This window comes from Burkholderia sp. BCC1999, assembly GCF_905339975.1.
Taxonomy (GTDB): Bacteria; Pseudomonadota; Gammaproteobacteria; order Burkholderiales; family Burkholderiaceae; genus Burkholderia.
This window is the reverse complement of the sequence record NZ_CAJPHP010000002.1, coordinates 56816-172158: the sequence shown is the minus strand read 5'-3', so window position 1 is coordinate 172158 and position 115343 is coordinate 56816. Positions and strand designations below refer to the sequence as shown.

General features: G+C 67.7%; 93 protein-coding genes (2 of these 93 running past the window's edge). 48 read left to right on the top strand and 45 right to left on the bottom strand.

The window, feature by feature from the left end:
- The 4 genes in view from U5809_RS03645 to U5809_RS03630 are tightly spaced (at most 39 nt apart) and all read right to left on the bottom strand, a layout consistent with a single transcriptional unit that may run on beyond the window.
- Nucleotides 1-1105, bottom strand: the 5' end (the start) of a protein-coding gene (locus tag U5809_RS03645; RefSeq protein WP_322085562.1) for a bifunctional nitrate reductase/sulfite reductase flavoprotein subunit alpha. 3083 nt of this gene lie to the left of the window's left edge; only the first 1105 of its 4188 coding nucleotides appear in the window; it begins with the start codon at nucleotides 1103-1105; its stop codon lies off the left edge, out of view.
- A 16-nt stretch (nucleotides 1106-1121) separates the two neighbouring features.
- Nucleotides 1122-1469 carry a nitrite reductase small subunit NirD gene (nirD, locus tag U5809_RS03640; protein ID WP_011354949.1) on the bottom strand — a complete coding sequence of 116 codons (348 nt, stop codon included), beginning with the start codon at nucleotides 1467-1469 and terminating at the stop codon, nucleotides 1122-1124.
- 39 nt (nucleotides 1470-1508) lie between these two features.
- Entirely contained in the window at nucleotides 1509-4106 is a 2598-nt protein-coding gene (nirB, locus tag U5809_RS03635; protein ID WP_322085561.1) for a nitrite reductase large subunit NirB, read from the bottom strand.
- 21 nt (nucleotides 4107-4127) lie between these two features.
- A complete protein-coding gene (locus U5809_RS03630; protein WP_322085560.1) occupies nucleotides 4128-5453 on the bottom strand; it encodes an MFS transporter in 1326 nt (441 codons plus the stop codon).
- A 669-nt stretch (nucleotides 5454-6122) separates the two neighbouring features.
- Here U5809_RS03630 and cobA point away from each other — a divergent pair.
- The 7 genes from cobA (at nucleotide 6123) to U5809_RS03595 (ending at nucleotide 12165) form a co-directional block, all read left to right on the top strand.
- Entirely contained in the window at nucleotides 6123-6902 is a 780-nt protein-coding gene (gene cobA, locus U5809_RS03625; protein WP_322085559.1) for a uroporphyrinogen-III C-methyltransferase, read from the top strand.
- Between the two features lie 165 nt (nucleotides 6903-7067).
- Entirely contained in the window at nucleotides 7068-7664 is a 597-nt protein-coding gene (locus U5809_RS03620; RefSeq protein WP_282509408.1) for an ANTAR domain-containing response regulator, read from the top strand.
- Between the two features lie 5 nt (nucleotides 7665-7669).
- Entirely contained in the window at nucleotides 7670-8722 is a 1053-nt protein-coding gene (locus tag U5809_RS03615; RefSeq protein WP_322085558.1) for a CmpA/NrtA family ABC transporter substrate-binding protein, read from the top strand.
- A gap of 127 nt (nucleotides 8723-8849) precedes the next feature.
- The gene (locus tag U5809_RS03610) at nucleotides 8850-9449 is read left to right on the top strand and encodes a uracil-DNA glycosylase family protein (RefSeq protein ID WP_322085557.1); all 600 of its coding nucleotides are present in this window, start codon (nucleotides 8850-8852) and stop codon (nucleotides 9447-9449) included.
- 61 nt (nucleotides 9450-9510) lie between these two features.
- Nucleotides 9511-10299: a YkgJ family cysteine cluster protein gene (locus U5809_RS03605; protein ID WP_322085556.1), complete on the top strand. Its 789-nt coding sequence runs from the start codon at nucleotides 9511-9513 to the stop codon at nucleotides 10297-10299.
- A 99-nt stretch (nucleotides 10300-10398) separates the two neighbouring features.
- Entirely contained in the window at nucleotides 10399-11340 is a 942-nt protein-coding gene (locus U5809_RS03600; protein WP_322085555.1) for a helix-turn-helix transcriptional regulator, read from the top strand.
- A 126-nt stretch (nucleotides 11341-11466) separates the two neighbouring features.
- Nucleotides 11467-12165, top strand: coding sequence for a fumarylacetoacetate hydrolase family protein (locus U5809_RS03595; protein WP_282509398.1), 699 nt, complete (start codon nucleotides 11467-11469; stop codon nucleotides 12163-12165).
- Between the two features lie 55 nt (nucleotides 12166-12220).
- Here the strand turns inward: U5809_RS03595 and U5809_RS03590 are convergent, their stop codons facing one another.
- The 6 genes from U5809_RS03590 to U5809_RS03565 all read right to left on the bottom strand — a co-directional run bounded on the left by U5809_RS03590 (nucleotide 12221) and on the right by U5809_RS03565 (nucleotide 20077).
- The gene (locus U5809_RS03590; protein ID WP_322085554.1) at nucleotides 12221-12766 is read right to left on the bottom strand and encodes a DUF4303 domain-containing protein; all 546 of its coding nucleotides are present in this window, start codon (nucleotides 12764-12766) and stop codon (nucleotides 12221-12223) included.
- A 126-nt stretch (nucleotides 12767-12892) separates the two neighbouring features.
- Complete coding sequence (locus tag U5809_RS03585; RefSeq protein WP_322085553.1) at nucleotides 12893-14104, bottom strand: MFS transporter; 1212 nt, start codon at nucleotides 14102-14104, stop codon at nucleotides 12893-12895.
- Between the two features lie 226 nt (nucleotides 14105-14330).
- Complete coding sequence (locus U5809_RS03580; protein WP_322085724.1) at nucleotides 14331-15935, bottom strand: trypsin-like peptidase domain-containing protein; 1605 nt, start codon at nucleotides 15933-15935, stop codon at nucleotides 14331-14333.
- 376 nt (nucleotides 15936-16311) lie between these two features.
- On the bottom strand, nucleotides 16312-17217 hold the full coding sequence (locus U5809_RS03575; protein ID WP_322085552.1) for a hypothetical protein: 906 nt from the start codon (nucleotides 17215-17217) through the stop codon (nucleotides 16312-16314).
- 41 nt (nucleotides 17218-17258) lie between these two features.
- Nucleotides 17259-18104: a type II CAAX endopeptidase family protein gene (locus U5809_RS03570; RefSeq protein WP_322085551.1), complete on the bottom strand. Its 846-nt coding sequence runs from the start codon at nucleotides 18102-18104 to the stop codon at nucleotides 17259-17261.
- 500 nt (nucleotides 18105-18604) lie between these two features.
- The gene (locus U5809_RS03565; RefSeq protein ID WP_322085550.1) at nucleotides 18605-20077 is read right to left on the bottom strand and encodes a PLP-dependent aminotransferase family protein; all 1473 of its coding nucleotides are present in this window, start codon (nucleotides 20075-20077) and stop codon (nucleotides 18605-18607) included.
- Between the two features lie 178 nt (nucleotides 20078-20255).
- Here U5809_RS03565 and U5809_RS03560 point away from each other — a divergent pair, with 178 nt between their 5' ends.
- Nucleotides 20256-21458 carry a GNAT family N-acetyltransferase gene (locus tag U5809_RS03560; RefSeq protein ID WP_322085549.1) on the top strand — a complete coding sequence of 401 codons (1203 nt, stop codon included), beginning with the start codon at nucleotides 20256-20258 and terminating at the stop codon, nucleotides 21456-21458.
- Between the two features lie 28 nt (nucleotides 21459-21486).
- Here U5809_RS03560 and U5809_RS03555 read toward each other — a convergent pair whose 3' ends face one another.
- Both U5809_RS03555 and U5809_RS03550 read right to left on the bottom strand, forming a co-directional pair.
- Nucleotides 21487-21969, bottom strand: coding sequence for a DUF3331 domain-containing protein (locus U5809_RS03555; protein ID WP_322085548.1), 483 nt, complete (start codon nucleotides 21967-21969; stop codon nucleotides 21487-21489).
- Nucleotides 21970-22010: 41 nt separating this feature from the next.
- A complete protein-coding gene (locus U5809_RS03550) occupies nucleotides 22011-23222 on the bottom strand; it encodes an MFS transporter (RefSeq protein ID WP_322085547.1) in 1212 nt (403 codons plus the stop codon).
- 212 nt (nucleotides 23223-23434) lie between these two features.
- Between U5809_RS03550 and U5809_RS03545 the strand changes: the two genes are divergently transcribed.
- The 5 genes from U5809_RS03545 (at nucleotide 23435) to U5809_RS03525 (ending at nucleotide 29689) form a co-directional block, all read left to right on the top strand.
- Complete coding sequence (locus U5809_RS03545) at nucleotides 23435-24175, top strand: GNAT family N-acetyltransferase (protein WP_322085723.1); 741 nt, start codon at nucleotides 23435-23437, stop codon at nucleotides 24173-24175.
- A gap of 359 nt (nucleotides 24176-24534) precedes the next feature.
- A complete protein-coding gene (locus tag U5809_RS03540) occupies nucleotides 24535-25602 on the top strand; it encodes a 2,3-butanediol dehydrogenase (protein WP_282511500.1) in 1068 nt (355 codons plus the stop codon).
- A gap of 385 nt (nucleotides 25603-25987) precedes the next feature.
- On the top strand, nucleotides 25988-27919 hold the full coding sequence (locus tag U5809_RS03535; RefSeq protein WP_322085546.1) for a sensor histidine kinase: 1932 nt from the start codon (nucleotides 25988-25990) through the stop codon (nucleotides 27917-27919).
- 142 nt (nucleotides 27920-28061) lie between these two features.
- A complete protein-coding gene (locus U5809_RS03530; protein ID WP_176045626.1) occupies nucleotides 28062-28718 on the top strand; it encodes a VC0807 family protein in 657 nt (218 codons plus the stop codon).
- A gap of 104 nt (nucleotides 28719-28822) precedes the next feature.
- Nucleotides 28823-29689 (top strand): CPBP family intramembrane glutamic endopeptidase, encoded by an 867-nt coding sequence (locus U5809_RS03525; RefSeq protein ID WP_322085545.1) that lies wholly within the window; start codon nucleotides 28823-28825, stop codon nucleotides 29687-29689.
- 31 nt (nucleotides 29690-29720) lie between these two features.
- On the opposite strand, the gene U5809_RS03520 is transcribed toward U5809_RS03525, so the two are convergent.
- The 5 genes from U5809_RS03520 to U5809_RS03500 all read right to left on the bottom strand — a co-directional run bounded on the left by U5809_RS03520 (nucleotide 29721) and on the right by U5809_RS03500 (nucleotide 35425).
- Nucleotides 29721-30701, bottom strand: a complete 981-nt coding sequence (locus U5809_RS03520) for an aldo/keto reductase (protein ID WP_282509371.1) — start codon at nucleotides 30699-30701, stop codon at nucleotides 29721-29723.
- Between the two features lie 145 nt (nucleotides 30702-30846).
- Nucleotides 30847-31518 carry a MarC family protein gene (locus U5809_RS03515; RefSeq protein WP_282509369.1) on the bottom strand — a complete coding sequence of 224 codons (672 nt, stop codon included), beginning with the start codon at nucleotides 31516-31518 and terminating at the stop codon, nucleotides 30847-30849.
- A gap of 127 nt (nucleotides 31519-31645) precedes the next feature.
- Nucleotides 31646-32446, bottom strand: coding sequence for an enoyl-CoA hydratase-related protein (locus U5809_RS03510; RefSeq protein WP_322085544.1), 801 nt, complete (start codon nucleotides 32444-32446; stop codon nucleotides 31646-31648).
- 38 nt (nucleotides 32447-32484) lie between these two features.
- On the bottom strand, nucleotides 32485-33807 hold the full coding sequence (gene paaK / locus U5809_RS03505) for a phenylacetate--CoA ligase PaaK (RefSeq protein ID WP_322085543.1): 1323 nt from the start codon (nucleotides 33805-33807) through the stop codon (nucleotides 32485-32487).
- A gap of 61 nt (nucleotides 33808-33868) precedes the next feature.
- Nucleotides 33869-35425, bottom strand: coding sequence for a 3-hydroxyacyl-CoA dehydrogenase (locus U5809_RS03500; protein ID WP_322085542.1), 1557 nt, complete (start codon nucleotides 35423-35425; stop codon nucleotides 33869-33871).
- Nucleotides 35426-35975: 550 nt separating this feature from the next.
- Between U5809_RS03500 and U5809_RS03495 the strand changes: the two genes are divergently transcribed.
- Complete coding sequence (locus tag U5809_RS03495; protein ID WP_282509361.1) at nucleotides 35976-37064, top strand: calcium:proton antiporter; 1089 nt, start codon at nucleotides 35976-35978, stop codon at nucleotides 37062-37064.
- A 94-nt stretch (nucleotides 37065-37158) separates the two neighbouring features.
- Here the strand turns inward: U5809_RS03495 and U5809_RS03490 are convergent, their stop codons facing one another.
- The 7 genes from U5809_RS03490 to U5809_RS03460 all read right to left on the bottom strand — a co-directional run bounded on the left by U5809_RS03490 (nucleotide 37159) and on the right by U5809_RS03460 (nucleotide 45585).
- The gene (locus tag U5809_RS03490) at nucleotides 37159-38292 is read right to left on the bottom strand and encodes a transporter substrate-binding domain-containing protein (RefSeq protein WP_322085541.1); all 1134 of its coding nucleotides are present in this window, start codon (nucleotides 38290-38292) and stop codon (nucleotides 37159-37161) included.
- Between the two features lie 20 nt (nucleotides 38293-38312).
- Nucleotides 38313-39086, bottom strand: a complete 774-nt coding sequence (locus tag U5809_RS03485; protein WP_322085540.1) for a hypothetical protein — start codon at nucleotides 39084-39086, stop codon at nucleotides 38313-38315.
- A 638-nt stretch (nucleotides 39087-39724) separates the two neighbouring features.
- Nucleotides 39725-40564, bottom strand: a complete 840-nt coding sequence (locus U5809_RS03480; protein WP_322085539.1) for an amidohydrolase family protein — start codon at nucleotides 40562-40564, stop codon at nucleotides 39725-39727.
- Nucleotides 40561-41583 carry a hydroxyacid dehydrogenase gene (locus U5809_RS03475; RefSeq protein ID WP_322085538.1) on the bottom strand — a complete coding sequence of 341 codons (1023 nt, stop codon included), beginning with the start codon at nucleotides 41581-41583 and terminating at the stop codon, nucleotides 40561-40563. The genes U5809_RS03480 and U5809_RS03475 overlap by 4 nt, the downstream gene beginning before the upstream one ends.
- Complete coding sequence (locus U5809_RS03470) at nucleotides 41580-42650, bottom strand: LacI family DNA-binding transcriptional regulator (protein WP_322085537.1); 1071 nt, start codon at nucleotides 42648-42650, stop codon at nucleotides 41580-41582. The genes U5809_RS03475 and U5809_RS03470 overlap by 4 nt, the downstream gene beginning before the upstream one ends.
- 22 nt (nucleotides 42651-42672) lie before the next feature.
- A complete protein-coding gene (locus tag U5809_RS03465) occupies nucleotides 42673-44553 on the bottom strand; it encodes a TRAP transporter large permease subunit (protein WP_322085536.1) in 1881 nt (626 codons plus the stop codon).
- Nucleotides 44554-44556: 3 nt separating this feature from the next.
- Nucleotides 44557-45585: a TRAP transporter substrate-binding protein gene (locus U5809_RS03460; RefSeq protein ID WP_322085535.1), complete on the bottom strand. Its 1029-nt coding sequence runs from the start codon at nucleotides 45583-45585 to the stop codon at nucleotides 44557-44559.
- A gap of 447 nt (nucleotides 45586-46032) precedes the next feature.
- On the opposite strand from U5809_RS03460, the gene U5809_RS03455 reads away from it, so the two are divergent.
- From U5809_RS03455 to U5809_RS03445, 3 genes are read left to right on the top strand one after another with little or no spacing between them, the layout of a single operon-like run.
- Nucleotides 46033-47331 carry a cytochrome c gene (locus U5809_RS03455; protein WP_322085534.1) on the top strand — a complete coding sequence of 433 codons (1299 nt, stop codon included), beginning with the start codon at nucleotides 46033-46035 and terminating at the stop codon, nucleotides 47329-47331.
- A gap of 13 nt (nucleotides 47332-47344) precedes the next feature.
- Nucleotides 47345-47902, top strand: coding sequence for a sugar dehydrogenase complex small subunit (locus tag U5809_RS03450; RefSeq protein ID WP_322085533.1), 558 nt, complete (start codon nucleotides 47345-47347; stop codon nucleotides 47900-47902).
- Nucleotides 47899-49500: a GMC family oxidoreductase gene (locus tag U5809_RS03445; RefSeq protein WP_322085532.1), complete on the top strand. Its 1602-nt coding sequence runs from the start codon at nucleotides 47899-47901 to the stop codon at nucleotides 49498-49500. Before U5809_RS03450 ends, U5809_RS03445 begins: the two co-directional genes overlap by 4 nt.
- A gap of 27 nt (nucleotides 49501-49527) precedes the next feature.
- Here U5809_RS03445 and U5809_RS03440 read toward each other — a convergent pair whose 3' ends face one another.
- On the bottom strand, nucleotides 49528-50436 hold the full coding sequence (locus U5809_RS03440; RefSeq protein WP_322085531.1) for a LysR substrate-binding domain-containing protein: 909 nt from the start codon (nucleotides 50434-50436) through the stop codon (nucleotides 49528-49530).
- Between the two features lie 113 nt (nucleotides 50437-50549).
- Here U5809_RS03440 and U5809_RS03435 point away from each other — a divergent pair, with 113 nt between their 5' ends.
- The gene (locus U5809_RS03435) at nucleotides 50550-51488 is read left to right on the top strand and encodes a 2-hydroxyacid dehydrogenase (protein WP_322085530.1); all 939 of its coding nucleotides are present in this window, start codon (nucleotides 50550-50552) and stop codon (nucleotides 51486-51488) included.
- A gap of 72 nt (nucleotides 51489-51560) precedes the next feature.
- Nucleotides 51561-52925 carry an MFS transporter gene (locus tag U5809_RS03430; RefSeq protein ID WP_322085529.1) on the top strand — a complete coding sequence of 455 codons (1365 nt, stop codon included), beginning with the start codon at nucleotides 51561-51563 and terminating at the stop codon, nucleotides 52923-52925.
- Nucleotides 52926-52952: 27 nt separating this feature from the next.
- Here U5809_RS03430 and U5809_RS03425 read toward each other — a convergent pair whose 3' ends face one another.
- Nucleotides 52953-53921 (bottom strand): LysR family transcriptional regulator, encoded by a 969-nt coding sequence (locus tag U5809_RS03425; protein WP_176045650.1) that lies wholly within the window; start codon nucleotides 53919-53921, stop codon nucleotides 52953-52955.
- A 365-nt stretch (nucleotides 53922-54286) separates the two neighbouring features.
- On the opposite strand from U5809_RS03425, the gene U5809_RS03420 reads away from it, so the two are divergent.
- The 4 genes from U5809_RS03420 to U5809_RS03405 all read left to right on the top strand — a co-directional run bounded on the left by U5809_RS03420 (nucleotide 54287) and on the right by U5809_RS03405 (nucleotide 58641).
- On the top strand, nucleotides 54287-55462 hold the full coding sequence (locus tag U5809_RS03420) for an HPP family protein (RefSeq protein ID WP_322085528.1): 1176 nt from the start codon (nucleotides 54287-54289) through the stop codon (nucleotides 55460-55462).
- A 134-nt stretch (nucleotides 55463-55596) separates the two neighbouring features.
- Nucleotides 55597-56010 carry a MarR family winged helix-turn-helix transcriptional regulator gene (locus tag U5809_RS03415; RefSeq protein ID WP_085037382.1) on the top strand — a complete coding sequence of 138 codons (414 nt, stop codon included), beginning with the start codon at nucleotides 55597-55599 and terminating at the stop codon, nucleotides 56008-56010.
- A gap of 20 nt (nucleotides 56011-56030) precedes the next feature.
- Nucleotides 56031-57818 (top strand): chloride channel protein, encoded by a 1788-nt coding sequence (locus U5809_RS03410; protein WP_322085527.1) that lies wholly within the window; start codon nucleotides 56031-56033, stop codon nucleotides 57816-57818.
- A 487-nt stretch (nucleotides 57819-58305) separates the two neighbouring features.
- Nucleotides 58306-58641 carry a hypothetical protein gene (locus U5809_RS03405; RefSeq protein WP_021162025.1) on the top strand — a complete coding sequence of 112 codons (336 nt, stop codon included), beginning with the start codon at nucleotides 58306-58308 and terminating at the stop codon, nucleotides 58639-58641.
- 88 nt (nucleotides 58642-58729) lie between these two features.
- Here U5809_RS03405 and U5809_RS03400 read toward each other — a convergent pair whose 3' ends face one another.
- Nucleotides 58730-59050 carry a pyrimidine/purine nucleoside phosphorylase gene (locus U5809_RS03400; protein WP_006478890.1) on the bottom strand — a complete coding sequence of 107 codons (321 nt, stop codon included), beginning with the start codon at nucleotides 59048-59050 and terminating at the stop codon, nucleotides 58730-58732.
- A gap of 174 nt (nucleotides 59051-59224) precedes the next feature.
- Nucleotides 59225-60127 carry a LysR substrate-binding domain-containing protein gene (locus U5809_RS03395; RefSeq protein ID WP_176045655.1) on the bottom strand — a complete coding sequence of 301 codons (903 nt, stop codon included), beginning with the start codon at nucleotides 60125-60127 and terminating at the stop codon, nucleotides 59225-59227.
- Nucleotides 60128-60309: 182 nt separating this feature from the next.
- Here U5809_RS03395 and U5809_RS03390 point away from each other — a divergent pair, with 182 nt between their 5' ends.
- The gene (locus U5809_RS03390; protein WP_282509326.1) at nucleotides 60310-61494 is read left to right on the top strand and encodes a M20 aminoacylase family protein; all 1185 of its coding nucleotides are present in this window, start codon (nucleotides 60310-60312) and stop codon (nucleotides 61492-61494) included.
- Nucleotides 61495-61536: 42 nt separating this feature from the next.
- Nucleotides 61537-62856: an MFS transporter gene (locus U5809_RS03385; RefSeq protein ID WP_322085526.1), complete on the top strand. Its 1320-nt coding sequence runs from the start codon at nucleotides 61537-61539 to the stop codon at nucleotides 62854-62856.
- Nucleotides 62857-62942: 86 nt separating this feature from the next.
- Here the strand turns inward: U5809_RS03385 and U5809_RS03380 are convergent, their stop codons facing one another.
- The 5 genes from U5809_RS03380 to U5809_RS03360 all read right to left on the bottom strand — a co-directional run bounded on the left by U5809_RS03380 (nucleotide 62943) and on the right by U5809_RS03360 (nucleotide 68107).
- Nucleotides 62943-64046, bottom strand: a complete 1104-nt coding sequence (locus tag U5809_RS03380; protein ID WP_059240317.1) for a porin — start codon at nucleotides 64044-64046, stop codon at nucleotides 62943-62945.
- Between the two features lie 63 nt (nucleotides 64047-64109).
- Nucleotides 64110-64529 (bottom strand): DoxX family protein, encoded by a 420-nt coding sequence (locus tag U5809_RS03375; protein WP_322085525.1) that lies wholly within the window; start codon nucleotides 64527-64529, stop codon nucleotides 64110-64112.
- Between the two features lie 172 nt (nucleotides 64530-64701).
- Nucleotides 64702-65979 (bottom strand): cytochrome c, encoded by a 1278-nt coding sequence (locus U5809_RS03370; RefSeq protein WP_322085524.1) that lies wholly within the window; start codon nucleotides 65977-65979, stop codon nucleotides 64702-64704.
- A 2-nt stretch (nucleotides 65980-65981) separates the two neighbouring features.
- On the bottom strand, nucleotides 65982-67601 hold the full coding sequence (locus U5809_RS03365) for a GMC family oxidoreductase (protein ID WP_322085523.1): 1620 nt from the start codon (nucleotides 67599-67601) through the stop codon (nucleotides 65982-65984).
- Nucleotides 67601-68107, bottom strand: coding sequence for a sugar dehydrogenase complex small subunit (locus tag U5809_RS03360; RefSeq protein WP_049028374.1), 507 nt, complete (start codon nucleotides 68105-68107; stop codon nucleotides 67601-67603). Before U5809_RS03360 ends, U5809_RS03365 begins: the two co-directional genes overlap by 1 nt.
- Nucleotides 68108-68411: 304 nt before the next feature.
- Between U5809_RS03360 and U5809_RS03355 the strand changes: the two genes are divergently transcribed.
- The 3 genes from U5809_RS03355 (at nucleotide 68412) to U5809_RS03345 (ending at nucleotide 77555) form a co-directional block, all read left to right on the top strand.
- A complete protein-coding gene (locus U5809_RS03355) occupies nucleotides 68412-74453 on the top strand; it encodes an alpha-2-macroglobulin family protein (RefSeq protein WP_322085522.1) in 6042 nt (2013 codons plus the stop codon).
- Nucleotides 74454-74463: 10 nt separating this feature from the next.
- The gene (pbpC, locus tag U5809_RS03350; RefSeq protein WP_322085521.1) at nucleotides 74464-76707 is read left to right on the top strand and encodes a penicillin-binding protein 1C; all 2244 of its coding nucleotides are present in this window, start codon (nucleotides 74464-74466) and stop codon (nucleotides 76705-76707) included.
- A 158-nt stretch (nucleotides 76708-76865) separates the two neighbouring features.
- Nucleotides 76866-77555: a hypothetical protein gene (locus U5809_RS03345; protein WP_322085520.1), complete on the top strand. Its 690-nt coding sequence runs from the start codon at nucleotides 76866-76868 to the stop codon at nucleotides 77553-77555.
- Nucleotides 77556-77583: 28 nt separating this feature from the next.
- Here U5809_RS03345 and U5809_RS03340 read toward each other — a convergent pair whose 3' ends face one another.
- The 3 genes from U5809_RS03340 to U5809_RS03330 all read right to left on the bottom strand — a co-directional run bounded on the left by U5809_RS03340 (nucleotide 77584) and on the right by U5809_RS03330 (nucleotide 80570).
- Nucleotides 77584-78105 carry a GNAT family protein gene (locus U5809_RS03340; RefSeq protein ID WP_322085519.1) on the bottom strand — a complete coding sequence of 174 codons (522 nt, stop codon included), beginning with the start codon at nucleotides 78103-78105 and terminating at the stop codon, nucleotides 77584-77586.
- Nucleotides 78106-78124: 19 nt separating this feature from the next.
- The gene (locus U5809_RS03335) at nucleotides 78125-79372 is read right to left on the bottom strand and encodes a multidrug effflux MFS transporter (protein ID WP_322085518.1); all 1248 of its coding nucleotides are present in this window, start codon (nucleotides 79370-79372) and stop codon (nucleotides 78125-78127) included.
- A 301-nt stretch (nucleotides 79373-79673) separates the two neighbouring features.
- Nucleotides 79674-80570 carry a glutamate/aspartate ABC transporter substrate-binding protein gene (locus tag U5809_RS03330; protein WP_322085517.1) on the bottom strand — a complete coding sequence of 299 codons (897 nt, stop codon included), beginning with the start codon at nucleotides 80568-80570 and terminating at the stop codon, nucleotides 79674-79676.
- 423 nt (nucleotides 80571-80993) lie between these two features.
- Between U5809_RS03330 and U5809_RS03325 the strand changes: the two genes are divergently transcribed.
- The 3 genes from U5809_RS03325 to mgtA all read left to right on the top strand — a co-directional run bounded on the left by U5809_RS03325 (nucleotide 80994) and on the right by mgtA (nucleotide 86122).
- Nucleotides 80994-82640 (top strand): S8 family peptidase, encoded by a 1647-nt coding sequence (locus U5809_RS03325; RefSeq protein WP_322085516.1) that lies wholly within the window; start codon nucleotides 80994-80996, stop codon nucleotides 82638-82640.
- Nucleotides 82641-83150: 510 nt separating this feature from the next.
- Nucleotides 83151-83309 carry a hypothetical protein gene (locus U5809_RS03320; RefSeq protein WP_174991229.1) on the top strand — a complete coding sequence of 53 codons (159 nt, stop codon included), beginning with the start codon at nucleotides 83151-83153 and terminating at the stop codon, nucleotides 83307-83309.
- A gap of 47 nt (nucleotides 83310-83356) precedes the next feature.
- On the top strand, nucleotides 83357-86122 hold the full coding sequence (mgtA, locus tag U5809_RS03315; protein WP_322085515.1) for a magnesium-translocating P-type ATPase: 2766 nt from the start codon (nucleotides 83357-83359) through the stop codon (nucleotides 86120-86122).
- Nucleotides 86123-86370: 248 nt separating this feature from the next.
- Here mgtA and U5809_RS03305 read toward each other — a convergent pair whose 3' ends face one another.
- On the bottom strand, nucleotides 86371-86652 hold the full coding sequence (locus tag U5809_RS03305; protein WP_176045678.1) for a transcriptional regulator: 282 nt from the start codon (nucleotides 86650-86652) through the stop codon (nucleotides 86371-86373).
- 72 nt (nucleotides 86653-86724) lie between these two features.
- Nucleotides 86725-87600 carry a LysR family transcriptional regulator gene (locus tag U5809_RS03300; protein ID WP_322085514.1) on the bottom strand — a complete coding sequence of 292 codons (876 nt, stop codon included), beginning with the start codon at nucleotides 87598-87600 and terminating at the stop codon, nucleotides 86725-86727.
- Between the two features lie 51 nt (nucleotides 87601-87651).
- Between U5809_RS03300 and U5809_RS03295 the strand changes: the two genes are divergently transcribed.
- The 6 genes from U5809_RS03295 to U5809_RS03270 all read left to right on the top strand — a co-directional run bounded on the left by U5809_RS03295 (nucleotide 87652) and on the right by U5809_RS03270 (nucleotide 92097).
- Nucleotides 87652-87930, top strand: a complete 279-nt coding sequence (locus U5809_RS03295; RefSeq protein WP_322085513.1) for a hypothetical protein — start codon at nucleotides 87652-87654, stop codon at nucleotides 87928-87930.
- A 197-nt stretch (nucleotides 87931-88127) separates the two neighbouring features.
- Nucleotides 88128-89210: a serine hydrolase gene (locus U5809_RS03290; protein WP_322085512.1), complete on the top strand. Its 1083-nt coding sequence runs from the start codon at nucleotides 88128-88130 to the stop codon at nucleotides 89208-89210.
- Between the two features lie 42 nt (nucleotides 89211-89252).
- Nucleotides 89253-89486 (top strand): hypothetical protein, encoded by a 234-nt coding sequence (locus U5809_RS03285; RefSeq protein ID WP_322085511.1) that lies wholly within the window; start codon nucleotides 89253-89255, stop codon nucleotides 89484-89486.
- A 73-nt stretch (nucleotides 89487-89559) separates the two neighbouring features.
- On the top strand, nucleotides 89560-90015 hold the full coding sequence (locus U5809_RS03280) for a MarR family transcriptional regulator (protein ID WP_322085510.1): 456 nt from the start codon (nucleotides 89560-89562) through the stop codon (nucleotides 90013-90015).
- A gap of 67 nt (nucleotides 90016-90082) precedes the next feature.
- Nucleotides 90083-90646 carry an isochorismatase family protein gene (locus U5809_RS03275; RefSeq protein ID WP_322085509.1) on the top strand — a complete coding sequence of 188 codons (564 nt, stop codon included), beginning with the start codon at nucleotides 90083-90085 and terminating at the stop codon, nucleotides 90644-90646.
- Nucleotides 90643-92097 (top strand): DHA2 family efflux MFS transporter permease subunit, encoded by a 1455-nt coding sequence (locus tag U5809_RS03270; RefSeq protein ID WP_322085508.1) that lies wholly within the window; start codon nucleotides 90643-90645, stop codon nucleotides 92095-92097. Before U5809_RS03275 ends, U5809_RS03270 begins: the two co-directional genes overlap by 4 nt.
- Before the next feature lie 37 nt (nucleotides 92098-92134).
- On the opposite strand, the gene U5809_RS03265 is transcribed toward U5809_RS03270, so the two are convergent.
- Nucleotides 92135-92734: a LysE family translocator gene (locus tag U5809_RS03265; protein WP_322085507.1), complete on the bottom strand. Its 600-nt coding sequence runs from the start codon at nucleotides 92732-92734 to the stop codon at nucleotides 92135-92137.
- Nucleotides 92735-92838: 104 nt separating this feature from the next.
- Here U5809_RS03265 and U5809_RS03260 point away from each other — a divergent pair, with 104 nt between their 5' ends.
- Entirely contained in the window at nucleotides 92839-93705 is an 867-nt protein-coding gene (locus tag U5809_RS03260) for a LysR substrate-binding domain-containing protein (protein ID WP_322085506.1), read from the top strand.
- A gap of 3 nt (nucleotides 93706-93708) precedes the next feature.
- Here U5809_RS03260 and U5809_RS03255 read toward each other — a convergent pair whose 3' ends face one another.
- Nucleotides 93709-95427: a SulP family inorganic anion transporter gene (locus U5809_RS03255; protein ID WP_322085505.1), complete on the bottom strand. Its 1719-nt coding sequence runs from the start codon at nucleotides 95425-95427 to the stop codon at nucleotides 93709-93711.
- A gap of 494 nt (nucleotides 95428-95921) precedes the next feature.
- Here U5809_RS03255 and U5809_RS03250 point away from each other — a divergent pair, with 494 nt between their 5' ends.
- Entirely contained in the window at nucleotides 95922-97172 is a 1251-nt protein-coding gene (locus U5809_RS03250) for a mechanosensitive ion channel family protein (protein ID WP_282509270.1), read from the top strand.
- Between the two features lie 57 nt (nucleotides 97173-97229).
- On the opposite strand, the gene U5809_RS03245 is transcribed toward U5809_RS03250, so the two are convergent.
- Nucleotides 97230-98651, bottom strand: coding sequence for a PLP-dependent aminotransferase family protein (locus U5809_RS03245; protein WP_322085504.1), 1422 nt, complete (start codon nucleotides 98649-98651; stop codon nucleotides 97230-97232).
- Between the two features lie 155 nt (nucleotides 98652-98806).
- On the opposite strand from U5809_RS03245, the gene U5809_RS03240 reads away from it, so the two are divergent.
- Nucleotides 98807-101131, top strand: coding sequence for an FdhF/YdeP family oxidoreductase (locus tag U5809_RS03240; RefSeq protein WP_322085503.1), 2325 nt, complete (start codon nucleotides 98807-98809; stop codon nucleotides 101129-101131).
- Between the two features lie 12 nt (nucleotides 101132-101143).
- Complete coding sequence (locus tag U5809_RS03235) at nucleotides 101144-102064, top strand: bestrophin family protein (protein WP_322085502.1); 921 nt, start codon at nucleotides 101144-101146, stop codon at nucleotides 102062-102064.
- 5 nt (nucleotides 102065-102069) lie between these two features.
- Here the strand turns inward: U5809_RS03235 and U5809_RS03230 are convergent, their stop codons facing one another.
- A complete protein-coding gene (locus U5809_RS03230; protein ID WP_322085501.1) occupies nucleotides 102070-104100 on the bottom strand; it encodes an FUSC family protein in 2031 nt (676 codons plus the stop codon).
- Between the two features lie 146 nt (nucleotides 104101-104246).
- Here U5809_RS03230 and U5809_RS03225 point away from each other — a divergent pair, with 146 nt between their 5' ends.
- The 7 genes from U5809_RS03225 (at nucleotide 104247) to U5809_RS03195 (ending at nucleotide 111893) form a co-directional block, all read left to right on the top strand.
- Complete coding sequence (locus U5809_RS03225; RefSeq protein ID WP_322085500.1) at nucleotides 104247-105149, top strand: LysR family transcriptional regulator; 903 nt, start codon at nucleotides 104247-104249, stop codon at nucleotides 105147-105149.
- 404 nt (nucleotides 105150-105553) lie between these two features.
- Complete coding sequence (locus tag U5809_RS03220) at nucleotides 105554-107113, top strand: DHA2 family efflux MFS transporter permease subunit (protein WP_322085499.1); 1560 nt, start codon at nucleotides 105554-105556, stop codon at nucleotides 107111-107113.
- A 151-nt stretch (nucleotides 107114-107264) separates the two neighbouring features.
- On the top strand, nucleotides 107265-107594 hold the full coding sequence (locus tag U5809_RS03215) for a hypothetical protein (RefSeq protein ID WP_282509256.1): 330 nt from the start codon (nucleotides 107265-107267) through the stop codon (nucleotides 107592-107594).
- A gap of 255 nt (nucleotides 107595-107849) precedes the next feature.
- Nucleotides 107850-108182 carry a sugar ABC transporter ATPase gene (locus U5809_RS03210; RefSeq protein WP_322085498.1) on the top strand — a complete coding sequence of 111 codons (333 nt, stop codon included), beginning with the start codon at nucleotides 107850-107852 and terminating at the stop codon, nucleotides 108180-108182.
- Between the two features lie 127 nt (nucleotides 108183-108309).
- Nucleotides 108310-109899 (top strand): ABC transporter substrate-binding protein, encoded by a 1590-nt coding sequence (locus tag U5809_RS03205; RefSeq protein ID WP_322085497.1) that lies wholly within the window; start codon nucleotides 108310-108312, stop codon nucleotides 109897-109899.
- Between the two features lie 170 nt (nucleotides 109900-110069).
- The gene (locus U5809_RS03200) at nucleotides 110070-110612 is read left to right on the top strand and encodes a class I SAM-dependent methyltransferase (protein ID WP_322085496.1); all 543 of its coding nucleotides are present in this window, start codon (nucleotides 110070-110072) and stop codon (nucleotides 110610-110612) included.
- Between the two features lie 27 nt (nucleotides 110613-110639).
- The gene (locus U5809_RS03195) at nucleotides 110640-111893 is read left to right on the top strand and encodes a hypothetical protein (RefSeq protein WP_322085495.1); all 1254 of its coding nucleotides are present in this window, start codon (nucleotides 110640-110642) and stop codon (nucleotides 111891-111893) included.
- Nucleotides 111894-111911: 18 nt separating this feature from the next.
- Here U5809_RS03195 and U5809_RS03190 read toward each other — a convergent pair whose 3' ends face one another.
- The 3 genes from U5809_RS03190 to U5809_RS03180 all read right to left on the bottom strand — a co-directional run.
- Nucleotides 111912-113219 (bottom strand): Nramp family divalent metal transporter, encoded by a 1308-nt coding sequence (locus U5809_RS03190; protein ID WP_282509248.1) that lies wholly within the window; start codon nucleotides 113217-113219, stop codon nucleotides 111912-111914.
- Between the two features lie 93 nt (nucleotides 113220-113312).
- Nucleotides 113313-114569, bottom strand: a complete 1257-nt coding sequence (locus U5809_RS03185; protein ID WP_322085494.1) for an oxalate decarboxylase family bicupin — start codon at nucleotides 114567-114569, stop codon at nucleotides 113313-113315.
- Between the two features lie 376 nt (nucleotides 114570-114945).
- Nucleotides 114946-115343, bottom strand: partial view of a type II toxin-antitoxin system HipA family toxin gene (locus U5809_RS03180; protein ID WP_322085493.1) — the 3' portion only. It continues 937 nt past the right edge of the window; only the last 398 of its 1335 coding nucleotides appear in the window; the start codon falls outside the window, past its right edge; its stop codon occupies nucleotides 114946-114948.

Below are 115343 nucleotides of genomic sequence, written 5' to 3'. Positions count from 1 at the left end.
GCCACAGGTTCTCGACGAAACGGCGATCGTCGTCGGAAGCCACCGAGCGCTGGCCCGGCAAACCCGGGCCCATGTAGCCCATCTCGCGCCCGCCCATCGCGTTCGGCTGGCCGGTCAGCGAAAACGGCCCGCTGCCAGCGCGGCAAATCTTGCCCGTCGCAAGATGCAGGTTGCAGATCGCATTGGTGTTCCACACACCGTGCGTGCTCTGGTTGAGCCCCATCGTCCAGCAGCTCATCCACTCCTGCGCGTCGCCGATCCATTGCGCGGCCGTGCGGAGATCGGCTTCCGCGAGCCCCGTGATCGCCGCGACGCGCTCGGGCGTGTAGTCGGCGAGGAATGCCGGCATCGCGTCCCAGCCTTCCGTGTATGCGTCGATGAACGCGGCATCGGTGCGGCCATTCGCACGCAGCAGGTGCAGCAGCCCGTTGGTCAGCGCGAGATCGGTGCCCGGCCGGATCTGCAGGAACAGGTCGGCCTTGTCGGCGGTGCCGGTGCGGCGCGGATCGACGACGATCAGCTTCGCGCCGGCCTTCACGCGATCCATCATCCGCAGGAACAGGATCGGATGGCAGTCGGCCATGTTCGCGCCGATCACGAAGAACAGGTTCGCGCGATCGAAGTCCTGGTACGACCCGGGCGGGCCGTCCGCGCCGAGCGACTGCTTGTAGCCGGTGCTCGCGCTCGCCATGCAGAGACGCGAGTTCGACTCGATGTTGTTGGTGCCGACGAAGCCCTTCGCGAGCTTGTTGACGAGGTATTGCGCCTCGATCGACATCTGCCCCGACACGTAGAACGACAGCGCGTCCGGACCGTGCGTATCGAGCACCGCGCGCAGGCGACGCGCGGTTTCGGCGATCGCGTCGCGCGCTGGCAGCGGCACGAGGTCTTCCTCGCGTGCACGGCGCACGAACGCACGGTCGAGCCGCCCCGAGCGTCGCAGCGCGACGTGCGCCGACGAACCCTTCGTGCACAGCCGCCCGAAGTTGGTCGGATGGTCGGAGTCGCCGGACACCTTGACGACTTCGCCATCCTCGACGTGCAGCACCATGCCGCAGCCGACGCCGCAGTACGGGCACACGCTCTTGACGGGGGTGGCGGTCATGCGCGCTCCGGGACGGTCAGGCCGCGATCCACACGAAGCCGTCCTCGACCCGCGACGGATACGCGCTCACCGACTGCTCGGGCGCTTCCAGGCATTCGCCGGTGCGCAGGTCGAAGTGCTGCTTGTACAGCGGCGACGCGACGACGACGCGCTCGCCGAGGCTGCCGATCAGCCCGCGCGACATCACGGCCGCCTGCGATACCGGATCGACGTTGTCGATCGCGAACACGCCGCCTTCCTCGGCATGCGCGACGTGAAACACCGCGACCTGCTCGCCGTTGACGAGCGCGCACACGCCGGTGTTCGGCACGATGTCGTCGAGCGGGCACACACGGGTCCAGGACAGCGGAAGACGATCGTTCATGATGGGCTCCTTCGCAAAAAATGCGGGTGTCGGTCAGGGTCAGACGGTTGCGGGTTCGGTCACGGCTTGCGCCGCGCTTTCGGCGACGACGGGAATCGGCACGGGCTTGCCGCCCGCGCGTTCGCCGGGCGTCGCGGGGCGGATCTGGCCGCGCGTCTCGACGAATTCGATGGTCGTATCCGGCGCGTCGCTGTTCACGAAGTGGCGGAAGCGCTTGCGCGTGTCGGGATCGGTCACGGCCTTCTTCCATTCGCATTCGTAGGTGTCGACCACGTGCTGCATGTCGGCTTCGAGCTCGGCGCCGATCCCGAGCCGGTCGTGCACGACGACGTCGATCAGGTAGTCGAGGCCGCCTTCGAGGTTGTCGCGCCACACGCTCGTGCGCTGCAGCCGGTCGGCCGTACGCACGTAGAACATCAGGAAACGATCGATGTAGCGCATCAGCGTCGCGCGGTCGAGATCGGACGCGAGCAGTTCGGCGTGGCGCGGCTTCATCCCGCCGTTGCCGCACACGTACAGGTTCCAGCCTTTTTCGGTCGCGATGATCCCGACGTCCTTGCCCTGCGCTTCCGCACACTCGCGCGTGCAGCCGGACACGCCGAACTTGATCTTGTGCGGCGCGCGCAGCCCCTTGTAGCGATTCTCGAAGTCGATCGCGAGGCCGACCGAATCGTCGACGCCGTAACGGCACCAGGTCGAACCGACGCACGACTTCACGGTACGCAGCGCCTTGCCGTACGCGTGACCCGATTCGAAGCCGGCCGCGATCAGTTCCTCCCAGATCGACGGCAGCTGCTCGACGCGCGCGCCGAACAGGTCGACACGCTGGCCGCCGGTGATCTTCGTGTAGAGCCCGTACTTCTGCGCGACCTGGCCGACCGCGATCAGCCCTTCCGGCGTGACTTCGCCGCCCGGCATGCGCGGCACGACCGAGTACGTGCCGTCGCGCTGGATGTTCGCGAGGTAGTAGTCGTTCGAATCCTGCAGGCTCGCGTGTTCCTTCTTCAGCACGAACTCGTTGAAGCACGACGCGAGGATGCCCGCCACCGCCGGCTTGCACACGTCGCAGCCGAGGCCGTGGCCGTGCTTCGCGAGCAGTTCGTCGAACGTCGTGATGCGCTCGACGCGAATCAGGTGGAACAGCTCCTGGCGCGAATGCGGGAAGTGTTCGCACAGGTGGTTGTTGACCGCGAGACCCTGCTTCTTCATCTCGGCCTTCATGATCTGCGTGACGAGCGGCACGCAGCCGCCGCACGACGTGCCGGCGCCCGTGCACGTCTTCAGCGCGCCGAGGCTCGTCGCGCCGTCGGCGACGGCCGTGCAGATTTGCGACTTCGACACGTTGTTGCACGAGCAGATCTGGGCGCCGTCAGGCAGCGCGTCGACGCCGAGCGCCGGTTTCGCCACGCCGTCCGACGACGGCAGGATCAGGAATTCGGGCGACTCGGGCAGCTCGATGCGGTTCAGCATCATCTGCAGCAGCGTGCCGTATTCGGCCGCGTCGCCGACCATCACCGCGCCGTGCAGGAACTTGCCGCAGTCGGACACCACGAGCTTCTTGTAGACCTGGCGGCGCTCGTCCGCGTACTGGTAGGTGCGGCTGCCGGCCGTCGTGCCGTGCGCGTCGCCGATGCTCGCGACGTCGACGCCCATCAGCTTCAGCTTCGTGCTCATGTCGGCGCCCGCGAATGCAGCCGCGCCCGTGTCATCAGCGCAGCCTGCAAGCTGCTTCGCCACCACGCGCGCCATGTCGTAGCCGGGCGCGACCAGGCCGTACACCATGCCGTTCCACGCCGCGCATTCGCCGATCGCGTAGATGTCGGCATCGCTCGTGCGGCATGCGTCGTCGATCGCGACGCCACCGCGCGCGCCGGTGTCGAGCCCGCAAGCACGCGCCAGTTCGTCGCGGGCGCGGATGCCGGCCGAGAACACGATCATGTCGGCGTCCAGGTGCGTACCGTCGGCAAACGCCATCCGGTGCGCGCCTTCCTCGCCATCGACGATTTCCAGCGTGTTCTTGCCCGTATGCACGGTCACGCCGAGCGCCTCGATCTTCGCGCGCAGCATCCGGCCGCCGCCGTCGTCGACCTGCACGGCCATCAGCCGCGGAGCAAATTCGACGACGTGCGTGTCGAGCCCCATGTCGCGCAGCGCCTTCGCGCATTCAAGGCCCAGCAGCCCGCCGCCGATCACGACGCCGCGCTTCGCGTGCGCGCCGCACGCCTGCATCGCTTCGAGGTCCTCGATCGTCCGGTACACGAAGCAGCCTGCACGATCGCGCCCCGGCACCGGCGGCACGAACGGGCGCGAGCCCGTGGCGAGCACCAGCTTGTCGTACGCGAGCGTTTCGCCCGATGCGAGTGTGACCGTATGCGCGGCGCGGTCGATCGACGCGACCCGCGCGTTCAGGCGCAGGTCGAACTGCGGATGACGCTCGAAGAAGCCAGGTTCGACGAGCGACAGGTCGTCCGCCGACTTGCCCGCAAAGAACTCGGACAGGTGCACGCGATCGTAGGCCGGGCGCGGCTCCTCGCCGAGCACGGTGACCTGCAACACGCCCGCCGTGCCGGCTTCCGCCGCGACGCATTCGAGGAGCTTGTGGCCGACCATGCCGTGGCCGATGACGATGAGTTTCATGGTGACGGTTCCTTCGGTCGATCAGTTCGCGGCCGTGGCGGCGGCCAGCGCGCGGTCGCGCAGTTCGGCTTCGCGTGCCTTGTGCTCTTCGCTGAAGCGCACGGCCATCGCGCACAACGCGGTCGCCGTGACGGCGAGGCCGAGCAGGCTCAGCGTCTGCTGCACGTCGCCCACGCCCTTCAACAGGAAGGCCGCGGCGACCGCACCGACGTTGCCGCCCGCACCGACGATCCCCGCGACGCCGCCGAGCGCCTTGCGGTCGATGAACGGCACCAGCGCGTAGGTCGCGCCGCAGGCCATGTGCGTGAACAAGCCGAAGGTCAGCATCGCGACGAGCGCGACGCCGATGCTTTGCGCATGCGAAAACCAGATCAGCCCAAGCCCTTCGCCGACGATCAGCGCGCACAGCAGCGCCGCACGCACGTCGAGGCTGCGGCGCGCGGCGATCTTGTCGGACAGCCAGCCGCCGAGCGCTCGGGCGAACAGCGCGAGCAGCCCGAACAGGCCGACCGCGAAACCGGCGTCCTTCAGCGACAGGCTGAAGTGATCGACGTAGTACAGCGCGGCGATGTTGTGGATGAACACTTCGACACCGAAGCACGCGCCGTACGTGACGAACAGCATCCACACGCGATAGTTGGCGCATGCGGCAAAGAAGCTCGCCCAGCCGCCCTTCTTGCCGCTGTCGACCGTCACGCCTTCCTTGCGCAGCGCGAGGATGTCGCCTTGCGGGCAGTCCTGCGTGAAACGCCAGTACGCCCAGGCCATCACGAGCATCGCGACGCCCGGCACGACCAGCGCGATGCGCCACGATGAGTCCTCGCCGAAGCCGAGCATCAGGCCGGCGGCGACGAGCAGCGGCATCAGCGCCTGCGTCGCGCCGGCCCCTGCGTTGCCCCAGCCGGCCGTCGTCGCGTTCGCGGTGCCGACGACGTTCGGTGCGAACATCACCGACGTGTGGTACTGCGTGATCACGAAGCCCGCGCCGATCGCGCCGATGCCGAGCCGGCAGATCAGGAACGACAGGTAGTCGTGCGTGAACGACACGGCGAACACGGGAATCGCGCCGAGCAGCAGCAGGCCGACATACACGCGGCGCGGGCCGAAGCGGTCGCACAGCGGGCCGACGAGCAGCCGCACGGCAATCGTCGCGGCCACCGCGGCGATGTTGATGTTGGCGACCTGGGCCGCCGTCAGGTGGAATTCGCGTGCGATGAGCGGCATCAGCGGCGCGCACGCAAACCACGCGAAGAAGCACACGAAGAACGCCATCCACGTCATGTGGAACGCGCGCATCGGCGCGGTGCGGAAACTGAAGAGATCGATACGGGTAGCTTTGTCGGTCATGTCATCCGCCAAACGAAAAACGGCGTCCTGCGCACCCGGTCTCGTCGAGACCCGATGCGTAGGACGCCGTTGCCCATGAAGCCCGTTGCCGGGCGCGTCTAGTAATCGGTACTGCGGACGAATCGCCATTGATCCGCCCGAACCAGCTTACGCAAACGCCGTGCCATGTCGCCGCCGATCGGGCCCTCGGCCCCACCGCGCAAAGCTCGCCGGCCGATGTGCGGTGCACGACGACACCTGCCGCACGATGCGCGATGAGGCAGCAAGGCACAGATGTGGTGCGCTGCAGCACTGTCACCGTGCGACATCGCGGTGCGCACTGGCGGGGCACGATGCACGCCGATGCGGCGTTGCGGCTGCCCGCGCGCGGCGGCCGCCTGCACGTGGGCGCCCGTCGGTGCGCCCGTCACACGGTGCATCGCGCGCTGCGCGTGCCGGACCGTGCGCCGGTTGGCCCAGATATTGCTCGATCTCGTGCATCACACCGGCAACGGCGCCGGTGGGCAGTCCCCGCAAACCTTGCCCGCCCTTCACGGCGGGCCCGTCAGGACAACGGCGTCCCTCCGTGCGCGGCACGGCCGAATGCCGGTGCGTTTCGACCGCCCGCCGCCGCCGCGCAGACCACCCGTTATCGGCGCCGCACACACGCATGCGGCAATGGAACACGACATGACGACTGGCAAAGTCACACTGCTGGGCGCCGGCCCCGGCGACCCCGATCTCCTCACGCTGAAGGCCGTGAAGGCACTGGCCGCCGCCGACGTGCTGCTGCTCGACGATCTCGTCGCGCCCGGCATCGTCGAACTCGCGCCGCAGGCGCGTGTGATCCGTGTCGGCAAGCGCGGCGGCTGCCGCTCCGCGCCGCAGGCATTCATCGAAAAGCTGATGCGCCGCTACGCGCTGCGCGGCGCGCACGTGGTGCGCGTGAAAGGCGGCGACGCGCTGCTGTTCGGCCGCGCGGGCGAGGAACTCGCGACGCTGCGCGCCGCCGCGATTCCGGTCGAGATCGTCAACGGCATCTCGTCGGGATTCGCGGCAGCCGCGAGCCTCGGCATCTCGCTCACGCACCGCGAGCACTGCCAGGGCGTCACGTTCATCACCGCCCACCGCCAGGATCATGGCGAACCCGACTGGGCGCGGCTCGCGGCGACCGGCACCACGCTCGCGATCTACATGGGCATGAGCCGCGTCGACAGCATCGCGGCCGGCCTGCTCGCCGCGCTGCCTTCATCGACGCCGGCCGCCGCCGTGCAATGGGCCGGCACGCCCGACGAACGCCGCTGGACCGGCACGCTCGGCACGCTCGCGCACGGTATCGAGGCCGCGCAACTCGGCAGCCCGGCCGTGATTCTCGTCGGCGGGGCGATCGGCGAAGCCGCCGTGCAGGATGTGCCGGGAGCGGGCGCAGCGCGGGCCACGACCGAAACGGCTTTGTCCCGGGCCGCGTAGCATGCGCGACACCGCGCGGCACCGGCCGCCCACCTATCATGAAGACAGCGGCACCGTGCGCATCGGCCGCCGGGTCGCCGCGGACAGCACCCGCACCATGCACGCACGGGGCCGCCGCTCCCGATCCGCACATCGCGCCACGGTTTCGCCGCCGCCGTTCGCATCATGAGTACACCTGCTTCTCCCACCCGCCTGCGCGTGCTGCTCGTCACCGACACCGACAAGCCGATCGGCGAGCTCGGCGACGCACTCGCGCGCCTCGGCTACGAGATGCTGAACGACGTCGCGACACCCGCGCGCCTGCCGGCAGCCGTCGAGGAGCAGCGTCCCGACGTCGTGATCATCGATACCGATTCGCCGTCGCGCGACACGCTCGAACAGCTTGCGGTGATGCACGTGACCGCGCCGCGCCCCGTGCTGATGTTCAGCCACGACGCCGACCAGGAACTGATCCGTGCGGCGGTCGGCGCGGGCGTCAGCGCGTATCTCGTCGAAGGGCTGTCGGCCGAGCGTCTCGCCCCGATTCTCGAAGTCGCGCTCGCGCGCTTCTCGCACGACGATGCGCTGCGCCGCCGGCTGGCCGACGTCGAACGGGAACTCGCGGAGCGCAAACTGATCGACCGCGCGAAACGCGCGCTGATGGACCAGCGCAAGCTGTCCGAGCACGATGCCTATGCGGCGCTGCGCAAGCGCGCGATGGATCAGGGCCTGCGCATCGTCGACGTCGCGCGGCAACTGCTCGACGCCTCACCCCAGTCATGACTGCCATGGATACTTCCCCTCCCGCCGCGCCGGAACGCGCGCATCTTCGCCTCGGCTTCGTCGCGCTGAGCGATGCGGCCCCGCTGATCGTCGCGCAGCGCCTGAACCTCGGCGCGCGGCACGGCCTCACGCTCGAACCGAGCCGCCAGCCGTCCTGGGCTGCCGTGCGCGACAAGCTGCTGAGCGGCGAGCTCGACGCCGCGCATGCGCTGTACGGCCTCGTCAGCGGGCTGCAGCTCGGCATCGGCGGCCCGCAGGCCGACATGGCCGCGCTGATGGTGCTGAACCGCAACGGCCAGGCGATCACGTTGTCGCGCGGCCTGGCCGACGCCTATCGCGAAAGCGGCAGCGTGCGTGACGCGTTCGCGACGCTCGGCCGCAAGCCGCTGCTCGCACAGACGTTCCCGACCGGCACGCACGCGATGTGGCTGAACCATTGGCTCGCGTCGCACGGCGTCGATCCGCTGCGCGACGTGCGCAGCGTCGTGATCCCGCCGCCCGAGATGGTCGCCGCGCTCGCCAGCGGCGAACTCGACGGCTTCTGTTCCGGCGAGCCGTGGCACGCGGTGGCCGACGCGTGCGGCGCGGGCCGGACCGTCGCGGTCACGAGCGAGATCTGGCCCGATCATCCGGAGAAGGTGCTGGCCGCCCGGCGCGACTTCGTCGCGCTGTATCCGGCCACCGCGCGCGCGCTGATCCGTACGCTCGTCGATGCGTGTGCGTGGCTCGACAGCGCCGCGCACCGCCGCGAGGCGGCCGACTGGCTTGCATCGCCCGACGCGCTCGGCGTGCCGGCCCGGCTGATCGCGCCGCGCCTGCTCGGCGACTACGGCGCGGGGCCGTTCGCCGCACCGCCGCTGCCGATCCGCTTCCACGACGGCGGCGCCGTGAACCGGCCCGATCCACACGAAGGGCGCTGGTTCCTGTCCCAATACCGGCGCTGGGGGATGCTCGACGGCCCGCACGACGATGTGGCCATCGCCGCGGCAATCGCGCAGACCGCGTTGTATGATGCTGCGGTCGCCGAAGGCGGCGCATCGGGCCCGTCGCACGCGTAATGCGTGCCGCATGAAGCCGCGGGCGCGCGCTCGAGGGCCGCGCCACGCCGATCCGGGCCCACCCGGCGGCATCCGCACGCACCGCCCGGGCGACACTGCATGACCACTCCGTCCCCGATCCGAATCGATGCCGAAACGAACGCGCGCGCCGCTCGACGTGCTGCTCACCGAAATCCGTGCGTGCCGCGCCTGCGAAGCCGTCCTGCCGCTCGGCCCGCGCCCCGTCGTGCGCGCCCATCGTGATGCACGCATCCTGATCGTCGGGCAAGCGCCCGGCGCACGCGTCCATGCGAGCGGCATCCCGTGGGACGACGCGAGCGGCAAGCGGCTGCGCGGCTGGCTCGATGTCGACGCCGACACCTTCTACGACGAAACGCGCTTCGCGATCGTGCCGATGGGGTTCTGCTACCCGGGCCGCGGCGCGAGCGGCGACAACCCGCCGCGCCCCGAATGCGCGCCACTGTGGATCGACCGGCTGCTGGCCGAACTGCCGTCGATCCGCCTGACGCTGCTGATCGGCCAGTACGCGCAGCGGCATTTCCTGCGCGACACGCGCAAGGCGACGCTTACCGACACCGTGCACGCGTGGCACGACTACGGCCCGGGCGTGCTGCCGCTGCCGCACCCGTCGCCGCGCAATCAGGCGTGGTTCAAGCACCATCCGTGGTTCGACGCCGACGTCGTGCCCGAACTCCGCCGCCGGGTGGCCCCGCTGCTCGACCGATGAACGCAATCACCGGCGGCATCTCGATGCTTCGTGTCCCGCCTGAAGTTTCCGCATCACCTTCATGAATACCACCTCGACCGACCTCGACATCGACTTTGCCTGCACCGGATGCGGCGCATGCTGCCGCGACCTGCGCATTCCTCTAACGCTCGACGAAGCGATCGCGTGGCTGCAGCGCGGCGGCCACGTGGAATTGCTGTGCGACGCCATGCCGTGGCCCGTCGAACCCGAGCCTGGCGACGCGTTCGCTGCGTACAAGCGCGCGCGTTCGACGCCCGCGATGAGCGGTTCGCTGCCCGTGCGGATCACGGCCGTGCTCACCGCGTCCCATGCCGGCCCGTGTCCGAACCTGCGCGACGACCTGCGCTGCGGGATCTACGACGAGCGCCCGCTCGTGTGCCGGATCTATCCGGCCGAAGTCAATCCGTTCGTGCCGCTGATGCCCGGCGGCAAGCAATGCCCGCCCGACGCCTGGCAGCACGCACCGCTCATCCGTGGCGGCATGCTCGTCGACGCAGCGACGCGCGAAAACATCGCACGCTCGCGCACGGCGAGCGAGGCCGAGACGCCGTTGCGCGCGCGGCTGTGCGCGGCGCTGGGCATCGACACGGCGGCCGTCGCCAATGAAGGATTCGTGGTCCATGCGCCGCCCGCCGCCACCTTGCTTGCCGCATTGACGGACCTGCACGCCCTGTCACCCGCGGCCGGCGGCGATGCGACCGAATGGAAGCTGGTGTCGAACCGCGCGCCCACGGTGGAAACGCTCGTGTCGGTCGGGGCATCGAGCGCGCTTGCCGGCGATGGCGCGGGCCCGCACGCACGCTATCTCGGCTTCCATCCGGACGCCTGATCGCCACGCCGCCACGCCGCGGCGTGCCCGCACGTTCCGGCCGCGCCCGGCTCGCTGTACCATCGCGGCTCAACCGCGTCACCAACAGCAGAATCCTTCATGCCCTCCACCGCCCCGCCGCGCCTGTACGGGATGCCCGAACGCAGCGACCGGCTCGACTTCTACATCCGCGACCAGGCGTCGCGCCAGGCGATCACCGAACCGCACCGGCACGCGTATTTCCAGATCCAGTTCAACCTCGGCGGCGACACCGAGCAGCGGATCGGCGGCGTCACGCGGCCGTTTCCGCGCGGCGCGCTCGCGTTCGTGCTGCCGCACCGCGAACACCTGATCCCGCATCCGGAAGGCGCGCATTTCATCGTGATCAACTTCAGCCAGGCGTTCCTGCGCGCCGATCTCGACGTCGATCCGCTCGATCTCGAGGACGTGCCCGCGCACCGCTTCCCCGAACTGACACCGTTCCGCTTCCAGGAACATCTCGACTTCATCCTGACCGGCGACACGTACGAGGAAGCACGCCGCCTCGCGCTGTGCATGCTCGACACCGATCGCGTGCGCACGTTCGGCTCGACCACGTTGCTGCGCGGCTACCTGCTGCAGCTGATCGGGCTCGTCTGCACGCAGTACGCGGGCGCGCTCGACAAGCTCGCGCAGCGCGGCGCCCAGCGCGCGGGCCGGCGCGATGCGCTCGCGCGCGTGCTGCGGCACGTCCGCGCGAACCTGACCCGCGAGGACCTGACGCTCGCCGCGACCGCCGAGGCCGCGTTCCTGTCGCCGAACTACCTTGCACACCTGGTCCGCAAGGAAACCGGCAGCACGTTCACCGATCTCGTGACCGAGCGCCGGATCGCGCTCGCGCAATCGCTGCTGGCCCACACGAGCCGCCGCATCGCGGACATCGCGCGCTCGGTCGGCTTCCGCGACGAAGGGTATTTCGCCCGGCGCTTCCGTGCGCGCGTCGGCGTGTCGCCGAAGGCGTACCGCGACGCGAACGCCGCGCTGCCGGACAGCGACGACACACCGCCGGCCGCCGACGCGTAGTTTTGTCCCGGTAAAACGCAGTTGCGTCGCATCCGGCCGTACGCACGTCGGGTATCGTTGCACGCATGCCGGCTCGTGCGCCGCACGGGCGCCGGCATCCGTCTTCCCACCGAACGAGGCCATCCGATGTCCGCTTATGTCATCGACGCTGCCGAGCGTCCTTCCGTCGAAGTCGAACAGTCGTCCGCGCGCTTTCCCGTGCGCCGCGTATTCTGCGTCGGCCGCAACTACGCCGACCACGCCCGCGAAATGGGCGCCGATCCCGACCGCGAACCGCCGTTCTTCTTCACGAAGCCGGCCGACGCGATCGTTCCGGCCAGCGGCACCGTCGCCTATCCGCCGCTGACGAACGACCTCCATCATGAAATCGAGCTGGTGGTCGCCATCGGCAAGGACGGCCGGTCGATCGACCCGGCCGACGCGCTGTCGCACGTATGGGGCTATGGCGTCGGCGTCGACCTCACGCGCCGCGACCTGCAGGCCGAAGCGAAGAAACTGAGCCGTCCGTGGGACTGGGCGAAGGGTTTCGACGCGTCGGGCCCCGTGACCGCACTGCGCGCGGCGTCGGCCACCGGGCACCCGGCGACGGGCCGCATCTGGCTCGCGGTGAACGGCGACACGCGCCAGCAAGGCGACCTGGCCGACATGATCTGGGCCGTGCCCGACGTCATCGCATACGTGTCGCGCTCGGTCGAGCTGAAGGCCGGCGACCTGATCTTCACCGGCACGCCGGCCGGCGTCGGCGCGCTGCAGCCGGGCGACCGCGTGACGGGCGGCGTCGACGGCGTCTCGACGTTCGAATTCGTGGTGGGCGCGAAGCCGTAATGCAGCATGCACGGCGGCCGCCCGTCCAGGCCGCCGTGCGGTATCCCGATGCCGGTCAGCCGAAACGGCGCAGGAATGCGTCGGCGACGGCCGGTGGATTCAGTGTTTTCGCCGATGCGTTTTCCAGCGCCCTGGCTGTGTCGTCGTCGCTGATCGACACGAACAGCGTGATGGCCGCCCGTTCGTCGCCCGCGCCGAACAGGCCCTCGCGGTCGAGCAGCCGTAATGCCTCGATCATGTCGGCCTGCAGTTGCCGTGAGAATTCCGCGAATCGCGACGGGATGAACTGCGGACTCAGCACTTCGTCCGCGAGCCTGCCGCAGATCGCGTTGAACGGCGAAGCCTCCGCCGCCTCGTACGCCCATTCGGCCGAACCCCATGTGTACCATGGCGCCGGATCGTCGTCCGCGATCGCCCGTTGCGCGCGGATCCGGCGCAGCGCTTCGATCGAATTGGCGGCCGGCACCACCGTCATCGCGCCGCTGTCCGTATAAAGCGCGAACGCGTAGAAATGCTCGTCCGGGTGCAATGCCCGCAGCGCCTTGAAGGTCGCCCTCGCGGCATCGGCAATGTCCCGCTGGAAATCTGAAAAATCGCTCATCGCATCCTCGTCCAGTCCCCCGTCGCGCGCGTCGGGGAAGACGGCTCGCGGCGGGTGCGTCGTCTCCCGGCATGCAACGGATTGTCCGCCAATCGGCCGTACCACGGTACCGGGCCGCACCCGCGGTCATCGTTCGGCATCCCGCGCATCGAACACCCGTACGCAGACGGCGGCCGCCAGCGCGATCGACGCCGACATCAGCATCATCACGAGCGGCGCATAACCCGCGTTGCCGGCGGTCAACGCCGCGCCCGTCAGCGACGACAGCGCGGCGCCGCCGGCGATCGTCATCGCACCGGCCAGCCCCGACGCGCTGCCCGCCAGCTCCGGGCGCACCGACACCGCACCGGCATGTGCGCCGGGATTGGTCAACCCGTTGCCGATGCCGACCAGCACGCACGGCCCGAACCATGCGAGCGCATGCGTCGCGCCGCCGAACACCAGCCCGAGCGCGATCAATGGCCCCGCACATGCGACGATGCGCCCGTACAGAATCGTCGTGGCCAATGCGTGGCGGCCCGCGATACGCGCGGCCAGAAAACTGCCGACGACGAAACCGGCCGTGATCGTCCCCATGTAAAAACCGATCTCCGCCGGCGCAATGTCGAACAGCGTTTTCGCGGCGAGCGGTGCGCCGGCGAGGAACGCGTAGAACGAGCCCGTCGAAAACGCCATGCACAGCGCATAGGCCCAGAAACGACGCGCGCGGAGCAGCGCCGGATACGCGCGAAGCTGCTGCCGGAAGCTCGACGACCGGCTCGTATGGGTTTCGACGAGATCGGATGCGCACCAGCAGAACAGTGCGATGCCGACCGCGCCGAGCAGCCAGAAGCTCGCCCGCCAGCCGACCGTCTGGTCGAGTGCGCCGCCGAGCGTCGGGCCGAGCATCGGCGCGAACGCGGCGGCCATCGCCGCATAGCCGATCCGGCTCGCCACGCGCGCGCCCCCACCGGTATCGCGGATCGTCGCCATCGACACCGGATAGACCGACGTGATCGCCGCCTGCATCAGCCGGCACGCGAGAAACACGCGGATATCGGTCGCCATCGCGCAGCCGAGCGAACCGAGCGCGAACACGCCGACGCTCGTCAGCACGATCGGCCGCCGCCCGAACCGGTCCGACAGCGGCCCCATCACGAACTCGAGCGACGCGGCCACCGCCGCGTAACCGCCGAGCGACAGTGCGACGAGCGCGTAGTCGGCGTGCAGGTCGCGTGCGATCGCCGGCAACGACGGCAGGAACAGGCTCAGCGGCAGCACCGAGAGCGCGCACAGCAGGATCAGCGTCGCGTGTCGCGGCGACGCCCGGGCGGAATCGATCGGCAGGTTCGATTGCAAGCGGATCCCTCCGCGCACCGACCGAACGGCCGTGCGCAATACAAAAAAAAGCCCCCGAACGAGTCGGGGGCGCATGGGTGCCGGCGCGGTGCCGCTACCGGACCCTGCGCCTGTGGACTACTACGATGAAGCAAGCCGTTTTCATGCCGAATGGCTCCTGAATGCCGGGCTGACTACCCGCGATATCGAACGATGTTAGGCGGGCGACACCCGCCGCGTCAACGCCCTAACGCGCGCGCACCGACACGAACTTCCGCGCGTTGTTGCGCTGGATCAGCACGGCGATCACGTTGCCGCCGCTCGCTTCGAGCGAAGGCACGTCGTCCGGCGTCTCGAGCAGCGTGTCGTTGAGCTCCAGGACGACATCGCCCGGCTGGATGCCCGCGGTCGCGGCCGGGCCGTGAACCGCGTCCACCATCATTCCGACCGCGAGCCCCGTCGAACGGCGCTCGTCGTCGCTCAGCGCGTGCATCGTCAGTCCGAGGCGGTCGCCGCGATCGCCCGCCGCCGGGCCCGGCCCCGGTCGCGCGGCAAGCTTCGGCGCGGCCGTCCCGGCGGCAGAGCCTGCGTTCCCGGTCGCTTCGTCGGCGCCCGTGATCGTCAACATCACCGGCGCGCGGTTGCGGATCACGCGCAGCGGCGCCTTCTCGCCGGGCGGCAGCGCGGCGGCCAGGTCGTTCAGTTCTGCCGAGTGGCCGATCGCCTTGTCGCCGAGTTTCACGATCACGTCGCCGGGCTTCAGGCCGGCCGCGGCGGCCGGCGAGCCCGGCGCGACGCCGTTGACGAGCGCGCCCGCCGGACGCGGCAGCCCGAATGCCGCGGCCAGCCCGACGCCGACGTCCTGCACGTCGACGCCGAACGCGTTGCCGGACGGCGCACCGGACGCTGGCGCCTGAGCCGGTTGCGCCTGCATCTGTGCCTGCTGTTGCGCCTGCAACTGCGCGCGCACCTTTGCCGCGAATGCGATCGGAATCGCGAACGTCATGCTCGCGTAGCGATCGTTGCCGGTGTAGACCTGCACCGCGATGCCGATCACGTCGCCCGCGCGATTGAACACGGGGCCGCCCGAGTTGTCGGGATTCGGCGCGATGTCCGTTTCGAAGAACGGGAATGTGCTGCCGTCCGGCAACCGGTGCGACGTCGCACTGACGATGCCGGCCGTGACCGTGTTACCCGATCCGTCCGGCGCGCCGATCGTCATCACCGGTTCGCCCGCACGGACCTTCGACGAATCGCCGACACGTACGAACGGCAGTTTCGTCGCGTTGACGCGCAGCACGGCGACGTCGCTTTGCGGATCGACGGCCAGCACGGTCGCCTTGAATTCGCGGCGATCGGTCAGCCGCACGGTCACGTCGGTCGCCTCGTCGACCACATGGGCCGACGTGAGGATCAGGCCGTCGGCGCTGATGATGAAGCCCGAGCCGCTACCCGATACCGCGCGCGGCGCCGTGTCGGGCGCCGGCACCTGCGGTGCCGGTGGCGCCTGTGGTCCCGGCGCAGGCCCCTGCGCTGGCGGCGGCGCGTCGTGCCGGAAGAACGCGGCGAGCGGATCGTCGGGATCGAGGATCGCGAAGGACGGCCCGCCCGTTTGCTGGTCGGGTGCGGTGGCCATGATGGTCACGACCGCCGGACCGTAGCGGTCGACGATCGCCGGAAAATCGACCGGCATCGCATTAGGCACGGCGGGCGGCCGTTGCTTCAGGGCGCGTGGCGCGGCGGGCGGCGCGAGAGTGGCGGCATTGGCAGCCGGCGGCGGCAACAAAACGGCAAACACGCCCCCGATCAACGCGGTGCGAAGCACGGCGTGAGCAAGCGTCTGGCGAACCACGGTGCACCTCCCCCGGCAGTCGCGGCGACGACCTGCGCGAGACGCGCAGGCGCCCGACAAGCACCGGTACACGCATCCATTTATAGTCCACGCGGCCTGTTCGAACATACGAATCGAAACCCGTATGCCGGGGGGGTACGGGAGCGGCAGAGCCGCGATGGCGTTCGTTCCGAACAAGGTGCGTCTTTCGTCAATCCGCACATCCACCACGCATCGACGCGAGCGCGAGCTGAGAATCGTTGCCGGTAGTGGTAAATGCGAACGTTGCGGTCTGCTATGAATTGTCCGCCTGTCACGCCTCACGGACAGACGGCGCGCAGACCGCGGCCTGTTCGTTATCGGCCTTCGCCCGTCGACAAGCCTGCCCCGGCCCCGGTCAGTGACACGACAACACCACCACGCCGCCCACCCCTTGCGTGTTCGGCAACGCGGCCGAGTAACCGACAGCCACCAGCGGCTGTGTCGCGTCGTGTCCGACGACAATCGACTGAATCGTGGCGGGCCCAGTGGTCTTCAACACACCGTTCAACGGCACTTGCGTGTACGTCAGCCCGTACTGCGCACTCGCGAGCTTGATCGTCAGGTTCAGCGTGGCGAGCACGCGCGTACTGGGATCCAGCGTGGCCGAACCCGAAACGAGCGTACCGGACGTGCTGCCGTCGTTGCTCGCCACCGTGTCGGCGATCACCTGCGTACACGCGAGCGGTCCGCCCGTCGAGGGCAATGACAGCGGCGTACCGACCGCGTAGTGAACGCCTTGCGTATCGGTATAGGTATTGCCGTCGGTATCCATCGCGCGAATCCAGCGACCGATCGCAACGTCGGTGCCGACACCCTGGATATCGGTGACGGTTCCATGGTCGAGCCCAAGGCAGTCGGTCGCCGCAGCAGACGATGCAAGCGTCGTAAACGCACCGCTTCCCTGCTGAACCAGGCTCGTCGCAGGCACGTTGGCCGCCGTGAAGTTGCGATTCTTCGCATATTCGCTCGGCAAATTCGGCACCACGAGCACCGCCAGTTGATCGTTGTTCGCCGCGACCGGCGACGCAGAACCCGAGTAGCTGAAGCTGCCGTTCGGTCGGCATGCCGTTTGTATGGAGGGCTGGGTAGAAGTACCCGGCATCGGGGTGGTCGGCGTTGTGGTCGGCGTTGTTCCCGCCGTATTGTTATTCGACGCGTTGCTACCCGTATTGGCAGCGCCTCCGTCGTCGCCACCACCGCACCCTGTCAGCAGCAATACCGTACTCGTCAGACTCGCCAACCAGACTTGCTTGCCCCGCATGTTTCACCTCATTTTCTCGTTGTAAAAATAATGGCGTGCTCTCAGTTCACGCTGTCGTGATTCGTCGCACCCGCCGGCCCGATTCGCAGCGCATCGATCGACTTGACCAGCAACCACGCACCAACGCCGCCCGACACCAGCGCACCGAACCACCACGCCGTGGGCCAGATATCCAGGAGACTCTCTCTGGAAAACACGAATGGCGATTTCAGTGCGACGATCACCACGGCGGTGTTGTAGCACGCATGAATCAAAATGCCGGGCAGCAGCGAACGTGTGGCCGCGTACAGTTTTCCAATCAACAAGCCGAGTCCGAACGCAAGAACGAACTGATGGACATTCAAATGTGCAAGCCCGAATACGGCGGCCGAATGCGCGATCGCCGTTCCAGCCGGATACTGTCGTAAAAAACTGCGAAGCATCACGCCGCGAAACAGCATCTCCTCAAGCAGCGGCGCAATTACGCAAGTCAACACGATCAGTCCGAGCCCGCCATTTACATAAACCTCGCGGGCCTCATCCCGGCTCCCGCTCAACGGAAAAAACTGCCCGACTCCGACTTCAAGCACGCTCATCACCACCAGCAATCCGGGTGTGATCAGCAAGACGGGAACAATAAATTGCCCGATTGTCGTTCGCCAGGAATCGGTACTGTCGTGCAGCAGATTCCGGTAAGTCGATTTGCCGTGATAAAGCAGCACGGTGAATACGAGCCCGTTCGCGAGAACGCGCCCAATACTGGCGATCGCCATCGTTTGGAGCCCGGCGCTTCGGCCGATCGACCAGATGATCGAGTTCGTCAGATACTCGACCATGTTCAGCACGACGACGATCAAGAACGCTTCCAGCAGGTTCGGGAAGCAATATCGATTCGAATCGGAGTTCATGGGACGCTATGTGGTTCCGCAAACGGTATATGTAATGAACACGGACCAGTACGTAAAACCGCACACGACGTGTGGAGAAGTAACCGTTTGTTACAGCGAATTCATCGTCGCTTATCCCATTGGCACTTGCAAGCACCGTTGACCATTCTTGACGATCGAAACAGCAGTGCTGATACGCTCAAGGAGCGAAACCAGGAATCGATGGTGATCAACCTGATTTTCAAGATATTTAATATTTAAATTATTGATGCAATATTTCGCTGCCCATTCAGGGCGCCGGCAAGCCGTCATTGCGCTCGCTCGACGTTCGGACCACGGGACCGGATGTCTACCCGCCCGTCGCTTTTCCGGCTACGACCACCAGAGCTGCATTTCACCGGCTTGCGTCCGTGACTTGACACACGGGTAACGCGACGCAAATTCCTTGCTGATCGTCACCGGCACCATCCCGTAAACGCCGTGCTGCCGGTTGCTTGAATGGTGGAGCCATACCATCCGCGTCACCTGCGGCCCACCCGCTCCGCAATCGCCGACAACATCCGCAACATAGGCTCGAACGCATCGGCCGACGTATTGCCGAACCCGAGCACGAGCCCGTTACCCGCTCCTGCCGCATCGATCGAAAAACCCGACAGCGGAAACGGTCCGATGCCGTGCGCGCGCGCCGCTTCGACGATCGCACGATCGCGATAGCGCGCCGGCATCCGCAACGCGAGATGCAGCCCGCACGGCCCGCCCTCGACCTGATGCGGCACGCCCAGGCTGCTGTCGAGCGCGGCGAGCAGCAAACGCCGCCGGTCGCGATACAGCCGGCGCATCCGCCCGAGATGCCGGCCATACTCGCCCGTCTCGATGAAATCGGCCAGCGCGAGCTGCACGTGACGCGTCCCGCCGCGCAGCATCTCCGGCAGCACCGGCCGCACGGCGGCCAGCAGCGCCTCGGGCAGCACGAGAAAACCGATCCGCAACGCCGGAAACATCGTCTTGCTGAACGAACCGAGATAGACGACCGGCGAATCGGGCGCAAGCCCGTGCATCGCGCCGATCGGCTCGCCGGTGTGACGGAATTCGCTGTCGTAGTCGTCCTCGATGATCCACGCACGGTGCCGAAGCGCCGCGTCGATCAGCGCAAGCCGGCGCGAAATCGACAGCACGGCGCCGGTCGGGAACTGGTTCGACGGCGTCGTGTATACGAGGCGCGGCGTCCGATCACGCCAGTCGTCCTCTTCCGCGCGCAGCCCCTCCGCATCGACCGGCATCGGCACGACGTCGAGATCGGCCGCCTGCATCGCCGTACGCGCGCCGCGATAGCCGGGCTCCTCCACCCACACCGTATCGCCCGGGTTCGTCAGCAGTTGCGCGCACAGCGCAATGGCGCCCTGCGCGCCTTCCGTGATGACGATCTGTTCGGGATCGCAGCGTACGCCGCGCGTCACGGCCAGGTGGCGCGCGATCGATTCGCGCAGCGCTCGCTCGCCGAGCGGATCGCCGTACGCCAGCAGATCGCGGCTGGCGCGGCGCAGCGCACGGTCGATCGCGTGCCGCCATGCGTCCACCGGGAAATGCGACAGCGCGGGCACGCCCGGCCGGAAGCCCTCCGACTCGCCGGTGCCGACGAGGCTCGGACGAATCCGGCCTAGCCTCTGTGCGACGGCCGGCGGCGCCGCTCGCCGACACGGCGGCGCCGGCCGCGACAGCCCGACCACGCGCGTGCCGCGACGGTCGGACTGCAGGAAGCCTTCGGCGACGAGCTGCTCGTAGACGGCAGCCGTCGTGTTGCGCGACACGCCGAGCGTCTCGGCCAGCGCGCGTGTGCCGGGCAGCCGCGTGCCGGCCGGCATCGCACCGCCGAGAATCGCGTCGCGCACGCGGCGCAGCAACTGGCGCTGCAGCGAAGGCGCGCCCGGCGTGCGCGCCAGCGGCGCGTCGAGCGGCAGCAACGGCGCGTCGCCGCAAGGAAAGGCAGTCGTCATCGGAATGTCGCAGCGTGAAAGTGTCGGAACGTAGGGTCCAGGTGATGGCACCCAAGATGGCACCCGATCGTGGCACCATAAATTTACCGATCCCTGGCGCTTCTCATGGTACCTCGCCAGGACTACGATCGTCTGCATGCCGGCATGTCGCCGGCCACCAACCGAAGCGAGATCGACCTTGTCCACGCTCACCAACGCCTTCCAGCAATCCATCGGTCACCCCGTTCCCGACTGGTCCGCGCGCCCGCGTCCGGAGCGCATCGCGCTCGAAGGCCGCTACTGCCGGCTCGAACCGCTCGACGCCGAGCGCCATGCGGCCGACCTGTTCGCGGCCTACTCGCAAGCACCCGACGGCAGCGACTGGACCTATCTCGCACACGGCCCGTACGCCGACGAATCGAGCTACCGCGACTACGCCCGCACCGCGCAGGCGAGCCCCGATCCGCTGCACTACACGGTGATCGACCGCGCCACCGGCCGCGCGGTCGGCACGCTCGCGCTGATGCGCATCGATCCGGCCAACGGCGTGATCGAAGTCGGCTCCGTCACGTTCTCGCCGCTGCTCAAGCGCACGCCGGTCTCGACCGAAGCGCAGTTCCTGCTGATGAAGTACGCGTTCGACACGCTCGGCTACCGGCGCTACGAATGGAAGTGCGACGACCTCAACGAACCGTCGCGCAAAGCGGCCGCGCGGCTGGGTTTCCGTTACGAAGGTACGTTCCGGCAGGCGATCATCTACCGCGGCCGCAATCGCGACACCGCGTGGTTCTCGATCATCGACGGCGAATGGCCGGACGTCCGCGCCGCGTTCGAAGCGTGGCTCGCGCCGGAGAACTTCGACGCCGAGGGCAATCAGCGCCAGTCGCTCACCGCGATCCGCCACGCGCAGGCCGGCGCGCGCGACGCGGCGGCCCGCGCGAACGACGCCACGCGCGTCACGGTGCGCCCGCTCGTCGCCGCCGACGAAGCCGCATGGCGCCCGCTGTGGCAGGGCTATCAGAAGTTCTACGACACCTCACTGAGCGACGCGGTATTCGCGACGACGTGGGCGCGCCTGATGGATCCGGCCGAACCGATGTTCGTGCTGGGCGCATTCGACGCGTCGGGCGCGCTGGTCGGGATCGTGCACTCGATCTACCACCGTTCGTGCTGGACCGAAGGGCCGTACTGCTACCTGCAGGACCTGTACACGGCGCCCGACGCTCGCGGGCAAGGCGCGGGCGGCGCGCTGATCGAAGCCGTGTACGAACGCGCACGCGAAGCCGGCGCGAGCCGCGTGTACTGGCTCACGCACGAGACCAACACGACCGCACGCGCGCTGTACGACAAGCTCGCGAACAACGCGGGGTTCATCCAGTACCGGCACGACCTGAAGAAGTAAGCCGATCCGCGGCCGGCCGGCGTTCCGTTCAGTCGAGCACGTCGGCCGGATCGTGCACGTCGTCGTGCTCCGGCGTCACAATCCGCATCGCGTCGGCCGCACCCGGCACCGCCGCCGGGCAGATCATCTCGTCGCCATTGGCCGGCACGGGCCGCCGCACCGGCCGGAACACCGGTTCGCCCGGCTCGATCGGCCGCCCCGACAGCGCACAGTGGCCCGGCTGCAGCGCGACGCGCAAACGCCAGCGTTGCTCGCCATAATGGCAACGGCCGCTCTCGACCCATCGAATCAGCAGCCCGTCGTCACCGGCCTCCAGTACCGTGACGAACAGTTGCGGACGCAACGGCGAAACCGCCGCCGCCGCGTGCTCCGGAACCGGCGCACGGCCGATCGTTACGAGCGGATGTGCGACAACGCCATCGCGCGACGGCTTCTCTTCGTGCTCGCCATAGGCAAGCGTATCGCACGACACGTCTTCTTCGCAGATCGGACTTTCCATGGTGTTGAGCATGCTTGACGAATTTCCGTGCAGATTGAACGGCACCGGCGCACTCAGCGCCGGCCCGTCGGTTCGCGCAGCAGCGACAGGCCGATCGCCGCACCGGCCACGGCGGCGGTGAGCATCAGCCCGATGCCGCCCGACCAGCCGAACGCGCCGACGATCGCACCGATCGTCAGCGGCCCGATCACCTGGCCGAGATAGTTGCCCTGCACGACCCAGCCGATGCTGAGCGGCGCCAGCGACGGCGAAGGCGCGGAGCCCGGCGCGCACGCAAGGATCGTCGCGGGCAGCATTCCTGCCATCGCCGAGAACGCAAACCCCAGCGCGACCGCGAGCGGCGCGGGCGTCGCCGCACTGAACAGCCCTGCGCCGGCCGCGCCGATCGCAACCGACGTCGCGGCCATCACGACGCCCGGCCGCGCGCCGCGCGACAGGAGCCAGCCGGCCGTCAGGTTGCCGATCACGCACGCGGCGACGATCGCCGCGCTGATCAGCCCCGCTGCGCCGACCGCGACACCGAGGCGCTGCATCAGGAACACCGGCAGGAACGTCATCACCGCAAAGAACTGCACGTTGTAGGTCGCGAAGCCCAGCGCGAGCAGCGTGGTCGAACGCGACGCGAGCACGTCGCGCAGCGCCGGCCCGATGCGTGTCGCCGCCGCGTGCCGCGATGGGGCGTCGGCCGACGTCGTCACGGGCACCGCGACCGCCGCGACGAGCGTCAGTGCCGCGGCGGCGAGCCAGCCATTGCGCCAGCCGCCGAGCAGCGGCCCGACGAGCATCGACAGCGCCATGCCGGCCGGCATGAACGTACTCCACAGGCCGAACGCGAAATTGCGCCGCTCGGGCGGCGTCACGCGATTCAGCACGGCCGGCGCGGCGACGACCACGATCACGAAACCCAGCCCTTCGGCAAAACGCGTGACCAGCAGCAGCGCGAAGCTACCCACCCACGCGCCGGCGACGCTCGACAGCCCGAGGATGACGAGGCCCGTCATCAGTAACAGCCGGTCGCCCCAGCGCCGCACCAGCAGGCCGGCGGCGATCCCGCCGAACACGCCGACGAACGGAAACACCGACACGATCCCGCTCAACGACGCGAGCGAGCCGCCGAACTCGTGCTGCAGCGACGGCAACGCGATCGTCGCCTTGCCGACGTGCAACGCCGATACGATGCTCGCCAGCACGACGTTCACGACGGCGGCTCGGTAACCGCGCGACGGCAGCGTGGCGGCATCGGCCGCGACAGGCGATTCGGTCATCCGCACCTCCGTTGAAGCGGCCGCGTGCAACGGGATGTCTCACGCGCCCGCAATCGGACTCGCGCACATGATACAAATTGAAGTTAACTTCAAGTAAAGGGGTAATGTGTGCAACGATGCGTTTCGGCGATGGCGGCAATCGGTCCGCCCGACAGCCGCGGCATCCTGATTTAAGCTGTCGGCTTCGCCCCGACGACGTGGTGCACCGACGCATGCCGACCGCTTCCCCCGCTCCTGCCGCCCTGTTCCCACTCGACGAAGCCTGGTCGGCGTTCCCCCGCCGCAAGGCTGCCGTGCACGTATTCATTGCAGGGTACTGCGCGGCGCGCGACCGTCGCGACGCACCGCTGCACGACAGCCCGGACGGTCAGGTCGTGCAGTTCGACGGCGGCATGGGCCGGCCTTTCGAGCATTTCGTGATCGAGGGCGCGCCCGCGTCCGGCGACGGCCCGTTTGCGATCGGCGCGTGGATCACCCGCTACGGCGCCGTGACGCTGCCGCCCGCGCTGCACGGCAGGACGCGCCGGCTGTCGGACGAAACCTTCATGGCCGCCGATATCGACGTGTTGTCCGGCGATGATGTGCTCGCGCACGCGCTTGCCTGCCACACGCCGACCGACATCGACGCGTTCAACGCCAGCGACGCCTTCCCGCCGTTCCAGCCGAATCCGGCCGCGTTCCTGTTCGCGCACCGCCTCGACGGGCGGATCGCCGCCACCGCGCGCTACGGCTTTGCGTCGCCGCGCGATATCGTCGTCGATCGCGTCGGCACGGCAGACGCATACCGGCGCCGCGGCCTCGCGATGCAACTGCTGGCCGCCATCGTCACGCACGCGCGGCAACGCGGCGCGCAGCGCGTGTGGCTCGTGTCGACCGAGGCCGGTCAGCCGCTGTACCGTGCCGCCGGCTTCACGCCGCTCGCGCCGGTCACGGTGGACGAAGTCGTCGCCTGAGGACGCATCGAACCACGCCACGCGCTGCCATTCGTCTCGCGATTCGTCTCATTGCTTTGAGACGAATGTCCCGGCGTCTCACTCGAACCGCTGTTGAACCGACGCTTCGCAAATGCAGCAAAATCCGCGCGCGCTGCCCGTCAAATGGCGTCCAGTCAAAACAAAGAAACATGCTGCGCCGCACACTTCGCCTTCCACCCGATCACCGTAACCGGCACCGATTCACGCTGGCCCCGTTCCTGCATACCGGTCGAGCGCGCAATCGCGCGACGGGCGCCCCGGCAGCCCTGCCATACGCCCGACGACAACCTGACGGAGACAGCAGCGTGAGTACACCGGCACCGATCACCGCCCGCAGCATGAAAGCCGCCGTCTGGCGCGGCCGCCACGACATCCGCGTCGAAGAGGTTCCCGTTCCGGAGCGCCCGCCGGCAGGCTGGGTCACGATTCGCGTGCACTGGTGCGGCATCTGCGGCTCCGATCTGCACGAATACGTCGCGGGGCCCGTGTTCATCCCGGTCGATGCGCCGCATCCGCTGACGGGCCTGAAGGGCCAGTGCATCCTCGGGCACGAATTCAGCGGCGAGATCGCCGAACTCGGCGCGGGCGTATCCGGCTTCGCGGTCGGCGACCGCGTGACGGCCGACGCGTGCCAGCATTGCGGAACCTGCTGGTATTGCCGACACGGGCTGTACAACATCTGCGAGAACCTCGCGTTCACCGGGCTGATGAACAACGGCGCGTTCGCCGAATTCGTCAACGTGCCGGCCGAGTTGCTGTACAAGCTGCCCGACAACTTCCCGACCGAGGCCGGCGCGCTGATCGAGCCGCTCGCGGTCGGGCTGCACGCGGTGAAGAAGGCCGGCAACATCGTCGGGCAGACCGTCGTCGTGGTCGGCGCGGGCACGATCGGCCTGTGCACGATCATGTGTGCAAAGGCGGCCGGTGCCGGGCGCGTGATCGCGCTGGAGATGTCGGCGGCGCGCAAGCAGAAGGCACTGGAAGTCGGCGCGAGCGTCGTCATCGATCCGAAGACGGCCGACGCGATCGCGGAAGTCAAGGCGTTGACGGGCGGGTACGGCGCCGACGTGTCGTTCGAGTGCATCGGGCACACGGCCACCGCGAAGCTCGCGATCGACGTGATCCGCAAGGCCGGCAAGTCGGTGATGGTCGGCATCTTCGAAGAGCCGACGCCGTTCAACTTCTTCGACATCGTGTCGACCGAGAAGGAAGTGATCGGCTCGCTCGCCTACAACGGCGAATTCGCGGACGTGATCCGCTTCATCGCGGACGGCCGCATCGACGTGCAGCCGCTCATCACCGGACGCATCGCGCTCGGCGACATCGTCGCGCACGGGTTCGAGGAACTGGTCAACCACAAGGACCGGAACGTGAAGATCATCGTTCAGCCTGCCGTTTCCCGATAGCGCGCGTATCGCCATTTCGCTGCTGAGCGTCGCCCGATTCCCGGGCGACGTAACCGATTGCCGCCTCCTGCTTCCTCCCCGCCGTCACCCGAACCTCATCCCGCCTCCCCCTGACAAGCCGTTAAAGAACTTTCGTAATCCAAACAATCAGGCAGGACACATTGCTCGCCTGACACGCGATCAGGGTTTCTCCCGATCAAGCACGTTTCGTCCGATGTCGACAGGACCGTGACACAAGGCGATCCTGTGCAACGCGCGATCCGGCTTCCCGGCCGCGATCCGTGCCGCCGCGTGACGGCGGGACACCTGTTGAACCTCACGGCGCAACAGCGCCGACAGGCCGAAAATACGGGCCTACCGGGATAGCTTGCAAACATGGTGTGTCATGACCCTCTCGTTCCATCGGGATCACGCAAACAACGTTCGAACGCTGACGATCCAGCAGAAGACCCATATCGGCTTCGCGCTCGTCACGACGCTGCTGGCCGTGCTGTGCGGCACGATCATCTGGGGAAGTTTCCGGCAGTACCGGCAGGAAAACGCCGACCTGCAAAGCTTCGAATTCATCCACGGCGCGATGATCGCCGCCAACATGCTCTCGGCCGAGCGCGGCCCGACGAACGACCTGCTGGTGCGCCTGAGGAATGACGACGCGACCGAAGTGCGCAACCTGCGCGCCGCCCGCGACCGTTCGGACCAGGCGCTCGCGCGCTTTCGTGCCGGCATCGGGCAGGCAACCGCGCTCGACAACCGCGAGCGCAACAACCTGCTGCACGCGCTCGATGCCATCCGGATCACGCTTGCCGATGCGCGCGCGGAAGTCGATGCACTCGACGCCCAGCCGCTCGCGTCACGCACCGTTCACGCCATCCAGCACGCGCAGTCGCGCCTGTTCCGCGTCGTCGACACCGTGTCGCTGCTGATCGACGGCGCGATGACCGATACGGCCATGCGCGACCCGCACACATCGGGTGCGATCCTGCTGGCGCGGCTCCTGAGCGATCTCCGGGAATACGCGGGCCGCACGGGCTCGCTGCTCATTGCGCCGATGTTCAAGCAAAGGGCGCTCGACCGCGCGCAGTTCGCGGACATCATGCTGATGCGCGGACGCATCGAGCAATTGCGCGCCCTGATCGACGGTGCAATCGGCGCGCAGCTCGACGACGCCGACGTGGCCCGCGAGTACGCGCAGCTCAACGCGGCATTCGACACGCACCTGCTCCCGCTCGTCGACACGATCGTCGCGAACGGCCAGACCGGCGCCTACTCGATGAGCGCCGCCGATTTTTCGAGGACGATCGTCCCGTATTTCCGGCCGTGCGAACTGCTGCGCGACCGCGTCATCGACGTCGCCCGGCGTCACGCCGTTTCGGACCGCAACACGGCCCGGGTCAAGGTCGCGATATCGGCGTTCGCGACCGCGCTCAGCGTCGCGATCCTGATCTCGCTCGCACGCGGCACGCAGCGGCTGCTGTCGAAGCCGCTCGACGTACTAGGCCGCCGGATCATTGCGCTCAGTGACGGCGATACGGCGCACGTCGCGATGCCGCGCGGCATCGGGCCCGAGATCGCCCGCATCCATGAAGCGCTGGAGACGTTGCGCAACGCGCATGTCCGCCGCGACATGCTCGAGCGCCAGCGCAACGACATGCTGACGCTGTTCTCGCACGACATGCGCGCACCGCTGACGTCGCTGATCATCCTGATCGACGCACAGGAACACCACGCGACCGATGCACGGACGAAGCGGCCGTTCGCGAGAATCGCGAGGCTCGCGCGGCACACGCTGGCGATGGCCGACGGTTTCGCGCAGCTGTCGCGTGCGGAGGCCAGCGAATACGAGCACGTGCCCGTCAATCTCGCCGACCTGATGAACGAAGCCCGCGACGCGGTGTGGCCGCTCGCGCACCGGAAGCACATGTCGATCGACGACGTGCCGCGACGCGACGACACGATCGTGCTGGGCGACCCGGCCCTGCTGTCGCGCGCGCTGATCAACCTGCTGGACAACGCGATCAAGTACAGCGCGTCGCTGACGAGCGTCGAATGCCGGGTCGAGCCGAGCGCCGACGGCAACGCAATACGCTGCACGATTCGCGACAGCGGATGCGGGATCAGCAGCGCGGACCAGACGCGGCTGTTCGAGCGCTATCGGCGCTTCCGTACCGCCGGACAACCGGAAACCAGCGGTGTCGGGCTCGGCATGGCGTTCGTCAAGGCGGTCGTCGAGCGGCACGGCGGGAAGATCGAGGTGCAGAGCGCCGTGTTGCAAGGCACCACGGTCACGATCACGCTGCCGGCGGCGGCCAACGCGTGACGAAACCGGTCGAGGCAAACACCGATTGCGACGCCGCAGCCGCGCGCGATTCTTCGATATACTGGACCGAACCCTTTTGGGGGCAACCGGGGGCCGCCACGTCCTTCGAGCGTTCGCCCCAGCCTGCGTGGAATTGCGCACCGTGAAACCGCGAGCCGGACTGATCCTCGAACTCTTCGTCAACCTCGTGCTGCCGTGGGTGGCCTACCGGGTCGCGCAACCGCATTTCGGCGAAACCGGCGCGCTGTACGCGTCGGCGGTGCCGCCGATCATCTGGTCGATCGTCGAATTCGTTCGCTCGCGCCGCGTCGACGCGGTGGCGGCCATCGTGCTACTCGGCATCGCGCTGTCGATCATCGGGATGGCGCTCGGCGGCAGCCCGCGCACGCTGTTGATGCGCGAATCGCTCGCATCCGGCACGATCGGCGTCGTGTTCCTGCTGTCGCTGTTCCGCGAACGCCCGTTGATCTTCTATCTCGCTCGCGCGACCGTGGCCCGCGAGATGGACGGCGGCGCCGCGCACTTCGAAGCGGTCTGGGCCGCGCAGCCGGGGTTGCGGCAGATGTTGCGGCGGATGACGTTCGTGTGGGGCGGCTTCATGACGCTGGAAATGCTGCTGCGCTGCTGGATGGTGATGACCTGGCCGGTCGAACGCGTGCTCGTCGTGTCGCCGATCGTCGGCTACACCGTGTTCGGCTGTCTGCTGGCGTGGACGTTCTGGTATCGGCGGCGGATGCGCGTGCGCAATAGCGTCGACATCCCGGGCCGCAACGGCGTCACCGAAACCGCCGGCCGCTGACGCCCAGCCGGCCGCCCGACCGCCCCTCCATCGACGACCCGGCGGCAGTCACGGTGGCTGCTGTATGATGCGCGGCGTCTCGTCCGACCCAAGCCTTGCCCGTCATGTCCCTTTCGCTCCTTCCGTGTGCCACGATCTGGCTCGCCCTGTTCGCGGCCGCCGCATTCGCGTGGCATCGCCCGCTGCATGGCCTGAGCGTCATCCTGGCCGTGTTCGGCTATGCCGTCGCGCTGGCGTTCGGCAAGCTCGGGGCAGTCGCGCTGGCGCCGCTCGCGCTGCTGGCCGCGGCCGCGTGGGGAGTATTGCCCGCGCGCCCGCTCGCGGTGCGGATCGCCGCGCACGCCGTGTTTGCCGCGCTTGCGGTCGCGCTGAGCCTGCACCTGCTCCCCGGATTCCACAATCCGCTCGTGATCGGCCCGACGCGCTTCACGCCGGACGCCGTGCCGTTCACGATGTACCTGAATCTCGACAAGCCGCTGATCGGCCTGTGGCTGCTGTGGGCATTGCCGTGGATAGCCCCGGACGTCGCGCTGTCGCGCGCGCTGCGCACCGGTGCGGTGGCGGCCGTGGCGACGGCCGCCGCGTGCCTGGCCGGCGCGCTCGCGTTCGGGATGGTCGGCTGGGCGCCCAAGTGGCCGGCGTCGGGCTGGCTGTGGCTCGTGAACAACCTGTTGCTCGTGACGCTTGCCGAGGAAGCACTGTTCCGTGGCTACGTCCAGGGCGGGCTGACGCGCGCGCTCCGCGCGTTCTCGTGGGGCCCGTGGGTCGCGCTCGCGACCGGCGCGGTGCTGTTCGGCGCCGCGCACGCGGCCGGCGGCTGGCAATGGATCGTGCTGGGCACGGTGGCCGGCGCCGGCTACGGGCTCGCGTGGCGGCGCGGCGGATTGCTCGCCTCCGCGCTCGCGCATGCCGGGCTGAACGTCGTCCACTTCGGCCTGTTCACCTACCCGATGCTCGCCGCCGCACGCTGAGCGCGGTGCGCGGCGGCGCCTGCAATGCCGCTCAGTTGAACCCGGCGATCGCGTGCGGCACGTACGGGCGTTCGAGCGTCGCGATTTCGTCGTCGGTCAGCTTCAGCGCGAGCGCGCCGAGCGCATCGTCCAGTTGCCGCGGCTTCGAGATGCCGACGATCGGTGCGGTCACACCGTGCTTCTGGGCCACCCACGCCAGCGCGACCTGTGCCCGTGGCACGTTGCGCGCGGCAGCGATCGCCGCAACGGCCTCGACGACCGCCTTGTCCGCATCGACCGTTGCGTCGTACAGCCGCTGGCCGACGTCGTCCTTCTGCTGCCGTTCCGACGATTCGTCCCAGCTGCGCGTCAGGCGGCCGCGGGCGAGCGGGCTCCACGGAATCACCGCGATCCCTTCGTCTTCGCAAAGCGGCAGCATTTCGCGCTCTTCTTCCCGATACAGCAGGTTCAGGTGGTTCTGCATGCTGACGAAGCGGGTCCAGCCGTTCTGTTTCGACAGGTGCAGCGCCTTCGCAAACTGCCACGCGAACATGGACGACGCGCCGATATAGCGCGCCTTGCCGGCCTTCACGACGTCGTGCAGCGCCTCGAGCGTCTCCTCGATCGGCGTGCCGTAGTCCCAGCGGTGGATCTGGTAGAGATCGACATAGTCGGTACCGAGCCGCTTCAGGCTCTGGTCGATGTCGGTCATGATCGCCTTGCGCGACAGGCCGGCGCCGTTCGGGCCCGGTCGCATCCGGTAGAACACCTTGGTCGCGATCACGACGTCGTCGCGCTTCGTGAAATCGCGCAGTGCGCGGCCGACGATCTCCTCCGACGTGCCATCCGAATACATGTTCGCGGTATCGAAGAAGTTGATGCCGGCTTCGACCGCCCGCTGGATGATCGGGCGGCTTTCCGCTTCCGGCAGCGTCCACGGATGCGTGCCGCGCAACGGCTCGCCGAACGTCATGCAACCCAGCACCAGCTTCGACACGTCCAGCCCGGTCGACCCGAATTTCACGTATTCCATTGCACGCCTCGCCACTCAAGTTGGGATTGCGGCGGCATGCGCACCGCGCATCCGCCGGACGTCGCATGGTATCCCGCACCGCACGAACGCGTACGGCACGCGCCCGCATGCAGGCTGTGTGAAAGGATGAAGCGGGACGATCCGGTTACTTGACCTGATCGGCGATCGGCTGCAGGAACGCGGAGAAGCCGGTCAGCATGATCTGCACGCCGATGCACAGCAGCAGGAACGCCGACACGCGCTTCGCGACCTTGGTCCCTTCGCTGCCGAGGTAGCGCGCGAGCAGCGCGGAGCGGCTGTAGACCTGCCAGATCACGACCGCGACAAGCACGGAGACGGCGATCGATACAATGCTCGACAGCATGAACTCCGACAGCTTGTGCGTGCGGTTCGCGTTCAGCGCGATCGCCGTGGCAATCGAGCCGGGGCCGACCGTCAGCGGCACGGTCAGCGGGAAGAACGCGCGCGTCATGATCGCGTTCGCGTCGATCGGCTTGACCGGCGTGTCGCCGCCACCGGGGCCGTCGGGCTCGTTCAGCATCTGCCAGCCGGCCACGGCGACCGCGAAGCCGCCACCGATCCGCAGCGCCTCCATCGAGATCCCGAAGAAATGCAGCACCGGCGTACCGGCGAAGAACGCGACCAGCAGCACGACGAACGAGTTGAACGCGACCTTCCGCGCGAGCAGGTCCCGCTCATGCTCGGTGAGCGCCTCGGTCCGTTCGAGAAACAGGAACGCGATGCCGATCGGGTTGATGATGCCGATCAGGCCGGTGAAGCCGAACAGGATCTCGGAGATAAGGCGGTTGACGATCATCGGGCGAAGCATCGGTCGGGGCTGGGCCGGCAGCGCGCCGGGGGTCACGCATTGTAGAGCAAGCGACCGGGCCCGAGCCGCAAATTACGGCCAGGCCCGTTTCAACGTCGCTCGTGGTCGCGCCGCCTTACCCGGCAGGCGTCTCCCAGGCCGGTGGCCGCTTCGCGAAGAACGCGGCGAAGCCTTCCTTCGCTTCCGGCGTCGCCCGCACGCGGGAGATCGTCTGCGCGGTGAATGCCGCGCGCTCGTCCGACGGCGGATACTCGCCGATCGCGTCGAAGAAGCGTTTGATTTCCATCAGCGCGCCCGGGCCGTTGCGCCCCAGTTCGGCAAGCGTCCGCTCGAGCGTTGCGTCGAGCGCATCGAGCGGCACGGCCTGGTGGATCAGGCCGATCGCGACGGCCTCGGCGGCGGCAAGCTGCGTCGCGGTCAGCGCAAGCCGGCGCGCCTGGCGCTGGCCGACCGCCTCGACCAGATACGGGCCGATCACGGCCGGCAGGATCCCGAAGCGCGCCTCGCTGACCGAAAAGCGCGCATGGTCGCTCGCGATCACAATGTCGCAGGCCGCGCACAGGCCGACGCCGCCACCGAACGCGTGGCCCTGCACGCGGGCAACCGTCGGTTTCGGGCACTGCCGGATCGCGCGCATCATCGCGGCAAAACGCTCGGCGTCGCGCAAGTTCGCGGCCGCGTCGTTCGCGCTCGCGCGCTGCATCCACTGCAGGTCGGCGCCCGCGCAGAACGCGCGACCGTCCGAGCGCAGCACGATCGCGCGGACGTCGTCGCGCCGGCCGAGCGCCGCGAACGCGTCGGTCAGCTCGGCAATCATCGTCTCGTCGAACGCGTTGAGCACATCGCCGCGCTGCAGCGCGACGGTCGCGATGCCGCGCGCATCGACCGCGACGGCCAGGGTCTTCAATCCATCCATCGAACAGGTTTCCTCGGGTAGAACGGCAAAAATCGGCATCAGGCAGCCTGGCGGCGGTCGATCACGCGCCGCGCCTTGCCGGTCGCGGTCGCGGGAATGCCGCCGGCCGCGAGCACCGTCACGCCGGCCGACACGCCAACCATCGTCTTGATCCGGTGCTGCAGCTCGCGCGCAAGCGCCGCGCGATCGCCATCGGTGACGGACGCGGCCACCTCGGAGCGCAGCTCGACCGCGAGGTCGAGCTTGTCCATGTGACCGTCGCGCGACAGCGTGATCTGGAACTGGCCCGACAGTTGCGGCAGCGCGACCACGATCTCCTCGATCTGGCTCGGAAACACGTTCACGCCACGCACGATCAGCATGTCGTCGGAGCGGCCGGTGATCTTCGCGAGGCGGCGCATCGCGCGCGCGGTCGGCGGCAGCAGCGCGGTGAGGTCGCGCGTGCGATAGCGGATCACCGGCATCGCTTCCTTCGTCAGCGACGTGAACACGAGCTCGCCCTGGCTGCCGTCGGGCAGCACTTCTCCCGTGACGGGATCGATGATCTCCGGGTAGAAATGGTCCTCCCAGATCACCGGGCCGTCCTTCGTCTCGACGCATTCGCACGCGACGCCCGGGCCCATCACTTCCGACAGCCCGTAGATGTCGAGCGCGTCGATGCCCACGCGCGTCTCGACTTCCTCGCGCAGCGCCTGCGTCCACGGCTCGGCGCCGAAGATGCCGATCTTCAGCGACGACTCGGCCGGATCCATTCCCTGCCGCACCATTTCGTCGATCAGGTTCAGCATGTACGACGGCGTGACGAGGATGATCTTCGGCTCGAAATCGCGGATCAGCTGCACCTGCTTCTCGGTCTGGCCGCCCGACATCGGCACGACCATGCAGCCGAGCCGCTCCGCGCCGTAGTGAATCCCGAGGCCGCCCGTGAACAGGCCATAGCCGAACGCGTTGTGCAGCGTGTCGCCCGGGCGGCCGCCGGCCGCGCGGATCGAGCGCGCGGTCACGTTCGCCCAGGTATCGATGTCGCGCGCGGTGTAGCCGACCACGGTCGGCTTGCCGGTCGTGCCGCTCGACGCATGCACGCGCACGACCTGCTCGCGCGGCACGGCAAACAGCCCGAACGGATAGTTGTCGCGCAAGTCGTTCTTGGTCGAGAACGGGAATTTCGCGAGATCGGCGAGCGACTTCAGGTCGTCCGGATGCACGCCGGCCGCGTCGAACGTGCGGCGATAGTGCGGGACGTTGTCGTACGCGTGGCGCAGCGACCACTTCATGCGCTCGAGCTGCAGCGCCTGCAGTTCGTCGCGGCTGGCGGTCTCGATCGGCTCGAGGGCGGCGGCGGGATGCGTCGGGTGAGTCATCGGGGTGCTCCTCCAATGGAGTGATGTCGTTTTCGTGTTCGTGTTCGGTGCGACCGGGCGGTTACGACCGGAACGTGCGGCCGGCCGCATGCAGCGCGGCGATGCGCGGCGACACGCGATAGCGGTCCTCGCCGTAGCTCGCCGCCAGGTTCGACAGCACGCGATGCACGCGGCCGATGCCGATCGCATCGGCCCACGCGAGCGGGCCGCACGGGTAGTTCACGCCCTTCTCCATCGCGAGATCGAGATCGGCGGGCGAACACACGCCCTGGTTCACCGTGTCGGCTGCCTCGTTCGCAAGCATCGCGACGGTGCGCATCGCGACCATCCCCGGCACGTCGGCGACGCCGACGACGCGGAAACCCGCCTGCTGGAACAGACCGACCGCATCCGCATAGGCTGCGTCGCTGCACTGGAGCGCACGTGTCAGCGCAACGAGCCCGGCCTGTGCGTAATCGCGGGCAAGATCGACGAGCACGAGATCGGCCACACCCGTCTGCGCGGCGCGTGCGGTGGCGGTGCGGCCATCGGTCAGCGCAATCGACGCACGGCCGGCCGTCGCGAGCAGATCGTCCGGCTGCGCGCCGGCCTGCCGGGCACCCGCGATGCGTTCGGTGAAGCGCGCATGCAGCGCGGCGGCCGGGCCGTCCTGCGCAAACAGTGCAACGTCGGCCGGCGCGTCGCGCGAAGCTTCGAGATCGGGCGCCGGCGGCGTCGCGCCATCCGCATACGAGTAGAAACCGCGCCCCGACTTGCGCCCGAGGAAACCCGCGTTCACGAGTTCCTGCTGGATCAGCGACGGCGTGTAGCGCGGATCGTTGAAGTACGCGCGGAACACCGACTCGGTGACCGCGAAGTTCACGTCGTGGCCGATCAGGTCCATCAGCTCGAACGGCCCCATCCGGAAGCCGCCGGCTTCGCGCATCACCGCGTCGATCGAGGCCGGCGCGCCGCCCTGCTCGTTCAGCACGCGCAACGCCTCCGCGTAGTACGGCCGTGCGACGCGGTTCACGATGAAGCCCGGCGTCGATTTCGCCATCACGGGTTTCTTGCCCCACGCGGCGGCGGTTGCATAAAGCACTTGCGCGACGTCCGGCGCGGTCGCGAGCCCGCTGACCACCTCGACGAGCGCCATCAGCGGCGCCGGGTTGAAGAAATGCAGGCCGGCGACGCGCTGCGGCACGCGCAGCCCGGCCGCGATCGACGTGATCGAGATGGACGACGTGTTGGTCGCCAGCAGGCACGCGTCGTCAACGTGGCGTTCGAGCGTCGCGAAGATCTCGCGCTTCACGTCGAGCCGCTCGGCCGCCGCCTCGACGACCAGCGCGGCGCCCGCGAAGTCGGCCAGCGCACGCACCGCACGGATCCGGTTGCCGGCCGCGTCGGCCTGAGCCGGTTCGAGCCGGCCTTTCTCCGCAAGTCGCGCGAACTGGGCGCGGATGCCGGCCAGCGCCTTGTCGCAAGCCGCTTCGCTCAGGTCGTACAGCAGCACCGTGTGGCCGGCCGCGGCTGCGACCTGCGCAATGCCCGCGCCCATCGCGCCGGCACCGATCACGCCGACGACGGCCGACGGCGCCAGCGCGCCCGAGTTCACCGATTGTGCAGAGGAAACAGCCATCGCTTGCGATCCGTCATGAAGTGGAGGTGCGAGCGATTATAAACCGACCGGTCGGTAGATTTATGTCAGGGCCTGCCCGAATTTGTCGTGCAAGAGACCGTTACGGAGACTGCAAAGGTAAAGAAATTGAAAGATCAGGGCACTTTTTGTAAACCGAAAGGTCAACGTAAGCGTTCGAATATGAGATAGTGACCCCCGAACGCCTGATAAAATTCGACAAACCGCCGGATTTCAGGGGGAAACCGCGTGTCACGTCGCCACCGCCGTCCATCGCTGGCCGCCCTGTCGGGGTCGGAACCGAGCTCCGGCCCGCGCGTCGTCACGCGTACTCGCCTCGCCGTCCGCGGCCAGCCACATCGAACCGTTTCATCCAGCGACGGGCTTCGGCCCGCCCGCGCCCCTCGCCGCCTCATCGCGGCGAACTTGAGGCAGCACCGTTGCACACTGCCACCCTTCGGTTTCATCATCCTCGTTCGGCGGATAGTACGGCCGGGCTTCGTCAACCCGTGACGGTGCGTCGCGCGCCGCCACTCGCATCAGGAAACCCTCCATGCCGCTCTCTTCCAACCAGCTCCCGCGCTGGACCCTCTGGGCCCCGCTTGCCGCATGGCTGGTACTCGCGCTGTCGCGCGTCGTGCCGGCCGAAGGCCTCGTCATCGCGGTGTTCGCCGCCGCGCTCGCCGGCGCCGTGTTCGCCGCCGTCCACCATGCGGAAGTCGTCGCGCACCGCGTCGGCGAGCCGTTCGGCACGCTCGTGCTCGCGGTCGCCGTCACCGTCATCGAAGTCGCGCTGATCGTGTCGGTGATGCTCGGCGCGGGCCCCGAGAAATCGGGCCTCGCACGCGACACCGTGTTCGCCGCCGTGATGATCATCTGCAACGGCATCGTCGGCATCTGCCTGCTGGTCGGTGCGTGGAAGCACGGCGAACAGGACTTCCAGGGGCGCGGCGCAAGCAAGGCGCTCGCGGTACTCGCGTCGCTGTCGGTTCTGTCGCTCGTGATGCCGAACTATCTGAGCGCCGCGCCTGGCCCGTTCTTTTCGAAATCGCAGCTCGCGTTTGCCGGCGTATCGTCGCTCGTGCTGTACGGCGCGTTCGTGTTCGTGCAGACCGTGCGCCACCGCGACTACTTCCTCGCCGCGCACGACAGCGCAAACGAGTCGGTGCACGCAGCGGCGCCGAGCACGCGTACCGCCATCATCAGCATGGTCCTGCTGTTCGTGAGCCTCGTCGCGGTCGTGCTGCTCGCGAAGCTGCTGTCGCCGGCCGTCGAGCATGCCGTGCTGAAGCTTGGCGCACCCGAGGCCGCGGTCGGTATCGTGATCGCCGCGCTCGTGCTGCTGCCGGAAGGGCTCGCGGCCGTCACCGCCGCGCGTGCGAACCGCCTGCAGACCAGCATGAACCTCGCGCTCGGTTCCGCGCTCGCGAGCATCGGGCTCACGATCCCGACCGTCGCGGCCGTGTTCATCTGGGTCGGCCAGCCGCTCACGCTCGGCATCGGGCCAATGGAAACCGTGCTGCTGGCGCTCACCTTGCTGGTCAGCACGCTGACGCTCAGCCAGGGCCGCACGACGGTGCTGCACGGCGTCGTGCACCTGTCGCTGTTCGCCGCGTACCTGTTCCTGTCGATCACCCACTGACGTCCAAAAGCACGCGGCCCGGCGGTTTCTCTCCGCCGGGCCGCGCGCCGTCTTTCACGTCCCTGTACCTTCCTTCATTCACACCACGCCACCGTTACCGGACCGGAATCACGAGATGCTGGCCTGCCAGGATCAGGTTCGGGTTCGCGAGGTTGTTGCGGCGCTGGATCTCGCGATAACGCTGGCCGCTGCCGAGCTTGCTCGCCGCGATCAGGTTCAGCGTGTCGCCCGCCTTCACCACGTACGTGTGTTCGCCCGATGCGGCCGCGGTCGTCACCGCCTGGTCGCTGACGAAGTACTTGCGCAGCAGGTCGAGATACTGTGGCGACTGCCTGAGCTTCGCGATCGCGGCGTTCAGGTAGATCAGCAGGTCCTGGTCATCCGCGCGCACGCCGATCTTGTAAGCGATGTTCGAGCCGTCGAGCTTGGTCACCGCGAATTTCAGGTCGGTGTTCCTGATCGAGCTGACCGCGAACGGATAGTCGTAGATGAACGCGTCGACCGTGCGGCCGTCGATGCTCTTCGCGATGAACGCCGGATCGGAATCGTCGACCTCGACGAAGTGCACGCTCGGATACTGGCGCGTGACGAACGCGCGCACGTCGGGGTCGCCCTTCAGGATCCCGACCGTCTTGCCGGCGAGATCGTCGGTCGAGCGGATCGCCGAGCCCTGCCGCACGATCAGCGAATAGCCGAAATCGTCGACGTACGGCACCGAATAGACGACGCCGGCCGGCGAGTTGTCCGGGAACGTCAGCCCGTCCATCGCGACGTCGACCACGTGGTTCCCCTTCGCATCCGTATCGAGCAGTTGCTTCGGCACGCCCGGGTAAGTGTCGACCTCGTGACGCGTATCGACGACGACCGGCTTGCCACCGTGCGAGAACGACGGATCCGCGAACAGCAACCGCGCGAATTCGACGTTGAAGCCGTGCGGTGCGCCCTTGTCCTCGCCGAAGAACGGTTCGCTCGGGTTCTGCACCGAGATCCGCACGATGCCGTTTTCCGCAATCGATTTCAGCGAACTGGCCTGCGGCGTGAAGCCGGCCGGCAGGACATTGGCCGACGGCGGCGTCTGCGCGGGCTGGCCGGTGTCGACATTTTGTGCGGAGGTCGACGACGGCGCCGCGTCATGCGCGGGAATCAGCGTCGACAGGCCGCCCTGATGCACGATCCATACGCCGACGAGCACGACCAGAAACGCGATTGCGCCAAGAAGTTTTTTCATGGTTGAGGGCCTGCAGGAAGTTATTGTTGTTTCGACGGCAACTGCGCGGGGTTTGCCGCATCGAGCCCGGGCGCGCGGCCGCCGTTCAACACCGCCTGCTGCTGCGCCTGCTTGACCTCGGGGTTATCCAGCAGCGACGTCTCCATCTCGGAGAACGCCTTGTTGACCGAGCGCATCACCGAATCGACGGCCACGTCGGTCTTGATCTGCTCGAACGTATCGGACGCCTGCCGGCCCGCGAGCTTGTTCATCTGCTGCGCCGCCTGCGACATGTCCCACATTGCCTTCGCGCGGTCGATCGCCGACGCGAAATTCTTCAGTTCGACCTGCACCTGCTTGTAGCGGCCCTCGCGAAACGCAAGCAGCTGCTTCATCGTGTCGAGCTGCGCCCGGAAGCGTGGCGCGTCGTCCGGGTACTGCTTCTCGAACAGCTCCGTCTTGTTCTCGAAGTTCTTCACCTCGGTACGGAACGCGGTGATGCTGTCCGCGAACTTCTGCGCGTCCTGGCGCTTTTCCGCGAGCTGGTTGATCAGCGTCTCGATCGGATTCGACTGCGCCTCCGCGACGATCATCTTCACCTTCTGGTTCGCGAGCTTCATCGCGAGGACCGGCGCCAGATAAATCGCGCCGAGACCGATCACGCCGGCCGCGACCAGCGCGATCACCCCCTTCAGGATGAACAGCGCGGCCGGTGCCGCGATCGCGACGCCGGCGACGATGATCGCCCACTTGATCAGCTTGACCTTGCCACTCCCCGAACTGCCGTTTGCTTCTTCATTTGAAAGCTGCGACATGAGTTTTTCTCCTTGAACCTCGAACCGAACTGCGTACGTTTGCTTTTTCAAGCGCAATCGAAATGCTTCGGACTCCGGTGCCGCCCGGCAATCAGGAAAGCCGGCGGCACAATACAAGGACGGGCGCGTGCGGACGTCACGAGACGCCGGTGTAGGCGCCGTTCGGGATGCGGTGAGTGGGGGCAGCGTGCGGTGGAGCGATGCGGCGGGCCGGACCGGCGCCGTTCATCGTCGCGGCCGTCGCGCGAACGGGAAAGTGTACCGACGCGCGGTACGAAACGGGATGACGGATACGTGACGCGGCGGGCGTCGGATGAAGCGTTGTGCCGGCGGGCGGACGGATGCGGCGCCGGTATTCCGGTACGAGGGCGTAAAGGCTCATCGTTGTTCTTTTGCGTGTCGCGGGTGCAGGAACCGCGCGGCCGGCGCGTCCCGCTCCAAATGCACGGACGTATCGTGCGCCGACCGGCATGCAGCGTCAAGCGATTGTCGCAGTGCAGCGAACCGCCGTGTTCCGCCGTTGAAACACGAGGAGCGAGGTTGCTTTCATGACGGAAAGGACTCGCACGACGCCAGCCCGTCGCTCTCGATCAGGATTGCCCCAAGCTTCCGGATTGAAAGCTTGTTACACGGGCAAATCACGCAGGTTGATGCGTACCGAACCCGTAGAGTACAGCCGGATTGTCGACCAGAATCGCGCGGCTGAGCGCGTCGTCTGCCGTGCAATCGTGCAGCCAGCCGAGCAGACGGACATCGTCGGGCAACGGCGATGCGTTCGGGTGCGGCCAGTTCGTACCCCACACGCATCGCGCTGCATGTTCGCGCGCCAACACCGATGCGAGGCGCGCGACATCGTCGTAGCCGGGCGCGCCGACCCGCGACGTCTCGTAAGGCGCCGACAGCTTCACCCACGCGTGGCCACGATCGAGCAGCCGCCGCAGCGCGACGAACGACGGCGCATCGAGTGTGACAGGAACGAGAAACTTCCCCGTATGGTCGATCATGACGCGTGACGGCAGCATGGCCAGCAGCGGCTCGACATCGGGCAATGTCCGGCCGTCGAGCTGCAAGTCGATGTGCCAACCGAGCGGCGCGATTCGCGCCGCCATCCTTTCCAGTTCGTCCCATCTCGCCACGCCACCCGCCAGCATCATGAACCGCACGCCTCGCACACCCGCGACATGCAGCCGCTCCAGTTCCACGTCAGGCACGTCGGCCGGCAACGTCGCAACGCCCCGTGCACACGGACCGAACGCCGCCAGCGCGTCGAGCGTGCAGCGGTTGTCGAAACCGTAACCGGTCGGCTGCACCACCACCACGCGTGTGAGGCCGAGCGCCTGCTGCACGCGGCGATACGCAGCCACCGGCGCCCGCGGAGGACGGAACGTCGCCGTCGGTGCGAGCGGGTACGCGTCGTCGTAAATATGGATGTGGCAATCGCACGCGTTCAGCGGCATGCCGGCCGCGTCGCGCGTCATCGCGTGCCCGGCGCGGCGACCGCCATCGCCGGGCGCCAGCGCGCGAGCCGCGTCGCGTGCGCCGCGTTGACGGCGCCCGCAGGCACCGTTCCGGCCAGCAACGCGGCGAGCTGGTCAACCGTCTCCCGCGCCTGATGCTCGACCGCCGGCAGCGTGAGCCCGCCGATATGCGGGGTCGCGATCACCCGAGGATGCGCGGCGAGCGCGGGTGTCGGCATCTGATCCGCGGCACGGCCGACGTCAAGCGCGCAACCGGCCAGCCGGCCGCTGTCGAGCGCATCGGCCAACGCCTGTTCGTCGACGAGTTCGCCGCGCGACGCATTGATGAAACAGGCCCCGGGCTTCATCGCCGCGAATGCCGCCGCGTCGATCAGATTCGCAGTGGCCGGCGTTGCCGGCGCGAGACACACGACGAAATCCGCGTCGCGCAGCAGCGCCGCACATTCGACCTGTTCGAGCGACGGTGCATCGACGCGCACGTACGGATCGCTGACGACCACCCGCATCCCGAGCGCCGTCGCGACCGGCGCGAGATGACGCGCAATCTGTCCGTAGCCGATCACGCCGAGCGTGCTGCCGCGCAACTCGCGCCCCATCCGCGGCGCCGGCGGTTCGCCACGGCGATAGTCGTCCGCATAGCGGCCGATGCCGCGCCCGAGTTCGATCATTGCGCCGATCACCCACTCGGCCACTGCCGGCGCGAAGCCGGGGCTGGCCTGCGTGACGAGCACGCCGCACGTGCTCGCCGCATCGACGTCGACGGTACGTATGTCGACCGCGCAACGCAGGAACGCGGCGAGCGCAGGCAACCCGGCGAACAGCGCGCGCGGCGCGGGCGTCTGCCGGTACGCGATTATCGCGTCGCAACCCTGCGCGGCAGTGACCAGTTCGTCCGTGCCAAGTTCTCGATCGAGCGGGTTGCAGGTGACGTCGGCGATCGCCTGCAGCGCACGCAGCGCCGTCGCCCCGAAGTAGTGGTCGAGCATCCCGGACGGATGCGTAACGAAAACGCGTGTCATGCCACCCCTCCGCGCCCGTCGGCCGCACGCGGCGGCGGCGCGACCGACGCGCGCTCCACGAGCGTCACGCCGGTAAACACACATTGTTCCGGCGCGGACGGCCCATCACCGTCCGGCCGCATCACACGCCGCACCATCTCCTCGGCCATTTCGGTCACGGGCAGTTGCACCGTGGTCAGCGCCGGATACGAGATCGCCGACAGGAAATGGCCGTCCATCCCGATGACCGACACATCGTCCGGCACCCGCAGCCCGCCGTCGCGCAGCCCGGCCATCAGGCCCAATGCGAACAGGTCGTTGACCGCGACAATGCCGGTCGGCCGCGCCGGATCGGCCGCGAGCGCGGCCCCGAGCGCGCGCCCGACGTCGACGATCACCGCGTCGCCGTATTCGTTTGCGGGGCCGCCGTCGAGCACCTGCGCGTGCCCGTCGAGGCCCGCGTCGCGTGCGGCGGCGAGAAAACCGCGAATCTTGTCGCTGCGGCTCACGGTAATGCCGGCAACCGTCGCGAATGCGAGCCGCGTGTGGCCTGCTTCGACGAGGCAGCGCGTGGCGAGCCGCGCGGCGGCCTCGTTGTCGGCCGTCACGTGATCGACCTTCGACGGCTCGCCAGGCGTCGCGCGCCGGTCGTAGCTCACGACCGTCATCCCGCGTTCTGCCGCGCGCTCCAGGTGGCTTTCGTCGGCGAGCGACGAGATCACGATCACGCGCCGCACCCCGTGCGCGAACAGGTCGTCGAAGAACGACGCCTCCTTCCGCGCATCGCGATACGTGTTGCCGATCAGCACGCGATGGCCGTACTGCTCCTGCGCGCAGGTCTCGACCTCGCGCGCGATGTAGCCGTACATCGGATTCGCCATCGAGGGCACCAGCAACCCGACGAGCGGCGTCTGCCCCGTCTTGAGCTGGCGCGCGAGCGTGCTCGGCCGATATTGCAGCGCATCCATCGCGGCCTTCACGCGATCGAGCGTTTCCGGCTTCATCTGGCCCGTGCGGCCGTTGAGCACGTTTGAAACCGTGCTGACCGAGACGGCCGCGTGACGGGCCACATCCTGAATCGTACTCATGTCGTCTTGCTGTAAATGGCGGCTACAGGCCGAAACGGGCCGGCAGCCACAACGAAAACGCCGGTGCGAGAATCAGCGCGACGAGCGCGACAACCAGCACCAGCAGATATTTCACCATCGGCCGCGCGACGCGCCGCACCTCGGTGCCGGTGATCGCGCACGTCGTGAACAGCCCGAGGCCGACCGGCGGCGCGAACAGCCCGAGCCCCATCGCGACCACCACGACCGTGCCGAAATGCAGCGGGTGGATACCGAGCCGCAGCGCGATCGGCGCGAGCAGCGGCCCGAAGATGATCAGCGCGGGTGCGCCTTCGAGCACCGCGCCGAACACGACCATGACCAGCGCGGACAGCAGCAGGAACATCGTCGCGCCGTACTGATGGGCGAACGCCGTCATTGTGCCCGAGACGAGCGCCGGAATCTGCTCGATCGACAGCGCGAACGACACGCTCGACGCCGCGGCGACGATGAACAGGATACCGCTCGCCATCGACGCGGCACGCACGAACACGCGGCCGACGGCACGCCAGGTCAACTCGCGAAACGCGACCCAGCCCGCGACGAGCGCATAGACCACCGCGAACGCGGACACTTCCGTCGACGTCGCTATGCCCGACGTCACGCCCTTGCCGATCATCGCGACCATCACCAGCGCGACGAGCGCGCCGCCGGCGAGCGGCAACCACGCGCGGCGCTCCGTGAACACTGCCGTCACGTCGATCTTGCGCCCGGTGATCACGGCGACCGCCGCGAGCGACGCGGCCAGCACCGCGGCCGGCACGATGCCCGCGACGAACAGCCCCGCGATCGAGATATTCGCGACGAAGCCCATGATGATCATGTTCACGCACGGCGGGATCGTCTCGGCCATCACAGCGCTGCATGCGAGCAGCGCCGCCGTTTCGTCGGGATCCTGACGCGCGCGGCGCACGGCCGGCATCACGACGCCGCCAACCGCCGCGATATCCGCCAGCTTCGATCCCGATACGCCGGAAAAGCAGACCGTCGCGACGATCACGATCAGCCCGAGGCCGCCGCGCACGCGCCCGAAAATCCGCAGCAGCAGTTCGACTAGCCGCACGGACATCCCGTTCGATTCCATCAGCAGCCCGGCCAGCACGAAGAACGGCACAGCGAGCAGCACGAAATGATCGGCGCCGGCCATGATCTGCTGCGAATAGACGAGCAGCGGCAACGTCGGATCGGCCAGGAAGTACAGCAGCGCCGAGAACGCCAGCACGAAGCCGATCGGCACGCCCAGCACGAGGCCGACGACGAAGCCCGCGGCCAGCAGCGCGCCCGGCGCGATCGCGTGCGCGGGCAGCAGCGCGTTCCATCCGTACACGACGGCCGCGAGCGCCGCGCAGCACGCGAGCGTGCCGATCACGCGGCGGCGCGGCGCATTCAGCGCGTTCACGAGCGCGAATACGGCCATGAACAGCGTGCCGAACATCATCGGGTATACGTTGATCCAGCCTGGCAGGCCGCCCGGCGTCAACTGGTCGTACGAATCGGCGAGCAATTGGCACGACGACGCGAACAGGTTCAGCGATACGGCCGCGACGATCCAGTGACCGATCTGCACGAGCGTGCCCTGCCATCGTGCCGGCAGCCAGCCGCGGAACAGGTCGATGCCGACGTGCTGGCTGCGCCCGAGCACCGTCGCCGCGCCGAAGAACACCAGCACGATCATCAGCGCGCTCGCGACCTCCTCGGCCCAGTCGACCGGATCGTGCAGGAAGTACCGGAAGACAACCGAAGCGAACACGACGACCACGTCGACGGCAAGCACCGCCGCCGAAAAGTATTCGATCCCACGTATCGCCCCTTCCAGCACGCGCGACATGCGATGCGCGGAGCGGCCTGCGCCGGGCGCAGCACTCGAAACGGACCAGGCATCCATCGCTCAGCTCCGCGCGGCGGTGATCGCCGGAAACAGCGACGCGGTCGCCGGATATTGCGTCGCGAACGCCGCGTAGAGCTGATCGTGCATCGTCTGCCGGATCGCTGCGCGCTCGCTCGCGGCCATCGGATGGAACGTCATCCCGTGCTGCTTCAGCGCCTGCTCGGCCTGATCGGCCTTCTGCGCGGCGATCGCGCGCTGCTGCGCAGTCGCGTCGGCCACCGCGCGGTCGAATGCGGGACGCAGGTTCGCCGGAATCCGGTCGAGCGCGCGCCGCCCCATCACGACCGTCATCGCCGCGAACACGTGATGCGACTGCCAGCACGATTTCACGACCTCGTCGAACTTGCTGGCAAGCACGGTGGCCGGATCGTGCTCAAGGCCGTCGACGACGCCCGTCTGCACGGCCATGTACAGTTCGCCGAAAGGAATCGGCGTCGGCACGGCGCCCATCGCCTTGAAGGTATCCATGAATGCCGGCGTCGGCAGCACGCGCAACTTCGTCCCCTTCAGCCCCGACAGCGCGAGCACCGGTTTCTTCGTGAACACGCAGCGTCCACCGAAATGCGAACCCCAGGTCAGCACCGAACATCCCGCGCGCTTCTGCAGCAGCGCGTTCAGGCTCGTACCGACTGGACCGTCGAGCACCTTCGCGACGTGCGCGTAACTGTCGAACAGGTAGCCGAGATCGAGCATCCCGAGTTCCGGTGCGACCGTCGCCCAGATCGACGAGCCCGCGATCATCATGTCGATCGCGCCGATCTTGACCTGCTGCGCGACGTCGCTCTCCTTGCCGAGCTGGCTGTTCGGGAAGTAGTCGACCCGGATCGCGTCGCCGATGCTCGCCTTCAGGTTCGCCGCGAGCCGTTCGTACCACGCGTAATGTGCGGCGTTCTGGTCGGCGGGCATCGACGACGAGCAGCGCAGCGTCACGGCCGGCTGGGCGCGCACGATCGCCGGGAATCCGCCCGCGGCGGCGAGCGTCGCGACGGACGCGGTTTGCAGAAAGCGCCGCCGAGTATAGATATTCACGAGTCGTCTCCTTTGCGTATGCACCTCACGGCGCAACTGTATCGATTTAGTGTATCGATACAGTAGTACGATGACCGACAAATTTGATATGGGGGTTTGCCCGTAAACATGATGAACATCAGACCCCGAGCCGAGCGATGTTGCCCGTTTATTTGCAGCATCATCAGACAACCGACGTCTGCCTCTTGGGATCCGGCAACCGATGACGGGCGATTTCGGACGGCGATTCGTGCGCCGTCCTCCCAGGTCGTATTCCTGTCTGCCCCAAGGTTTTGATTACCGGCTTCTGTATCGATTTAGTGTATCGATACAGAAACGTGCTAAGCTTCGCCCGAAACCCGGTCGCCACGGGATTCGGCGCGTCCTTTTCGGGGTGCGCAACCGCGCTGTCGACCGACCATTCCAAACCGGGGCCATTATGCAGGCCGGCCCGAGGACATGCTTTCGATGAACCTGTCACGCCGCAACCGGATCGCCGCATCGCTCGCCGCGCTCGTCTTTCAGGCGCCGCTCTTCGCGGCGGCCGCGCCAGCCGACAACTCGGCACGCATCGCCGACGGCCGCTACCTCGCAACGGCCGCCGACTGCATCGCATGCCACACCGCGCCGGGTGGCAAACCGTTCGCGGGCGGGCTGCCGATGACGCTGCCGATGGGGCGCATCTATTCGACGAACATCACCCCGGACACAGCAACCGGCATCGGCCATTACACGCCGGCAGATTTCCGCAGGGTATTGCGCGAAGGCGTGACGCCGGACGGGCGCAACCTGTATCCAGCCATGCCCTATCCGTCCTACACGAAGCTCAGCGACCGCGACATCGACGCGCTGTACGCGTATTTCATGCACGGCGTCCCGCCCGTCGCCCAGCCGAACCACGCGCCGGATTTTGGGTGGCCGCTCACGATGCGCTGGCCGCTGAAGATCTGGAACGCGCTGTTCCTGCGTGCGGGCGCGTACGCGGACAAACCCGGCCGCGATCAGCAATGGAACCGCGGCGCGTATCTGGTCCAGGGCGCCGCCCACTGTGGCGCGTGCCACACGCCACGCGGCATCGGCATGCAGGAACTCGCCTTGGACGAATCCGGCGCCAGCTACCTCGCCGGTGCAGTCGTCGACGGCTGGCGCGCGTTCAACATCACGAGCGACGGCCAGGCGGGGATCGGCATCTGGACAACCGGCGACATCGTGCAATACCTGCGCACCGGCAATACGCCCGGCCGCGCGCAGGCAGCCGGCCCGATGGCGGATGCGGTTACGCACAGCTTCAGCAGGATGAGCGACGCGGACCTGACAGCCATGGCCACGTACCTGCACACCGTGCGCCCGGCGCCGGGTCCCGACCGCGCGCCGCGATCCGCCCAGGGCCACCCCGCCGCCGACTACATCGCGCTGCGCACGGCGGGCGCAGCGCATGCGCCGCCCGACGGCGCCGCGCTCTACCTCGATCATTGCGCCAGTTGCCACGGAATGCGCGGCACCGGCACCACCGACGGGTTCTTTCCGTCGCTCATGAACAACAGCGTCGTCGGCACCTCGACCGCGGCCAACCTCACACGCACGATCCTGTTTGGCGCCAGCGTCAACAACGGACGCACACACTATTTCATGCCCGCATTCCAGACCGAACTGCGCGACGACGAAGTCGTGGCGCTCGTCACCTACCTGTCGCTTCAATTCGGCAACGGCCAGATGCGCATCACGCGCGACGAAGTCACAACGCTTCGCACCGCGCCAGCCCACTAAAGGAGAGCTTCCGATGTCGTTACACGATCCGTTCGATATCGACGGCCGGCGGCGCCGTTTGCTGCAATGGTCCGCAGGCGCTGCGCTGTACGGAGCACTGCCGCGCGCGGCACTGTCCGATATCGCAGCCCATGACGACGCCCTGCCGCGCCTCGCACGCACGGGCGCATTCCTGACCGGACGCGCCGCGCTGCCGGCCGACTACGTCGCGTCGGTCTGCCGTGCGCTGCAGGCGCACGACCCGCGCTTCGACGAACATTTGCGCGTGCTCGACACGGCACTGGCCGCTGCCCCGCCGAACGATGTCCAGAATGTCGTCGCGCAGATGCGGTCGCAATCGCCTGAACTGCACGCCGCCGCACTGGCGATCGTCGAGGCGTTCTACACCGGCAGCGTCGGACGCGGATCGGGTGCACGCATGGTCGGCTATGAAACAGCGCTGATGTTCGAGGCGACCGCCGACGTCACCGTGATTCCGTCGTATGTCCGCGCGCGGCCCGAATACTGGACGGCACGGCCCGACGATCCCGCCCGCCCGCTTAACGCCCAAGCGAAGGAAACAATACGATGAACAGCGAATTCGACGCCGACGTGATCGTGATCGGTGCGGGCATTCTCGGTGGCGCCGTCGCACACTCGCTCGCGCGCCAGCGCAAGTCGGTCATCGTGCTCGAAGCAGGCCCCGAGTTGCGGCGCGCGGACCTCGTGCGCGCCTTTCGCAACTACGGCGACAAATCCGATTACAACGGCCCGTATCCGGATCAGCCCTGGGCCCCGAAATCGTCCACCGGCCGCTATTCCGATCACTACATCGACAGCGTCGGCCCGATCCTGCAGAAACCGTCGTACCTGCGTCTCGTCGGCGGCACGACCTGGCACTGGGGCGGTGCGACATGGCGCATGCTGCCGAACGACTTCAGGCTGCGCTCGCTCTACGGGCAGGGTCGTGATTGGCCGCTGGACTACGATGAACTGGAACCGTGGTATCAGCTTGCGGAAGAAGAGATCGGCGTGTCCGGATCGGATACCGACGATCAGAGCGGCCGCGGCGGCGGCCCGTTTCCGCCGCGCTCGAAACCGTATCCGATGAAGCAGCAACCGTGGGCGTACCTGACGCGGGAAGTCGCGACGCGTGTCGCCGAGATCGGGCACCGCTTCGTCGACGAGCCCAACGCCCGCGCGACCCGACCATACGACGGGCGCCCCGTCTGCGCGGGCAATAACAACTGCGCACCGATCTGCCCGATCGGTGCGCAGTTCTCAGGCGACCGGCCGGTTCACCGTGCAGTCGCACTCGGCGCACGCCTGCTCGCGAACGCCGTGGCTCACAAGATCGAACGCAGCGCGAACGGGCGCATCGCCGCCGTGCACTACATGACGCCAGACGGCCGCAGCACACGCCTGACCGCTCGCGCATTCGTCCTGGCCGCCCACGGCGTCGAGATCCCGAAACTGCTGCTGATGTCCGACATCGCCAACTCGTCGGATCAGGTCGGCCGCAACATGATGGGACACACCGGCCGCGCGCTCGCGATGCTGACCAGCGTGCCGCTCTGGCCGGGGCGCGGGCCGACCCAGCAAGGCAGCATCAACACGTGGCGCGACGGTGCATTCCGGCGTGAGCACGGCGCAATCCGGCACTTCCTTGACAACACCGTGCCGAACGAGCGCATTACGCGACGCCTCATCGACCAGGGCATCGTCGGCCCCGAACTCGACGCGCGCATCCGGACCGATGCCGCGCGCTACTTGAAGATCGCCAGCTATGTCGAGCCGCTGCCCGACCCGGCCAATCGCGTGACACTGACCACGCATCGCGACGCGCTGGGATTGCCGACACCCCGTACCGACTACGATATGCGCGACTATGCGCGCCGGGCGCTGCCACGCCTGCTCGCCGACTATTCGGCATTCCGGCGGGCATTCGGCGCGACCGACATGCTCGGCGACGTCAACGCATGGGTGCCGAGCTCGCACATCATGGGTACGACGATCATGGGCCAGAACCCGAAGGATTCGGTCGTCGATCGGGACTGCCGGACGCACGATCACCCGAACCTGTTCATCGCCAGCACCGCAGTCCATCCGAGCGCATCGGTCGTCAACCCGACGCTGACAGGCTACGCGCTCGCGCTCCGACTCGCCGCGCGCATCGGCGCCGAAGTCTAGCCGCAGGAGCAGGGCAGCGCGAACGCGCTACGTCACCGCGCCACCCTGTTCCTGCGCGAGAAACCGCTCGACCATCGCGTTGAACACCGGCAGCGCCGGATTGTCGTTATCCGCTCGCCACGCGAGATACAGCTCGGCCGCCACGTTCACGCCCGCCAGCGGCCGGAACACCACGCCATCGACGTGAAGCTCGCGCGCCGAGGCCGGCACCAGCGCCGCGCCGAGCCCCGCGCGCACGAGGCCGAGAATCGTATGCGTCTGCCCGACGTAGTGCAGGTAGTTCGGCAGCCGCCCGGCACCCGCGAACATCCCCGAAATCATGTCGTGGAAGTACTTCCCCTCGTTCGGCGAATATGCGATGAACGGTTGCCGGTCGAGTTCGTCGGGGCCGATCTGCTCGTAGCCGGCAAGCGGCGCGCCTTGTGCAACCGCGACGAGCATCGGCTCGCGCTGCACGAGCCGGTATTCGAGCGGCTGGCGCGCGGCGCGCTGGCGTACGAAACCCGCGTCGAGCATCCGCGACGCGAGCGCGTCGATCTGCACGGTCGACACCATCTCGCGCAATTCGACGTCGACGTCCGGCAGCGCATGCGCCGCGTGCGCGAGCAGCTCCGGAATCATCCGGTATGCGCTGACGGCCGTGAAGCCGAGCGTGATGCGGCCGGCCCCGCCCTGCGCGACGCGCTGCGCGGCCTGCTCGGCCCGTGCGGAGAATTCGAGGATGTGCCGCGCGTCGCGCAGGAAACGCTCGCCGGCCGCGGTCAGGCTGACCTGCCGGCTGCTGCGCTCGAGCAGCGCGATGCCGAGCGCGTGCTCGAGCAGCTGGATCTGCCGGCTCAGCGGTGGCTGGGTCATGAAGAGCCGTCTGGCCGCGCGGCCGAAATGCAGTTCCTCGGCCACCGCGACGAAGCAGCGAAGCTGGTGCAGTTCAATCATCCAATTCTTGAATCAATCGATAGTCTTTTGATGTTAGACCGATATCGATGCGATTTCTATACTCGGTTCCACCTGATGCACGGCCTGCGCCGCGCACGACGACCGAGACCTTCATGACCATCGACATCCTGCTGACCCAGCCGCTCCCCGACACGATCGACGCCGAACTGTCCGCCCGTTACGCGGTGCACCGGCTGTACGCGGACGCGCAACCGGACGTGCTGCTCGATCGCATGGCATCGCGCATTCGCGGTGTCGTGACCGGCGGCGCGAACGGCCTGCCCGCCGCGCTGATGGACCGGCTGAGCGCGCTCGAGATCGTCGCGATCAGCGGCATCGGCACCGATGCGGTCGATCTCGAGCGCGCTCGCGCACGCGGCATCCACGTGACGACGACGCCCGATGTGCTGACCGACGACGTCGCCGACATGGCGCTGGGGCTGATCCTGATGACGCTGCGCGACCTCGGCGCCGGCGAGCGGATCGTACGCGCCGGCCGCTGGGGCAAGACGGCCCAGCCGCTCGCCACGCAGGTCACCGGCAAGCGGCTCGGCATCGTCGGGCTCGGCCGTGTCGGCCGCGCGATCGCGCAACGCGCGCAGGCGTTCCGGATGCCCGTCAGCTACTTCGGCCCGCGCGAGCATCGCGACAGCGCCTACCGCTTCGTACCCGACCTCGCTGCCCTCGCGCGCGACAGCGACGTGCTCGTGATCGCGGCATCGGCCGATCACGGCAACGTGCTCGTGACGGCCGACGTGCTCGCCGCGCTTGGCCCCAAAGGATTCCTGATCAATGTCGCACGCGGCAAGCTGGTCGACGAAACCGCACTCATACGCGCGCTCGCCGACGGCACGATCGCCGGCGCCGGCCTCGACGTGTTCGCAAACGAGCCGCACGTGCCGGCCGCGCTGCTCGAACTCGACCGCGTCGTCGTGCAGCCGCACCGCGCGAGCGCCACGCACGAAACGCGCGAAGCGATGGGCCGGATCGTGCTCGCCAACCTTGCCGCGTGCTTCGCGGGCCAACGCCCGCCGACCAGCGTCACGAGCTGACCTCCACACGCCGCACGGCGGCCCCCGTTACGACACCAGACGCCTCCGCCCGACGGAGGCCAGGAGACACGCATGCCCAATCGATCCAGCGGCGCCGCCCTCGCCGCATCGCCCGCCGCTTCGCGCACGATCGGCCGCGTCCGCTACGCGGTCCTCGCGCTGATCTTCGCGGTCACCGTCATCAACTACGCGGACCGCGCGACGATGTCGATCGCCGGCACCGGCGTCGCGCACGATCTCGGCCTGACGCCCGTGCAGCTCGGCATCGTCTTTTCAGCATTCGCGTGGGCCTATGCGATCGGCCAGATCCCTGGAGGCTGGCTGCTCGACCGCTTCGGCGCGCGACGTGTGTACGGCCTGAGCCTGCTGCTGTGGTCGGCATTCACGATGCTGCAGGGTACGGTCGGCTGGCTCGCCGTGCAGGGTGTGGCCGCGACGCTCGCGCTGTTCGTCATGCGCTTCATGCTCGGCCTCGTCGAATCGCCGGCCTTCCCGGCCAATTCGCGGATCGTCGCCTGCTGGTTCCCGACCGCCGAACGCGGCACCGCGTCGGCCCTGTTCAATTCCGCGCAGTACATGGCCGTCGTGCTGTTTACGCCGGCGATGGCCTGGCTCACGCATGCGCTCGGCTGGGAGCATGTGTTCCTGTGGATGGGCATGCTCGGCATCGCGCTCGCCGCGCTGTGGTTCGCGTGGTATCGCGAGCCGCACGGCCATCCGCGCGTGACCGACGCGGAGCGCGACTACCTGCGCGCGCACGGCGCGCTCGTCGATCTCGAGGCGAACCGTGTGCGCCACCGGCCGCGCGTGTCGTGGCATGACGTGTCGCAACTGTTCCGCCACCGGAACCTGTGGGCGATCTATATCGGCCAGTACTGCATCACGGCGCTCACCTACTTCTTCATCACGTGGTTTCCGATCTACCTGATCAAGGGGCGCGGGATGACGATCATGGAAGCCGGCTGGGTTGCCGCGCTGCCGGCAATCTGCGGGTTCACGGGCGGCGTGCTCGGCGGCGTGCTGTCGGACTGGTTGATCCGGCGCGGCATGCATCCGTCGAAGGCACGCAAAACGCCGTTCGTCGCGGGAATGGCGATGGCGACGCTGCTCGTGCTCGCGAATGGCGCGTCGTCGAACGCGGTCGTGATCGCGCTGATGACGATCGCGTTCTTCGGCAAGGGGCTTGCGGCGGTCGGCTGGGCCGTGCTCGCCGATACGGCGCCGGAAGGAATGGTCGGGCTGAGCGGCGGCGTGTTCAACGGCCTCGGCAACATCGCCGGCATCGTCACGCCGCTCGTGATCGGCTACTTCGTCGCCAGCACGGGCTCGTTCGCCGGCGCGTTGTGGTTCGTCGCCGCGCACGGGCTGATCGGCATCGCCGCGTACGCGTGGCTCGCGGGACGCTTCGAGCGGATCCGCATCACGCCGGCCGCGTGAACATCGCGGCGGCACGCATGCGCGCCGTCACGCGCGCTTGCGGCCGCCCGGCGTCTGCTCGGTCGTCAGCCGGTCGAGTTCGCGCAGGTCGTTCTCCAGCGCGGGCGTGAGTGTCGTGCGCAGGTGGTCGAGGAACGTGCGGATCTTCGCGTCGAGATAACGACGCGTCGCATAGACGGCATACACGCTCACCGTCTGCAGCCGGTACTCAGGCAGCACGCGGATCAGCCGCCCTTCGCGGATATCGTCGAGCACCGTATACAGCGCGACGCACGCGATCCCGCGTCCGGCGCGCACCGCGACGCACAGCGCATCCGGCACGTTGACCTGGAACGGCGCCGGCTGCAACTCGTAGACGGCTTCCTCGCCGTCGTTGCGCTCGAGCCGCCATTCACTGGCCGGCGATGCGGGCGTGTCGAGACGCAGGCACACGTGGTTCGGCAATTCGTCGGGCGTCTGCGGCGTGCCGTGCCGCGCCAGGTATTCACGCGACGCGACGAGCACGCTGCAGCTCGTGCCGCAGGTCTGTGCGACATAGCCCGAATCGGGCAACTGCGACGCCGTCACGATCGACACGTCGTAGCCTTCCTCGACGAGATTCGGCATCCGCTGCGCGAGCGTCAGTTCGACCGACACGTCGGGGTTGTCCTCCTGGTAGCGGACGATCGACGACACGACATGACTCTGCCCGAGCCCCGTCATCGCATGGATGCGCATCTTGCCGCTCGGTCGCAGCAGCGCGTTGCGCGCTTCCGCGTTCGCGTAGTCGATTTCCGCGAGGATCGATTTCGCGCGCTCGAAATAGCGTTCGCCGCTTTCGGTCAGGCCGAGGTGGCGCGTCGTGCGATGCAGCAGGCGCGTCTGTACGTGCGCTTCGAGGTTCGAGACCGCGCGCGACACCTGCGCGGTGGTCGCGTCGATTTCCTTCGCGACCGCAGTAAAACTGCCGGCTTCGACAACGCGCACGAACAGGCGCATGTTTTCGAGCATGTCCATTGGATTGGCTTGGGGAGAGTCAGTGGGGAGGCGTCGGCGGCGCTCGCGTCAGGTGGGAAACGGAACGCGGCCGCGAACCACGTCGATTCGATCGCCGAGCCGGAGAAAAGGCGGGAGAGCGGGCATCGCGTACGTGGTTCTGGCATGACGGGGGATTCAGTGGCCCGAATTGTACGCCGCTGCAGACAAATTTGCGCGATTGCCCGGCCCCGAAGCTTTCATCACATGAAAGGTTTTCGCAAGGCTGGCGCGTCGTGCGCATGCAACGGCTTGATGCAGCGCGACAATTTGTATCACAACGCGATATAATATCGCCCTTGTCGCCGCGCACGCCCCGCGCTGTCATTTTTACCGCTTATCCGCCCATGTCGTCAGGCTCCTCTCCGTCGCGCCGCACGTTGCGGCAATGGCTGCACAGCTTCCTTCCCCATCCGATGTCGCTTGGCTGGCGCGAGCGCCTGCGTTCGTGCACGGGTGCGCTCGTCGGGATCGCGACGGTCGGCGTCACGATGCGGCTGCTGCCCGGCGTGCCCGGCCTCGTGCCGCTGCTCGTCGCGCCGATGGGGGCATCGGCCGTGCTGCTGTTCGCGGTGCCGGCAAGCCCGCTCGCGCAGCCGTGGTCGATCATCGGCGGCAATCTCGTCGCGGCGACGGTCGGCGTTGCCTGCGCGCAATGGATCGCCGATCCGATCACGGCCGCCGCGGTCGCGATCGCGTGCGCGGTCGGCGGCATGTTCGCGCTGCGCTGCGTGCACCCGCCCTCGGGCGCCGTCGCACTCACGGCCGTGGTCGGCGGCCCGGCGATCCACTCGCTCGGCTTCAGTTTCGTGCTGGAGCCGATCGCGCTGCAATCGGCGATCCTGCTGTCGGCCGCGCTCGCGTATCACGCGCTGACCGGGCACCGCTACCCGCACGGCGGCGTGCGTCCCGAAGCGAAACCGCAGGCGGGCGGCGCCGCACCCGCGCGCGGCGGCTTCACGCGCAGCGATCTCGACGCGGTGCTGAAGCGCCGCGGCGAATGGCTCGACGTCGATCCGGACGATCTCGAAACGCTGCTGCGCGAAACCGAAATGCAGGCCTATGCGCGCACGTTCGGCCAGCTCACGTGCGCCGACCTGATGACGAAGAATGCGATCGAGGCCGCACCGTCGACGTCGGTGACGGCCGCGCTGACGCTGCTCGACCGCCACCGCGTGAAGGCGCTGCCGGTGGTCGATGGCGACGGCCGCCTGACCGGCATCGTCACGCGCGCCGACCTCACGCGCCAGCTGCGCCGCCCGACCCCGCTGTGGCAACGCCTGTCCGCGCGGCTGCCGCAATCGCTCGGCGGCCAGCCTGCGAGCGTCGCCACCGTGATGACGCGCAACGTCGCGTGCGTGCCGGAAACGATGCCGATCACCGCGCTCGTGCCGCTGTTCACGCATTCGGGCCACCACCACATTCCGGTCGTCGATGCGTCGCGCCGGCTCGTCGGGATCATTACGCAGACGGATCTCGTGACGGGCCTTTATCGGCAGACCCAAATGCTCGAGGCCGCGTAACGCACGTAAAGCGCACGTCATGTCACATAACGGCTGACGCATCGTGAATTACATCCATTTCGCCGAAGCTCGGCCATTTATATCATGTTGTGATATATTTGACGCCACCCAAACTGACTGTACGACCGACCTCGATGAACGATACCCGACGCGCGCTGGCGAAAAGCGATTTCCAGCAACTGTCCGAGTTCCGCTACCAGATGCGCCGCTTCGAGCGTTTCTCCGAACGCGCCGCGCAAAGCGAAGGCGTGACGCCGCTGCAATACCTGCTGCTGCTGCACATCAAGGGCTATCCGCATCGCGAATGGGCAACCATCGGCGAGCTCGCGGAACGCCTGCAGGCGCAGCATCACGGCGTCGTCGCGCTGGTGACGCGCTGTGAAGCGCTCGGGCTCGTGAAGCGCAAGACGAGTGAAGCCGATCGCCGGCAGGTCGAAGTCCACCTCGAACCCGCCGGCGAGACGTTGCTCGCCCGCCTCGCGGCCATGCATCGCGCCGAGCTGAAGTCGCTCAAGGACGCGTTCCAGGTTCCCCAGATCGATTACTGACCCCTGCCCTTGCCACTCCGATGAACGCACCACACAAACGCGATTTCTCGACCAACGATCGCCTGCCCAGGATCGCGTTGCTCGCCGCCGGGATCGGCCTGCTCAGCATGCTTGCCGCGTTCGTGCTGTTGAGCCTGATCCACCTGTTCACGAACCTGTTCTTCTTCCAGCAGCTCTCGTTCGCCGATCGCTCCCCGGCGAACAATACGCTCGGCGCATGGGTAATCGTGATCCCGGTGATCGGCGGGCTGATCGTCGGGATGATGGCGCGCTTCGGTTCGGAGAAGATCCGTGGCCACGGCATTCCCGAAGCGATCGAGGCGATCCTGTTCGGCAAGAGCCGCATGTCGCCGAAGGTCGCGATCCTCAAGCCGCTGTCGTCCGGCGTCGTGATCGGCAGCGGCGGCCCGTTCGGCGCCGAAGGCCCGATCATCATGACGGGCGGCGCACTCGGCTCGCTGATCGCGCAATGCGTGCACGTGACCGCCGCCGAGCGCAAGACGCTGCTCGTCGCCGGTGCGGCCGCCGGCATGACGGCCGTGTTCGGCACGCCGGTCGCCGCCGTGCTGCTCGCGGTCGAACTGCTGCTGTTCGAATGGCGTCCGCGCAGTTTCCTGCCGGTCGCGCTTGCGTGCGCGGTGGCCGGATTCGCACGCGCGGTGTTCTTCGGCGTCGATCCGCTGTTTCCGCTGTCGACGGCCGCGCCGACTCCTGTCGCGCTGCTGTCGTGCATCGTCGCGGGCCTGCTGTCGGGCATGCTCGCATGCGGCCTGTCGGCGGCGCTCTACCGCGTCGAGGACACCTTCGCGAAGCTGCCCGTGCACTGGATGTGGTGGCCCGCGCTCGGCGCAATCGTGATCGGCATCGGCGGCTGGCTCGAACCGCGCGCGCTCGGCGTCGGCTACGACGTGATCGGCGACCTGCTTCATCAGCACATCGCGCTGAAGATCGCGCTCGCGCTGCTGATCGTGAAGGCCGTGATGTGGGTGATCGCGCTCGGCTCGGGCACGTCGGGCGGCGTGCTCGCCCCGCTGCTGATGCTCGGCGCCGGCCTCGGCACGGTGCTGTCGCCGATGCTGCCGGGCGGCGATCCGGCGCTGTGGCCGCTCGTGTGCATGGCCGCGACGCTCGGCGCGACGCTCGGCGCCCCGCTGACCGCGATCGTGTTCGCGTTCGGCCTCACGCACGACGCGAACGCGCTGCTGCCGCTGCTCGCGGCGACGCTCGTCGCGCACGGTTTCTCGACCATCGTGATGAAGCGCTCGATCATGACGGAGAAGATCGCGCGTCGCGGCTATCACATCTATCGCGAATACGGCGTCGATCCGCTCGAGCGACATGACATCGGCGAGGTGATGACGTCGGCCGACCGGCTCGTCGCAATCGACGGCGCGGCGACGCTCGATACCGTCGAGTCGCAGTACTTCGGCGCGAAGCAGGCGCATCGCGCGTACCCGGTCGTGCAGAACGGCCGCCTGCTCGGTCTGGTCGATCGCGCGACGCTCGACGCGCAGCGCGCACAGGCCGGCGCCGATACGCCGATCTCCGGCGCATTCGCGCACCGCGCGCCGTCCGTCGCGCTCGCGCACGAAACGTGCCGCGTCGTCGCATCGCGCCTCGCGATGCTGGGCCTCGAACGCCTGCCGGTCGTCGACGACGCGCAATCGCTGCGCATCACCGGCATCGTGTCGCGCAGCGACCTGATCAAGCCCGCGCTCCAGCACTTCGACGACGAACAGAAGCGCGAACGCTTCCGCCCGATCGTCCCGGTCAACCTGCGCGACGCCGGCACCCGCAAGGCCGGCTGACGCCACCCGCGTGCGCGGCATCCCGGCCGCGCACCGCCTCCTCATCCCGCTTCACGTCGCTGCACGATGCAGCGCGCCCTTCGCGCGCTGCATCGCATTCCCCCGTATTCCACGTTTAAAGTTGGTTAACAATTCGACTGACGAAAGTTTGTCATCATGGTGACCATGCGACGGGGCCATCAATCAGCCATTCCACTTCGCCATCAGATAAAGAGTCGCGGCACGGCATGCACGCACATGCCGATTGCCGTGGCCGTCACGACGCCACACGACCGGACAGCGCGCCGACCGAGCAACGCATGACGTCGAGTCTCACACGACGCATGCCGCATCGCAGCAACGCCGCACAGCACCGGAGCCGCCATTTGGCAAGCGCGTTAACAACTTGTTTCGGAATCACCGGAACCGTGCTTTCCCGATGCGATCTCATTAGCACGCAGTACTGCTGCGCATCCCACTCAATCAATCACGACTCGAGGGAGATAACGTGAACGCAAAATACTTACCGCTCATCGCATTGACCGTGGCATTTTCTGCTCATGCTGCCGATTCTGCCCTGCAGAACGTGGGACAAAGCCAAAAGCCCGCCGACCAGGTGGCGCAGTGCATCGCCAAGACGTGGGCCGACAAGTCGCAACAACAAGTGACGTCGCAGTACGAACTGGCGAACGGCCTCGCAATGGCCGTCTATGCGCCGGGCCAGCAGCCGCCGAACGGCGCTGCCGCCGTGGTGCGCCCGGCCAATGCCGCAAATGCGAAAACCTGGGTCGGTTTCCGCGGCGGCGATGCATCGTCGGCCGGCGACATCAACGCCTGCCTGTAAATCGAACAGGCGCTCCGGATGGCCTTGCGCCATCCGCTTGCGACAAGCCCCGCTTCGGCGGGGCTTTTTCTTTTGCTGCCGCCTGCGCTTACAGGTAGCTGCAGACGTAATCGAGCGTCTCGAGCACTTCGATGTCGAAGCGGCTCTTGCCCGGCACCGAGAACGATTCACCTGCGCCGTAGGTCTGCCATTCGCTGCTGCCGTCGAGCTTCACGCGGCACTTGCCGGCCTGCACTTCCATCAATTCAGGAGCGTCCGTGCCGAAGTTGAGCGCGCACGGCAGGATCACGCCGAGCGTCTTGCGCGTGCCGTCCGGGAAGAGCACGGTATGCGACACGCACTTGCCGTCGAAATAGACGTTCGCGCGCTTGACGACCGATACGTTGTCGAATTGGGTTGCACTGGTCATGTGATGCCTCTGATTGCTGGATGCCGGATGGCGATGTGGTTGGAGGCCGGCCGGAGCGGCGGGCCGGCCGATATCATACCGGCTCGCGCGGCATGCGCCGGAACGACGTGCAGCCGGCCGCCTGTCGGGCCGGCTATCGTCAGGATGACTACATGACGATCGTGGCGTGCCGGTTCACCGCAACCCCTTGCGCCGCGCGGAATCGCGCAGGCAGTCGAGCAGCATCGCAGCAGCCGGCGTCAGCGGGCTGTCGCGGCGCGTGACGACCTGCACCGAAACGCCCGGCAGGCGCTCGCGGATCGGCAGCACCGCGAGCTGGTCGCGCGCCCACTCACCCTGCAACAATTGCTCGGGCATCGATGCGATCAGGTCGCAACCGGTCATCAGGCTGTGTGCGAGCCCGAAGCTCGGGCATTCGACGACGCGCGCCGGCACCGGCAGCCCGTATGCGACAAACGAATTGAACAGTACCTGCGTCGAGCTTTCCGGCGACGGGTTCATCAGCCAGTCGGCCTCGACGAGATCGGCGAGCGACGTGGCCGACGCGAGCGGATGCCCCTTGCGCGCGACGATCAGCGAGCGGCTCGCGTAAAGCTCCGCATGATCGAACTCGGCCGCCAGCAGCTCGGGCACGACGACGGCGATCGCGAAATCGAGCGAACCGTCGTGCAGGCGCGGCAGCGCGACGCCCGGAAACCCTTCGATCAGGTTGACGCGCGCCACCGGGAAGCGGCGCCGGAATGCACGAAACGCGTCGGGCAGGATCGTCACCGCGGCCGCCGGCGTGATCGCCGCCGCGACGGACCCCGTCATCGCGCCCTGCGCCTGCTCGATGTCGTCGCGGGCGCGCTGCATTTCGGCGACGATCAGCCGCGCGCGCACCTGCAGTTGCTGGCCGAACGCAGTGAGTTGCACGCCGCGCGCGGTACGCACGACGAGCGACACGCCAAGCGCGATCTCGAGTTCCTTGACTGCCTTCGTCAGCGCCGCCGGCGACACGTTCAGACGCCGCGCGGCCGCGCGAATGCTGCCTTCTTCGGCGACGGTGACGAACGCTTTCAGCTGATGGTATTTCATGGCGGCGATGCGTGATCCGTGGAAACCCTGTACCCGGCCGTGCGCGCCTGTTCAGGGTATTCCCGAGCGGCAACCAGTGGTGTGCACCAAAGCAATTTATCAGCTTCTGGTAAGCAAAAGAAATTTATATGCTTGCTCGTCATATACGCGTCAAACGCCCCTTCGGCCCCACTGGAGACACCATGCTGCAAGCCGTGAACCCCGTCATCCCCGGCATCGCCGCGATCGCGCCCGAACTGGTCGAGGTGCGCCGCCGCATCCATGCTCATCCCGAACTGGCGTTCGAAGAGACGCTCACGAGCGATCTCGTCGCCGAGCTGCTCACCGGCTGGGGCTATGAAGTACATCGCGGCATCGGCAAGACAGGCGTCGTCGGCGTGCTGCGCGAAGGGCAAGGCACGCGCACGGTCGGGCTGCGCGCCGACATGGACGCGCTGCCGCTCGCGGAAGCCACGGGCCTGCCGTACGCGAGCCGCCATGCGAACAAGATGCATGCATGCGGCCATGACGGCCACACGGCGATGCTGCTGTGCGCGGCGCGCCACCTCGCGGCAACGCGCCAGTTCTCCGGCACGCTGAACCTGATCTTCCAGCCGGCCGAGGAAAACTTCGGCGGCGCGAAGGCGATGATGGACGACGGCCTGTTCGACCGCTTCCCGTGCGACGCGATCTTCGCGATCCACAACATGCCGGGCCGCGCGGCCGGCGACATGGCGTTCCGCACCGGTGCCGCGATGGCGTCGGCCGACCGCGTGACGATCACGCTGCGCGGCGTCGGCGGCCACGGCGCGATGCCGCATTTCGCGCGCGATCCGATGTCGGCCGCGGGCAGCATCATGGTCGCGCTGCAGACGATCGTCGCGCGCGAGGTCGATGCGCAGCATGCGGCCGTGATCACGGTCGGCAGCGTTCAGGCCGGCGAAACGTTCAACATCATTCCCGAAACCGTCGTGATGAAGCTGTCGGTGCGCGCGCTGAACGCCGACGTGCGCGCGCTGCTCGCGCGCCGCATCGAAGCGCTCGCGAAAGGCCAGGCGGAAAGCTTCGGCGTCACGGCGGAAGTCGACTACGACTACGGCTACCCGGTGCTCGTGAATCACGCGGAACCGACTGCGTTCGCGGCCGACATCGCGCGCCAGATGCTCGGCGCCGACCGCGTCGAAACCGACTCCGCGCCGCTGATGGGCAGCGAGGATTTCGCGTTCATGCTCGAGGCGCGCCCCGGCTGCTACGCATTCATCGGCAACGGGATCGGCAGCAAGGGCGGCTGCATGGTGCACAACCCCGGCTACGACTTCAACGACGACATTCTCGCGATCGGCGCGAGCTACTGGGTTCGCGTCGCCGAAGCCTGGCTCGCGGCCTGACAGCCCTTCACCACGCAGTTTCGCGCTTACCGGGGGAACCCCATGGAAACGTCCGCCCTTCCGTTCGCCGGCACGCCGGTCGATGCCCGCGCCGCCGCAAAGAAACGCCGGCTGATCGCTGCCGCCGCCGTCGGCAACGCGCTCGAGTTCTACGACTTCACGGTCTACAGCTTCTTCGCGATCCTGATCGGCAAGCTGTTCTTCCCGGTGCACTCGCCGTTCGGGCAGCTGATGCTCGCGGTCGCGAGCTTCGGCGTCGGCTTCGTCACGCGGCCGCTCGGCGGGCTCGTGATCGGCATGTATGCCGACCGTGCCGGCCGCAAGAAGGCGATGATCCTCACGCTGCTGCTGATGGCGCTCGGCACCGCGACGATCGCGGTCGCACCGACCTTCGCGCAGATCGGCATCGCCGCACCGGTGCTGCTCGTGCTCGCGCGTCTGCTGCAGGGGTTCGCATCAGGCGGCGAAGTCGGCGCGTCGACGACGCTGCTGCTCGAACAGGCGCCCCAGCATCGGCGCGGCTTCTACGCATCGTTCCAGTTCTCGAGCCAGGGGCTCGCCGCGCTCGCGGGCGCGCTCACCGGCGTCGCACTGACGTCGACGCTGAATGCCGCGCAGCTCGAAAGCTGGGGCTGGCGCGTACCGTTCATCATCGGCACGCTGTTCGTTCCGCTCGGCTACTGGCTGCGCCGTACAGTCGAGGAAGTGCCGGCTGCCACGCCCGCCGCCGCGCACGACGAACCGGTTGCGTCGCTGCCGCTCGCCGACGTGCTGCGCCATCACGGCAAGGCCGTGTTCGCGGGCCTTGGCGTGACGATCGGCGGCACGTCGATTCACTACATCATCGTGTTCTACATGGCGATCTACGGCGTGCAGGTGCTGCACCTGCCGACCTGGCTGTCGATGACGGCCGGCTGCGTCGCCGGCGCGATCCTGATGCTCGTGACGCCGATCGGCGGCCACCTGTCCGACGTGTACGGGCGCAACCGGATCGTCTGGTGGACGCGCATCGTGCTGATGGTCGCGATCTACCCGGCGTTCATCGCGCTGAACCGCTGGCCGGGCGCGGCGTCGCTGCTGTCGATCATCGCCGCGCTGTCGATCGTGCACGCGATCAACATCGGTGCGACGGGCGCGATGCTCGGCGAACTGTTCCCGCGCGCGGTGCGCGCAACCGGCGGCGCGCTCGTGTACAGCGTCGGCGTCGCGATCTTCGGCGGCTTCGCGCAGTTCTTCGTCACGTGGCTGATCGCGGCGACCGGCAACGCGAATGCGCCCGCGTGGTATGCGATCGGTTGCGGCGTGTTCACGCTGCTCGCGATTCGCTGCATGGACGAGAAGGCGGGGAAGTCGCTCGACTGAGCGGCGGCCGAAGCTGCCGCATGCCGCAAAAGAAAAAGGCACGGGTTCGACGACCCGTGCCTTTTGCGTATCTGGCGTTGCCCCGCTCAGAACGTATGCATCATCCCCACATACGCACCCGTCTGCGACTCGCCCGCAAGCGGGCTCGTGCCCGACGTCGCATCCCGCGGTGTCGCCAGCAGCGAGAAGTTCGAGTTGCCGCCGTTGCGCACATAGGCGACCGTGCCGTACAGGAACGTGCGCTTCGACAGGTTGTACGTGGTGCCGAGCACGTACATCATCGCGTGGCCTGACGGATCGTGCGATGCGTCGCTGCCGCCGTCGCCCACCTTCACGTAATAGCCGCCGGCCGTCACGGCCCATTGCGGATTCGCCGCATAGGTCGCGCCGAGCCAGTAGTGATCGGCGCGATCGGCGACGCCGGCCGGGCTGTCCGGCGCCTGGTAGTGCGTATACGCACCCTGGATCTTGAACTTCGACACCTTCACGTTCGCGCCGACGAAGTACTCGCGCGACGCCGTGAAGATGTTGCTGAACTTGCCGTTGTTGTCGCGCAGCTCGTCGTACATGCCGCGCACGTCGAACACCGGCGAGTGGTACGAGATCATGATCCCGTCCGAGCGGCCGAAATCGTCGGCCGCACCGTAGTTGAAGCCGCGCGACTGGTTGCCGAACGCATATTGCGCCTGCACGTCGAAGCCGCCGATCACCGGGCTGTGATATTCGATGTTGTTGCTGCTCTGCTGCCAGTTGCGGCCACGCACGAGCGACGCGGACGAAAACGCCTGCTGGACGAACGGATCGAATTCCCACACGCCGTCGCTGTCGATGAACAGGTTGCGGCCGGCCTGCAACTGGCCCCACGTGTCGCTCTTCAACCCGACATATGCGCGCCGCGACCACATGCGCCCGCCGCCCGTCGTGCCGTTCATCACCTGGAATGCGGTCTCCAGGTTGAAGACCGTCGACAGCCCGCCGCCGAGATCCTCGAAGCCCTTCAGGCCGAACATGCTGGTGCCCCAGTCGCCGCCTTCCGCGCTCCAGCGCGACTTGCTGCCGTTGGGCGTCGCGATGTGGTTCAGGTATTCGATGCCGCCGTCGATCCGGCCGTACAGCATCACGCTCGTCTGTGCAAAGGCAGCCGCCGGTGTGGCGGCCGCAATCAGCCATGCGAAATGTTTAAGTCGCAAAATGATGCCCCCTCGGAGTCTCGACCTTCCCGCGCGCGCCCCATGCGCGCACCCAGGGTCTGTTTATCCGCGATCGATCGAATATCGACCGGGGCCCGCCGCGCACAGTGCAAGCAGGCCACCCGCGATCGCGATGTTCTTGTAGAAATGAATCATGTTGTCGATCTGCTCGCCGCCCGTCATCGTCCAGTAGTGATGGCCGATGATGCCGGTGCCGATCGTATAGAGCGCCAGCAGCAGCGCAAGCGGGCGCGTCTGGAAGCCGACGAGGATCGCGATCCCGGCGAACAGCTCCATCACGACCGAGATCGCCGCGGAAATGATCGGCGCGGGCGCGCCTTCGGAGCCCATGAACGCGATGGTACCGGGGAAGTCGACGATCTTCTTCCAGCCGAACATCACGAACAGGATCACGAGCAGGATCCGGGACAGCAGCAGCAGCACATCGCGCTGGGACGCGAGAAACGGTTGATTCGGTGTCATGGTCTCGACCAACGAAAACGATGCGCGGCCTACGCGCACCGGATTGCCAACGAACCAGGACGGGCGGCCGCCTGCGCCGCCCGCCCCGCCCTGCAACAACCGGCATCGGGCCCGCCCGATGTGCTGTGCGCCTCCTCTTGTCCGTTGTCGCCCTGCTTCGTTGCGCGCCGCATCAGCGCAGCTTCGCGACGTCCTGCTCGGTCACCTTCGCGGCCGGATTGCCGAACTGCCCGGTCACGTAGTTCGTCAGCGCGGCGATCTGCGCATCCGACAGCTCGTGGCGGAACGCCGGCATCCCGACATCCTCGCTACCGGCCTTGCGCTGCACGCCGTTCAGGATCACCTGCACGAGGTTGGTCGGATTCGGTGCGCCGACCGTCGAGTTGTGGAACAGCGGCGGGTAATAGCCGTCCGGCGTGCCCTTGCCCTGCATCTGGTGGCAGGTCGCGCAGTTGCCGAGGTACAGCCGCGCCGGATCGATGCCCGACGACGCGAGCGCGACGCCGCGCAGCTTCAGGCCATCCTCGGCCGGCTTGCCCCACGACGAACGCGACTGCTTCGCGTCGCCGCTGGCAACCGCCGGCACCGTGCGGATGTACGTCGAGATCGCACCGATATCGGCTTCGGTCATCTTCGAGAAGCTGTGCTCGATCGCCTCGGCCATCGGGCCGGCCGCCTGCGCGAGGCCCGGCACGCTACCGGTGCGCAGGTACTGGACGAGCTGCTGCTGCGTCCAGCCGCCGATCCCCGCGTTGGCGTCGGACGTGATGTTGTAGCCGTCCCAGCCCGCGAGCACCGAACCCGACAGGAAGCTGCCGCCGCTTTCATCGAGCGACTTCTCCTGCATCGCGATGCCGCGCGGCGTGTGGCACGTGCTGCAGTGGGCAAGGCCCTGCACCAGATACGCGCCGCGGTTCCACTCGGCGCTCTGCGCCGGCTTCGGCTCGTACGCGCCGTCCTTCAGGAACAGCCAGTTCCAGATCTTCAGCGGCCAGCGCATGCTCAGCAGCGCGGGGATCTCGTTCTTCGGCGGCGCCTGCTTGACCGGCTCGACGCCGTGCATGAAATACGCGTACAGCGCCTGCATGTCGTCGTCGTTGATCTTCGCGTACGACACGTACGGCATCGCCGGATACAGGTTGTCGCCGTTCTTCGACACCCCGTGACGCACCGCGCGCTCGAAGTCCTCGGCCGTCCAGTTGCCGATGCCCGTCTCGGGATCGGGCGTGATGTTGCTCGTGTAGATCTTGCCGAGCATCGGGATCGGCATGCCGAGACCGCCCGCGAACGGCTTGCCGCCCTTCGCGGTATGGCATGCCATGCAGTCGCCCGCGACCGCGAGGTATTCGCCGCGCTTGACCAGCGCCGGATCGACCGCATCGGCCGCGCGTACGAGCCCCGGCAGCGCGAGGCAGCCGGCGAGGAGGAAGGTGAGAGTAGATTTCCGCACGGTCAGACTTCCTTCTTCAGCGTGTCCGACATCCGCAGCGCGAGCGCCGCGATCGTCAGCGTCACGTTCACCGTACCGACGGTCGGCATCGTCGAGCTGCTCGAGATGAACAGGTTCGGATGGTCGAACGCTCGGCAATCCTTGTCGACGACCGAGTCGCGTGCATCCGCGCCCATGATCGTCGCGCCCGTGATGTGGTTGTTCGGCGCGAACTCATCGTTGAAGACGACTTCGGTGCCGCCGAGCACCTTCGCGGCCGTCGCGTAGACCTCGCGCGTGTGCACGGCGCCGCGCTTCACATAATCGTCGATCGCATACGTGATCTCGGGGCGCGGGATGCCGACCGCGTCGGTGGCCGTCTTGCTCGGCACGATGCGGTTCTCGGGCTGCGGCAGGATTTCGTGGAAGCAGTCGAACTGCACGAAGCGCGCGGAACGGTCGCGGATCTGCGCGTCGAGTTCCGCGGGCTTCATCAGCTTGCCGCTCTTGAAGATCTTCTGCGTCTCCTGGTTGATGCGCGACATGTTCGACAGGTGGATCTTCTTCGCGGCTTCGGTCGCGCGGAACGGGCCGTCGCGGAAACCGATCAGCGACGTCATCTCCTGCGGGCCGCGGCCCGGCCACAGCTTCTCGTTCGCGTAGAACGACACGCCGGTGCCCGGGTGGTCCATCAGGTTGCGGCCGACCATGTCGGAGCTGTTCGCGACGCCGTTCGGGAAATCGCGGTTCGCGGACATCAGCAGGATCTTCGGCGTCTCGATACCGTTCGCGGCGATCACGAAGTACTTGCCCTCGACGCGATGGTCGGCGCCGGTCTTATCCTTGTAGATCGCGGCGACGATGCGCTTGTCCGGCCCGGTCTCGAGCTTGTAGACGACAGCGCTGTCGATCAGCTTCGCGCCGGCCTGCTCGGCCTTCTCGACGTGCACGATGCCGTTGTACATCGCGCCGATCGGGCAGATCGGCATGCAGTTGTTGTTCCCGCAACAAGTCGGCCGGCCGTCGTACGGGCGGCTGTTGCGCGCGACGGGCTCGGTCACCACGTGAAACTTCGGGTCATAGCCGTTGAGCGCGCTCTTGATCGTCTGCTCGTTGAACGACAACGGCAGCGGCGGCATCGGGTACGGCTCCTTGCGCGGCGAGTACAGGTCTTCCTCGGGGCCCGGGCCCCACACGCCGAGCTCCTCCTCGGCGCGCTGGTAGTAATGCTCGATGTCGTCATACTGGATCGGCCAGTCGCGGCCGACGCCGTACACCGTCTTCATCTTGAAGTCGTTCGGGATGAAACGCCACGCCGACGCGGCCCAGTGCCACGTCGTGCCGCCCACCGCGCGGATGTACTGCGAGTTGAACTTGTGCTCGCCCTTCAGGATCAGGTAGTCGTTCGGCGGACCGTATTCCGGATGCGGCGCCCATGCGCTCGACGGATACGGCGCCATGAAATCGGTCTTGTCGACCTGGTTGCGGAAGCGCTCGACGATTTCCCAGCGCGGCATGCGCGGGCCGGCTTCCAGCAGGATCACGGACTTCCCGGCCATCGCGAGCTGGTGGGCAACGATCGCGCCTGCGACACCCGATCCGACGACGACGACGTCGGCTTTTTGCGTATCGGTATCGGCCATCAGGCTTGCCTCTCGATCGGTTTTTCGGCCCAGAAGCCGGGTTTGTTGGGGCAATACGAGGGAATCACGAGCGTGTCGGATACGACGCTGAACATTAATGCTTCTTCGTAGGTAATCACGACGTTGTCGACGATGCCGAGATACCACGCTTCAAGAATCTTCAGCGCGAGCGCTTCCTGATCGGGATTCAGCGAACCGGACGCGAGTGCGCCGGCAAGTTGCGGCAGGCTGTCGGCCGTCTTGAACGAGCCCTTCTGCAAGGCCTGCAGGAAGCGTTCGCCGAGCACGCGGCTCAGCCCCTTCTTGCCGGTCAATGCTTCGGAGAGCGTCATGAACGTATCGAGTGGCGCAGTGCCGGGATCGTCGGCCAGGGCCCGCAACGCCAGCGAGCCCGTGAGGCCCGCCGCCGTCAGCGCCAGTGCGCCCTGCAGCCATTGACGCCGCGTGATACCGCTTGCGGTTGCGTCGCTTTCGCGACGCGAGTGGGGAGTGTTGTCGTTGTGCATGTTTCCTTCTCTCGAACACCGGATTCGGGAAAACCACGCTTGATATTTCTCAAACATTGGCGCGGATCTGAAATGTACGCGCACAAATCGGATCGAACAATCTTTTTATAGTCCATTTAATGTTCCGCAATCCGAGACAATCGACATTTCGCTGCATTTTTGTGTCGTTGACGCGACAAATCTGCGGCGCCGACACCAGTGTCGCATGCCGACGACACACCGCGCACCGCGATGCGCGTGCATGACGGTCGGTTAGAATCGCGTGCAATCAAACAGAAAGCTTCCCTCCGAGGGCAATCGAGCGATGAAGCAGCACGACAAACACAACAACGCGAATCGTACCAACCACACCACCCGGCTGCTCTGGCGCATCGGCGCCGTCGCGGTGCTCGGCGGCGCGGCGGCGCTGTCGCTGCACGCGGGCGCGGCGCGCACGGTGAGCGTGTCGCCGCAAGGCACCGTCACCGAAGTCCGACAGAGCGTCGTCAAGTTCGACGAACCGATGGTCGCGTTTGGCTCGGCCTCCGCGCCGAATCCCGCACGCGTCACCTGCAACGATTCGACAGCCGCGCGTGGCCAGGGTCACTGGCTCGACGACAAGACCTGGGTTTACGATTTCGAAAACGACCTGCCGCCCGGCGTGCGCTGCTCGGTCGCGCTCAACGACACGCTGCGCTCGGTCGCCGGCAATGCGGCGAGCGGCCCACGCCGCTTCACGTTCCAGACGGGCGGCCCGTTCCCCGTGTCGGTACGCCCCGGCTCGCGCGAGATCGAGGAACGGCAGATCTTCGTGATGAAGCTGAACGGCCCGGCAGAGCCACGTTCGGCGCTCGCGAACATCTGGTGCGAGGCCGCCGGCATCGGCAACCGCATCCCGGTCACGGCTGCCGACGACGATGCGCGCAACGCACTGCTCGATCATTTTGGTCTGAAGAAGGACGCCGCGCGCGTGCTGACGCTGTCATGCTCGCAGGCGCTGCCGGCGAGCGCGAAGATGCAGCTCGTGTACGGCAAGGGTGTCGCAAGCCCGAGCGGCATCGCGAATGAAACCGAACGACGCTTCGACTTCACCGTACGCGCGCCGTTTGCCGCGAGCTTCTCGTGCGAACGCGAGAACGCGAAGGCGCCCTGCACGCCGCTGCGCCCGCTCACGCTGTCGTTCAATGCGCCGATCTCGCGCAAGAACGCCGAAGCGATCAAGCTGCGCGGCCCCGATGGCTCGCTGAACCCGACCTTCGCGGCCGACGACAAGAGCGAGGAAGTCACCACCGTCACGTTCAACCCGCCGCTGCCCGCGCAGGCCGGCCTGACGATCGAACTGCCGTCGGGCCTGCGCGACGTGACCGACCGGCCGCTGTCGAATGCCGACCTGTTCCCGCTGGCGACGCGCACCGCGCCGATGCCACCGCTCGCGAAATTCTCGTCTGGCACGTTCGGGATCGTCGAGCGCTTCGCGGAACCCGATACGCCCGCGCTCGTGCCCGTCACGCTGCGCAACGTCGAGGCCGACCTGCATATCGCCGGCCTCAACGCGGGCGGCGCGCAATTCGCGAACCTGAAGGTCGAGAACAACACGGCGATCCGCCAGTGGATGCGCACCGTCGACCGCTTCGACAACTGGTCGATGACGGCCGGCTCGATCGACAATCAGATTCCCGGCCTGCTCGACCGCAAGGGCCAGCACCCTGTCTACGTGCCGCTCGAAGCCGGCGAAAAGCAGCCCGCGCCGAAGAATCGTCGGATCGACGTGCGCTCGCTGTCGCTGCTCAAGGGCGAGCCCGGCGCGCAGACGCTGACGCTGCCGCCCGCCGACCCGAAGACGCTGCGCCCGTTCGAAGTGGTCGGCGTGCCGATCGACAAGCCCGGCTTCTACGTGCTCGAACTCGCGTCGCCCGCACTCGGTCGCTCGCTGCTCGCGAAGCCGTCGAGCATGTACGTGCGCACCACCGTGCTCGTCACGAACCTCGGCGTGCACCTGAAACAGGGCCGCGAGAACAACCTCGTGTGGGTCACGACGCTCGACAAGGGCAAGCCGGTGCCGAACGCGCAGATCCGCGTGTCGGACTGCAACGGCGATGAAATCGCGGCCGGCACGACCGACGCGCAAGGCCTGCTGAAGATCGACGGGCCGTTCGAGCCGAAGCGCGCATGCAGCTCGTCGGAGCAGCGCTTCGACGACTACTTCGTGTCGGCCCGCGTCAACGATCCGAAGACGGGCCCCGACATGGCGTTCGTCAGCTCGGGCTGGAACCGCGGAATCGAATCGTGGCGCTTCAACGTGCCGACCGACACCGACAGCGCACCGACCGTGCGTGCGCATACGGTATTCGACCGCACGCTGCTGCGCGCCGGCGAAACCGTGTCGATGAAGCATTTCATCCGTACCGAGACGCTGCAGAGCCTCGCGTTCCCGTCGCAGTACCCGACGCGCGTGACGATCCGCCATCTCGGCACGGGCCAGACCTACAAGCTGCCGCTCACGTGGGCGGCCGACCATAGCGCGGACACACAGTTCACGCTGCCGGCCGCCGCGAAGCTCGGCGAATACAGCGTCGAGCTGGAAGGCGGCCCGGAAGACGCGCCGACGGCCACCTACTACAGCGGCAGCTTCCGCGTCGAGGCATTCCGCCTGCCGGTGCTGAAAGGCTCGATCGGCGCACGCGACGCGCAGAAGAGCCCGCTCGTCGCCGTGAAGGAAGCGCCGCTCGCGGTGCAGATCGACTACGTGTCCGGCGGTGGCGCATCGAACCTGCCCGTGCAGGTGTCGGCGCTGATGAAGTGGGCATCGCCGCCGTTCGCGGATCGCTTCGAGGACTTCAGCTTCACGCCGTATCGACCCGACAAGGGCGACGGCAATGCCGACGACGATTCGCAGGACGGCGACAACGCATCGGCGTCGAACAACGATCCCGACACGACGAAGCTGATCGCCGACAAGCTGCCGCTGACGCTCGACCGCAACGGCGCGGGCTCGGTCACGCTCAAGGGCCTGCCCGACGTCGACGCGCCGAAGCGCATCGCGCTCGAAGCAACCTTCGCCGACCCGAACGGCGAAGTGCAGACGATCCGCGGCGACACGATCCTGTGGCCGGCCGCGGTGGTGGCCGGCGTCAAGGCCGGCCGCTGGGTGTCGGTCGGCCAGCGCGTGCCGGTGCAGGCGCTGGCGGTCGATTTGCAGGGCAAGCCGCGTGCCTCGGTGCCGATCGAGATCAAGGGTGTCGCGCACATCACGACGTCGTCGCGCAAGCGGATGGTCGGCGGCTTCTATGCGTACGACAACAAGAGCGACACGCGCGACCTCGGCGTGCTGTGCTCGGGCAAGACCGACGACAAGGGACGCATGGCCTGCGACGCGACGCTTGAACAAGCCGGCAACATCCAGCTGATCGCGGTCGCGAAGGACGGCGACGGCCGTACGTCGAATGCATCGACGTCGGTGTGGGTCACGCGCGAGGACGAACTCTGGTTCGGCGGCGACAACACCGACCGGATCGACGTGATCCCGGAGAAAACGTCGTACGAACCGGGCGAAACGGCCCGCTTCCAGGTGCGCATGCCGTTCCGCTATGCAACGGCGCTCGTCGCGGTCGAACGCGGCGGCGTGATGGAAACGCACATCGTCGAGCTGAACGGCAAGAACCCGACCGTCGACCTGAAGGTCGACGAATCGTGGGGGCCGAACGTGTACGTGTCGGTGCTCGCGCTGCGCGGCCGGATTCGCGAGGTGCCGTGGTACTCGTTCTTCACGTGGGGCTGGAAAGCGCCCGTCGAGTGGGCGCGAGCGTTCTGGCGCGAAGGTCGCCACTATGAGGCGCCGACCGCGTTCGTCGACCTGTCGAAACCCGCGTTCCGCTATGGCCTGGGCGAGATCAAGGTCGGCACGGGCGTCCACCGTCTCGGCGTGACGGTGACGACCGATGCGACGCGCTACACGGTGCGCAGCAAGGCGCAGGCGCACGTGAAGGTCACGCTGCCGAACGGCCAGCCCGCGCCGGCCGGCACGCAGATCGCGGTCGCGGCCGTCGACGAGGCGCTGCTAGAACTGATGCCGAACAACAGCTGGGACCTGCTCGACGCGATGCTGCGCCGGCGTGCGTACGGTGTCGAAACGGCCACCGCGCAGATGGAGATCGTCGGTCGCCGTCACTTCGGCCGCAAGGCCGTGCCGGCCGGCGGTGGGGGCGGCAGCGCGCCGACGCGCGAGCTGTTCGACACGCTGCTGCTGTGGAATCCGCGCGTGACGCTGGATGCAAACGGCAGTGCGACGGTCGAGGTGCCGCTGAACGACGCGCTCACGCGCTTCCGGATCGTCGCGATCGCGGCGGTCGGCCCGGACCGCTTCGGCACGGGCAGCACGTCGATCCGCAGCACGCAGGATCTTCAACTGATCTCCGGCCTGCCGCCGCTCGTGCGCGAAGGCGACGCGTTCCGTGCGCAGGTCACGCTGCGCAACACGACCGACCGCGCGATGCAGATTGTCGTGACGCCGCGCGTGACGGGCCTCGAGGTCGCGCCGCAAACCGTGTCGCTCGCGGCCAATGCGGCGACCGAGGTCGCGTGGACGATCACCGTGCCCGAGCAGGCGCTCGACGCGGCCGGTGCGCTGAACTGGCGCATCGAAGCGGCCGAGCAAGGCGGCAAGCGAGCGTCCGACGCGCTGGCGGTTGCGCAAAAGGTGGTGCCCGCGCTGCCGGTCACGGTGCAGCAGGCAACGCTCGCGCAAGTGGACGGCACGCTGACGGTGCCGGTGGCCTCCCCGGCCGGCGCCGCGAACAACGCGCAAGGCTTGCCGCGCGGCGGCATCGCCGTGTCGTTGCAGTCGAAGCTCGCCGACGGGCTGCCCGGCGTGAAGCGCTGGTTCGAGCGCTATCCGTACCGCTGCCTCGAACAGCAGACGTCGCGCGCGATCGGCCTGCGCGACCCGGCGCAATGGCAGGCGCTGGTCGCCCGCATGCCCGTCTACCTCGACGGTGACGGGCTCGCGAGCTACTTCCCGCCGTCGTCCGACGATTCGCACCATGGCAGCCCGACGCTGTCGTCATACCTGCTCGTGGTGTCGGACGAAGCCAGCCGCCTCGATCCGCGCTTCGCGCTGCCGGAAGACCTGCGCACGCAGCTCGAGGCCGGGCTCGCGCGCTTCGTCGACGGCCGCATCGAGCGCAACGCGTGGGCGCCGCGCCAGGACCGCGACCTGCGCAAGCTCGCCGCGATCGAGGCGCTGTCGCGCTTCGGCGCCGCACAAGGCCGCATGCTCGGCTCGATCGAGATCGCGCCGAACCAGTGGCCGACGTCGGCCGTGATCGACTATCACGCGATCCTGACGCGCGTGAAGGACATCCCGCAACGCGACGAGAAACGCGCGCAGGTCGAACAGATCCTGCGTGCGCGCCTGACGTACCAGGGCACGCAGCTCGTGTTCTCGACCGCGCGCGACGACGACCTGTGGTGGCTGATGACTAGCAACGAGACCAACGCTGCGCGTCTCGCGCTGGAATTCGCGGGCGACCCGGCGTGGAAGGACGAGATGCCGCGCGTGACGGCCGGCCTGCTCGCCCTGCAGCGCCAGGGTGCATGGCAGACGACGACGTCGAACGCGCTCGGCCTGCTCGCGGTCGAGCGCTTCTCGCGCACCTACGAAAGCACGCCGGTTGCCGGCGCGACGAAGGTCGCGCTGGGCGGCGACGAGCGCTCGATCGCGTGGTCGCAGGCGCCGGCGGCCGCGCCCGCCGACGCGGCTGCGTCGGCCACCCCGGCCACCCGCGCCGCCGCGGCCCGCAGCGTGATGCTGCCGTGGCCGCGTGCGTCGCAGGGGCCGGCCACGCTGTCCGTCACGCAAGACGGCACGGGCCGCCCGTGGGCGACGGTCGAAAGCCTCGCGGCCGTGCCGCTGCGCTCGCCGTTCGCGGCCGGCTACCGGATCACTAAGACCGTCACGCCGGTCTCGCCGGCCGTCAAGGGCGTGCTGACGCGCGGCGACGTCGTGCGCGTGCATCTCGACATCGATGCGCAGAGCGACATGACGTGGGTTGCGGTCAACGACCCGATTCCGGCCGGCGCGACGATCCTCGGCTCGGGCCTCGGCCGCGATTCCGAGGCGGCGACGCAGGGCGAGAAGACGCCCGACGGCGCGTGGCCGACGTTCATCGAGCGCGACTTCGACGGCTACCGCGCGTACTACGACTATCTGCCGAAGGGCAAATTCTCGGTCGAGTACACCGTGCGCCTGAACAACGTCGGCACCTTCGGGCTGCCGCCGACGCGCGTCGAGGCGCTGTACGCACCGTCCGTGTACGGCCTGTGGCCGAACCCGCCGATGACCGTGAAGCCGGCCGACGCGGGCAAGTAACGAGCAAGCGATGATCGATCAGGTAATGCCGCGGCCGGCGCGTTTCGCCGGCCGCGTATTCGTCGCCGTCGTGCTGGCCGTGCCGCTCGTCGCGCACGCGCTGCCGAGCTACGACGAAGTGCGCCGCAACTGGCGCAGCTCCGACTGGGTGCTGCTCGCGCGCGACGGCACGCCGCTGCAGCGCACGCGCGTCGACCTCACCGAACGGCGCGGCGACTGGGTGTCGCTTGCGGATGTGTCACCGGCGTTTCGCGAAGCGATCGTCGTGTCCGAGGACAAGCGCTTCTACGAACACAGCGGCGTCGACTGGCGCGGGATCGCCGGTGCCGCATGGGGCAACCTGTGGAACGAGCGCACGCGCGGCGCGTCGACCGTCACGATGCAGCTCGCCGGGCTGCTCAGCGATTCGCCGCGTCGGTCGGGCCAGCGCTCGCTGCCGCAGAAAGCCTCGCAGGCCGTCAACGCGCTGCTGCTCGAACGCGGCTGGCGCAAGGACCAGGTGCTCGAGGCCTACCTGAACCTGGTGCCGTTCCGCGGCGAGACGGTCGGGCTCGGCGCGCTGTCGCAGGTGCTGTTCGGCAAGGCGCCGTCGGGCCTCGACGCGCGCGAAGCCGCGATCGCGGCCGCGCTCGTGCGCGCGCCCAACGCGGCGCCCGCGAAGATCGCCGAGCGTGCATGCCGGATCCTGCGCGACATGCATGCCGAGCAGGCGTGCGCATCGCTCGACGGTTACGTGCAGCTCGTCGTTGCGCGCCCGGCCAACGCGGTGCGCGACGACGGCGCCGCCCTCGCCCCGCACTTCGCGCGGCGCATCGCGGCCGAGGTCAAACCGGCGGCCGGCGCGCAGGTGCGCACGACGCTCGATGCACCGCTGCAGCGCTTCGCGCGCGACACGCTGGTGCGCGCGCTGACCGAACTCAACGCACCCGCGCACCGGCGCAACGTGCAGGACGGTGCGGTCGTCGTGATCGACAACGCGACCGGCGAGATTCGCGCATGGGTCGGGTCGTCGGGTGCGCTGTCGAGCGCGCGCGACGTCGATGCCGTGCTCGCGCCGCGCCAGGCCGGCTCGACGCTCAAGCCGTTCCTCTACGCGCAGGCGCTCGACGAAAAGCGGCTGACGGCCGCGTCGCTGCTCGACGACGCGCCGATCAACCTCGCCGCCGGCGGCGGCTTGTACATTCCGCAGAACTACGACAAGGATTTCAAGGGCTGGGTGAGCGTGCGCAGCGCGCTCGGCGGCTCGCTGAACGTGCCGGCCGTGCGCACGCTCGTGCTCGTCACGCCGCACCGCTTCGCGCGCACGCTGACCGCGCTCGGCCTGCCGCTCGCGCAGGAAGGCGATTACTACGGCTTCAGCCTCGCGCTCGGCAGTGCGGACGTCACGCTGCTGTCGCTGACCAACGCGTATCGCGCGCTCGCGAACGGCGGCGTCGCGCGCAAGGTCGTCGACCTGCCGGCCGCCGTTCCGGCACCGGCGTCCGGCACGGCAGCGGCTGCGCGTACGGACAGCGGCACGCGCGTGTTCAGCGAGGCGGCCAGTTTCGTCATCACCGACATCCTGTCCGACAACAACGCGCGCGTCCGCACGTTCGGCTTCGACAACCCGCTCGCGACGCGCTTCTTCTCGGCCGTCAAAACCGGCACGAGCAAGGACATGCGCGACAACTGGACCGTCGGCTACACGTCGCGCTATACGGTCGGCGTGTGGGTCGGCAATGCGGACGGCTCGCCGATGTGGGACGTGTCGGGCGTCACGGGCGCGTCGCCCGTGTGGTCGGCCGTCGTCGGCTACCTGCAGCGCGACCTGCCGAGCCGTGCGCCGCGCGCGCCGGCCGGCGTCGAGACGCGCCGCATCGCGTTCGAACGCGATATCGAGCCGGCACGCAACGAGTGGTTCCTGTCCGGGACGGCGGTCGACACGATCCGGCTCGCCGCGCCCGTCACGCCGGGCCAGGGCGGTGCGCGTGCGCCGCTGACGATCGGCGCGCCGACCGACGGCACGATCTTCGCGATCGACCCCGACATTCCGCCGAAGAACCAGCGCATCTGGTTCGAGCGCTCGGCCGGGCACGCGACGAAGTTTGCGTGGCGGCTTGACGACAAGGTGATCGGGCATGCCGATCGTGTCGCGTGGCTGCCGTGGCCGGGACGGCACCGGCTCGAACTCGTCGACGCACGCGGCAACGTCGCGGATGCGATCAGCTTCGAGGTGCGCGGCGCGTTCGCGAAGACGGCCGCGCGCAAGCCCTGAACGGGTGAGGGGCCAGCCCCGACACGGACGCATTTGCGTCGATGTCGTCGCGACCGGGTCAAACGGGCAAGCAGCACGCCGATCCGGGACCTAGAATGAGAACAGCGCCGCATTCCCGACGCTCGCCGGTTGCCCCATTCTCCCGATTGCCCGCGACCATGACCATTCGCCACGAACGCTTCACCCGCCCCGCGCTGGGCGCTTTGTGCGTTGCAACGCTCGCAGCCCTCCAGGCGTGCAACGGCGATGCCTGCTTCGGTGTCGATGTCTGCTTCAACAACAATACGCAGACCGTCGCGCTGTCTGGCACGGCCGCGACGGGCGACGCGCTCGCGAGCGCGCAGGTGACGGTCAGTTGCGCGGCGGGCTCGGCGACGACGCTGACGGACGGCGGCGGCAACTACCGCGTGACGGTCAACGCCACGCTGCCGTGCGTCATCACCGTCACGTCGGGCGGCACGAGCCTGCATTCACTTGCGTATGCGGGCGGCACCTTCAATACGACGCCCGAGACCGAGCTGATGCTCGTGTATCTCGCGGCCCAGCTCGGCACGAACACGGCCGGGCTGATCGGTAATTTCCAGGGCAGCCTGCACGATCAGCAGGTGATGAACGACCCGAACGCGGTCCAGGCCGCGCAATCGGCCGTGGTGTCGAACCTGCAGCAGCGTTATGCGGTCACGCTCGCGACGCCTGCGTTCCTGACCACATCGTTCGTGGTCGGGCAACCGGGTGTCGACAGCGACCTCGTCGCGCTGGCCAGGGCAGGCGCGATCGATTCGAACGGACAGCCCGATCCGGCCGCCGTTTCGTTATTGGCGCAGGCCGGCGCCGCACATCCGCTGTAGGCAGTCCGGCACCGAGGAAGAACGGACGTCACGCGCCCGCTTCGCGCTCGCCGTCGGCCAGCAACGCCCACCGTTCGTGGTCGCGCCACTCGCCGCCGATGCGCAGATAGCGCGGCGAAAAACCCTCTTTCGTGAAGCCGAGCCGCCGCACCAGCGCGATCGACGCGTGGTTGCCCGGCTGGATGTTCGCTTCGAGCCGATGCAGACCCAGCTCGCCGAATGCGATGGCGATGGCCGCGCGCAGCGCATCCGTCATCAGCCCCTTGCGGCTGAAATCCGCCATCCCGTAGTACCCGAGATACGCGCTCTGAAACACGCCACCGACGATCTCGTTGAGATTCACGACACCGACCACCGCGCCGCAAGCCTGCTCGCGCGCGACGAGGCCGACGTTCGGCCCCGTCAGGCAGCGGGTGAACCATTGGTCGAATCCCGCCTGGTCGATGAACGAGTCGACCCACGGCAGATGGTGAGGCCGGCTCGCGCGGTTGGCGGCGATCAGGTCGGCGGCGTCGGATCGGGCGACGCGGTTCAGCAGGATCCGGTTCATGGTGGTCGGCAGGCAGCGCTTACGCGGCCTCCCCGCTCCCGCACACGACGGGCGCGGCCTGTTGCTGCGACAGGTAGCGCAGCAGCTTCGTCACCATCCATACGACGATGAACGACAGCGCGACGAAGAACACGGCAAGCGGCGTCAGCACATGGATCGACACGAAACCGGCCAGCCCCATCATCGCGGACGACACGAGCAGCAGCGCGCAGCCGAGGATCGCGCTCGTCAGCCCTGCGATATGCGGAAACAGCGAATTGCCCTTGGCCATCAGCGTCGGATACATCGCACCCGCGCAGAAGCCCATCACGAGCACCGGCGTCGCGAGCGTCCACACGCGCAGGCCGACGGTCAACGCGAGCACCAGCATCGCGACCGATGCGCCGGCCATCACGCGCGCGCCGATGCGCAGCCGTTGCTCCGCGCTCGGCAGCCCGCGGCCGTGAATCCGGTTCGACAGGCCGCCGAGGAAATACATCAGCCCGATCCCGAGCGCGAGGTAGCCGAAGAAGGTTGGCGGCTTGTGCAGCGTGGTCTGCACCATGAACGGTCCGACGATGTTGAACACGAGCAGGATGCTGTAGCACAGGCCCTGCGCGAGGAAGCAGCTCTGGAACACCGGGCTCGCCAGGACCTTGCCCGCATTCGTCATCAGCGTGCGCGGCTCGAGGTGCACCGGCTTCGGCAAGGTTTCACGGTAGTGCCACAGCAGCGCCCACATCGCCAGCGAGTACACCAGCAGGAACACGAGACATGCGCGCCAGCCGAACCATTCCTGCAGGTGCGCGCCGATCACCGGCGCGATGATCGGTGCGAGCCCCCACGCGATCGACATATACGTGAACGCGTGCATCAGCGCCTGGCCCGAGAACGAATCGGTGATGATCGCCTTCGCGAGCAGGTTGGTGGTCGCGATCCCGAATCCTTGCAGGCAGCGCGCCAGGATGAACGTCTCGAGATTCGGCGCGCCGAGCGACAGCAGGCAGCCGATCGTGTAGATCACGAGCCCGAACGCGAGCACGCGCTTGCGACCGTACGCGTCGGCGATCGGGCCGAAGATCAGCTGGCCGAGCGCATAGGCCGCCATGTAGCCGGACACGCTCGACTGGATCGCCTGCGGCGTGGTCGCGAACGACCGTGCCATATCGGGCAGCGCGGGCACGTAAATATCGATGGCGAGTTGACCGGCGGACGAAAACAGGCAGATCAGGAACAGCAGGAAGCGCGGCGAATTCGACTCGCGCGCGGAGTTGAGCGTGGCGTTCATGACGACTGGGAAGGATCTCGGGCAGCAGTGACGCGCCGCTAATGTTCGAATTGCGAACATGCGTGCGGTCGTGGCGAATCCCGTATTGTGCCTGTTGTTGCATCGCGCGACAGGATTCCCATGGCGCAGGCGCGGTTGAATGCCGATTGCCGCACATCCTGAAATGCGCGCTCCGGGGCGGTTCCGTCGTTGTGCCGGCCCGCCCGCCACGCGAGCCGGTCATCCACTCGACCGCTGACGCGTTTCGCCCCGCTCCCGAGCCGCCGGCATCCGCCGGCGGCCTTTCATCGCGATGACCGGATCAATACTGCGCCTGGTCCGTCGGATTCCTGAACAGCTGCTTCATCTCCGCCGACAACGGGTAGTCGAGGCTCACGCCCTTCGGCGGAATCGGTTGCGTGAACCACTGGTTGTAGAGCTTCTCGGCCGCGCCCGATGTCTGCAGCTTCGCGATCACGCCGTCGACGACATGCTTGAACGCCGGATCGTCCTTGCGCATCATGCACGCGTAGTTCTCGTGGACGAGCGGCGTGCCCGTCACCGTATACGCGCCCGGATTGCGATCCTTCGCGATCTCGCCGTACAGCAGCGGCTCGTCCATCACGAATGCCACCGCACGCCCGGTCGTGACGTTCATGAACGCTTCGGCGTGATCCTTCGCGCTGATGATCGTCATGTTCATCGCCTTCTCTTCGTTGAGCTTGCGCAACAGGCGCTCGTCCGACGTGCCGGCCGTCGTCGCGACCGTCTTGCCGGCCAGGTCCGAGAAGTCCTTCACGCCCGAATCCTTGCGCGTGCTGAAGCGGATGCCATATAAAAAGATGCTGTTCGAGAACGCGGCCTGCTTCTGCCGTTCGAGCGTGTTCGTCGTCGAGCCGCATTCGAAATCGATCGTCCCGTTCTGCAGCAGCGGAATCCGGTTCTGCGACGTGATCGGGATTTCCTTTACCGTGAGGTTCGGCGCGTTCAGTTCCGTCTTCAACTGGTCGATGATGCGCGACGCGATATCGCGCGAGTAGCCGATGTTCTTCTGCTGGTTGTCCGAATACGAGAACGGCACCGACGATTCGCGAATGCCCAGCGACACGACACCCGTGTCCTTGATCTTCTTCAGCGTACCGGTGAGGGCCTGCGCGTGCGCGGCGCCCGCCAGCGCACAGGACAGCGCGACAGCCAGCAAACGGAAGCGGCGATCCATGCTTTTCTCCTGATGAAACGTTGATCGAATCGCGATCCTACGCCCGACAATATTCGCGTCGCATCAGGGAAAGCGTAAACAACCTTCCACCCCGGCCGCGCCGTGAAAGACGTTTTCCGTGCCGCGCCAATCGCGTCCGCGCCGCACGTTTGGCCTGACCGGCCGCGCGCGGACTCGCCCCCCTATCTGTGCCACCCGTTCCAAACACGTGTTCATGCCGCAACGCAGCAACGTAACCGTTTGCGGCCCCCTCTGTTTTTCTCGTGAAAGGCACTCAAGAAGCCGCCGCGCAGGCCGTTACCCAGTGCATGGCGCGTCGCAGCAACCTTGCTGCAACCGTCAGACAAAAAAAGACAAGGTCCGGGTCAGCCGGACCAGCGCCACCGCCGGCACGACGGTTATCTACGAGGATCGAGTTTCAACATGAGAGCCAAACGTTTCAATTTTGCGCTGGCGCGCTCCGCACACGCGCGCATGCTCGCCGGCATGCTGTCCGCCGCCGCCCTTCTACCCCTCGCCGGTTGCGGCGGAGGCGGCGGCGACGGCAGCAACCCTTCCTCCTCCAACGCTGCACCGGCTCCGACGCCGTCCCCCACGCCCACTACCCCCACGACCCCACCCGCCTCCACCGGCAGCAACGCGTGCGCCACGCAGCAGGCCGCCGTGCAGATGGCCGCGCAGACGGCGCCGGTCGAGCCGCCCGTCGATCACCTGATCGTCAAGCTGAAGACGCTGACGGCCACGCGCGCGATGGCCGCCATCGACAACGGGACGCGGCTCGACGCGGTCATCCAGCGCTCGATGACGCGCTGGACGGCACCGGTGACCGGCAGCGCGCGTGCCTATGCGAGTTCGGTCGCGCAAGCGCCTGTGAACGTGCAGGTCGAGCGGACGATCTCGAACGGCGCAGCCGTGCTGTCGCTCGGCCAGCGCATGGCAGCGACCGACGCAGCCGCGCTCGCGCAGGCATTCGCGGCCGACAGCGATGTCGACTACGCGGAACCGGATCACCCGATGCAGGTTCGCGACACGCCGAGCGACCCGCTCTACAGCCAGCAGTGGTACCTGTCCGATCCGACGGCCGGAATCGACCTGCCGCCCGCGTGGAGCGTGACCAAGGGTTCGCCGACCGTCGTCACGGCCGTACTCGACACGGGCTACCGGCCGCACGCCGACCTCGTCGGCAACCTGCTGTCCGGCTACAGCTTCATCAGCAACGTCAACACCAGCAACAACGGCCTGACGCGCAGCCCTGACGCGACCGATCCGGGCGACTGGGTCACGCAGCAGGAACTCGACAACGCAAACGGCCCGTACTATCACTGCGCGAGCCAGCCAAGCGACAGCAGCTGGCACGGCACGCGCGTGATGGGCGTGATCGGCGCGACCGCCAACAACGGCACCGGTATCGCCGGCGTGTCGTGGCTCGGCCAGATCCTGCCGGTACGCGTACTCGGCAAGTGCGGCGGCGTGACGAGCGACATCGCGGACGGGATGCGCTGGGCAGCCGGCATCGCCGTCAACGGCGTCCCGACGAACCCGCGGCCCGCGAAGGTCATCAACCTGAGCCTCGGCGGCGTCGGCGCATGCAGCACGACGTTCCAGCAGGCGATCGACGACGTGACGGCGAAGGGCGTGACGGTCATCGTCGCAGCCGGCAACGACGGCCTGTCGACCGGGCTCGACCAGCCCGCGAACTGCCGCGGCGTGATCAGCGTCGGCGCGACCGACGCGACGGGCCGCCGCGCATCGTTCAGCAACTTCGGCGCCGATGTCGCGCTGAGCGCGCCGGGCGTCAACATCCTGTCGACGTCGAACACCGGCACGACGACGCCGGGCTCGGACACCTACGGCCCCGCGAACGGCACCAGCCTCGCGACGCCGCAAGTGACGGGTGTCGCCGCGCTGATGCTGTCGGTGAACGGCAACCTGACGCCCGCGCAGATCCAGCAGAAGCTGCAAGGCGGCACGCGCGCGGCGAAGCTGGCCGCCGGCACGTCGTGCACCGCGATGCCGGCAGGCTCGGGCATCCTCGATGCAGGGGCCGCTGTCGCGTCGGCAAACCTGTAACCGGCACCCGGTTCGACGCGGCCGCGCGCACGCCACCATGGCGTGTGCGCGGCCGTTTCGTTACCGGCCCTCCGGCGATTCCGCGTGCCCGCATCGACCCGATTACACGTCTCGAAATAACACCTGACAAAAGGGTTGACGCTTCGCACAGCGAGCCATTACCATCGCTCCCGTCTAATTACATGGAGTGTTCTGTGAACACCGATGCGAGTTGTAGTTGGTGCTTGACCAACTTGACTGCTGCCTGAGGAAAACGCGCAGAGCCTCGTCTTCTGCCGCATCCCGGGAAGCAGGATGCGGCGTCTTTCCGGCCTGACTACGGGCCAGATCTCCCGCCGAATTTTTCGATGTTGTCGAATGCACGCGACGCGCCGTCGCGCGTGTGCGTTCGCGTTGCGCGCGGCGCCAGCCGCGTGCGCCCTCCGTTCGCGTGCCGTCCGGCCGCGCGCCTTCGTGCGTGCGCGGCTGCCGATCGCCCGTGCCGACTATCCGCAACCGACAGGAGTGCAGATGAACTCAGACGACAGTAGTCGATTACCGCTCGCCGGTGCGACGCTGCGCATCGACACGCCGACCGCATCACGCGCGCCGGCGAGCGTTCCCGCCTTTACCGATCCACAGCCGATCGCGCCTGACGCGACGCGGCGGGGAGCGCTCGTGCGTCGATAACGTCACGGTCGCTCCCCGCCCGCCGCCTCGTGCGCAAGGAGCGACACATGACAACACGACACAACACCTCGCAGAAGAAGCAGCGCGGCTTCATCAAGACCGGCGCCGGCCAGCAGAACGAACCGCGCATCATGCGCGCCGCGCAGGAAGCGGCCCGGCCGCTCGAAGACACGCTGAAGGCGCTGCACACCAGCACGCGCGGCCTCACCCACGACCAGGCCGCCGACCGCCTGCAGCACTACGGCCCGAACGAAATCGCGCACGACAAGCCACCGCACTGGACCCGCCAGCTGCTGCTCTCGTTCCACAACCCGTTCGTCTACGTGCTGCTGGTGCTGGCCGCCATCAGCTTCTGCACCGACGTCTGGTTCGCGGCGCCCGACGATCGCGACTATGTCGGCATGACGATCCTGCTGACGATGGTCACGATCAGCGCGCTGCTGCGCTTCGTGCAGGAGTTCCGTTCGCTGCGCGCGGCCGAGAAGCTTAAGGCGATGGTCCGCACGACGGCGACCGTGCAGCGCGCGGTGACCGACACGGCCGAGCCCTCGCGCCGCGAGGTGCCGATGCGCGAAGTCGTGGCCGGCGACATCGTGCACCTGTCGGCCGGCGACATGATCCCGGCGGACGTGCGCCTGCTCGCATCGCGCGACCTGTTCATCAGCCAGGCCGTGCTGACTGGCGAGGCACTGCCCGTCGAGAAGTACGACACGCTCGGCGCGGTGGCAGGCAAATCCGCGAGCACGCGCGCGGCCAGCGCGGCGAACGATGCATCGGCGTCGCTGCTCGACCTCGAGAACGTCTGCTTCATGGGCACCAACGTCGTCAGCGGCACGGCGACGGCCGTCGTCGTCGCGACCGGCGAAGGCACGTACTTCGGTTCGCTCGCGCGCAACGTCGTGAGCCACAAGCGCATCGAGACGAGCTTCGACCGCGGCGTCGCGAGCGTGAGCTGGCTGCTGATCAAGTTCATGTTCGTGATGGTGCCGATCGTGTTCATGATCAACGGGCTGACCAAGGGCGACTGGCTGAGCGCGCTCACGTTCGCGCTCGCGGTGGCCGTGGGTCTCACGCCCGAGATGCTGCCGATGATCGTCAGCGCGAACCTCGCACGCGGCGCGGTCGCGATGGCGCGCCGCAAGGTCGTCGTGAAACGCCTGAACTCGGTGCAGAACTTCGGCGCGATGGACGTGCTGTGTACCGACAAGACCGGCACGCTCACGCAGGACAAGATCATCCTCGAACACCACCTCGACCTGTCCGGTCACAAGAACGAGGAAGTCCTGCGGCTCGGCTGGCTGAACAGCTTCCACCAGAGCGGCCAGAAGAACCTGATCGACATCGCGGTCGTCGCGCGCGCCGACGAGATCGGCGAACGCGTCAAGCCGCAAGGCTACAAGAAGATCGACGAACTGCCGTTCGACTTCGTGCGACGCCGCCTGTCGGTCGTCGTCGAGGACCGGCACGGCACGCACCTGCTGATCTGCAAGGGCGCGGTCGAGGAAATGCTGGCCGTCTCCACGCACGTTCAGGATGAGGACGGCGTACGCCCGCTCGACTTCGTCGCGCGCAAACGGCTGCTCGAACAGGCCACCGCCTACAACGAAGACGGCTTCCGCGTGCTCGTGCTCGCGACGCGCACGATTGCACGCGGCGACGAGCGCGCGCAGTACCGCACCGCCGACGAACACGATCTCGTCGTGCGCGGCTTCCTGACCTTCCTCGATCCGCCGAAGGAATCGGCCGCACCGGCGCTCGCCGCGCTGCGCGAAAACGGCGTCGCGGTGAAGGTGCTGACGGGCGACAACCCGACCGTCACGATGAAGGTCTGCCGCCAGGTCGGCCTCGAACCCGGCAAGCCGATGCTCGGCGCGGAAATCGAGGCGCTCGACGACGAAACGCTCGCGCTGGTCGTCGAACGCACGACCGTGTTCGCGAAGCTCACGCCGCTGCAGAAGGCGCGCATCGTCAAGGCGCTGCAGGCGAACGGCCATACGGTCGGCTTCCTCGGCGACGGCATCAACGATGCGCCCGCGCTGCGCGACGCCGACGTCGGCATCTCGGTCGACAGCGGCGCCGATATCGCGAAGGAAACCGCCGACATCATCCTGCTCGAAAAAAGCCTGATGGTGCTCGAGGAAGGCGTGATCAAGGGCCGCGAAACGTTCGGCAACATTCTGAAGTACCTGAACATGACCGCCAGCTCCAACTTCGGCAACGTGTTCTCGGTGCTCGTCGCCAGCGCGTTCCTGCCGTGGGAGCCGATGCTCGCGACGCAGCTGCTCGTGCTGAACCTGATCTACGACACGTCGCAGATGCTGCTGCCGTGGGACAAGATGGACCCCGAGTTCCTGAAGAAGCCGCGCAAGTGGGAAGCCGGCAACATCAGCCGCTTCATGCTGTGGGTCGGGCCGACGTCGTCGGTATTCGACATCACGACCTACATCCTGATGTGGACCGTGTTCGGCGCGGGCGCGTTGTATCACCTGAACGGCGGCACCGGCGGCCAGATCGTGATGAACTCGGGCTGGTTCATCGAGAGTCTCGTGTCGCAAACGCTCGTCGTGCACCTGCTGCGCACGCAGAAGATCCCGTTCCTGCAGAGCACGGCGTCGCTGCCGGTGCTGCTGTCGACCTTCACCGCGATCGCGATCGGCTGCTGGCTGCCGTTCTCGCCGTTCGCGGAAGCGATCGGCTTCATGCACCTGCCGGGCACCTACTGGCTGTGGCTCGCCGCGACGATGGTCGGCTACATCGTGCTCGCGCAGATCGTCAAGACGATTTACGTGCGCCGCTACAAGCAATGGTTCTGAACCCGTCCTGAATCCGTACTGGTTCCGTCCGGAGGACAACGTGCCGGCCCGCGCCATGCCGCGGGCCGGCACGCTCACGACACTCTACGGATAACGTGATGAAGAGAATCCTTCCGCTCGCCGCCGCGAGCACGCTCCTCGCACCCTTCGAAGCGTGTGCCGCCCATCCACTCGGCAGCGACGACACGGCGCGATGCATGCGCCGAGCCACGACACGACGGGCCGCATCAGCGGCCCGCTTTCATTCATCAAGCATCGTTCGCGCCGAACAGTTGCGCGCACACCGCGCGCCCTTCGTCGGTCAGCGCAGCGCTGCCGGTACCGTCTTCGTTCAGCGTCGTCGCGCTCAGGCCCGCGGCGTCGAGCTGCGTCAAGACGCGGCGCAGCGTGCTCATCGGCAGTTGCGTGCGCTTCGCGATCTTCGGTAGCGACCACGTCTTGCCGGCCGGATCGTTCGCGGCCTCGTTCAGCGTCGCGAGCGTAGCGACGAGTGCGGGATCGAGCGGGGAGTCGTCGGATTCTGAAGTCATCGGTTCGAGTTCGTCGGCCGGCGCGGGCCGGCATTCATTCAGGAAAGGCAATCGCGGACACTATACGCCGCGTCACGCGCCCTTGAGCGCGGCGCGCATGAACGACACGAAATGCTTCGTGACGGGATCGTCGCGATCGGACATCCATGCGAGCCCCACGCGCCACTTCGCGTCGCGACCGTCGAGCGGCAGCACCGTCGCATCGCGCAGCAGAAACCGCGCGCTCGACGGGATGAACGCGACGCCGACGCCAGCCGCGACGGAGGTCAGCACCGACTGCACATCCTCCGCCTGCTGCGTCACGTGCGGCACGAAGCGCCGCTCGATGCACCACCGGTCGATCTGTGCGGCGAGCCCCGCGCCGCGCGCGCGCTGCAGCGCGATGAAGCCGATTTCGTTGAGCACGTCGAGGTCGGCCGGCACGCGCTTGAAGCCGAGATGCGGCGGCACCGCGAGCGCGAGCGCTTCGTCGATCACCTTGAACGACGACAATCCTTCATCGGAAGGCAGGCGCAGGAAACCCGCGTCGAGCTTGCCCGCGCGCAACCGGCGCGTCTGCTCGGACGACGACAGGTCGCTCAGCGTGACCGCAATCCCCGGATTGCGACGCCGGAACTCGGCGATGAGCTTCGGTACGAGCGTCAGCACGGACAGGCAGATGCCGAGCCGCAGATGCCCGCGCTGCCCGCTCGCCGCTTCCCGTGCACGCGTGAGGATCTCGTCGGCGTCGCGCACGAGCGCCTGCGCATCGGGCAGGAAGCGTTCGCCGAACGGCGTCAGCTCCGCGCCGTGCCGGCCGCGCTCGAACAGCTTGCCGCCGAGGCTCGCCTCGAGCGCGCCGATCTGCTTGCTCAGCGCCGGCTGGCTCATGTACAGCACATCGGCCGCGCGGCTGAAATGGCACAGCTCGGTGACCGTCAGGAACGTGCGAAGCAGTTTCAGTTCCATTCTTGAAAGGAATCGTATCGATCGAAATATTCATTTTACTGATCGAATGGGGTGGCGTTCAATACGGACATGCCCTTCCCGGAATTCACTGCCATGTCTTTCGATCAAATCGTTGATCGTGTGGTCGAGCCGTCATGCGATGACGCGGACGCAACCCGGCACGCAGCCACACCCGATGTGCGTACACCGAAACGTCGCGCCAAACGCGCCGACGGACGCAGCCGCCGTTTCCGCTTCGGCGATGCGATCGAAGCACCGCCGCCGCGCGCCGTGACAGGTTCGATCGCGATCAGTTTCGCAGTCGTGTCACGGCGGAACTGGCCGCGCTGAACGGCACGCCTGCGCGGCCTTCAGTACACGCGCACCGCCGACAGGCAGTACGAAAACGCGCCGAATCCGCGCGCATCACGCGTCATTGCGACTCATCCCATCGTCATCGCCACGCGATCGACCGTATAATTTCCCGCACCCGCTGACCGCCCATGTATTCCGCGCAGTCGCATTGCGCGTGAAAAGGAGACTTTCGCTTGACCGGCCTCATCGCGCGCGTGCCTCGCGCCCGGACCACCCTGATCCTCGCCCTCTCGTTCCTGCTGCTCGCGTTTGCCGCGAATGCTTCCGCGCAACGCGTGCAGCCGCATCGCACCGTGCAGGCCCAGCCGCACGCACACACGAAAGCCGTCAAGAAAAAGCCCCATCGCAAGAAAAAGGCCGTCAAGCATCGCCGCCCGCGCGTGAAGCATCCGCCCGTCAAACGTCACGCCGTACCCGCGCCGCAGCAGCGGCGCGCGAAGCGCACGACCGCCGTGCGCCCGCGCCCGGCCGCGAAACCGAAGCTGCTCGCCAGTTGCGGCTACACGCCGCGCGCGGTCAATTCCCTGCATTCACGCGCGGCGTACGTGCTCGACGTCGATTCCGGCACGCCGCTGCTGGCCCGCAATGCACGCACGGTCCGGCCGATCGCGTCGATCTCGAAGCTGATGACGGCCGTCGTCGCGCGTGATGCCGACCGTCCGCTGAACGGCGTGCTGCGCGTCACCGCGCACGACCGCGACACGATCAAGTTCACCGGTTCGCGCCTGCAGGTCGGCTCGGAGCTGTCGCGCCGCGAGATGTTCCATATCGCGCTGATGTCGTCGGAGAACCGCGCGGCCGCCGCGCTGAGCCGCGACTATCCGGGCGGGCGCGCCGCGTTCGTCAAGGCGATGAACCGCGAAGCGCGTCGGCTCGGCATGCGCCATACGCACTTCCGCGAGCCGACCGGCCTGTCGCCGCACAACGTGTCGACGGCCGAGGATCTCGCGAAGCTCGTCGACGCGGCGGCGCAAGATCCGCTGATCCGCTATTTCTCGACGGACACGTCGACCACCGTGCGCCCGGGCGACGGCGAACTCGTGTACGTGAATTCCGACCCGCTCGCGCGCTATCGCCGCCTGCCGATCCGGTTGCAGAAAACCGGCTTCATCAACGAATCGGGGCACGGCGTCGTGATGCGCATGCGCGTGAAGGGCCGCCGCGAAACGGTCGTGCTGCTCGGCGCGCCGACGCGTGCGGGCGTATCGAGCGACGCGCTCAAGATCCACCGCTGGCTGTCCTGCTCGATCCAGTAAGCACGCGCAGGCAGACGCTACTTCCTCGACAGGAGCGATGCGATGCAGGACGAATACCGCTTCAACGCCTTCGGACGGCTGCTCGCCGTGGTGCGCGCGAACGGCCGCTGGGCCGTGTTCGATCTCGGTGTCGAAGGCAAGCGGCGACTGGCCAACCTGCAGATTCCGTCCGCGCTCGCCGCGGACGAACTCGCGCAATACCTCGGCGACCTGCTGCACGAGAACGCAACCCCGAAAAACAGCGAAGTCGTCCCGGTCGCCCCGCGCTGCGCGTAATCGCAGGCCGGGCCACACTACGATCCGGCGGAAAATTACACAGTTAAACTTGCAAGTTAAACTGTCGTATCCTATGATCCGCCGCATGAACCCGCCACGCAAACCCGGCGTTTCCGCCGACACCGTCGCCGCCGACCTGACCCTCGCAGTCGGCCAGTTGATCCGCCGGCTGCGCTCCGAGATCGAATCCGAAGGGCTCGGCATGTCGCAGACCAGCGCGCTCGCGCGGCTCGAGCAGCAAGGGCCGATGACGACCGCCGACCTCGCACGCGCCGAAGCGATGAAGCCGCAGTCGATGAAGGCGATTCTCGCGAGCCTCGAGGAAGACGGGCTCGTCGAGCGCGAACCGCATCCGACCGACGGCCGCCAGATCCTGTTCCAGCTGACCGCGGTCGGCCTCGACGCGCGTCGCAAGCGCCATATCGCGAAGCACCAGTGGCTCGGTGCCGCGATCGAAAAGCTCGATCCCGAAGAAATCCGCACGCTCGCCACGGCGATCCCGCTGATCCGCCGCATCGGCGACCAATGAATCCGGCCGGCGCGCCACGCGGCATCCGCGCGCCCGGCTTTCCCTGCCCTTTTCACGGAGCCCCATCATGAGCGCAACCCGTCTCGACACGAACACGGCACTCGTCGTCATCGACCTGCAGAAAGGCATCGTCGCCCTCCCCACCGCCCACCCGGTCGCGCCGGTGATCGCGCACGCCCGCACGCTGCTCGACGCATTCCGCAGCCGCGGCCTGCCGGTCGTGCTCGTCAACGTCGCCGGTGGTGCGCCGGGCCGCACGCAGCAGCAGGTACGCCTGGACGCGCTGCCGGCCGACTGGGCCGAACTCGTGCCCGAACTGGACCGCCAGCCGAACGACCATGTCGTGACGAAAAAGACCTGGGGCGCATTTACCGGCACGGATCTCGACGCGCACCTGAAGGCGGCCGGCGTTACGCAGATCGTGCTGACCGGCGTCGCGACGAGCATCGGCGTCGAATCGACCGCACGGCAGGCCCACGAACTCGGCTACAACGTGACGCTCGCCGTCGACGCGATGACCGACCTCAACGCGGACGCGCACGCGAACAGCATCGAGCGCCTGTTCCCGCGCCTCGGCGAGACCGGCACGACGCAGGACATCGTCGCGCTGCTCGACCAGCGCGGCGCGTGAGCGAAAAACGCACGCATCCGACGCCGGGCCCGGCAGCCGGCCCGGTCGATCCGTCGATCTGGAAGGTCAGCGCGGTCGCGACGCTCGGCTCGCTGCTGTCGCAGCTCGACGCGACGATCGTCAACGTATCGCTGTCGAACCTCGCGTCCGACCTGCACACCAGCCTGTCGACGATCCAGTGGGTGACGAGCGGCTACCTGCTCGCGCTCACGCTGGTGCTGCCCCTGAATGGCTGGCTCGTCGACCGCATCGGCGCGAAAGCACTGTATCTGTGGTGTTTCTCGGCGTTCACGCTCACGTCGGCACTGTGCGGGCTCGCGTGGTCCGCGCCGTCGCTGATCGCGTTCCGCGTGCTGCAAGGCGTGAGCGGCGGGCTGCTCGCGCCAATGGCTCAGATGATGATCGCGCGTGTCGCCGGCCAGCAGATGGCGCGCGTGATCGGCTACGCGGCGGTGCCGGTGCTGCTCGCGCCGATCCTCGGCCCGGTGGTCGCCGGCGCGATCCTGCAGCATGCGTCGTGGCGCTGGCTGTTTCTCGTGAACCTGCCCGTCGGCGCGCTCGCCCTCGCGCTGGCCGCGCGCTTCCTGCCCGGCGACCGCGACGACGCGCAGCGCCGTGAACTCGACTGGGTCGGCCTCGCGCTGCTGTCGCCCGCCCTCGTGCTGTTCCTGTACGGCGCCGAACGAATCGGCTCGGCATTCGGCATCGCCGCGGTCGCATGCTCGGCGTTGCTGCTCGCCGCGTTCCTGCGCTTCGAGCAGCGCAAGGGCGAACATGCGCTGATCGATCTCGCGCTGTTTCGCTCGCGCGTATTCGGCGCGGCGGCCGGCACGCAGTTCCTGTCGAACGGCGCGATGTATGCGGGCCAGATGCTGATCCCCGTGTTCCTGATCCAGGCGTGCGGGCGTTCGCCGGGCGAGATGGGCTGGCTGCTCGCGCCGCTCGGGCTCGGCATGCTCGTCACCTATCCGTCGATGGGCGCGCTGACGAGCCGGTTCGGCGTGCGGCGGCTGGCCGCGGCCGGCGCGTTGCTCGCGCTCGTCGCGACGCTGCCGTTCGTGTTCCTCGCGCTGACCGGCTTCGACCCGGTTGTGCTCGTACCGGCGCTTTTCCTGCGCGGCATGGGCCAGAGCGCGATCGGCGCGCCGTCGATCACCGCCGCGTATGCGTCAGTGGAACGCCGCAACCTGCCGATGGCGACGACATCGCTCAATATCGTGCAGCGCCTCGGCGGTCCGACGTTCACGACGATGTGCACGCTGTTCCTCGCATGGCGGCTGCATGCCGAATCGGTGTCGGCCGGCGGCTCGCAGGCTGTCGCGTACGCATGGGCATTCGGCTTGCTGTGTGCACTGCATGCGGCGAGCTTCGTCACGACGCTTTGGCTGCCGCTATGGTCGAGCGGCGCCGGCGGCCGACCGGCCGTCGCTGCGCGGGCCGGTTCGCGCTGAACAGGGGGCGCGCCGCGCGACGCGCGCGGCCGCCCCGCTACGGCAGCCACATCGGTACGATCGAGATCACGAGCAGTAGCCCAAGGCCCGCATTCAGGCAACGCCACTGCCGCTCGGTGCGCAACACGCGCGCGAACAGGAGCCCGGCAAAACACCACAATGACAGCGACGCCATCGCGGCCACGCCGAACGCGAGCCCGAGCAACACGCCGAGCCGTGCCGGACCGGACGCAAGCGCGGCGAACGACGCGGCCGCGCCGAGCGTCATCGCCCAGCCTTTCGGGTTGTGCCACAGCATCCACACGCCGCTGATGAACCCTTGCGGCCGATTTACGGCGGCATCGAGCCGCGGCTTGCCGCCGCGCCCGATGCGCACGGCCAACCATACGAGGTACAACGAGCCGGCTGCCTTCATCGCGAGCTGCAGTGCCGGCAGTGCGAGCAGCACGCCGCCGAGCCCGGCCGCCGCCGCGGCTGCCATCGACGCCAGACCGGCCGCGATGCCCGTCATCATCGGCAGCGAACGCCGGTAGCCGAAATGCGCACCCGACGCGGTCGCGAGCGTCGTCGCGCCGCCCGGCGTCACGGTGGATACCATCACGAACAGCATCAGCGGCAGGTAGTCGTGAAGCGGCACGGCGGCTCCCGGTTGTCGTCATCGAAGCCCCGTTTTACCCTCGCCTCTTCCATTACAACAGCGAAAGTTTCTTATGCCTGCCATTAGTGTTCATAATATGAGGTATGGCACGCAATCTCGACATCGCACTGCTGCGCGCATTCGTCTCGGTCGCCGATCATCGCAGCATGACGGCGGCCGGCCATGCGCTGCACCTGACGCAAGGCGCGATCAGTCAGCAGGTCGCACGGCTCGAAACGCTGTCCGGCCCGCTGTTCGTCCGCGAGCATCGCAACCTGCTGCTCACGGCGGCCGGCGAGCGGCTGCTCGAACAGGCGCGCCGGCTGCTCGCCGTACACGATGCGCTGCTCACCGACATGACGGCCGGTACGGTTGAAGGCACCGTTCGTCTCGGTGCGCCGCAGGATCTGGTCGGCACCTGTCTCGCGCCGATCCTGAAGCACTATTCACAGGCGCATCCGCAAGTCGCGCTCACGCTCGTGTGCGCGGCATCGCCGGAACTGCGGCGCGGGCTCACGCAGGGCGACCTCGATGTCGCGCTGATCGAGGCGCCGGTCGGATCGGCGCGCGGCGAGTGCATCGCCGTCGACCGGCTGGTCTGGGTCGGTGCGAAAGGCGGCACCGCTCACCGCAACACGCCGCTGCCGGTGTCGATGGTCGCGCAGACCTGCGCGTTCCGCCCGACCGTGCTCGACGCGCTGCGCGGCTGCGATCGCGCCTGGCGCACCGTGTTCGAGAACGGCAGCTTCGATGCAACGGCCGCGACCGTGCGTTCAGATCTCGCGGTGACCGTCTGGCTCGCGTCCACCGTGCCGGCCGACCTCGACATCCTGCCGGCCGGCAGCGGCCTGCCCGCGCTGCCGAACTTCTCGATCAACCTGCATGTGCCGCGCGGCCAGCGCACGCCGGCCGCGACGGAACTGGCCCGCTACCTGCGCAACGGCTTCGCACGCCTGCGCGCGGCCGCCTAGGCGCTACACGGTGCCCGGCTCCTGCGGTGCGGGCGTCGCGCCGGCTGCCTCCAGCGCCTGATGCAGCGTCGCGAAAATGCACGACGCACCGACGACGTCGGTGATCCCGTGACGATCCATGTCCGCGCGCAGGTAGCGGTTCACGCGCCCGAACAGCACGCCGATCCCGCGCGCGTGCAACGACTTGACGAGGTCGGTCAGCGTCCGCGCGGCCGAATAGTCGACATCGGTGATCGCCCCCGCATCGACGACGAACCAGCGCGGCGGCACCGGCGCCGCGTCGACGAGCTCGGTGATTTCGCCGGCAAACAGATGGTCGTTCGCGAAGAACAGGTCGGAGCCGAACCGGTAGACGATCAGCCCCGGCGCCGTCATCGCGCCGCGCCGCGCGGGCACGGGCTGCCACCGCCCATCGCCCGCGACGGGTTCAAGCACCATCGTGTGCGGCTGGTAGCTGTGGCGCACGTGCCGCATCAGCGACAGCGCAACGGCCAGCAGGATGCCGTGTTCGACGCCGACGGTCACGACGGCCGTGGCCGTCACGAGCGCGAGCGTAAATTCGCCGGGACTTTCCTTGCGGATCGCCGCGAGGCTGCGCACGTTGATCAGCCCGAGCGCGATCGTGAAGACGATGCCGGCCAGCACCGCATGCGGCAGATACTGCAGATAGGTGCTGAAGAACAGCAGCACGACGGCCACGACCGCCGCGAACGCGAGATGGCCGATCTGGCTGCGCACGCCCGCGCCGTCGGCCATCGCCGTCTGCGTCGGGCTGCCGTTGACGACGAACGCGCCGCCGACCGCCGCCGCCGCGTTCGCGGCCGCGAGGCCGAGGATGTCGGCGTTGGTGTCGACGTCTTCGCCGTACTGCTGCGCGAACACGCGCGCGGCGGCCGCGCTCTGCGCGATGATCATCACGAAACACGAGGCGGCGACCGGCACGAGATCGAGAGACTGCTGCCACGTGACGGACGGCCAGCGCAGCGGCGGCAACCCGCCCGCGACGGGCCCGAGCACCGCGATGCCATGTGCGGCGAAGCCGAACATGTCGCTCGCCGCGATGCTTCCCGCGACGACGATCATCGGCATCGGCACGCGCGGCAGGAACCGCTTGCACGCGAGAATCGCGACGACCACGAGCGCCGCGAGCGCGAGCGTCGGCCGGTTCGCGTGGACGAGATGCGTGACGACGTAGTCGAGTTGCGCGAGGCTGCGCGACGCCGGATACGGCACCGCCAGCCCGAGCATGTCGCCGAGCATCGCGATCGACACCTGTACGCCGACGCCGGCGAGAAAGCCGACCAGCACCGTGCGCGACAGGAAATCGGCGAGAAAGCCGAGCTTGAAGATGCGCGCGAGCAGCAGCATCGCGCCGGTCAGCAGCGCGACCATGCCGGCCAGCGCCGCATATTCCGCGCTGCCGGCCGGCGCCATCGACGACAGCCGGCTCGCGAAGATCGTCGCGGTCGCGGAGTCGGCGGCGACGACGAGATGGCGCGATGCGCCAAAGCACGCGAACGCAATGAGCGGCAGGAACACCGTATAAAGACCCGTAACGGCCGGCATCCCGGCGATGCGCGCGTAGCCGAGCACCTGCGGGATATCCATCGAGGCGAGCGAGATGCCCGCGAATACGTCGCGGGTGGCGCCTGCCCGGCGGATCGGAAGGATGCCTTTCAGCAGCCGCACGCCTGACGGGCGGCTTTCGTTGGAATCTTGCATGCGTGAAATGCGTGAGATCGAAGTGACGGGGTTCGCGAAGTCGTTCGCGCATCGTGCTCCGGGCGGGCCTTGCATGGCAAGTGCGCGAGCGCGTCGCGCGTCGCTCACCGTTGGCGAATCGGTCGCACGCCTGCGCGAGCGACGCACCGCCGACACATGCGCCGTTCGCATGATTGCATGGATCGCCGATCACGCGCTTCGACGCGCGAAGGCCCGCCGCCACGGGCTCGCGCCGATCGTCGGCATGCGCGCAATGCCTCCGCGCAACCGGCTTGCACACTGAGTTGCGGTGACGCACGCTCACCTCGCGTCCTCACCACGATGCAGAGGATACCTGTACAAAGGTGAGCCGATTCGGGAGCCGTTCGACACGCCTTCACCACACACGTCCGGAACCCGATGGCACAATCACGGTCCCTTTCATGTGCCCTTCACCGGGCGCGCGCCGCATCGCGGCGCCGATTCAACGCACGAGAAGGCCCCTGTCCGTCCCTATGACCCTGAACGAATCCTGGTTGACGCCGCTCGTCGGCATCCTCATTCTGCTCGCCGCCGCCGGCGCGATCACCGCCGCCGTCCATTTCCTGCTGTTTCGCGTGGTCGCGCGGCTCGCACGGCTGTCCGCCACGCGCGTCGACGACGCGCTGTTCGAGTTCGGCGCATTCAAGTGGCTGAACCGCATCGTCCCGTTCGTCGTGATCAAGCTCGGGCTCGGCGCGGTGCCGGGCATTCCGGAGCGCGCGACGCAGGCCGCCGACAAGGTGCTGTTCGCGCTGATTGTGTTCCTCGTGACGATGACGATCAGCGCAACACTGTCCGCGCTCGAGCACACGCATCGCACCTACCAGCGCGATCAACGCGACCAGCCGCACCTGTCGCTGAAAGGCGCGATGCAGCTCGTCAAGCTCGTGATGTTCATCACGGCGGCACTCGTCGTGATCGGCGATGCGACCGGCAAGCAGATCGGCCTGCTGCTGTCGGGCATCGGCGCGATGTCCGCGGTGCTGATGCTGATCTTCAAGGACACGCTGCTCGGCCTCGTCGCCGGCGTACAACTATCGTCGAACGACATGCTGCGGATCGGCGACTGGATCACGATGCCGTCGGCCGGTGCGGACGGTACCGTCATCGACATCACGCTGAACACCGTCAAGGTCGCGAACTTCGATCACACGATCATCACGGTGCCGACGTGGAAGCTGATCACCGAGAGCTACCAGAACTGGCGCGGGATGACCGAAGCGGGCGGGCGCCGCATCAAGCGCGCGCTGTTCGTCGACGCGACGAGTGTGCGTTTTCTGTCGAACGACGAAATCGAACGGCTCGAACGCCTGACGCTGCTGAAGGACTATCTCGAGGACAAGGTCGACGCGATCGAGCAATGGAACGGCACGCTCGGCGCGGCCGGCGACTGCCCGGCGAACCGCCGCCAGCTGACCAATCTCGGCACGTTCCGCGCGTATGTCGCGAACTACCTGAAGGGGCATCCGCGCATCCGCCGCGACATGACCTGCATGGCGCGGCAGCTGCCGCTCACGGCCGAAGGCATTCCGCTCGAACTGTACTGCTTCACCGATACGACATCGTGGGTCGACTACGAAACCATCCAGTCCGACCTGTTCGATCACCTGATCGCGGTGCTGCCGGAGTTCGGGCTGCGCGTGTACCAGCACCCGTCGGGCTTCGACATGCGGCAGATGGCCGGCGCCGCGCAAGCCGGGCTGCAGGCGCCGCGCGCCGGTTGACGAGCGCCACACGGCGGCCGCCCACCTGCCGCCGCCTGCCGTCGGGCGCGGCCGCATTTACCGCGCCGCACACTCCGACGCGAGCCGTCCGAGCACCTTCAATGCGTCCTCGATCTGCCGCGACCACGGATAGCTGTAGTTGAGCCGGATGAAATGCCGGTAATCGGTGCCCGCCGAAAACATGTGGCCCGGCCCGACCGTGATCCGCTGCGCGAGCGCGAGCGTGTACAGCCTCATCGCGTCGACCTGCTTCGGCAGTTCGACCCACAGCACGTAGCCGCCCTGCGGCTGCGACAGCCGCGTGCCCTCCGGAAAGAAACGCCGCACCATCGCGCTCATCAGGCTCGCCTGTTGCGCGTACTGCTTGCGCATGCGCCGCAGGTGGAAATCGTAGCCGTCGTACTTCAGGTACTCGGCGATCGCCAGTTGCTCGATCGCGGGCGTCGCGAGCGTGTTCAGGAATTTCAGTTTCTCGACCTGGTCGCGATAGCGGCCCGGCATCGCCCAGCCGATCCGGTAGCGCGGCGACAGGCTCTTCGTGAACGATGCGCAATGCAGCACGAGCCCGTCGCGGTCGAACGATTTCAGCGCGCTCGGCGTCGTGTCGCCGAAATGCAGCTCGTGATAGACGTCGCTCTCGATCGCCGGCACGCCGTGCTTCGCCAATAGCTCGACGAGCGCGCGCTTGCGCGCATCGGGCATCTGGAAGCCGAGCGGATTCTGGAAGTTCGGCATCACCATGCACGCGGCGATGCGCTCGCGCTCAAGGATCCGTTCGAGCGCGTCGAGGTCGATGCCGTCGCCCGGGTGGGTCGCGACTTCCAGCGCGCGCATGCCCATCCGCTCGATCGCGTGCAGCATCGCGTAGAACGTCGGCGATTCGACGGCGATCGTGTCGCCCGGCTTCGCGACGGCCTGCAGGCACAGGTTGATCGCCTCGGTCGCACCGATCGTCATCACGATCTCGCCCGGCTCGACCGCGATCCCGCGTTCCGCGTAGCGCCGCGCGATCTGGCGGATCAGTTCCTGGTTACCGGGCGGCAGGTCGTCGATCACGCCCCAGCGCGTACGGCGGCGGCCGATCGCCTGCGCATAGCGCGCGAGGCGCTGCACCGGAAACTGCGATGCGTCGGGATACGGCGAGCCGAGCGGCACGGCGTCGTCGCGCGCGATCGAGCGCAGCGTCGACAGCACGAGCCGGCTCACATCCACGGCCGACGGCTCGGCCGTCGGCGCCGACGTATGCAGCTCGGCCTCGGCCGGCGCCGCCGCGCGTGCACGCACGAAATAGCCCGACTGCGGCCGGCTCTCGATCAGGCCGCGGCTTTCCAGCACGAGGTACGCGCGCAGCACGGTCGTGACGCTGAGCTGCTGCTGCCGGCTCGCCTGCCGCACCGACGGAATCCGCTCGCCCGGCCGGTACACGCCACGCTCGATCTGCGCCTGGAGATCGTCGGCCAGTTGTTCGTAACGCTTCACGCGCCTCCCTTTCAACTTCCCTTCAACAACACAGTTGCGATCCGCACTGTACGAATCGCCGCAACTGTACTCTTTTTTGAAGTGAACAGGTGTACACACAGCCGGACGGGTGCCGCGCGTACTCTGCAGCCATCGACCCCGACACCCGCTGCATCATGAAAAAGAAATCCGCCACCGCGCGCATCGAACCGTACACCCACCCGGCCGCCGGCTGGGGCGCGCTGAAAGCCGTCACGATCAACCTGATCAAGGAAAAGGTCGCCGGCGGCAACTACCGTACGCTGCTGCGCCAGAACCAGCCGGACGGCTTCGACTGCCCCGGCTGCGCGTGGCCCGACCGCCAGCACGCATCGACGTTCGAATTCTGCGAGAACGGCGTGAAGGCGGTGGCCGCCGAAGCGACGAGCAAGCGCGTGACGCCCGAATTCTTCGCCGCGCGCACGGTCACCGAGCTGCTCGAACAGTCGGATTTCGAACTCGAACAGCACGGCCGCCTCACCGACCCGATGGTGTACGACGCGCAAACCGACCGCTACGTGCCGATCGCATGGGACGACGCGTTCGAACTGATCGCGCGCCACCTGCGCGCGCTGCCCGACCCGAACCAGGCCGCGTTCTACACGTCCGGCCGCGCGAGCAACGAAGCGGCGTTCCTGTACCAGTTGCTGGTGCGCCTGTACGGCACGAACAACTTCCCCGACTGCTCGAACATGTGCCACGAGGCGACGAGCCGCGGGCTGCCGGCCTCGGTCGGCGTCGGCAAGGGCACCGTCACGCTCGACGATTTCGAGCACGCGGACACGCTGCTGATCTTCGGCCAGAACCCCGCGACCAACCACCCGCGGATGATGGGCGAGCTGCGCGAATGCGCGAAGCGCGGCGCGACGATCGTCTCGATCAACCCGCTGAAGGAGCGCGGCCTCGAACGCTTCGCCGATCCGCAAAGCCCCATCGAGATGCTGACGATGTCGGGCACGAAGATCGCGTCGACGTTCATCCAGCCGACGATCGGCGGCGATTTCGCGCTGATCAAGGGGATGGCGAAGCGCGTGCTCGAACTCGACGATGCCGCGCGCGCCGCCGGTGCGCCGCGCGTGCTCGACACCGCGTTCATCGGCGAGCACACGGCCGGCTTCGACGCATTCGCCGACGATCTTCGCGCCGAAAGCTGGTCCGCGCTGACCGCCGAAAGCGGCGTGCCGTACGAGCAGATCGACAGCCTCGCGCAGCTCTATGCGCGCAGCGAACGCGTGATCGCGACGTGGGGCATGGGCATCACGCAGCACAAGCATTCGGTCGCGACCGTGCAGATGCTGACCAACCTGATGCTGATGCGCGGCAACATCGGCCGCCCCGGCGCGGGCCTGTGCCCGGTGCGCGGCCACTCGAACGTGCAGGGCAACCGCACGGTCGGCATCGAGGAAAAACCGTCGCAGGCGTTCCTCGACCGCCTCGGCCACGTGTTCGACTTCGAACCGCCGCGCCACCACGGCTACGACGTGGTCGAGACGATCGAAGGGATGCTCGAAGGCCACGTGAAGGTGCTGATCGGCCTCGGCGGCAACTTCGCGATGGCCACGCCCGACACGCCGCGCACGTGGGAAGGCATGCGCCGTTGCGACCTGTCGGTGCACATCACCACCAAGCTGAACCGCAGCCACCTGATCCACGGCCGCGACGCGCTGATCCTGCCGACGCTCGGCCGCACCGAGATCGACCTGCAGGACAACGTCGCGCAAGGCGTGACGGTCGAGGATTCGATGAGCATGGTCCACGTGTCGTACGGGATGAACAAGCCGGCCTCGCCGAACCTGATGTCGGAGCCTGCCATCGTCGCGCACATGGGCCATGCGCTGTTCGGCAGCGGCAAGATCGACTGGCTCGCGTACAAGGACGACTACGCGAAGATCCGCGACGCGATCGAGGCGACGCTCGACGGCTTCTACGACTACAACACGCGCATCGCGCGGCCGGGCGGCTTCCACCTGCGCGTCGCGTCGCGCGACCGCGAATGGCTCACGCCGACGGGCAAGGCGAACTTCATCGCGCACGCATTGCCGACCGACACGCCGATCCAGCGCGCCCGCGCGCTGCACGGCGAACGGCTGATGACGCTGATGACGACGCGCTCGCACGACCAGTACAACACGACCGTCTACGGGCTCGACGACCGCTATCGCGGCGTGTTCGGCCAGCGCCGCGTGGTGTTCGCCAACCGCGACGATCTCGCGATGCTCGGCCTGAAGGCCGGCGAATGGGTCGACATGGAAACCGTGTGGCATGACGGCATCGAGCGGCGCGCCGACGGCTTCCTGCTCGTCGAGTACGACATCCCGCGCGGCTGCATCGGTGCGTACTACCCGGAAACCAACCCGCTCGTGCCACTCGACAGCGTCGGCGACGTGTGCAACACGCCGACGTCGAAGTCAGTGCCCGTGCTGCTGCATCGCGCGGCCGCGCCGGCGTCGATCGCCGCCTGACGGAGCGCGACGATGATCGTTCGTCCGCGCGAGCACTGGCTGCGGATGCTGCTCGTCTGGAACGGCTCGGTGCTGCCGACCATCCTGCCGCAGCTCGTGCTGACGCTCGCGATCAGCCTCGTCGCGGTGTGGGGCGGCGGCCGCGTGCTCGGCGAGAAAGTGCCGCTGAACCCGACGCCGTTCACGCTGATCGGCCTCACGCTGGCGATCTTCGCCGGGTTTCGCAACAACGCGAGCTACGAACGTTACCGCGAGGGCCGGCAACTGTGGGGCGGCGTGCTGACCGCCACACGCACGCTGGTCTCGCAGGCGCTCTGCTACGGCGCGGTCGATCGTGACGATGCTTCGCGACGCGCCTTCGTGCGCACGGTCGTCGCATTCGTCTATGCGCTCAAGCATCAACTGCGCGGCACCGATCCGGCCGCCGACCTGCGCGGGCTGCTCGACGAGGCCACTTATGCGCGCATCGCCGGTTCGCAGTTCCGCCCGGTCGTCATCGTGCACGCGCTGCGCGAAGCATTCGCCGCACGCGCCGATGCGGGCCGCCTCGCGGACACCCGCCTGTGGATGCTCGATGCGCGCCTCGACGATCTCGTGTCGATGGTCAGCGGCTGCGAACGGATCGCATCGACGCCGATCCCGTTTTCATACGACGTGCTGCTGCACCGGACCATTTATGCGTACTGCGTGCTGCTGCCGTTCGGCCTCGTCGACTCGATCGGCGCGGCGACGCCGTTCGTCACGGTGTTCGTCGCCTATACGCTGATCGCGCTCGACGCTATCGCACATGCGATCGCCGAGCCGTTCGGTGACGGACCGAACCATCTCGCGCTCGATGCGATGACACGGCAGATCGAGCGCACGCTGCTCGAACTGAACCGCGAGCCGCTGCCGGCGGAAGTGACACCCGGCCGCGCGTACCGCCTCACCTGAACCGCTCAGTCGCCGCGGCCGCGCAGGAAGCGGCCATGTTCGGCGGCTGCGTCGGCGATCCGCCGCAACAGCACGACGCCACGCAACAACGCGTTCGCGTCGTCGCCGTCGAGAACGGCCGCGCGCCGCCGCAGCACGCGCGCCGCCGCGTCGCAGGTCCGATCGAGCTGCGCGAATTCCGCCCGCGCGACTCGCCCGCGCACCACGGCTACCGCACGGCGTGCGGCCGGCTCGCGCGATGCCAGTCCGGCGAGCGACAGCAGGCTGTCGCCGATTCCCCAGATCGCGAGCAGGTCGCTCATGTCGCGCTCGATCAGCGTCTGCGGCAGGCTGCCTGCAAAGCCGAGTTCGCGCGCGAGACGGTCGGCCGTCCGGCTCAGCCACACGCTCTCCGACCACGCGCGCGGCTCGCGTGCGATACCGGCCAGATCGCGGCGCACCGCACGATGCAACCGCTGCCGGCTCGTGCCGGGATCGCCGGGAAACACCAGCGCGAAGATCAGCGCGCCGAACGCGATGCCGAGCATCGTGGCGAGCGCGCTGTTGAGGAACGCGGCGTCGCCGATGCGCGCGGTATTGTCCGGCGACGTGAAATTCCAGAAGAAGATCGCGAATGCGCTGCCCATCGCGGCCGTGCGCGGATGACGCATCGCGATGCCGTTGGCGACCAGGAACACGCCGAGGATGTACGCGAGCATCTCGAAGCCCGACACCGCGGGCAGCAGGATGAAGTTGCAGATGACGCCCGCGACCGCCGCGCATGCCGTGCCTTTCAGGAAGCCGACGGCCGCACGCACCGAGTTCGGCCGCGTCGAGAACAGCGCGCCGACCACGGCGGTGATCGCGACGAAGCCGGCGCCCGACGGCCACGCGGAAACGATCCAGATCGCCGACGCGGCCAGCACCGCGATGAACGCACGGACACCGTTGTGCCACGCGAGCACCGGATCGTGGTGGAACGCGTAGCGCACGCGCGAACGCGGCGGTTCCGGCCGGTCGAGCAGCGCCTGGCTCGCGAACGCACGGTCGAACCCCGCGAGCAGCGCCGCCAGCCGGTCGAGTGTGAGCAGGCGCGACGTGTCCGGGCTGTGCTGCGCGGCTGCCTCCGCGTGCAGTGCGTCGTCCACACGCGCACGCAGCGCCGCGATCTCGTGCCGCGCATCGCCCGACGCGGCGACATTCTCGAGCACACGCGCGACCTCGTCGACCAGCGGGTCCGTCGCATCGCCGGCGCGCGCCGCATGCTCGCGGATCGCCTGCCCGGCGGCCTGCGCGGTGAGCACGCCCAGCGCCGCCGCGCGCAGATGGCCGATCGCGTTGCGCACCGGCGGTGCGCCTGCCGCCGCATATTCGGCCGCCGTGTCGAGTTCGAACGCATCCGCAAACAGGCGGTGCACGGCCGTCCCGTTCGGCTCGCGCCGTAGCGCGCCCGCGCCGACGGCCACCGCACGGTCGAGATAGCGCGCGAGCCGCGTCCGGACATCGTTCAGCGGCGTGCCCGGCGAGAAAACGGTTTCGAACAGCGCGCCGCACAGGATGCCGACCACCACATACAGGAACCGCGCGACCGCGATGTCGAACGCGTGCAGCGGCGCCGATACCGCATCCATCGCGATGATCGCGGCCGTATAGCCGGCAAGCACCGCCGCATACGCGCGGAAATTCCGCTGGAACGTCGCAACGCCCGCGCACAGCCCGATCCACGCGGCGAGCGCCGGCAGGAACAGCTCGGGCGTTTGCGCGAACGCGCCGGTCAGTGCGAGCGCGACGGCCGCGCCGATCGCGGTGCCGAGAATCCGGTACTGGCTCTTCGACAGCCCCATCCCGCGGCTGCTTTGCGCGACGATCCACACGGTCGACGCGGCCCATTTCGGATCGTCGAGATTCATCCGGAACGCAATGTAGAGCGCGAGCAACGACGCGGCCGTATTGCGCAGTGCGAACGCGAGCGCGCCGGGCGGCAACGTCGGGCGCGCATCGCGCAGCGCGGCCCGGACGGCCGCGAGCGGCGGCACGCTGGGGAAGGCGAATTTCATCCGGCGAGCATACGGTCGCGCGCCGGCCGCCACTACGGGGCGGCGGCGGGATGCGTTATTGCACCGGGCAGGATAATCGGCGCGACCCGCTACGATCCGGCGCGCGACGGTAAGATGCGCGCAGGCCGAACCCTGAAACGCCCTGTATGGACCTCGAAAGCATCCGGATATTCTTGCGCGTGGTGGAACGCGGCAGCTTCACCGCCGCTGCCACGCAACTCGACATGCCGCTCAGTCGCGTGAGCCGCAAGGTCAGGCAGCTCGAGGACGACCTCGGCGTCCAGCTGCTGTACCGCACGACGCGCCGCGTGTCCGTCACCGAAGCCGGGCGCGACTATTACGAGCGCTGCCTGCGCGCCGAGGAAATCCTGCTCGACGCCGACCGCCAGGCGCGCGCGCTGCGCACCGAGCCCGAAGGCACGCTGCGCGTGCTGGTGCCCTACGCGATCGGCCTGCTGGAACTGGAGCCCGCGCTCGCCGAGTTTCGCCGGCGCTACCCGCTGGTCCAGCTCGTGCTGATCTACGACAACAGCGCGCTCGACCTCGTCGAGCACGGCTTCGACGTCGCACTGCGCACGGGCGTGCTGACCGATTCCGGCTATGTCGCGCGCTCGCTCGGCTGGTCGCACGCGAAGCTCGCGGCCAGCCCGCACTATCTCGACCGCGTCGGCCGGCCGCGGACGCCGCAGGATCTCGCCGATCACGACATCCTGTTCGTCGGCCGCGACACGCCCGGCCTGACGCTGCGCCTCACGAACGCGGCCGGCGATGTCGCCGACGTGCCGGTGCGGCCCGTGCTGATCTCGAACGAATCGGTCACGGTGCTGCGCCAGGCGGCGAGCGGCGGCGGCATCGCGCTGATCTCCACGCACTTCACCACGCGGCGGCTTGCGAACAACGAACTCGAAATCGTGCTGCCCGACTGGCACCGCACCGACGACGTCGAGCTGCACGCGCTCTACCCGAGGCGCGCGACGCTCGACAGCAAGGTGCGCGCATTCGTCGAATTCCTGACGGACGTCTTCACCGCGTGGCGGACCGCGCCGTAACCGGCACCGCGCGACCGGTCATCGATGCACGCCGGCTGCATTATTGCGGCGCACGAAAGGAATTAATGAGCGCGCAAGCGTTGATCGACATTCCTCGCATCGTTAGCCTGTGTCCATGAAAAATCGCCACGCACGCTACGGCAGCCACGTGCCTGCTGCCCGCCGACGCGTTACGCGCGTCGCGCCTTCCTGACCGGCCAGCCCGCGTCCCGAAGCCCGCCACGGCTTCGCCGAACCGATTGAACGCCTGAACCGCACGCTGCGCGCGGGCGGCCCCCGTTTGCCGGGCCGCCCGCGCGCGGTGCGTGCCCGTCCGCGTCGCAGCCCGCCCGCGCAGGCGTCGCGCGCGCGTGCGCGACTGCCGGCGTGCGCCGCCCGGCCCCCTTTCATCACGCAGGAACACCATGTCATCTCCGTCACCCCAGGCGCCGCTGTCGGGCGGCAAGCTCGCGATCGGCACGATCGCGGTATCGCTCGCCATGTTCATGAACGTGCTCGACTCGTCGATCGCAAACGTCGCGATCCCGACGATCTCGGGCGACCTCGGCGTGTCGGTCGACGAAGGCACGTGGGTGATCACGATCTTCGCGGCCGCGAATGCGGTATCGATTCCGCTGACCGGCTGGCTCACGCAGCGCTTCGGCCAGGTGCGCTTGTTCGTCACGTCGATCCTGCTGTTCGTGTTCGCGTCGTGGCTGTGCGGGATCGCGCCGAACCTGCCGACGCTGCTCGCCGCGCGGATCCTGCAGGGTGCGGTCGCCGGGCCGCTCGCGCCGCTGTCGCAGGCGCTGCTGCTCGGCGCATGGCCACGGCAGAAATCGTCGAGCGCGCTCGCGCTGTGGTCGATGACGGCGCTCGTCGGCCCGATCGCGGGGCCGTCGCTCGGCGGCTGGATCACGTACGACTACAACTGGTCGTGGATCTTCTACATCAACATTCCGGTGGGCTTCTTTGCGGCGGCCGTTACGTGGATCGTGTTCCGCGACCGCGAATCGGCCACGCGCCGCCTGCCGATCGACACGGTCGGCCTGCTGTTGCTCGTGCTGTGGGTCGCGTCGCTGCAGATCATGCTCGACAAGGGCAAGGATCTCGACTGGTTCAACTCGCCCGTCGTCGTCGCGCTCGGCATCGTCGCGCTGATCGGCTTCGCGTTCTTCCTTGTGTGGGAACTGCACGAGGCCAACCCGATCGTCGACTTGCGGCTCTTCACGCAGCGCAACTTCGCGGGCGGCACGATCGCGATCTCGGTCGCGTACGGGATGTTCTTCGGCACGCTCGTGCTGCTGCCGCAATGGATGCAGGGCTATCTCGGCTACCGCGCGGTCGATTCGGGGCTCGCGACCGCGCCGCTCGGCTTGTTCGCGGTCCTGCTCACGCCGGTCATGGGGCGCCTGCTGCCGCGCACCGACCCGCGCTACATCGCGACGCTCGCGTTCGTCGGCTTCGCGGTCGTGTTCATGATGCGCACGACGTTCTACACCGACGTGTCGCGCTGGGACCTCGTGCTGCCGACGCTGCTGCAGGGCATTCCGATGGCGATGTTCTTCGTGCCGCTGACGTCGATCATCCTGTCCGGCCTGCCGCCCGAAAAGATCCCGGCCGCGGCCGGCCTGTCGAATTTCGGCCGCACGTTCTGCGGCGCGGTGGGCACGTCGCTGATCAGCAATGCGTGGAACGACCGCACGATCCTGCATCACGTGCGGCTCACCGAACAGGCGAGCGTCACCAATCCGGTCTTCACGCAACAAGTCGACGCGACGCGTTCGCTGCTGCACCTGGGTCCCGATTCGGCGCTCGCGTTCTTCAATGCATCGGTCGATTCGCAGGCGGCCGTGATGGGATTGAACGACATCTTCTTCGTGTCGGCGATCATCTTCATCGCGATCATCCCGCTGATCTGGATCACGAAGCCGTCGCGCTCGGGCGGCGGCGATGCGGACGCGGCGGCGGCCGGCGCACATTGATCCGGACCCGCCGCGGCGCGCACCCCGCGCCGCGGCAGGCGTAATAAAGACTTGCAATCGATACAGGCGGAAACGTCAACAGCCGGCGCCCGCCCCGCGTTTTTTCGTCATGCGCCCACGATCCGGACGCGCAACGACAGGAGAAACCACCATGCGAGCCCTTACCCGCCACATCGCGATTGCCGCCACCCTGATGTCGGTACTGACCGGCACCGCGTTCGCCGACACGCCGTGGCAAAACGCGCATCCGCGCCGCGAAGAGGTCAACCAGCGTCTCGCCAACCAGAATCGCCGCATCCATCACGAAGTGAAGGAGGGCGAGATGTCGCACGCGCAGGCCGCGCGCCTGCACCGTGACGACCGCAAGATCCGCCAGGAAGAGCGGGACATGGCTGCGCAGGATCACAGCCACATCACGAAGAGCGAAAAGCACGTGCTGAACCAGCAGGAAAATGCGGTCAGCAACAAGATCGGCCAATAACACCGACAACACCGGCAAGCGCCCATTCGCCACGACCTGAAACGCCCGCTGCCGCGATGCGGCAGCGGGTGCTTGTTGTATCGAATCGTTTCAACGCGCCAACGGCGTCGGATGCCGCGGGTATACTCCGTCGTCAGCCGCCTGTCGCATCGTCGTCCGTCAAAAACGGCCCGATTCCGGGCGGTTTCGTCGCGAAGCTTCGCGTTTCGCCTACCCCGCGCCCCAGCCTCGATACGAGACACCCGACGACCGACCATGAAACGATTCCTGCTGCTCCTTCCCGCCGTCCTGCTCGCCGCCTGCGGCTCCGCTCCCTCGTCCGACTCGGCCTCGTCGGGCGCCGCACCGATGATCTACGTGTCGTCGCAACGTCCGGCCTACGCGATCGCGAACTGCCTCGACAGCCGCCTGTCGGGCACCGAACAATCGCAGCACAACGGCGTGACCGACATCTCCGTCGGCTCGAATTCGTACTTCGTCACGCTGACGCCGTCGGGCAACGGCTCGGTCGTCAAGGTCGTGCGCGGCTCGGGCAGCGAGCCGGCCGAAGAAGCGATGCGCTTCGCGATCGCGCGCTGCGTGATCTGATCCCTGCCGGCGCCGGGCGCCCGCCCGGCCCACCGCTGCGCGCCGCACCGCGCGCACGCCGAATATTTTCATCCGGGCGGCCGTCGATGAGAGAATCGCACCACGATTCCTTTCCGATGGAGCCCGCATGAAGCACCTGCTGTCCCGGCTGTTCGTCAGCGCCGCGCTCGTCGCGCTTGTTCCGGCGCTGCCGGCACAGGCTGCCACGCCGCCCGGCATCTTCGTCGTCGCCACGCAACTCGGCGAATTCACGACCCTCGACCCGAGCGGGATCTACGAGCTGGTGCCGTCCGAGTACGTGGCGAACACCTACGAACGGCTGGTGCGCGTCGACCTGAAGGACCCGACGCGCTTCGACGGGCAGATCGCGCAATCGTGGACGGTCGGCGCCGACGGCACGACCTACACGTTCAAGCTGCGCCCCGGCCTCACGTTCCATTCCGGCAACCTGGTGACCGCCGACGACGTCGCGTGGTCGCTGCAGCGCACCATCCTGCTCGACAAGGGGCCGGCCGGCGTGCTCGCCGATCTCGGCCTCACGAAGGCGAACGTGATGCAGAAGGTACGTGTGGTCGATCCACAAACCGTCGTGCTCGAAACCGACCGCAAGTACGCGCCGAGCTTCGTGCTCAACGTGCTGAGTGCGTGCCCGGCATCGGTATTCGACAAGAAGCTGCTGCTGTCGCACCAGCAGGGCAACGATTTCGGCAGCGGCTGGCTGCGGACCAACGACGCGGGCTCGGGCCCGTACCAGCTCGTCAAGTGGACGCCGAACGAGACCATCGTGCTGCAGCGCTTCGAGAAATACCGCACGCCCTATCCGATGAAGCGCGTCGTGCTGCGCCACGTGCCCGAAGCGTCCGCGCAGCGGCTGCTGCTGGAAAACGGCGACGCCGACGCCGCGCGCAACCTGAGCCCCGACAGCCTCGCCGCGCTGACGAAGGCCGGCAAGATCAAGGTCGCGTCGTGGCCGGTATCGGCGCTGCTGTACCTGAGCCTGAACACGAAGAATCCGAACCTCGCGAAGCCTGAAGTGCAACAGGCGATGAAATGGCTGGTCGACTACGACGGCATCCAGCGCAACATCGTCAGCACGACCTACAAGGTGCATCAGACCTTCCTGCCCGAAGGCTTCCTCGGTGCGTCGAACGCTCGGCCGTACAAGCAGGACGTCGCGAAGGCGAAGGCCTTGCTCGCGAAGGCCGGTTTGCCGAACGGCTTCGACGTGACGATGGACATGCCGAACGACTATCCGTACCTCGAGATCGCGCAGGCGCTGCAGGCGAACTTCGCGCAGGGCGGCATCCGCGTGAAGCTGATCCCCGGCGATGCGAAGCAGGCGATCGGCAAGTACCGTGCGCGCCAGCACGACATCTTCATCGGCGAATGGTCGCCCGACTACATGGACCCGAACAGCAATGCGCGCGGCTTCGCGTGGAATCCGGACAACTCGGACCAATCGCCGACCAAGATGCTCGCGTGGCGCAACAGCTGGGACATTCCGCAACTGACGAAGGACACCGAGGCGGCGCTCGTCGAGCCGTCGCCCGCGAAGCGCGCGCATCGCTACGAAGCGCTGCAGAAGGCCGTGCTCGCGAACTCGCCGTTCATCATCATGTTCGAGAAGGTCGTGCAGGTCGCGACGCGCCCCGGCGCGACCGGGCCGGAGATCGGGCCGATCAACGACCTCGTGTCATACCGCACGCTCGCGAAATAATGGCGCCGGCCCGCGTGCCCGGCCATGCCGGCGCGCGGGTAATCGCCGCGGGGCGCCGTGGCGATGCTATGCCGTGCAGCGCGGGCGATCTACAATGCCCGACGCCACGGATGCCGGCCGCGACCGGCGACGCTCGAGACCATCGAATCCGCTTCGCCCAGGAAAACAGGATGCGTACGCTACAGCAACTGCGATTGGAGTTCCTGCAGTACAAGATCGAGCCGATCGGCTGGCTCGGCGACAGCCCTTCCCGCTTCGACTTCTATACGCAAACGGCCGCCGGATGCGACACCATCCTGGAGCTCGGCGTGTTTACCGGGCTGACCACGACGGCCTTCCTGCTCGCGCAGCCGAAGCGCCTCGTGTCGGTCGACATCTCCGACGAGTATTTCCACATCCGGCCCGAACTGGAGCAGGCGGCGAAGGACCTGTCGATCGACTTCGAATTCAGGATCGCCGACGATCTCGCGATGGAGCCGCTCGCCGCCGACCTGCTGTTCATCGATACCACGCATACGTACGAACAGACGCTCGCCGAACTGAACCGGTTCGGCCCGCTGGCGCGCAAGAAGATCGTGCTGCACGACATGACCACGGCCGGCGTATACCAGGCCGTGTTCCAGTGGCTGTGGGACAACAAGCAGTTTCATATTACGTATCACGACAGCCGCGGTTGCGGCGCGGTCGTCTGCGAGCGCCACGTCGGCTACTGAGCCGGGCGCATGCAACGGGGGGAGAACATGCAATCGAGCGAACACGCGGTCTGCGTAGCGATCAACGACAACAACCGCGCGTGGTACGAAATGCTCGTGCCGTTCCTGCTGTCGCTGCGGCAGACCGGCTACGACGGTCGGATCGCGGTGATCGGCTACGGGTTGTCCGAACGCAAGCGGCAGATCCTCGCGAGCCAGTCGGTCGACGTGATCGACGCGTCGGGCACGTATGCACTGCCGGTCGGCCGCTTCATCGAGGCCGCCGAGTATTGCGCGCGCAATCCGCAGATCCGCAAGCTCGCGCTGTACGACGCCGACATCTGGTTCTGCGCGCCGCGGTTCGACCTGTTCTCGCAGATCGGCGACAACCGCATTCACGTGTGCCCCGACCCGCTGTTCTGCACGTTCGTCGTCACGCCGCTGATCGGCGAGCGGCGCGACCATCACTGGCGTCTCGTCGTCGATGACGTCACCGCACGCCACGGCGGTGCGCTGCAGGCCGGGCTCGTGGCCGGGACCGCCGACGCCTGGGCACGCTACGCGGACCACCTGCGCGACTGCATCGCGCGCGTCGGCACCGACTTCCAGGAATGCTTCGGGATCGACACGACGTTCCTGCATCTGTGGAGCGCACAAGGCGAAACGGCGCTGCTCGATCCGGTCCAGAACTTCGTCAGCAAGTACGGCATTCACGAGTCGTTCGATGCGGGCAGCGGCACGACCACGCTCCGTTACCGGGACGAACCGATCCGCGCGCTGCACATGACCGGCGATATCCGCTTCTTCGACCGGTGGCGCTACTACGCGAACCACACCGACGCCGCGCTGCGCGACGGCGTGCCGTTCGCGCTGTCGGACGGCACGCCGGTGCCATCCGACGCGGTCGCCGCACGGATTGCCGCGGCAGACTATGTGCAATCGGCCGGACTGACTGTTTCCGCGACGGCGATCGAGGCAAGCGCCGGCGCGTACCTGCAGGCGATCGACGAACCGGGCGGCACGATGCTCGTCGGCAGCGGAAACCACGAAATCGTGTTCACCGCGGCCCGCGACATCGCGCGGCTGAACATCTACGTCACGCACCCGTCCGGTTCGCCTTCGCCGTTGCTGTGCGAAGTGCTGGTCAACGGGCAGGCGCAGCGCAAAGGCACCGAGCTGATGGCGCATTTCTGGTACCAGGTCGCGGCCGGCACCGTCATCACGCTGCGCGCGACGAGCCTCGGCGGTCAGCAGTGCAACGCGATCTGGCGGCTGCGCGAGGCGCCGGACATGCAGCAGTAGGCGCCGGGCCGCTGCCGATCAACCGACTGCCGCCCACACCAGGTACGCATTCAACCCGACGATCACGACCGTCGCCGCGCCGGCGACGATCCGCAGCGGCATCCGCATCGCATAAGCGCCCATCACGTCCTCGCGCGCCGACAGCATCAACAGCGCGATCATCGGTATCGGCAACACGAAACTCAGCACGACCTGGCTCGCGACCATCGCGCGCGTGACGTCGCAGCCGAGTGCGACCACCGCGAACGCGGGTGCGATCGTCACCGCGCGCCGCACCCAGACCGACATGCGGCGGTGGATGAAGCCTTGCATCACGACCTGCCCGGCCATCGTACCGACCACCGAGCTCGACACGCCCGACGTCAGCAGCGCGACGAGAAACAGTACGCCGGCCGCCGGCCCGAGCACCGGGATCAGCGTGTGATACGCGTCGCCGATGTCGGTCATGCCCGGCGCGCTCCGGTGGAACGCCGACGACGCCATCATCACCATCGCGAGATTCACGAACCCGGCCAGCCCGAGCGCGACGACGACCTCGCGGTTCGAAAACCGCACGAGCCGCCGCCGCTCCGCGTCGTCGCGCGGCGCCGTGCGATCCTGCGTGAGGCCCGAATGCAGATACAGCGTGTGCGGCATGATCGTCGCGCCGATGATCCCCACCGCGATCGTCAGCGCCGCGTGATCCGGAATCTGCGGGACGACCAGATGAAACGCGGCTGCATGCCAGTCCTGCGGCGCGATCAGCAGTTCGCCGAGATAACACGCGCCGATCACGCCGACCAGTGCCGCGATCGCGGCTTCCAGCGGCCGGAAGCCGCGCTTCTCGAGCGCGAGGATCGCGCAGGTCGCCAACGCCGTCGCGATCATCCCCGCGAACAGCGACAGGTGGCACAACAGCCCGAAGGCGAGCGCACCGCCGAGGAATTCCGCCAGATCGGTCGCCATCGCGGCGATCTCCGACGCGATCCACATGCCCGACACGACCGGCGCGGGGAAACGGTCGCGGCACAGCTCGGCGAGATTGCGGCCGGTCACGATGCCGAGTTTCGCGGACATCGCCTGAAACAGCATCGCGATCGCGTTCGCAGCCAGCACGACCCACAGCAGCCGGTAGCCGTACGCGGCGCCGGCCTGGATGTTGGTCGCGAAGTTGCCGGGATCCATATAGCCGATCGACGCGATCACGGCCGGACCGACGAACGGCAGCAGCGCGGCGATGCCGGTGCGGCGCCCCTCCAGCGCGGCGCGCGCCGCGCCGTCGGTACGCTCGGGGGACAGGCCAGGCAGCGCGAAGCCACCGGCAGGTTTGCTCGGGACAGGAAGCATGGTGGAGTTTCCGTTCGAATGAGGAAGGCCGACTCGGGAGCGGGCGCCACGGCCGGCATGCCGCCGGCCGGTCGCGGCAGCGGGAAGATCGCGTTACAGCGGCACGACGTCGGGACGATTGCGCGGAAACTGCGCGATCACGTCGGGCGCGACGTTCAGGTGTGCTTCGACGAGCTTCGGCGGCGTATGCGCGAGCCAGTCCGACAGCGACACCTCCGCATAGCGGTCGGTCTTGAAGATTTCCAGGAACACGAGGTCGGTCTTGCCGGTGTTCTGCACGTAGTGCCCGAGGCTCTTCTTCACATAGCCGACGTCGCCCGCGCGGAAGTCGGCCGTCTGCGCCTTCGGCCCCGTATCGAACACGGTCATCCGCGCCTCACCCTGCAAGTAGTACTGCCATTCGTCCGCGTTCGGGTGCCAGTGCAGTTCGCGCATGCCGCCCGGATGCACGGTGACGAGCGCGGCCGCGACCGTCGTCGACACGTTGAAGTTGGTGCTGTCCGCGATCCGCACTTCGCCGCTGCGCGTTTTCCTGACCGGCTTCATGTCGCCGAGCGAGAAAATGAACGGATGCGGCGGCGCCCCGGCCGACGAAGCCGATGCGCGCTGCGCGTCCGCGAGCGGGCCCGGTTCGTCGCCCTGGAAGATCCACAGGTTGTCGAGCGGCACGTTCCTGAACGCATCGGCCGGCACGCCGAAGTTGAGCGCGAGCACGTCGGGCGGCGTATGCGCGACCCAGTCGGTCAGCAGCAGCGTGTTGAATTCCGATGCGCGACCGTTATCGAACGCGAGCAGGAATTCGGCGCCATCGGTGCCGAGGCCCTGCAGCGAATGCGGCAGGCCGGGCGGGAAATACCAGAGATCGCCGGTCTTGACGTCCTGCACCGACGGCCGCCCGAGTTCGTCGAGCACCGTGATCCGGCAGCGGCCGTCGAGCATGATCGCCCACTCGGCCTGCTGGTGCCAGTGCATCTCGCGAATGCCGCCGCGCGTCAGGCGCATGTTCACGCCCGAAATGGTTTCGGAAATCGCAAAATCGTCCTGCGTGACTTCGCGCGCCCACCCGCCATTTTGAATGCGTTTATGGGCATTATTGAAAGATGCCCAGAATAATGGCATCCCGTTGATATCGGTGGCCGGCGGATCCTGAAACGACGGAAACTGATTGGCGATTACCGGATTTTTCGGGCCCGGGTCGGTCAGGCTCTGGCGATCGCGCGCATTCACCGCGCCTTCCGGCGGTCTGTCCGGATTACCGAACGAGGCTGCCTTGGCCGATACGGCAATACCCGCGGCGGCAATGGCCCCAGCCGTACCAGCCAGCATCTTGCGTCGAGAAAGATTCGTCATGATTTCCTCTTCATTCTTGCGATTAAGCGAATTCCCGTTACGGAATACCTGTCGCTTTTCGGATTATCGAAAATCGAACATCCCGTCACGCAAGTTAAATACAATTCGACGAATAATTTAAATGAATTATTAACCTGAATTGATGACTTAATCTGATCGCCTTTAATTTTGTAATTATTGCGATGCAGCGGGATGGCAGGTGGCGACGGATTTCGGTGATTGAGGGATACGCTTGCGCCCGGTCGAGATGACATGCATTGCGACAACGCGGGATCGGGATACGGCCCAGTCGATTCGGATCACTGATCGTATCGAGCGGACACGTACGGACGCCGATACGCCGGATACCGGTTACCGTGCCGCGACCGGAAGCGGTTCACTCCAGCGGCATCGCGTCGAGCCGTTGCGCGGCGAACCTCAAGCCGCCCAGAATCCGTTCCGCGACCCGTGCCGGAAAACCGGGCGGCAACGCCGCGGCGACCGATTCGATCACATGCGGCGTCATCGCGACCAGCCGTTCGACGATCGGCGTCGCGATATCGCCGAGCAGGCAGTGCTCGGCCATCGCGCTGAAGTGCCGTCGCGTGATATCGCGCATCGCATAGTGCTTGCGCTTGCCGTGCACGGCCATCGCGAGCTTCGCCTTGTGCCACGACCACTGGTTCGCGCCGTCGCCTTCGACCGGCCAGATCGACATCACGTCGTAAAGCGGCGTCAGCCGGAAACGGCCGCCGGGCAGCAGGCGCAGGCTGAAGTTCTTCGCATGCCCGTCCG

What these genes read in the sequence shown, in the direction of transcription:
- cobA (WP_322085559.1), top strand. Translation starts at nt 6,123, where the DNA reads ATGACGACTGGCAAAGTCACACTGCTGGGCGCCGGCCCCGGCGACCCC.
- U5809_RS03490 (WP_322085541.1), bottom strand. Translation starts at nt 38,292, where the DNA reads ATGAAAAAACTTCTTGGCGCAATCGCGTTTCTGGTCGTGCTCGTCGGC.
- U5809_RS03230 (WP_322085501.1), bottom strand. Translation starts at nt 104,100, where the DNA reads ATGAAATTCGCCTTCCCCAGCGTGCCGCCGCTCGCGGCCGTCCGGGCC.
- U5809_RS03325 (WP_322085516.1), top strand. Translation starts at nt 80,994, where the DNA reads ATGAGAGCCAAACGTTTCAATTTTGCGCTGGCGCGCTCCGCACACGCG.
- U5809_RS03465 (WP_322085536.1), bottom strand. Translation starts at nt 44,553, where the DNA reads ATGGATGCCTGGTCCGTTTCGAGTGCTGCGCCCGGCGCAGGCCGCTCC.
- U5809_RS03305 (WP_176045678.1), bottom strand. Translation starts at nt 86,652, where the DNA reads ATGACTTCAGAATCCGACGACTCCCCGCTCGATCCCGCACTCGTCGCT.
- U5809_RS03440 (WP_322085531.1), bottom strand. Translation starts at nt 50,436, where the DNA reads ATGATTGAACTGCACCAGCTTCGCTGCTTCGTCGCGGTGGCCGAGGAA.
- U5809_RS03565 (WP_322085550.1), bottom strand. Translation starts at nt 20,077, where the DNA reads ATGACGACTGCCTTTCCTTGCGGCGACGCGCCGTTGCTGCCGCTCGAC.
- U5809_RS03520 (WP_282509371.1), bottom strand. Translation starts at nt 30,701, where the DNA reads ATGGAATACGTGAAATTCGGGTCGACCGGGCTGGACGTGTCGAAGCTG.
- U5809_RS03340 (WP_322085519.1), bottom strand. Translation starts at nt 78,105, where the DNA reads ATGAACCGGATCCTGCTGAACCGCGTCGCCCGATCCGACGCCGCCGAC.
- U5809_RS03190 (WP_282509248.1), bottom strand. Translation starts at nt 113,219, where the DNA reads ATGCTTCCTGTCCCGAGCAAACCTGCCGGTGGCTTCGCGCTGCCTGGC.
- U5809_RS03285 (WP_322085511.1), top strand. Translation starts at nt 89,253, where the DNA reads ATGCAGGACGAATACCGCTTCAACGCCTTCGGACGGCTGCTCGCCGTG.
- U5809_RS03410 (WP_322085527.1), top strand. Translation starts at nt 56,031, where the DNA reads ATGAACGCACCACACAAACGCGATTTCTCGACCAACGATCGCCTGCCC.
- U5809_RS03275 (WP_322085509.1), top strand. Translation starts at nt 90,083, where the DNA reads ATGAGCGCAACCCGTCTCGACACGAACACGGCACTCGTCGTCATCGAC.
- U5809_RS03430 (WP_322085529.1), top strand. Translation starts at nt 51,561, where the DNA reads ATGCCCAATCGATCCAGCGGCGCCGCCCTCGCCGCATCGCCCGCCGCT.
- pbpC (WP_322085521.1), top strand. Translation starts at nt 74,464, where the DNA reads ATGATCGATCAGGTAATGCCGCGGCCGGCGCGTTTCGCCGGCCGCGTA.
- U5809_RS03240 (WP_322085503.1), top strand. Translation starts at nt 98,807, where the DNA reads ATGAAAAAGAAATCCGCCACCGCGCGCATCGAACCGTACACCCACCCG.
- U5809_RS03420 (WP_322085528.1), top strand. Translation starts at nt 54,287, where the DNA reads ATGTCGTCAGGCTCCTCTCCGTCGCGCCGCACGTTGCGGCAATGGCTG.
- U5809_RS03590 (WP_322085554.1), bottom strand. Translation starts at nt 12,766, where the DNA reads ATGAGCGATTTTTCAGATTTCCAGCGGGACATTGCCGATGCCGCGAGG.
- U5809_RS03345 (WP_322085520.1), top strand. Translation starts at nt 76,866, where the DNA reads ATGACCATTCGCCACGAACGCTTCACCCGCCCCGCGCTGGGCGCTTTG.
- U5809_RS03575 (WP_322085552.1), bottom strand. Translation starts at nt 17,217, where the DNA reads ATGCGGGGCAAGCAAGTCTGGTTGGCGAGTCTGACGAGTACGGTATTG.
- U5809_RS03395 (WP_176045655.1), bottom strand. Translation starts at nt 60,127, where the DNA reads ATGAAATACCATCAGCTGAAAGCGTTCGTCACCGTCGCCGAAGAAGGC.
- U5809_RS03495 (WP_282509361.1), top strand. Translation starts at nt 35,976, where the DNA reads ATGCCGCTCTCTTCCAACCAGCTCCCGCGCTGGACCCTCTGGGCCCCG.
- U5809_RS03500 (WP_322085542.1), bottom strand. Translation starts at nt 35,425, where the DNA reads ATGGCTGTTTCCTCTGCACAATCGGTGAACTCGGGCGCGCTGGCGCCG.
- U5809_RS03210 (WP_322085498.1), top strand. Translation starts at nt 107,850, where the DNA reads ATGAAACGATTCCTGCTGCTCCTTCCCGCCGTCCTGCTCGCCGCCTGC.
- U5809_RS03595 (WP_282509398.1), top strand. Translation starts at nt 11,467, where the DNA reads ATGTCCGCTTATGTCATCGACGCTGCCGAGCGTCCTTCCGTCGAAGTC.
- U5809_RS03545 (WP_322085723.1), top strand. Translation starts at nt 23,435, where the DNA reads ATGCCGACCGCTTCCCCCGCTCCTGCCGCCCTGTTCCCACTCGACGAA.
- U5809_RS03385 (WP_322085526.1), top strand. Translation starts at nt 61,537, where the DNA reads ATGGAAACGTCCGCCCTTCCGTTCGCCGGCACGCCGGTCGATGCCCGC.
- U5809_RS03320 (WP_174991229.1), top strand. Translation starts at nt 83,151, where the DNA reads ATGAACTCAGACGACAGTAGTCGATTACCGCTCGCCGGTGCGACGCTG.
- U5809_RS03610 (WP_322085557.1), top strand. Translation starts at nt 8,850, where the DNA reads ATGCCGAAACGAACGCGCGCGCCGCTCGACGTGCTGCTCACCGAAATC.
- U5809_RS03535 (WP_322085546.1), top strand. Translation starts at nt 25,988, where the DNA reads ATGACCCTCTCGTTCCATCGGGATCACGCAAACAACGTTCGAACGCTG.
- U5809_RS03360 (WP_049028374.1), bottom strand. Translation starts at nt 68,107, where the DNA reads ATGCACAACGACAACACTCCCCACTCGCGTCGCGAAAGCGACGCAACC.
- U5809_RS03425 (WP_176045650.1), bottom strand. Translation starts at nt 53,921, where the DNA reads ATGGACATGCTCGAAAACATGCGCCTGTTCGTGCGCGTTGTCGAAGCC.
- U5809_RS03480 (WP_322085539.1), bottom strand. Translation starts at nt 40,564, where the DNA reads ATGACGCGCGACGCGGCCGGCATGCCGCTGAACGCGTGCGATTGCCAC.
- U5809_RS03205 (WP_322085497.1), top strand. Translation starts at nt 108,310, where the DNA reads ATGAAGCACCTGCTGTCCCGGCTGTTCGTCAGCGCCGCGCTCGTCGCG.
- U5809_RS03435 (WP_322085530.1), top strand. Translation starts at nt 50,550, where the DNA reads ATGACCATCGACATCCTGCTGACCCAGCCGCTCCCCGACACGATCGAC.
- U5809_RS03600 (WP_322085555.1), top strand. Translation starts at nt 10,399, where the DNA reads ATGCCCTCCACCGCCCCGCCGCGCCTGTACGGGATGCCCGAACGCAGC.
- U5809_RS03475 (WP_322085538.1), bottom strand. Translation starts at nt 41,583, where the DNA reads ATGACACGCGTTTTCGTTACGCATCCGTCCGGGATGCTCGACCACTAC.
- U5809_RS03220 (WP_322085499.1), top strand. Translation starts at nt 105,554, where the DNA reads ATGTCATCTCCGTCACCCCAGGCGCCGCTGTCGGGCGGCAAGCTCGCG.
- U5809_RS03235 (WP_322085502.1), top strand. Translation starts at nt 101,144, where the DNA reads ATGATCGTTCGTCCGCGCGAGCACTGGCTGCGGATGCTGCTCGTCTGG.
- U5809_RS03515 (WP_282509369.1), bottom strand. Translation starts at nt 31,518, where the DNA reads ATGATCGTCAACCGCCTTATCTCCGAGATCCTGTTCGGCTTCACCGGC.
- nirD (WP_011354949.1), bottom strand. Translation starts at nt 1,469, where the DNA reads ATGAACGATCGTCTTCCGCTGTCCTGGACCCGTGTGTGCCCGCTCGAC.
- U5809_RS03185 (WP_322085494.1), bottom strand. Translation starts at nt 114,569, where the DNA reads ATGACGAATCTTTCTCGACGCAAGATGCTGGCTGGTACGGCTGGGGCC.
- U5809_RS03485 (WP_322085540.1), bottom strand. Translation starts at nt 39,086, where the DNA reads ATGTCGCAGCTTTCAAATGAAGAAGCAAACGGCAGTTCGGGGAGTGGC.
- U5809_RS03365 (WP_322085523.1), bottom strand. Translation starts at nt 67,601, where the DNA reads ATGGCCGATACCGATACGCAAAAAGCCGACGTCGTCGTCGTCGGATCG.
- U5809_RS03390 (WP_282509326.1), top strand. Translation starts at nt 60,310, where the DNA reads ATGCTGCAAGCCGTGAACCCCGTCATCCCCGGCATCGCCGCGATCGCG.
- U5809_RS03195 (WP_322085495.1), top strand. Translation starts at nt 110,640, where the DNA reads ATGCAATCGAGCGAACACGCGGTCTGCGTAGCGATCAACGACAACAAC.
- U5809_RS03570 (WP_322085551.1), bottom strand. Translation starts at nt 18,104, where the DNA reads ATGAACTCCGATTCGAATCGATATTGCTTCCCGAACCTGCTGGAAGCG.
- U5809_RS03400 (WP_006478890.1), bottom strand. Translation starts at nt 59,050, where the DNA reads ATGACCAGTGCAACCCAATTCGACAACGTATCGGTCGTCAAGCGCGCG.
- U5809_RS03605 (WP_322085556.1), top strand. Translation starts at nt 9,511, where the DNA reads ATGAATACCACCTCGACCGACCTCGACATCGACTTTGCCTGCACCGGA.
- nirB (WP_322085561.1), bottom strand. Translation starts at nt 4,106, where the DNA reads ATGAAACTCATCGTCATCGGCCACGGCATGGTCGGCCACAAGCTCCTC.
- U5809_RS03450 (WP_322085533.1), top strand. Translation starts at nt 47,345, where the DNA reads ATGTCGTTACACGATCCGTTCGATATCGACGGCCGGCGGCGCCGTTTG.
- U5809_RS03630 (WP_322085560.1), bottom strand. Translation starts at nt 5,453, where the DNA reads ATGACCGACAAAGCTACCCGTATCGATCTCTTCAGTTTCCGCACCGCG.
- U5809_RS03335 (WP_322085518.1), bottom strand. Translation starts at nt 79,372, where the DNA reads ATGAACGCCACGCTCAACTCCGCGCGCGAGTCGAATTCGCCGCGCTTC.
- U5809_RS03375 (WP_322085525.1), bottom strand. Translation starts at nt 64,529, where the DNA reads ATGACACCGAATCAACCGTTTCTCGCGTCCCAGCGCGATGTGCTGCTG.
- U5809_RS03445 (WP_322085532.1), top strand. Translation starts at nt 47,899, where the DNA reads ATGAACAGCGAATTCGACGCCGACGTGATCGTGATCGGTGCGGGCATT.
- U5809_RS03620 (WP_282509408.1), top strand. Translation starts at nt 7,068, where the DNA reads ATGAGTACACCTGCTTCTCCCACCCGCCTGCGCGTGCTGCTCGTCACC.
- mgtA (WP_322085515.1), top strand. Translation starts at nt 83,357, where the DNA reads ATGACAACACGACACAACACCTCGCAGAAGAAGCAGCGCGGCTTCATC.
- U5809_RS03540 (WP_282511500.1), top strand. Translation starts at nt 24,535, where the DNA reads ATGAAAGCCGCCGTCTGGCGCGGCCGCCACGACATCCGCGTCGAAGAG.
- U5809_RS03615 (WP_322085558.1), top strand. Translation starts at nt 7,670, where the DNA reads ATGGATACTTCCCCTCCCGCCGCGCCGGAACGCGCGCATCTTCGCCTC.
- U5809_RS03255 (WP_322085505.1), bottom strand. Translation starts at nt 95,427, where the DNA reads ATGCAAGATTCCAACGAAAGCCGCCCGTCAGGCGTGCGGCTGCTGAAA.
- U5809_RS03225 (WP_322085500.1), top strand. Translation starts at nt 104,247, where the DNA reads ATGGACCTCGAAAGCATCCGGATATTCTTGCGCGTGGTGGAACGCGGC.
- U5809_RS03330 (WP_322085517.1), bottom strand. Translation starts at nt 80,570, where the DNA reads ATGGATCGCCGCTTCCGTTTGCTGGCTGTCGCGCTGTCCTGTGCGCTG.
- U5809_RS03555 (WP_322085548.1), bottom strand. Translation starts at nt 21,969, where the DNA reads ATGCTCAACACCATGGAAAGTCCGATCTGCGAAGAAGACGTGTCGTGC.
- U5809_RS03260 (WP_322085506.1), top strand. Translation starts at nt 92,839, where the DNA reads ATGGCACGCAATCTCGACATCGCACTGCTGCGCGCATTCGTCTCGGTC.
- U5809_RS03510 (WP_322085544.1), bottom strand. Translation starts at nt 32,446, where the DNA reads ATGGATGGATTGAAGACCCTGGCCGTCGCGGTCGATGCGCGCGGCATC.
- U5809_RS03250 (WP_282509270.1), top strand. Translation starts at nt 95,922, where the DNA reads ATGACCCTGAACGAATCCTGGTTGACGCCGCTCGTCGGCATCCTCATT.
- U5809_RS03470 (WP_322085537.1), bottom strand. Translation starts at nt 42,650, where the DNA reads ATGAGTACGATTCAGGATGTGGCCCGTCACGCGGCCGTCTCGGTCAGC.
- U5809_RS03280 (WP_322085510.1), top strand. Translation starts at nt 89,560, where the DNA reads ATGATCCGCCGCATGAACCCGCCACGCAAACCCGGCGTTTCCGCCGAC.
- U5809_RS03300 (WP_322085514.1), bottom strand. Translation starts at nt 87,600, where the DNA reads ATGGAACTGAAACTGCTTCGCACGTTCCTGACGGTCACCGAGCTGTGC.
- U5809_RS03550 (WP_322085547.1), bottom strand. Translation starts at nt 23,222, where the DNA reads ATGACCGAATCGCCTGTCGCGGCCGATGCCGCCACGCTGCCGTCGCGC.
- U5809_RS03200 (WP_322085496.1), top strand. Translation starts at nt 110,070, where the DNA reads ATGCGTACGCTACAGCAACTGCGATTGGAGTTCCTGCAGTACAAGATC.
- U5809_RS03455 (WP_322085534.1), top strand. Translation starts at nt 46,033, where the DNA reads ATGAACCTGTCACGCCGCAACCGGATCGCCGCATCGCTCGCCGCGCTC.
- U5809_RS03215 (WP_282509256.1), top strand. Translation starts at nt 107,265, where the DNA reads ATGCGAGCCCTTACCCGCCACATCGCGATTGCCGCCACCCTGATGTCG.
- U5809_RS03525 (WP_322085545.1), top strand. Translation starts at nt 28,823, where the DNA reads ATGTCCCTTTCGCTCCTTCCGTGTGCCACGATCTGGCTCGCCCTGTTC.
- paaK (WP_322085543.1), bottom strand. Translation starts at nt 33,807, where the DNA reads ATGACTCACCCGACGCATCCCGCCGCCGCCCTCGAGCCGATCGAGACC.
- U5809_RS03415 (WP_085037382.1), top strand. Translation starts at nt 55,597, where the DNA reads ATGAACGATACCCGACGCGCGCTGGCGAAAAGCGATTTCCAGCAACTG.
- U5809_RS03355 (WP_322085522.1), top strand. Translation starts at nt 68,412, where the DNA reads ATGAAGCAGCACGACAAACACAACAACGCGAATCGTACCAACCACACC.